The 112,695-nt window shown below is 62.3% G+C and carries 115 protein-coding genes, 1 tRNA gene and 2 pseudogenes (2 of these 118 only partly in view); 69 read left to right on the top strand and 49 right to left on the bottom strand.

The window, feature by feature from the left end; genetic code table 11:
• Both PVV74_RS03975 and PVV74_RS03970 read right to left on the bottom strand, forming a co-directional pair.
• Positions 1-701, bottom strand: partial view of a vitamin K epoxide reductase family protein gene (locus PVV74_RS03975; RefSeq protein WP_274592307.1) — the start only. The gene continues 1,774 nt to the left of window position 1, outside the view; only the first 701 of its 2,475 coding nucleotides appear in the window; the start codon lies at positions 699-701; its stop codon lies beyond the left edge, outside the window.
• Between the two features lie 63 nt (positions 702-764).
• A complete protein-coding gene (locus PVV74_RS03970; protein ID WP_274592306.1) occupies positions 765-1,109 on the bottom strand; it encodes a hypothetical protein in 345 nt (114 codons plus the stop codon).
• A gap of 414 nt (positions 1,110-1,523) precedes the next feature.
• Here PVV74_RS03970 and PVV74_RS03965 point away from each other — a divergent pair, with 414 nt between their 5' ends.
• The gene (locus PVV74_RS03965) at positions 1,524-1,685 is read left to right on the top strand and encodes a hypothetical protein (protein ID WP_170067118.1); all 162 of its coding nucleotides are present in this window, start codon (positions 1,524-1,526) and stop codon (positions 1,683-1,685) included.
• A gap of 172 nt (positions 1,686-1,857) precedes the next feature.
• On the opposite strand, the pseudogene PVV74_RS03960 reads toward PVV74_RS03965, so the two are convergent.
• The 4 genes and pseudogenes from PVV74_RS03960 to PVV74_RS03945 form a co-directional block, all read right to left on the bottom strand.
• Positions 1,858-2,202 (bottom strand): annotated as a pseudogene (locus tag PVV74_RS03960) (c-type cytochrome); the annotation flags it as partial.
• Positions 2,203-2,260: 58 nt separating this feature from the next.
• Positions 2,261-2,578 carry a hypothetical protein gene (locus tag PVV74_RS03955; protein ID WP_274592304.1) on the bottom strand — a complete coding sequence of 106 codons (318 nt, stop codon included), beginning with the start codon at positions 2,576-2,578 and terminating at the stop codon, positions 2,261-2,263.
• Complete coding sequence (ctaD, locus tag PVV74_RS03950) at positions 2,575-5,058, bottom strand: cytochrome c oxidase subunit I (protein WP_274592303.1); 2,484 nt, start codon at positions 5,056-5,058, stop codon at positions 2,575-2,577. The genes PVV74_RS03955 and ctaD overlap by 4 nt, the downstream gene beginning before the upstream one ends.
• On the bottom strand, positions 5,055-5,717 hold the full coding sequence (locus PVV74_RS03945) for a cytochrome c oxidase subunit II (protein ID WP_245890393.1): 663 nt from the start codon (positions 5,715-5,717) through the stop codon (positions 5,055-5,057). Before PVV74_RS03945 ends, ctaD begins: the two co-directional genes overlap by 4 nt.
• A gap of 24 nt (positions 5,718-5,741) precedes the next feature.
• On the opposite strand from PVV74_RS03945, the gene PVV74_RS03940 reads away from it, so the two are divergent.
• Positions 5,742-6,260: a DUF2231 domain-containing protein gene (locus tag PVV74_RS03940; RefSeq protein ID WP_245890392.1), complete on the top strand. Its 519-nt coding sequence runs from the start codon at positions 5,742-5,744 to the stop codon at positions 6,258-6,260.
• Here PVV74_RS03940 and PVV74_RS03935 read toward each other — a convergent pair.
• The gene (locus tag PVV74_RS03935; protein WP_103761819.1) at positions 6,230-6,745 is read right to left on the bottom strand and encodes a CopD family protein; all 516 of its coding nucleotides are present in this window, start codon (positions 6,743-6,745) and stop codon (positions 6,230-6,232) included. The genes PVV74_RS03940 and PVV74_RS03935 overlap by 31 nt on opposite strands.
• Complete coding sequence (locus PVV74_RS03930) at positions 6,742-7,506, bottom strand: cytochrome c oxidase assembly protein (RefSeq protein WP_245890391.1); 765 nt, start codon at positions 7,504-7,506, stop codon at positions 6,742-6,744. The genes PVV74_RS03935 and PVV74_RS03930 overlap by 4 nt, the downstream gene beginning before the upstream one ends.
• Positions 7,507-7,663: 157 nt before the next feature.
• Here PVV74_RS03930 and ku point away from each other — a divergent pair, with 157 nt between their 5' ends.
• From ku to PVV74_RS03875, 12 genes are all read left to right on the top strand, one after another.
• Positions 7,664-8,491: a non-homologous end joining protein Ku gene (ku, locus tag PVV74_RS03925; protein ID WP_103761818.1), complete on the top strand. Its 828-nt coding sequence runs from the start codon at positions 7,664-7,666 to the stop codon at positions 8,489-8,491.
• Positions 8,488-10,932, top strand: a complete 2,445-nt coding sequence (gene ligD / locus PVV74_RS03920; protein ID WP_274592302.1) for a DNA ligase D — start codon at positions 8,488-8,490, stop codon at positions 10,930-10,932. The genes ku and ligD overlap by 4 nt, the downstream gene beginning before the upstream one ends.
• A 201-nt stretch (positions 10,933-11,133) precedes the next feature.
• Entirely contained in the window at positions 11,134-11,955 is an 822-nt protein-coding gene (locus tag PVV74_RS03915; RefSeq protein WP_274592301.1) for a DUF305 domain-containing protein, read from the top strand.
• Positions 11,956-12,015: 60 nt separating this feature from the next.
• On the top strand, positions 12,016-12,309 hold the full coding sequence (locus PVV74_RS03910) for a hypothetical protein (protein WP_274592300.1): 294 nt from the start codon (positions 12,016-12,018) through the stop codon (positions 12,307-12,309).
• Positions 12,310-12,720: 411 nt separating this feature from the next.
• Positions 12,721-13,065, top strand: a complete 345-nt coding sequence (locus PVV74_RS03905; RefSeq protein WP_274592299.1) for a histidine kinase dimerization/phosphoacceptor domain -containing protein — start codon at positions 12,721-12,723, stop codon at positions 13,063-13,065.
• 6 nt (positions 13,066-13,071) lie between these two features.
• On the top strand, positions 13,072-13,377 hold the full coding sequence (locus PVV74_RS22870; protein ID WP_443217212.1) for an ATP-binding protein: 306 nt from the start codon (positions 13,072-13,074) through the stop codon (positions 13,375-13,377).
• A 10-nt stretch (positions 13,378-13,387) separates the two neighbouring features.
• Positions 13,388-13,831, top strand: a complete 444-nt coding sequence (locus tag PVV74_RS03900; RefSeq protein WP_274592298.1) for a Crp/Fnr family transcriptional regulator — start codon at positions 13,388-13,390, stop codon at positions 13,829-13,831.
• Positions 13,803-14,072 carry a helix-turn-helix domain-containing protein gene (locus PVV74_RS03895; RefSeq protein WP_274592361.1) on the top strand — a complete coding sequence of 90 codons (270 nt, stop codon included), beginning with the start codon at positions 13,803-13,805 and terminating at the stop codon, positions 14,070-14,072. The genes PVV74_RS03900 and PVV74_RS03895 overlap by 29 nt, the downstream gene beginning before the upstream one ends.
• A gap of 20 nt (positions 14,073-14,092) precedes the next feature.
• Positions 14,093-14,338 carry a DUF6894 family protein gene (locus tag PVV74_RS03890; RefSeq protein WP_274592297.1) on the top strand — a complete coding sequence of 82 codons (246 nt, stop codon included), beginning with the start codon at positions 14,093-14,095 and terminating at the stop codon, positions 14,336-14,338.
• A 98-nt stretch (positions 14,339-14,436) separates the two neighbouring features.
• Entirely contained in the window at positions 14,437-14,802 is a 366-nt protein-coding gene (locus PVV74_RS03885) for a hypothetical protein (RefSeq protein WP_245890390.1), read from the top strand.
• On the top strand, positions 14,799-15,647 hold the full coding sequence (locus tag PVV74_RS03880; protein ID WP_274592296.1) for an SDR family oxidoreductase: 849 nt from the start codon (positions 14,799-14,801) through the stop codon (positions 15,645-15,647). Before PVV74_RS03885 ends, PVV74_RS03880 begins: the two co-directional genes overlap by 4 nt.
• A gap of 132 nt (positions 15,648-15,779) precedes the next feature.
• Positions 15,780-16,391 carry a BON domain-containing protein gene (locus PVV74_RS03875; RefSeq protein ID WP_274592295.1) on the top strand — a complete coding sequence of 204 codons (612 nt, stop codon included), beginning with the start codon at positions 15,780-15,782 and terminating at the stop codon, positions 16,389-16,391.
• A 91-nt stretch (positions 16,392-16,482) separates the two neighbouring features.
• Here the strand turns inward: PVV74_RS03875 and PVV74_RS03870 are convergent, their stop codons facing one another.
• Complete coding sequence (locus tag PVV74_RS03870; RefSeq protein ID WP_170067115.1) at positions 16,483-16,626, bottom strand: hypothetical protein; 144 nt, start codon at positions 16,624-16,626, stop codon at positions 16,483-16,485.
• Between PVV74_RS03870 and PVV74_RS03865 the strand changes: the two genes are divergently transcribed.
• On the top strand, positions 16,625-17,188 hold the full coding sequence (locus PVV74_RS03865) for a superoxide dismutase family protein (RefSeq protein WP_103761809.1): 564 nt from the start codon (positions 16,625-16,627) through the stop codon (positions 17,186-17,188). The two genes, PVV74_RS03870 and PVV74_RS03865, sit on opposite strands and share 2 nt — an antisense overlap.
• A gap of 108 nt (positions 17,189-17,296) precedes the next feature.
• On the opposite strand, the gene PVV74_RS03860 is transcribed toward PVV74_RS03865, so the two are convergent.
• Positions 17,297-17,578: a hypothetical protein gene (locus PVV74_RS03860; RefSeq protein ID WP_274592294.1), complete on the bottom strand. Its 282-nt coding sequence runs from the start codon at positions 17,576-17,578 to the stop codon at positions 17,297-17,299.
• Between the two features lie 172 nt (positions 17,579-17,750).
• On the opposite strand from PVV74_RS03860, the gene PVV74_RS03855 reads away from it, so the two are divergent.
• The 3 genes from PVV74_RS03855 to PVV74_RS03845 all read left to right on the top strand — a co-directional run bounded on the left by PVV74_RS03855 (position 17,751) and on the right by PVV74_RS03845 (position 20,919).
• Positions 17,751-18,212, top strand: coding sequence for a hypothetical protein (locus PVV74_RS03855; RefSeq protein WP_274592293.1), 462 nt, complete (start codon positions 17,751-17,753; stop codon positions 18,210-18,212).
• On the top strand, positions 18,185-19,726 hold the full coding sequence (locus tag PVV74_RS03850; protein ID WP_274592292.1) for a bifunctional aminoglycoside phosphotransferase/ATP-binding protein: 1,542 nt from the start codon (positions 18,185-18,187) through the stop codon (positions 19,724-19,726). The genes PVV74_RS03855 and PVV74_RS03850 overlap by 28 nt, the downstream gene beginning before the upstream one ends.
• A gap of 149 nt (positions 19,727-19,875) precedes the next feature.
• Positions 19,876-20,919 (top strand): hypothetical protein, encoded by a 1,044-nt coding sequence (locus PVV74_RS03845; RefSeq protein WP_274592291.1) that lies wholly within the window; start codon positions 19,876-19,878, stop codon positions 20,917-20,919.
• Here PVV74_RS03845 and PVV74_RS03840 read toward each other — a convergent pair.
• From PVV74_RS03840 to PVV74_RS03795, 10 genes are all read right to left on the bottom strand, one after another.
• A protein-coding gene (locus PVV74_RS03840; RefSeq protein WP_425061883.1) for an IS3 family transposase occupies positions 20,864-22,215 on the bottom strand; the annotation gives its coding sequence in 2 pieces (ribosomal slippage) (positions 20,864-21,877 and positions 21,880-22,215; 1,350 coding nt in all). The genes PVV74_RS03845 and PVV74_RS03840 overlap by 56 nt on opposite strands.
• Positions 22,216-22,515: 300 nt before the next feature.
• Positions 22,516-22,938, bottom strand: a complete 423-nt coding sequence (locus tag PVV74_RS03835) for a hypothetical protein (RefSeq protein WP_274592289.1) — start codon at positions 22,936-22,938, stop codon at positions 22,516-22,518.
• Positions 22,939-22,990: 52 nt separating this feature from the next.
• Entirely contained in the window at positions 22,991-23,611 is a 621-nt protein-coding gene (locus tag PVV74_RS03830) for a hypothetical protein (protein WP_274592288.1), read from the bottom strand.
• A gap of 6 nt (positions 23,612-23,617) precedes the next feature.
• On the bottom strand, positions 23,618-23,914 hold the full coding sequence (locus PVV74_RS03825) for a hypothetical protein (RefSeq protein WP_274592287.1): 297 nt from the start codon (positions 23,912-23,914) through the stop codon (positions 23,618-23,620).
• Between the two features lie 30 nt (positions 23,915-23,944).
• Positions 23,945-24,601, bottom strand: a complete 657-nt coding sequence (gene parA, locus PVV74_RS03820; RefSeq protein WP_274592286.1) for a ParA family partition ATPase — start codon at positions 24,599-24,601, stop codon at positions 23,945-23,947.
• Positions 24,598-25,584: a plasmid partitioning protein RepB gene (gene repB, locus PVV74_RS03815; protein WP_274592285.1), complete on the bottom strand. Its 987-nt coding sequence runs from the start codon at positions 25,582-25,584 to the stop codon at positions 24,598-24,600. The genes parA and repB overlap by 4 nt, the downstream gene beginning before the upstream one ends.
• A 54-nt stretch (positions 25,585-25,638) precedes the next feature.
• Complete coding sequence (locus PVV74_RS03810; protein WP_274592284.1) at positions 25,639-26,208, bottom strand: DNA-binding protein; 570 nt, start codon at positions 26,206-26,208, stop codon at positions 25,639-25,641.
• A 216-nt stretch (positions 26,209-26,424) separates the two neighbouring features.
• Positions 26,425-28,482 (bottom strand): tyrosine-type recombinase/integrase, encoded by a 2,058-nt coding sequence (locus PVV74_RS03805; RefSeq protein WP_170067112.1) that lies wholly within the window; start codon positions 28,480-28,482, stop codon positions 26,425-26,427.
• 568 nt (positions 28,483-29,050) lie between these two features.
• The gene (locus tag PVV74_RS03800; protein ID WP_274592283.1) at positions 29,051-29,920 is read right to left on the bottom strand and encodes an ImmA/IrrE family metallo-endopeptidase; all 870 of its coding nucleotides are present in this window, start codon (positions 29,918-29,920) and stop codon (positions 29,051-29,053) included.
• Positions 29,921-29,923: 3 nt separating this feature from the next.
• Positions 29,924-30,253, bottom strand: coding sequence for a helix-turn-helix domain-containing protein (locus PVV74_RS03795; RefSeq protein WP_274592282.1), 330 nt, complete (start codon positions 30,251-30,253; stop codon positions 29,924-29,926).
• 135 nt (positions 30,254-30,388) lie between these two features.
• On the opposite strand from PVV74_RS03795, the gene PVV74_RS03790 reads away from it, so the two are divergent.
• From PVV74_RS03790 to PVV74_RS03780, 3 genes are read left to right on the top strand one after another with little or no spacing between them, the layout of a single operon-like run.
• A complete protein-coding gene (locus PVV74_RS03790) occupies positions 30,389-30,778 on the top strand; it encodes a ParB/Srx family N-terminal domain-containing protein (protein ID WP_274592281.1) in 390 nt (129 codons plus the stop codon).
• 9 nt (positions 30,779-30,787) lie between these two features.
• A complete protein-coding gene (locus PVV74_RS03785; protein ID WP_274592280.1) occupies positions 30,788-31,690 on the top strand; it encodes a DNA-methyltransferase in 903 nt (300 codons plus the stop codon).
• Complete coding sequence (locus tag PVV74_RS03780) at positions 31,687-32,403, top strand: DUF5681 domain-containing protein (protein WP_274592279.1); 717 nt, start codon at positions 31,687-31,689, stop codon at positions 32,401-32,403. The genes PVV74_RS03785 and PVV74_RS03780 overlap by 4 nt, the downstream gene beginning before the upstream one ends.
• Before the next feature lie 178 nt (positions 32,404-32,581).
• On the opposite strand, the gene PVV74_RS03775 is transcribed toward PVV74_RS03780, so the two are convergent.
• From PVV74_RS03775 to PVV74_RS03765, 3 genes are all read right to left on the bottom strand, one after another.
• On the bottom strand, positions 32,582-33,676 hold the full coding sequence (locus PVV74_RS03775; protein WP_274592278.1) for a peptidoglycan-binding domain-containing protein: 1,095 nt from the start codon (positions 33,674-33,676) through the stop codon (positions 32,582-32,584).
• Positions 33,677-33,961: 285 nt separating this feature from the next.
• Positions 33,962-35,548 carry a tetratricopeptide repeat protein gene (locus PVV74_RS03770; protein ID WP_274592277.1) on the bottom strand — a complete coding sequence of 529 codons (1,587 nt, stop codon included), beginning with the start codon at positions 35,546-35,548 and terminating at the stop codon, positions 33,962-33,964.
• Between the two features lie 765 nt (positions 35,549-36,313).
• Positions 36,314-36,853, bottom strand: a complete 540-nt coding sequence (locus PVV74_RS03765) for a hypothetical protein (RefSeq protein WP_274592276.1) — start codon at positions 36,851-36,853, stop codon at positions 36,314-36,316.
• 653 nt (positions 36,854-37,506) lie between these two features.
• On the opposite strand from PVV74_RS03765, the pseudogene PVV74_RS03760 reads away from it, so the two are divergent.
• From PVV74_RS03760 to PVV74_RS03725, 8 genes and pseudogenes are all read left to right on the top strand, one after another.
• Positions 37,507-38,351, top strand: a pseudogene (locus PVV74_RS03760) (IS3 family transposase); the annotation flags it as partial.
• Between the two features lie 544 nt (positions 38,352-38,895).
• The gene (locus PVV74_RS03755; RefSeq protein WP_274592275.1) at positions 38,896-39,258 is read left to right on the top strand and encodes a hypothetical protein; all 363 of its coding nucleotides are present in this window, start codon (positions 38,896-38,898) and stop codon (positions 39,256-39,258) included.
• Between the two features lie 432 nt (positions 39,259-39,690).
• Entirely contained in the window at positions 39,691-41,439 is a 1,749-nt protein-coding gene (locus tag PVV74_RS03750) for a sigma-54-dependent Fis family transcriptional regulator (protein WP_274592274.1), read from the top strand.
• Between the two features lie 140 nt (positions 41,440-41,579).
• Positions 41,580-43,379, top strand: coding sequence for an NAD(P)/FAD-dependent oxidoreductase (locus PVV74_RS03745; protein ID WP_274592273.1), 1,800 nt, complete (start codon positions 41,580-41,582; stop codon positions 43,377-43,379).
• A 95-nt stretch (positions 43,380-43,474) separates the two neighbouring features.
• The gene (locus PVV74_RS03740) at positions 43,475-44,527 is read left to right on the top strand and encodes a 2,3-butanediol dehydrogenase (protein WP_274592272.1); all 1,053 of its coding nucleotides are present in this window, start codon (positions 43,475-43,477) and stop codon (positions 44,525-44,527) included.
• Positions 44,528-44,968: 441 nt separating this feature from the next.
• On the top strand, positions 44,969-45,745 hold the full coding sequence (locus PVV74_RS03735) for an aminoglycoside adenylyltransferase family protein (RefSeq protein WP_274592271.1): 777 nt from the start codon (positions 44,969-44,971) through the stop codon (positions 45,743-45,745).
• A 162-nt stretch (positions 45,746-45,907) separates the two neighbouring features.
• The gene (locus PVV74_RS03730) at positions 45,908-46,540 is read left to right on the top strand and encodes a tyrosine-type recombinase/integrase (protein ID WP_274592270.1); all 633 of its coding nucleotides are present in this window, start codon (positions 45,908-45,910) and stop codon (positions 46,538-46,540) included.
• A gap of 46 nt (positions 46,541-46,586) precedes the next feature.
• Entirely contained in the window at positions 46,587-47,129 is a 543-nt protein-coding gene (locus tag PVV74_RS03725) for a thiol-disulfide oxidoreductase DCC family protein (protein ID WP_274592269.1), read from the top strand.
• On the opposite strand, the gene PVV74_RS03720 is transcribed toward PVV74_RS03725, so the two are convergent.
• Genes PVV74_RS03720 through PVV74_RS03710 form a run of 3 tightly spaced genes read right to left on the bottom strand, consistent with a single transcriptional unit; the run spans position 47,121 to position 49,875 of the window.
• Positions 47,121-48,458 carry a cytochrome P450 gene (locus PVV74_RS03720; RefSeq protein ID WP_274592268.1) on the bottom strand — a complete coding sequence of 446 codons (1,338 nt, stop codon included), beginning with the start codon at positions 48,456-48,458 and terminating at the stop codon, positions 47,121-47,123. The two genes, PVV74_RS03725 and PVV74_RS03720, sit on opposite strands and share 9 nt — an antisense overlap.
• Positions 48,455-49,660, bottom strand: coding sequence for a methyltransferase family protein (locus PVV74_RS03715; protein ID WP_274592267.1), 1,206 nt, complete (start codon positions 49,658-49,660; stop codon positions 48,455-48,457). Before PVV74_RS03715 ends, PVV74_RS03720 begins: the two co-directional genes overlap by 4 nt.
• Positions 49,661-49,686: 26 nt before the next feature.
• Positions 49,687-49,875 carry a hypothetical protein gene (locus PVV74_RS03710; protein ID WP_274592266.1) on the bottom strand — a complete coding sequence of 63 codons (189 nt, stop codon included), beginning with the start codon at positions 49,873-49,875 and terminating at the stop codon, positions 49,687-49,689.
• A gap of 604 nt (positions 49,876-50,479) precedes the next feature.
• Between PVV74_RS03710 and PVV74_RS03705 the strand changes: the two genes are divergently transcribed.
• Positions 50,480-51,007 carry a hypothetical protein gene (locus PVV74_RS03705; protein WP_274592265.1) on the top strand — a complete coding sequence of 176 codons (528 nt, stop codon included), beginning with the start codon at positions 50,480-50,482 and terminating at the stop codon, positions 51,005-51,007.
• A gap of 58 nt (positions 51,008-51,065) precedes the next feature.
• Positions 51,066-51,830 carry a hypothetical protein gene (locus tag PVV74_RS03700; RefSeq protein WP_274592264.1) on the top strand — a complete coding sequence of 255 codons (765 nt, stop codon included), beginning with the start codon at positions 51,066-51,068 and terminating at the stop codon, positions 51,828-51,830.
• A gap of 536 nt (positions 51,831-52,366) precedes the next feature.
• Here the strand turns inward: PVV74_RS03700 and PVV74_RS03695 are convergent.
• Complete coding sequence (locus PVV74_RS03695) at positions 52,367-52,786, bottom strand: hypothetical protein (protein WP_274592263.1); 420 nt, start codon at positions 52,784-52,786, stop codon at positions 52,367-52,369.
• 76 nt (positions 52,787-52,862) lie between these two features.
• Between PVV74_RS03695 and PVV74_RS03690 the strand changes: the two genes are divergently transcribed.
• Together PVV74_RS03690 and PVV74_RS03685 are read left to right on the top strand one after the other, a co-directional pair.
• On the top strand, positions 52,863-53,372 hold the full coding sequence (locus tag PVV74_RS03690; RefSeq protein ID WP_274592262.1) for a hypothetical protein: 510 nt from the start codon (positions 52,863-52,865) through the stop codon (positions 53,370-53,372).
• Positions 53,373-53,375: 3 nt separating this feature from the next.
• Positions 53,376-53,897, top strand: coding sequence for a hypothetical protein (locus PVV74_RS03685; protein WP_274592261.1), 522 nt, complete (start codon positions 53,376-53,378; stop codon positions 53,895-53,897).
• Positions 53,898-53,914: 17 nt separating this feature from the next.
• On the opposite strand, the gene PVV74_RS03680 is transcribed toward PVV74_RS03685, so the two are convergent.
• Positions 53,915-54,388 carry a hypothetical protein gene (locus PVV74_RS03680; RefSeq protein WP_274592260.1) on the bottom strand — a complete coding sequence of 158 codons (474 nt, stop codon included), beginning with the start codon at positions 54,386-54,388 and terminating at the stop codon, positions 53,915-53,917.
• 171 nt (positions 54,389-54,559) lie between these two features.
• Positions 54,560-54,688 (bottom strand): hypothetical protein, encoded by a 129-nt coding sequence (locus PVV74_RS03675; RefSeq protein ID WP_274592259.1) that lies wholly within the window; start codon positions 54,686-54,688, stop codon positions 54,560-54,562.
• A gap of 299 nt (positions 54,689-54,987) precedes the next feature.
• Here PVV74_RS03675 and PVV74_RS03670 point away from each other — a divergent pair, with 299 nt between their 5' ends.
• From PVV74_RS03670 to PVV74_RS03655, 4 genes are read left to right on the top strand one after another with little or no spacing between them, the layout of a single operon-like run.
• Positions 54,988-55,347 carry a hypothetical protein gene (locus PVV74_RS03670; protein WP_274592258.1) on the top strand — a complete coding sequence of 120 codons (360 nt, stop codon included), beginning with the start codon at positions 54,988-54,990 and terminating at the stop codon, positions 55,345-55,347.
• A 53-nt stretch (positions 55,348-55,400) separates the two neighbouring features.
• Positions 55,401-56,000: a c-type cytochrome gene (locus PVV74_RS03665; protein ID WP_274592257.1), complete on the top strand. Its 600-nt coding sequence runs from the start codon at positions 55,401-55,403 to the stop codon at positions 55,998-56,000.
• A gap of 2 nt (positions 56,001-56,002) precedes the next feature.
• The gene (locus PVV74_RS03660; protein ID WP_274592256.1) at positions 56,003-56,905 is read left to right on the top strand and encodes a c-type cytochrome; all 903 of its coding nucleotides are present in this window, start codon (positions 56,003-56,005) and stop codon (positions 56,903-56,905) included.
• Between the two features lie 38 nt (positions 56,906-56,943).
• A complete protein-coding gene (locus tag PVV74_RS03655) occupies positions 56,944-57,384 on the top strand; it encodes a c-type cytochrome (RefSeq protein WP_274592255.1) in 441 nt (146 codons plus the stop codon).
• Between the two features lie 77 nt (positions 57,385-57,461).
• Here the strand turns inward: PVV74_RS03655 and PVV74_RS03650 are convergent, their stop codons facing one another.
• Positions 57,462-59,825 carry a heavy metal translocating P-type ATPase gene (locus PVV74_RS03650; protein ID WP_274592254.1) on the bottom strand — a complete coding sequence of 788 codons (2,364 nt, stop codon included), beginning with the start codon at positions 59,823-59,825 and terminating at the stop codon, positions 57,462-57,464.
• 231 nt (positions 59,826-60,056) lie between these two features.
• Between PVV74_RS03650 and PVV74_RS03645 the strand changes: the two genes are divergently transcribed.
• From PVV74_RS03645 to PVV74_RS03615, 7 genes are all read left to right on the top strand, one after another.
• Positions 60,057-60,368: a hypothetical protein gene (locus PVV74_RS03645; RefSeq protein ID WP_274592253.1), complete on the top strand. Its 312-nt coding sequence runs from the start codon at positions 60,057-60,059 to the stop codon at positions 60,366-60,368.
• A 93-nt stretch (positions 60,369-60,461) separates the two neighbouring features.
• The gene (locus PVV74_RS03640) at positions 60,462-62,654 is read left to right on the top strand and encodes an efflux RND transporter periplasmic adaptor subunit (RefSeq protein WP_274592252.1); all 2,193 of its coding nucleotides are present in this window, start codon (positions 60,462-60,464) and stop codon (positions 62,652-62,654) included.
• On the top strand, positions 62,651-65,830 hold the full coding sequence (locus PVV74_RS03635) for an efflux RND transporter permease subunit (protein ID WP_274592251.1): 3,180 nt from the start codon (positions 62,651-62,653) through the stop codon (positions 65,828-65,830). The genes PVV74_RS03640 and PVV74_RS03635 overlap by 4 nt, the downstream gene beginning before the upstream one ends.
• 32 nt (positions 65,831-65,862) lie before the next feature.
• Complete coding sequence (locus PVV74_RS03630) at positions 65,863-66,243, top strand: copper-binding protein (protein ID WP_274592250.1); 381 nt, start codon at positions 65,863-65,865, stop codon at positions 66,241-66,243.
• A gap of 320 nt (positions 66,244-66,563) precedes the next feature.
• Complete coding sequence (locus tag PVV74_RS03625) at positions 66,564-66,866, top strand: DUF3489 domain-containing protein (RefSeq protein ID WP_274592249.1); 303 nt, start codon at positions 66,564-66,566, stop codon at positions 66,864-66,866.
• Complete coding sequence (locus PVV74_RS03620) at positions 66,856-67,266, top strand: DUF2924 domain-containing protein (protein WP_274592248.1); 411 nt, start codon at positions 66,856-66,858, stop codon at positions 67,264-67,266. Before PVV74_RS03625 ends, PVV74_RS03620 begins: the two co-directional genes overlap by 11 nt.
• On the top strand, positions 67,263-68,903 hold the full coding sequence (locus tag PVV74_RS03615) for a recombinase family protein (protein ID WP_274592247.1): 1,641 nt from the start codon (positions 67,263-67,265) through the stop codon (positions 68,901-68,903). The genes PVV74_RS03620 and PVV74_RS03615 overlap by 4 nt, the downstream gene beginning before the upstream one ends.
• Before the next feature lie 172 nt (positions 68,904-69,075).
• On the opposite strand, the gene PVV74_RS03610 is transcribed toward PVV74_RS03615, so the two are convergent.
• Together PVV74_RS03610 and PVV74_RS03605 are read right to left on the bottom strand one after the other, a co-directional pair.
• Positions 69,076-69,150 (bottom strand) — tRNA-Gln (locus PVV74_RS03610).
• A 95-nt stretch (positions 69,151-69,245) separates the two neighbouring features.
• Positions 69,246-69,749 carry an SH3 domain-containing protein gene (locus tag PVV74_RS03605; protein WP_103761792.1) on the bottom strand — a complete coding sequence of 168 codons (504 nt, stop codon included), beginning with the start codon at positions 69,747-69,749 and terminating at the stop codon, positions 69,246-69,248.
• 103 nt (positions 69,750-69,852) lie between these two features.
• On the opposite strand from PVV74_RS03605, the gene PVV74_RS03600 reads away from it, so the two are divergent.
• The 5 genes from PVV74_RS03600 (at position 69,853) to cysK (ending at position 78,362) form a co-directional block, all read left to right on the top strand.
• Positions 69,853-70,839 carry a 2-hydroxyacid dehydrogenase gene (locus PVV74_RS03600; RefSeq protein WP_103761791.1) on the top strand — a complete coding sequence of 329 codons (987 nt, stop codon included), beginning with the start codon at positions 69,853-69,855 and terminating at the stop codon, positions 70,837-70,839.
• A gap of 35 nt (positions 70,840-70,874) precedes the next feature.
• Positions 70,875-72,665 (top strand): gamma-glutamyltransferase, encoded by a 1,791-nt coding sequence (gene ggt, locus PVV74_RS03595; protein ID WP_274592246.1) that lies wholly within the window; start codon positions 70,875-70,877, stop codon positions 72,663-72,665.
• Between the two features lie 89 nt (positions 72,666-72,754).
• Positions 72,755-74,461, top strand: coding sequence for a hypothetical protein (locus PVV74_RS03590; protein WP_274592245.1), 1,707 nt, complete (start codon positions 72,755-72,757; stop codon positions 74,459-74,461).
• A gap of 152 nt (positions 74,462-74,613) precedes the next feature.
• A complete protein-coding gene (locus PVV74_RS03585) occupies positions 74,614-77,121 on the top strand; it encodes a GcvT family protein (protein ID WP_274592244.1) in 2,508 nt (835 codons plus the stop codon).
• Between the two features lie 170 nt (positions 77,122-77,291).
• Entirely contained in the window at positions 77,292-78,362 is a 1,071-nt protein-coding gene (gene cysK / locus PVV74_RS03580) for a cysteine synthase A (RefSeq protein WP_274592243.1), read from the top strand.
• A 175-nt stretch (positions 78,363-78,537) separates the two neighbouring features.
• Here the strand turns inward: cysK and PVV74_RS03575 are convergent, their stop codons facing one another.
• The 3 genes from PVV74_RS03575 to PVV74_RS03565 all read right to left on the bottom strand — a co-directional run bounded on the left by PVV74_RS03575 (position 78,538) and on the right by PVV74_RS03565 (position 81,474).
• Positions 78,538-79,659 (bottom strand): acyltransferase family protein, encoded by a 1,122-nt coding sequence (locus PVV74_RS03575; RefSeq protein WP_274592242.1) that lies wholly within the window; start codon positions 79,657-79,659, stop codon positions 78,538-78,540.
• 412 nt (positions 79,660-80,071) lie between these two features.
• The gene (locus PVV74_RS03570; RefSeq protein ID WP_274592241.1) at positions 80,072-80,818 is read right to left on the bottom strand and encodes a glycoside hydrolase family 25 protein; all 747 of its coding nucleotides are present in this window, start codon (positions 80,816-80,818) and stop codon (positions 80,072-80,074) included.
• The gene (locus tag PVV74_RS03565) at positions 80,815-81,474 is read right to left on the bottom strand and encodes a DUF938 domain-containing protein (RefSeq protein WP_274592240.1); all 660 of its coding nucleotides are present in this window, start codon (positions 81,472-81,474) and stop codon (positions 80,815-80,817) included. Before PVV74_RS03565 ends, PVV74_RS03570 begins: the two co-directional genes overlap by 4 nt.
• A 193-nt stretch (positions 81,475-81,667) precedes the next feature.
• On the opposite strand from PVV74_RS03565, the gene PVV74_RS03560 reads away from it, so the two are divergent.
• On the top strand, positions 81,668-82,309 hold the full coding sequence (locus PVV74_RS03560; protein ID WP_274592239.1) for a Hint domain-containing protein: 642 nt from the start codon (positions 81,668-81,670) through the stop codon (positions 82,307-82,309).
• A 473-nt stretch (positions 82,310-82,782) separates the two neighbouring features.
• Here PVV74_RS03560 and PVV74_RS03555 read toward each other — a convergent pair whose 3' ends face one another.
• The 4 genes from PVV74_RS03555 to PVV74_RS03540 all read right to left on the bottom strand — a co-directional run bounded on the left by PVV74_RS03555 (position 82,783) and on the right by PVV74_RS03540 (position 87,495).
• Entirely contained in the window at positions 82,783-83,856 is a 1,074-nt protein-coding gene (locus tag PVV74_RS03555; protein WP_274592238.1) for a BMP family ABC transporter substrate-binding protein, read from the bottom strand.
• A gap of 28 nt (positions 83,857-83,884) precedes the next feature.
• Entirely contained in the window at positions 83,885-84,805 is a 921-nt protein-coding gene (locus PVV74_RS03550; RefSeq protein ID WP_103761783.1) for an ABC transporter permease, read from the bottom strand.
• Positions 84,805-85,887 (bottom strand): ABC transporter permease, encoded by a 1,083-nt coding sequence (locus PVV74_RS03545; protein WP_274592237.1) that lies wholly within the window; start codon positions 85,885-85,887, stop codon positions 84,805-84,807. Before PVV74_RS03545 ends, PVV74_RS03550 begins: the two co-directional genes overlap by 1 nt.
• A gap of 90 nt (positions 85,888-85,977) precedes the next feature.
• Positions 85,978-87,495, bottom strand: coding sequence for an ABC transporter ATP-binding protein (locus PVV74_RS03540; protein WP_274592236.1), 1,518 nt, complete (start codon positions 87,493-87,495; stop codon positions 85,978-85,980).
• A 165-nt stretch (positions 87,496-87,660) separates the two neighbouring features.
• Here PVV74_RS03540 and dnaE point away from each other — a divergent pair, with 165 nt between their 5' ends.
• A complete protein-coding gene (gene dnaE / locus PVV74_RS03535) occupies positions 87,661-91,209 on the top strand; it encodes a DNA polymerase III subunit alpha (protein ID WP_103761781.1) in 3,549 nt (1,182 codons plus the stop codon).
• A gap of 116 nt (positions 91,210-91,325) precedes the next feature.
• Positions 91,326-92,180, top strand: a complete 855-nt coding sequence (locus tag PVV74_RS03530) for a hypothetical protein (protein ID WP_274592235.1) — start codon at positions 91,326-91,328, stop codon at positions 92,178-92,180.
• Positions 92,181-92,193: 13 nt separating this feature from the next.
• Here PVV74_RS03530 and PVV74_RS03525 read toward each other — a convergent pair whose 3' ends face one another.
• A complete protein-coding gene (locus PVV74_RS03525; RefSeq protein ID WP_274592234.1) occupies positions 92,194-92,388 on the bottom strand; it encodes a SlyX family protein in 195 nt (64 codons plus the stop codon).
• Positions 92,389-92,551: 163 nt separating this feature from the next.
• Here PVV74_RS03525 and hisS point away from each other — a divergent pair, with 163 nt between their 5' ends.
• From hisS to PVV74_RS03500, 5 genes are all read left to right on the top strand, one after another.
• Positions 92,552-94,048 (top strand): histidine--tRNA ligase, encoded by a 1,497-nt coding sequence (hisS, locus tag PVV74_RS03520; protein WP_274592233.1) that lies wholly within the window; start codon positions 92,552-92,554, stop codon positions 94,046-94,048.
• On the top strand, positions 94,048-95,145 hold the full coding sequence (locus tag PVV74_RS03515; protein WP_274592232.1) for an ATP phosphoribosyltransferase regulatory subunit: 1,098 nt from the start codon (positions 94,048-94,050) through the stop codon (positions 95,143-95,145). Before hisS ends, PVV74_RS03515 begins: the two co-directional genes overlap by 1 nt.
• On the top strand, positions 95,142-95,837 hold the full coding sequence (gene hisG / locus PVV74_RS03510) for an ATP phosphoribosyltransferase (protein ID WP_103761776.1): 696 nt from the start codon (positions 95,142-95,144) through the stop codon (positions 95,835-95,837). Before PVV74_RS03515 ends, hisG begins: the two co-directional genes overlap by 4 nt.
• Before the next feature lie 122 nt (positions 95,838-95,959).
• Complete coding sequence (locus PVV74_RS03505; RefSeq protein WP_274592231.1) at positions 95,960-96,238, top strand: DCC1-like thiol-disulfide oxidoreductase family protein; 279 nt, start codon at positions 95,960-95,962, stop codon at positions 96,236-96,238.
• Positions 96,235-96,780, top strand: a complete 546-nt coding sequence (locus PVV74_RS03500; RefSeq protein ID WP_274592230.1) for a DUF4166 domain-containing protein — start codon at positions 96,235-96,237, stop codon at positions 96,778-96,780. Before PVV74_RS03505 ends, PVV74_RS03500 begins: the two co-directional genes overlap by 4 nt.
• Here PVV74_RS03500 and phnX read toward each other — a convergent pair.
• Positions 96,745-97,527 (bottom strand): phosphonoacetaldehyde hydrolase, encoded by a 783-nt coding sequence (phnX, locus tag PVV74_RS03495; protein ID WP_274592229.1) that lies wholly within the window; start codon positions 97,525-97,527, stop codon positions 96,745-96,747. The two genes, PVV74_RS03500 and phnX, sit on opposite strands and share 36 nt — an antisense overlap.
• A gap of 66 nt (positions 97,528-97,593) precedes the next feature.
• Complete coding sequence (locus tag PVV74_RS03490; protein ID WP_274592228.1) at positions 97,594-98,607, bottom strand: histone deacetylase family protein; 1,014 nt, start codon at positions 98,605-98,607, stop codon at positions 97,594-97,596.
• Positions 98,608-98,970: 363 nt separating this feature from the next.
• Here PVV74_RS03490 and PVV74_RS03485 point away from each other — a divergent pair, with 363 nt between their 5' ends.
• The 7 genes from PVV74_RS03485 to PVV74_RS03455 all read left to right on the top strand — a co-directional run bounded on the left by PVV74_RS03485 (position 98,971) and on the right by PVV74_RS03455 (position 104,037).
• Positions 98,971-99,516: a hypothetical protein gene (locus tag PVV74_RS03485; protein WP_103761771.1), complete on the top strand. Its 546-nt coding sequence runs from the start codon at positions 98,971-98,973 to the stop codon at positions 99,514-99,516.
• A gap of 200 nt (positions 99,517-99,716) precedes the next feature.
• The gene (locus PVV74_RS03480) at positions 99,717-100,166 is read left to right on the top strand and encodes a hypothetical protein (protein WP_103761770.1); all 450 of its coding nucleotides are present in this window, start codon (positions 99,717-99,719) and stop codon (positions 100,164-100,166) included.
• The gene (locus PVV74_RS03475) at positions 100,166-100,582 is read left to right on the top strand and encodes a phage holin family protein (protein ID WP_103761769.1); all 417 of its coding nucleotides are present in this window, start codon (positions 100,166-100,168) and stop codon (positions 100,580-100,582) included. Before PVV74_RS03480 ends, PVV74_RS03475 begins: the two co-directional genes overlap by 1 nt.
• Positions 100,554-101,321 (top strand): hypothetical protein, encoded by a 768-nt coding sequence (locus tag PVV74_RS03470; protein WP_274592227.1) that lies wholly within the window; start codon positions 100,554-100,556, stop codon positions 101,319-101,321. The genes PVV74_RS03475 and PVV74_RS03470 overlap by 29 nt, the downstream gene beginning before the upstream one ends.
• A gap of 15 nt (positions 101,322-101,336) precedes the next feature.
• Positions 101,337-102,341 (top strand): AI-2E family transporter, encoded by a 1,005-nt coding sequence (locus tag PVV74_RS03465; protein ID WP_103761767.1) that lies wholly within the window; start codon positions 101,337-101,339, stop codon positions 102,339-102,341.
• Between the two features lie 14 nt (positions 102,342-102,355).
• Positions 102,356-103,330, top strand: coding sequence for an amidoligase family protein (locus PVV74_RS03460; RefSeq protein WP_274592226.1), 975 nt, complete (start codon positions 102,356-102,358; stop codon positions 103,328-103,330).
• The gene (locus PVV74_RS03455; protein ID WP_274592225.1) at positions 103,327-104,037 is read left to right on the top strand and encodes a gamma-glutamyl-gamma-aminobutyrate hydrolase family protein; all 711 of its coding nucleotides are present in this window, start codon (positions 103,327-103,329) and stop codon (positions 104,035-104,037) included. Before PVV74_RS03460 ends, PVV74_RS03455 begins: the two co-directional genes overlap by 4 nt.
• 45 nt (positions 104,038-104,082) lie before the next feature.
• On the opposite strand, the gene PVV74_RS03450 is transcribed toward PVV74_RS03455, so the two are convergent.
• The 5 genes from PVV74_RS03450 to PVV74_RS03430 all read right to left on the bottom strand — a co-directional run bounded on the left by PVV74_RS03450 (position 104,083) and on the right by PVV74_RS03430 (position 108,318).
• On the bottom strand, positions 104,083-104,280 hold the full coding sequence (locus PVV74_RS03450) for a CsbD family protein (RefSeq protein WP_103761764.1): 198 nt from the start codon (positions 104,278-104,280) through the stop codon (positions 104,083-104,085).
• Positions 104,281-104,398: 118 nt separating this feature from the next.
• Positions 104,399-105,892: a phospholipase D family protein gene (locus PVV74_RS03445; RefSeq protein ID WP_338020414.1), complete on the bottom strand. Its 1,494-nt coding sequence runs from the start codon at positions 105,890-105,892 to the stop codon at positions 104,399-104,401.
• Positions 105,892-107,631, bottom strand: a complete 1,740-nt coding sequence (locus tag PVV74_RS03440; RefSeq protein ID WP_146049959.1) for a sensor histidine kinase — start codon at positions 107,629-107,631, stop codon at positions 105,892-105,894. Before PVV74_RS03440 ends, PVV74_RS03445 begins: the two co-directional genes overlap by 1 nt.
• Positions 107,624-108,172, bottom strand: a complete 549-nt coding sequence (locus tag PVV74_RS03435; RefSeq protein ID WP_103761762.1) for an RNA polymerase sigma factor — start codon at positions 108,170-108,172, stop codon at positions 107,624-107,626. The genes PVV74_RS03440 and PVV74_RS03435 overlap by 8 nt, the downstream gene beginning before the upstream one ends.
• Complete coding sequence (locus PVV74_RS03430) at positions 108,169-108,318, bottom strand: NepR family anti-sigma factor (RefSeq protein ID WP_245890388.1); 150 nt, start codon at positions 108,316-108,318, stop codon at positions 108,169-108,171. Before PVV74_RS03430 ends, PVV74_RS03435 begins: the two co-directional genes overlap by 4 nt.
• A 126-nt stretch (positions 108,319-108,444) precedes the next feature.
• On the opposite strand from PVV74_RS03430, the gene PVV74_RS03425 reads away from it, so the two are divergent.
• Positions 108,445-109,254 carry a response regulator gene (locus PVV74_RS03425; protein WP_103761760.1) on the top strand — a complete coding sequence of 270 codons (810 nt, stop codon included), beginning with the start codon at positions 108,445-108,447 and terminating at the stop codon, positions 109,252-109,254.
• A gap of 172 nt (positions 109,255-109,426) precedes the next feature.
• Here the strand turns inward: PVV74_RS03425 and PVV74_RS03420 are convergent, their stop codons facing one another.
• Positions 109,427-109,597 (bottom strand): DUF1328 domain-containing protein, encoded by a 171-nt coding sequence (locus PVV74_RS03420; protein ID WP_103761759.1) that lies wholly within the window; start codon positions 109,595-109,597, stop codon positions 109,427-109,429.
• Positions 109,598-109,667: 70 nt separating this feature from the next.
• On the bottom strand, positions 109,668-110,069 hold the full coding sequence (locus PVV74_RS03415; protein WP_103761758.1) for a hypothetical protein: 402 nt from the start codon (positions 110,067-110,069) through the stop codon (positions 109,668-109,670).
• A gap of 75 nt (positions 110,070-110,144) precedes the next feature.
• Between PVV74_RS03415 and PVV74_RS03410 the strand changes: the two genes are divergently transcribed.
• From PVV74_RS03410 to PVV74_RS03395, 4 genes are all read left to right on the top strand, one after another.
• Complete coding sequence (locus PVV74_RS03410; RefSeq protein WP_274592224.1) at positions 110,145-110,873, top strand: Crp/Fnr family transcriptional regulator; 729 nt, start codon at positions 110,145-110,147, stop codon at positions 110,871-110,873.
• A 19-nt stretch (positions 110,874-110,892) separates the two neighbouring features.
• The gene (locus PVV74_RS03405) at positions 110,893-111,867 is read left to right on the top strand and encodes a DNA topoisomerase IB (RefSeq protein WP_274592223.1); all 975 of its coding nucleotides are present in this window, start codon (positions 110,893-110,895) and stop codon (positions 111,865-111,867) included.
• A 71-nt stretch (positions 111,868-111,938) separates the two neighbouring features.
• Positions 111,939-112,142, top strand: a complete 204-nt coding sequence (locus PVV74_RS03400; RefSeq protein WP_103761755.1) for a hypothetical protein — start codon at positions 111,939-111,941, stop codon at positions 112,140-112,142.
• 297 nt (positions 112,143-112,439) lie between these two features.
• Positions 112,440-112,695, top strand: the 5' portion of a protein-coding gene (locus PVV74_RS03395; RefSeq protein ID WP_146049958.1) for a hypothetical protein. It continues 38 nt past the right edge of the window; only the first 256 of its 294 coding nucleotides appear in the window; its start codon is at positions 112,440-112,442; its stop codon lies off the right edge, out of view.

Here is a 112,695-nt window from a genome sequence, read left to right as displayed (position 1 = left end):
TCGGACAGATTGTCCCGGCGGTCGACCGTGCGGGCGAAGGCCTCGAGCATGTCGTCCTTGTGCAGGAAGGATTGGCCAGTGGACAGGTCGCCGGAATACGCGTGCGATTTCGGGTCGCGTTCGTAGATGCGGCGGATCTGCTCGGCCAGCGTGGGCACGGCTGTTCGTTCGTCATAAAGGCCGGCAAGATGCAGCAAGGCATAGGGGATGCCGCCATGTTCGGCCCGGATCACCTCCTCGGTGCGCGCCTTCGAGGCGGGATAGGCCCAGCCCGGCTCCACCGGAGTGTCTTCGGTGACCGGAATCCCGGGGGCCGAGGGGCGGTGCACCAGCATGGTGCCGGAATAGATGAAACGGTCGACGCGGAACTGCCGCAGCCCGCGCAGCAGGTTGCGGGTGCCCTCCTCGTTGACCTTCTCGTAGAGCGGGCTTTCCTCGCCCGAGAAGTCGAAATAGGCGGCAAGGTGGATGACGGCGGCTATGTGATCGCCATGCTGTGATCGCACCTGTTCCATTGCGCTGCCGACCGACGCCGCATCGGTGATATCGAAAGCGAAGATGTCCTCAGCTTCCTGCAGGTCGAGGCCGGCCACCCGGTAGTCATCAGCCAGCCGCCGCTTCAGGGCGCCACCGAGATTTCCGGCTGCGCCGGTGATCAAAACCAGGGGTTTCCGCCGATCATTCTCCGTGTTTTCGGTCATGCAGTTCTCCCGGTGTTCCGTGGGCCAAAATTGTCCACCGCGCCGGATGTGAAAGCCGGACAGTCAGTCACGCGATGACCAAGTCTCTTGATTCAACACAGGCCGATCCGCCGCGTTCCAATCACGCAACGATGAAAGCGATTGCCACGGCCGCCAGTGCCAGAAACCCGCGACGACCCACCGGGCGGGTTGCCGGGATCCGTCGCCTTGGATGTCCTCTGAGCCCGGCTTACGGTCGGCGCTCGCGTATCGGTTCGCCTCTCGTTGCATTGCCGTTGACACCTGTGCCGCGCTCGGCGGAGTTCCCGCCGCTTCGTCGTCCGTGCCCAGCGGCGCAGCGACGGGGCCTTGGAATGGCATGGAAATGTCGCCGTGCTTTTGATCCATGAGGTCGGTTTCGGAGTTCATTTGAACCTCTTACGAGCACACTGGTGATGAATTCGACTAACAGATGCGCGCGGATAATGTTTCGAGGGGTGCTCGCTGTGAGGGAGCGTTTCTTTGCTCACAAAGAGTCGCGCCCAACAAATGTTGGAGACGAAACCCGGTGATGGCCTCACCTTGAATGACAGTATCCATATTGGCCCCGATCGCGGCCTCGCCCTTGCCGGAGACTGGATGGATTCAGCGGACAGACGCCGCATCGAGGCAGGGCGCGCGCTGCTGGGAACTGCCGCGATCACAGGCGGTTTCCCCTGCAGGAGGATCCGGGTTATGACGCAGGAAAACAGCCGTCAATTGCGAACGCGGAATGGAGATTGGATTTCCCCGGAAGAGTTGTAAGAGGTTCTCGCCGAAGAGGGATATTCCTGGAGCGAAAGAATGAACTTCCTGAACTCGGTCTTGACCGACCTGGCGGCAGAGAGCGCCGAGCATGGCGCACCCGACGGCAAGGCTGCGGCATTGCTCGCAGAGGTTCGGCGCATTCTGGAAGAGGAGCAGGGCAAGTATGGGCGGCGCCCAATCGCGGAGGATTTGCCGTGACCGATGACTCGGCAAATGGCGCCGCGCAAGCGTCAGGTGACGATAACGGCAAGCTCAAGCGTGAGATCGTTAACCTGTCTGCAAATCCGGACATCCGCAGCGTGTAGGGACGCTTGGGTGTCGAGGGCAGTTCCGACCCGTTCAGGATCATCGAGATCAGACCCGTCGAGCTTTCCGCCGTGACCAGCGCATTGCCATCGAGTTCGGGAAAGACCTCGTCGGCGCCGTGCCCGTCGGCGAAATGGCAGGCGTTGCAGTTGTCGGTGTAGAGCCGTGCCCCAGGGGCATGTCCGGGTCGGCCGAGGCGATCAGGGCCACGGTCCCGGTCCTGTCGCCGGAGCGTTCCGGCGCCGCGCCGCTGCCGTTCAGCCCCAAGAGGAAGGCCGACATGGCAGCGAGGTCCTCTGCGCTCATGAACTGGGTGGAATTCCGGATGACCAACTGCATCTCGCCGTTGACTGCCGCATGGGCGTTGCGCCCGGTCGAGAAGATGGCGAGCAGGTCCTTCCGGCGCCACCCGACTATGGCGCGCCTCGTGAGGGTGTGACGGGAACCTACAAACTCAAAGTTGCACCTCAATTGCATGTCGTAATGGGCACAACCGGCAGAAGCGTCCAGATCGTGGCGACCAGACCCACCCACCCCCCGGCGCGGCTGACGAAGCGGACCAGGTCGGATGACGGGTGCGGCCAGAAGTAGTGCGCCGCCAGAAGCGCCAGTTGCGCCAGGACCGCCAGGGCATAGCCTGCGCCCAGCAGCAGACCGGGCAGCGCCACGCCGGACACCGTCCCCGTCAGGCCGTGGCCGCAGATCGATCCGTGCAGTCCGTAGACCGCGCTGAACGCGGCCAGCCACAGCAGGGGCGACACCAGAATACGCAGCACATCCGTCATGGCAGAAACCCGGGCAGGTGCGCGGCCAAAAGGATCAGTGTTGCAGTAGCGGCCAAGTAGTTGATCCAAAGGCCAGCCACCGGAAAATCCGCCCGGCGCCGGGCCGAGGTCAGCCCGCCCCGGACCTTGGCGGTCAGGACGGCAATCATCAGCGCGGCCAGTCCCGCGTGGACCAGACCGTAGGCGCCCAGCACCGTCAGCGTCGCGCCATAGGCGTGCCCGTCCGGGTCCGGCGCGCGCAGCATCATCGCCGCGCAGGCGATCCCGATGGCGCAGGCGGCGGCGAAGGACAGGCCAAGCGCGGCCAGCACGTTGGCGTCGCGGCGCACCGCCCGGATCGCCACCCGCATGGCCAAGGGTCCGGTGGCCGCGCCCGCCAGGCCGATGCCTACCTCCAGGCCCGAGGGGGTGAACCACGCAGGCGGCGGCCAGCCCGGGGCGACGGTCCAGAGAAAGGCGAACCCGAACAGGAGCGACCCGAAGAAGGTGGCGTTCGCCGTCAGCAGGAACACCGACCCCCACCAGCCCGGCCCGCGGTCGGTCGCGGCCGCGGGGGGCAATTCCAGCCCGTGGCCGACGTCCTGCGCGGGCAGATCGTCGCGACGGCCCAGCGCCCAGACCCAGCGACAGGCCAGCGCTGCCACGCCGGCGAGGGCCAGGGGGGTCAGCCAGTAGAGCTTGAGCAGGAGCGACAGAAAGAACAGGCCCGTGACCGCCGACATCACGATCGGCAGTCGGGTGTTCGACGGGTAGGTTACGTGGAAATCCGGTCGGCCGGAGGCGACGTCGACGGTCAGCGTCTCGCGGCAGCCCTGCCGGGGGCTGTCCAGGTAGCCTTCGCCGCGGGCCAGCCGCAGAGCGAGGTCCGGGTTCCGGGCCAGCGGCTCGCGGTCGGTGACCTGCGGAAGGCTGGCGAAGTTGTAGGGCGGAGGCGGCACCATCATTGCCCATTCCAGCGTGCCCGCCTTCCAGGGATCGCGCCGGCCCCGCACGGCCGTGACGGAATTGAGGATGATATCCAAGAGGACCATCGCCAGACCGATCGCCAGCACGAAACTGCCGACGGAGGACACCAGGTTGATCGCGGTCCAGCCATCCTCGGGCGCATAGGTCGGGATGCGTCGGCGCTGGCCCAGGAGGCCGACCCAGTGCATGGCCAGGAAGGTCACGTGGAATCCGGTGAAAACCAGTACGAAGGCGAATTCCCCCAACCGGAAGAACCGCTTTCGCCCGGTGACATGCGGCAGCCAGTAGTAGATCCCGGCCAGCACCGGAAAGACGAAGCCGCCGAACAGGACATAGTGCAGATGCGCGGTGACGAAGGCGGTGTCATGCACCTGCCAGTCGAAGGGCACCATGGCGACCATCACGCCGGTCAGCCCGCCGATCACGAAGGTCACGAAGAAGCCGATGATGTGCAGCATCGGCATGTGCAGTTCGGGCCGGCCCCGCCACATCGTGCCGATCCACGCGAAGATCTGCACCGACGTTGGCACCGCCACCAGCGTCGAGGCGGCCGAGAAGAAGGCCAGTCCCATGTGCGGGATGCCGGTGGTGAACATGTGGTGGACCCACAAGCCGAAGGACAGGAAGGCCAGCGCCACCGCCGCCGCGACGATCCAGCCGTAGCCCAGCAGGGCGGTGCGGCACATCACCGGCAGCACGGTCGAGATCACGCTCGCGGCAGGCAGGAAGATGATGTAGACCTCGGGGTGGCCGAACAGCCAGAACAGGTGCTGCCAGAGCAGGCTGTCGCCCCCCAGCTCGGCCTGGAAGAACGGCAGGCCGAAGGCGCGCTCGACTTCCAGCAGCACGGAGCCGAGGATCAGCGGCGGAAACCCCGTCAGGATCATCAGCGCGGTAACAAGCGCATACCAGGCGAAGATCGGCATCCTGTCCAGAGACATGCCCGGCGCACGGAATTTCAGGATCGAGACGGTGATCTCGACCGCCGCCGCGATGGCCGAAATCTCGACGAAGGTGATGCCGATCAGCCAGAAATCGGTGTTGATTCCCGGCGAATGGATCGCGCCGCTGAGCGGCGGGTACATGAACCAGCCGCTATCGGGGGCGATTCCCAGCAGCATCGACACCAGAAGCATCGTTCCGCCGAAGGCGTAACACCAGTAGCCATAGGCCGTAAGCCGCGGGAAGGCCAGGTCGCGGGTGCCCAGCATCTTGGGCAGCAGATAGACCGCCAGCCCCTCGAAGGTGGGGATGGCGAAGAGGAACATCATGATGGTCCCGTGCATGGTGAAGATCTGGTTGTAGATCTCGGGCCCCGCGAAGGCCGAATGCGGCGTGGCAAGCTGGGCGCGGATCAGCATCGCCAGAAGCCCGCTGACGACGAAGAAGAAGAAGGCGGTGACAAGGAACATCCGCCCCAGGTCGGTATGGTTCACGGTCGAGAACCAGCCGCGGAAGCCCGGCTCGGACGCCCAGATGCGAGAGAGGGCGCGATGGCGTCGGAGTGCGTTCATTCGGGTTCACCTGCAAGGAAGGCCGTCCAGCCGGCCGCGTCATGCGCGGTGACGGTGAAGGTCAGGTCGCCGTAGCCGGCGCCGCTGAACTCTGCGCTGAGTCCCCGGTAGGTGCCCGGCGCGTCGGCCTCGATCCGCAGGATGTTCACATGGCCGGGGATCGCATCGAGCTTGCCGGCAAGTCGGGGTACCCAGAACGCGTGGATCACGTCTCCGGTCGTGATCACCACATCGACCGGCCGCCCGGCGGGAATGTGCAGTACCGCGCTGGTCGTCCGGTCGGCTGCGTCGGGATAGGTGAACAACCAGCCGTCGCGGCTGCCGGTCGCGGCGACCTCGACGACCTCGTCGCCGGCGCGTGGCAGCAAGCGTTCACCGATCACCAGGCCGTAGGCCAGCAGCGCGGCAAGCACGGCCATCGGAAAGGCCAGGCCAAGGCCGATCACCCAGGTGCGAATGCCGTGCCTTTCGCTGCCCGGTCCATCACGGCGGAGAAAGGGCAGGGCCGTCAGCACCATTACCAAGGCGAAGATCAGCGTCGCCCCCGCCAGCAGCACCCACCACAGGGTCGCGATCTCGCGCGCGGCCGGTCCGGCCGGATCGACGACGGATAGCGCCCCTTCGCAACCTGCAAGCGTCACAAGCGTTGTGGTCCCCAAGGCAATCCGGCACAGTGGGGCTGCATGGCGATGGAACCGATGGTGAACGAGGAAGACGAGGAACTGATCGATCCGGTCAGCGAACGTCCCGGCTTTGGCGAAACGGAATCGCAGATCGCGATCCTGGGCCATCCGATCCATGCGATGAGCGTGGCGTTCCCAGTCGCTCTGACCTTCTGCACCCTGGGGGCAGATGCGCTGTTTTGGTGGACGGGCGACGCGTTCTGGGCACGCGCGGCCTTGTGGGCCGCGGGCACCGGCTTCCTGTTCGGGATGTTCGCGGGACTTTCCGGCACGGCCGAATTGCTGTTCGTGCCGGGTATCCGCGCGCGGGCCCCGGCCTGGACGCATTTCATCATCGCTGTCACATTGCTGGCCCTTCTGGGGGCCAACTGGGGTCAGCGGCTCTACGGATATCAGGAGGCGGTGCTGCCCTACGGCATCCTGATGTCGGCTCTTTGCGTCTGCGTGGTGGGCTTCACGGGATGGCATGGGGGCAAGCTCGTCTTCGATTACCGGCTGGGGACGTCCAAGGGCAACTGACCGCCACGGGGTTCGGTCATCCATTCGGGAAAGCTGATCCAGTCCAGCGTCGGTTTCGCCAGCACAAGGGTGAGTATGAACAGGCAGGGCACCAGTGCGGCCGCGACGGGCAGCAGGGGGTGCGGCGGCCGATGTCGGCCCGGCTTCTCGGCGACCTTCACCAGAACGTGGCCGATCCAGGCGTGGACGGCGACAAGGAGCGCAACGAAAGCGAGCTTGGCATAAAGCCACGGCACGAAAACCTCGCGCAGGAAGATCAGCCAGGTTCCCGCGATGACGGTCAGCACGGCGGCGGGGGTGACGATCATTGTGTAGGTCATATGGGTGGCGTGCCGGATGATGCGATAATCGTCGGCGACGACGGCAGGGTCATGGCGGGCCAGCATGAGGGGCAGAACCAGCAGTCCGCCGCACCACAGCGTCAGCCCGGCGACATGCAGCAGCTTGAGCAGCGGCACGGTCGAGAGGATCCAGTCGATTGTCATGCCGGACCCGAGGACAGGTGTGACCAGGAGCGCCGGGCCACGACGATGGCGGCCGCCGCGTAGGGAACACCGGTCGGCACCCACATGATCAGCCCGCCCAGCTGCTGGTCCTGAAGCGGCGTGAGGCCCCAGAGAAACGGTGCCACGGCATGCGCCGCGTATAGCGGCGCGGGGGCGAATGTCAGGATCGCGCCAAGCATGCCCATCTGCGCAAACCCAGCCACCACGAAGACCAGCCGGTCGATGGGTGCATCCTCGATGGCGAAGATGCCCCGCCAGAACCAGACGGCGCTGCCAAGCAACGTCAGTTGCATCAGCCAGTAGACCGCCACGTTGGACAACGCCAAGTCATAGCTTGCCGGGACGTGCCATATCCACAGCACCGCCGTCGAAACCGAAAAGGGCAGGGCCGGGCCGGGCCTGCCGCGCCCGCGCCAGACCACCGCCAGAAGCGGCGCCGCCACCGCCACCAGAAGAACGTGATGCAGCACCCGTGCCGAAAACAGGGCAGAGGAAAGCGCACACAAGGGCGAAACGAACGCGACGAACATCACCGCGACAGCCGCCAGCCCGGCAGGCTCGCGCCGCAGCAGCGCCGTCAGCCCCAAAAGCGCCGCGAGAACCGCCGGATCGAGGTTCCAGCTTGTCCAAAGCTCCGCGGGCGGCGGCGGTTGTCCGCAGTAGATCCCGTCCATGATCAGAAACTCCCCGGGCCTATCCGTCGCTTCGTTGCGCGTGGCGGCAAGGTGGGCCTGCCGCACGACTTTCTTCCTATCAAACCCAAACCCGCAATCCCACCGAATGTTTCCGCGGCCGCTGACCGCGCCGCGCCCCGGAAAGGCCCGCGTTGAACTCCTGCGCCGGTTCGGACGTTGACTCCCCGACGTTGCACCCCGCGCGGCAGGAAAGGCAAGGATCATGGCATCACGCGCTCTCTGGATAGGACAGCTTCGCCTGTCGCTGGTGTCCATTCCGGTGGAAATCCATTCCGCCCGCGATTCCTCTTCGCGCGTGTCGTTCCGCCAGATCCACAAGCCCTCGGGCAAGCCCGTCCGCTACCAGAAGGCGGTTCAGGGGGTCGGCCCCGTCGAGAACGATGACATCATGAAGGGCTACGAGACCGAGGACGGGGACTATATCCTGCTCGACAAGGACGAGATCGACGCGATCAAGCTGGAGACGAAAAAGACGCTGGAACTCGTCCAGTTCGTCGAGACCTCGGAAATCGCGCCCATCTGGTTCGACCGGCCCTATTACGTCGTGCCCTCCGACGAGCTTGCGGAAGATGCCTATCGCGTGGTTCGCGATGCCCTGCGGCAAACGAAGAAGGCGGGTCTCGGTCAGCTGACCATGCGCGGCAAGGAATACCTATGCGCCATTCGCCCCTGCGGCGACGGACTGCTGATGGAGACGCTGCACTACGAGGATGATATTCGCGACGCCGATCCTTTGTTCTCAGGGATCGAGGACGACGCCTCGGACGAGGAACTGCTGGAGGTCGCCACGCAGCTGATCGACAAGAAGACCGCGCCTTTCGACGCTTCGGCCTTCGAGGATCACTACGCGGCGGCTCTCAAGGACCTGATCTCGGCCAAGATGAAATCGAAGAAGACACCCCGCGCCAAGGCCGCGGATGACGGCGGCGACGCCGAGGCGGAGAACGTGGTCGATCTGATGGATGCGCTGAAGAAAAGCCTGAAGCAGAGCAAGGGCGGCAAGTCCACCCGCCGCAAGAAGGCCTCGTGAGATCCCTGGACGCATATCGCGAGAAGCGGGATTTCGACGTCACGCCGGAGCCCCGCGCCGAGCTTGTCGAGGCCGGCGGCGAGCGCCTGTCCTTCGTTGTCCAGAAACACGACGCGAGCCGCCTACACTACGACTTTCGCCTGGAACTGGGCGGTGTGCTGCTGTCCTGGGCCGTCACCAAGGGCCCCTCGACCGAGCCGTCGCAAAAGCGCCTCGCGGTGCGCACCGAGGATCACCCGGTGTCCTATGGCGGTTTCGAGGGCACCATCCCGAAGGACGAATACGGCGGCGGCACCGTCATGCTGTGGGACAACGGCTGGTGGGAACCCCTGCACCATCCCGAGGAGGGTTTGAAGGAAGGCAAGCTGCATTTCAGGCTTCATGGCGCGCGGATGAAAGGCGGCTGGGCGCTGGTGCGGATGCGCGGAAAAAAGGGCGAGAAACGCGAGAACTGGCTGCTGATCAAGGAACGCGACGATTTTGCCGGGCGCACCGCCGATGCGCTGACCAACAAGCACCGCACCTCGGTCACCACGGGTCGGGCGATGCGCGCCATTGCCGGGGGCAAACACGCCGCCACCCCCGCGAAACACACCAAGCCGCTGCCCCGCTTCCGCAAAGTTCAGCTTGCCACCCTGCGCGACGCCCCGCCCGACGGCGAGGGCTGGCAGCACGAGGCCAAGTTCGATGGCTATCGCTGCGTGATCGCCGTGGGCAAGGGCGGGGTGCGGCTCTACTCGCGCAACGGCAAGGACTGGTCGGACCGGTTCGGGGCGCTCTGTGAACCGGCGGCGGCGTTGGCGTGTGGCTCGGCCCTGATCGACGGGGAAGTGATCGCCGGGGCCGGGGGAGGGGACTTCTCGACGCTCCAGAAAGCACTGAAGGCCGGCGACCCGCTCACATGCTACCTCTTCGACATCCTTGTCCTCGATGGCGAGGATCTGACCGGCAAGCCGCTCTCGGAACGGCGCGAGGCGCTGGAAGGGCTCATGGACGGGCAGCCGCCCCGCGGGCCGCTCCGCCTCAGCCCGGTGATCGAGGGCGATGGTGCGGCTGCCCTTGCCGCAATCTGCGAGGCCGGGGGCGAGGGCCTCATCTCCAAGCGCATCGACGCCCCCTATCGCGCCGGCCGCAGCAAAAGCTGGATCAAGGCCAAGTGCATCCGCCGGGCCGAATTCGTGGTCGCCGGATGGTCGCCCTCGGACAAGAAGGGCAGGCCGTTTTCTTCCCTCATCCTGGGGAGTTACGAAAAGGGCACGCTGATATACCGGGGCCGCGTCGGCACGGGGTTCGACGGCGACGACATGGCGGAACTGATGGCCGCCCTGAAGCCCCTTGCCCGCAAGACACCCCCGTTTGACGAAAAGCTGCCCGACGAGGCAATGGGCGCCCGCTGGGTCACGCCAAGGCTGGTGATCGAAGCGGACTATGCCGAGTTCACCAGCGAAGGCCGGATACGCCACGGCGTCTACAAGGGCCTGCGCGAAGACAAGGAGGCCCGGGACGTGAGTGCCAGAGCCGAAGCGAAGAACGACAGCGGCGACGACGAGAAAACCATCGCCGGCGTCCGCATTTCCAGCACCTCGCGCAGGGTCTATCCCGATGCGGGGCTGACCAAGGGCGAGGTTGCGGAACATTACGCTCAGGTCGCCGAGCGGATGCTCGATGATGTGGCCGACCGCCCCCTGGCGCTGTTGCGCTGCCCCGACGGGATCGCGGGCGATTGCTTCTTCCAGAAACACGCGGGCAAGGGCTTTCCCGAGGGCGTCAAATCCATTCCCATCGAGGAAAAGGACGGCGATACAGCCGATTACATGTATGTCGACGGCCCCGAAGGCCTCGTTGGCGCGGCGCAGATGGGCACGCTGGAATTCCACATCTGGGGCGCGCGCCGCGACCGGATCGAACGGCCCGACCGGATGGTGTTCGATCTCGATCCCGACGAGGGTCTCGGCTTCGCCAAGGTGAAGGCGGCGGCGGAAGAGGTTCGCGAGGGCCTGAGCGCCTGCGGGCTGGACAGCGCGCCCATGGTCACGGGCGGCAAGGGGGTGCACGTGATCGTGCCGCTGCGCCGCATTGCCGAGTGGGAGACGGTGAAAACCTTCGCCAAGACCTTTGCCACAGTCCTCGCGGAGCGCCACCCGAAGCGATACACCGCCACCATGTCCAAGACCAAACGCAAGGGGCGCGTGTTCATCGACTGGTTGCGCAACGAGCGCGGCGCCACCGCCATCGCTCCTTATTCCCTCCGCGCGCGCGCGGGCGCCGCGGTCGCGGTGCCGGTGACCTGGGCCGAGTTGCAGGACCTGAGCCGTCCCGACGGCTTTCATGTGGGCGATATGGCGGCACGTCTGAAACGCCCGTGTCCGTTGCGGTCGGCCAAGGCGCGCGGAATCGGAACCGAGGTCGTGGAAGCTCTGGAAGACTGGTCTCGCGACTGAAAGCCCTCGGGCGGCACATGCGGGGCCGTGCAATGCTGGCGCGGCTCGACGCAACGACCGCTTCGAGGCGCTGCGTAGTGCATGCCCTGCGCTGATGCCTGCCCCGATCAAAGTGCGAGCGGTCACTTGTCGACCGTTCGGTGCCCGCGCTGACACCCCCGGGCCTGCTTTGAGCCCGGTATGCCAAGAAAGGAGAGCCGCATGACCTACATCCGCTTCGCCCTGATGATCCTGACCTCCACAGTCATCATGTTCGTGCTCATGTATCTGAACACCTACGCATTCGAGCATGTTTTCTTCAGCGAAACCCGGCTCTATATGGCCATCTTGATGGGGGCGACCATGGCGTTCGTCATGCTGTCTTTCATGGCTTCCATGTATCCCAGCCGAATCATCAACATCAGCATCTTTGCAGGCAGCGTTGTCTTCTTCGGCCTGTCGCTCTGGCTGGTGCGCAGCCAGGCCACGGTTGACGGAGAAAGCTACATGCGGGCGATGATACCGCACCATTCCATCGCCATCATGACATCGGAACGGGCCGGGCTCGAAGATGCCCGCGTGGAAAAGCTGGCAGCGAGCATCGCCGAGGCCCAGAAGAAGGAGATATCCGAGATGCGGGCTCTTGTCGCCGATCTGGATGCGGACGAGGTTGTGCAGGCGGTCTTTGAAGATCCGGCCCCCCGAAACGGCACGCTGAACGACGCCCTGAACAACACGCTGATGTCGGAACTCGATCTCGCCCCATTGCCGGCAGTTGCCGGCCCTGTGAGTGAGACCTGTCGTTTCCGTCGCACCCGCACTGAAGATCCCATTATGCTCGCCACGGCCGACGGAAATACAGCGACCGTCAATTTGAACGGTGTAATCCTTTCGCTGAAGGGCCGCGAGGACGGTACGGTCTTCACGACCGAGGGTCTCGACGTCACCGTCGACCCGGTGGATGCACCTCGCTTCGATACGCGGCTGATTTTCTCGATGACCGAGGGGCCGACCGTGTCGTATGGCGGCTTCTGGTGCTGCTGAACGTAGGCAGATATTCGTTAGGATGTCGCGGCGAATTCCGAGCCGAAAAGAAAACACGGCTTGTATATCGTCGACGCTGTCGACCCTCGCAAATCAGGAGTGGTGGTCAGGGGCGGCGAACTCATGCAGGCCGTCAGACGCTTGACACGCCATTTCCGCGAGATGCTGGTCGTCGTGGTGACGCCTGACGACAGATATCTTAAGGCAGCCGAGCTCTTTGGTGTCCGGATTGGCACGGTCAAAAGCCGCACCAACCGCGCAAGGGCAATGGTTGTCGCCGACCTTGAAGGCCGCGCGCCAAACGATCGACTTTCCAGTGAGCCTTTTGAATATGCAATTTCCGAGTCTGTATAGTTCAGCGACGCCGAGCATCCTCGCTTAGGCTTTCGAGCGACGCGATAGGCCCTTGCGAAGTTGCTGACCGATCCGGCCAATGGCTCCGGTGATGACGACTGTTGGGGGGATGTTTCGGAGCTCAAGCCGGATGTCCTCCTGCGGGTCGCGGTGGTTCGGAGACCTTGATAAGTCAACGAAACGGACGCGGCGATGTTCCGGCACGCGGGCAGACGGTGCCAGATGTCGCGGAGATCTGCCGGACCGGAATTTCCGCCGCGCCAGCAAACCTATGTTGTCGCGGTCTCAGGACATACCCGGATAGGATGAGCGGACGCGGTGCCTCGTCATCTCCTGTTTCCCAGTCCGCCGCTTTGCCGTTTCGGAGCGGGCGTAATCGCGTACGACAGTCAACATCTTGGAGAAATCGACTTGGAGTCCAATACCCCTATCGGCACGGGTGACCGGGAAAACGAGCAGGAGTTGCTGCTGCTCAACGAAGCGGAGCACAGGCATGGCAACACGCTTCAGATCCTGTCGAGCCTTGTCAGGCGCAGCCTGCAGGACGCCAAGACAGCCGAGGCGCGCGAGGCGCTGAGCTGGGTCAGCGAGTTGGTCGAAACGCTCGGCAGGCTGCACGGCCTGACGCGCGAAGGCGCGCAGGGCGATACGGCCGACCTGCTTGGCAGCATGGCACGACAGTGGCAGCGCATCTGCAACGGCCATATTCGTATCGTGGTCGAGGCCGAGCCTGGGCTGAAGATGGCACAAAACTAGCATACGATCGTCACCCTGATCGCGCAGGAACTGGTGCTCAACGCGATCAAGCACGCCTTCCCGGAACAGCGCCACGGCACGGTTCATGTCCGGCTCTATGCTTGTGGGGACGGAAATGCTACTCTCGAGGTGGAAGATGACGGGGTCGGCCCGAGGGCTGGCAGGTCGAACCAGTGCAAGCGAGGCACCGACTCCACTGTACATGGACGATCGCTGACCCGGGATCTCTCCCTATTCCTGGGGGGTGGTCTGCAGCGTGGTCAAAGTCATACGAATGGCGGCTACCGGGTCACTGTATGCTGGCCGCTGTAAGGACCATCGAATGCAAGATTTGAGCGCTCTGACGCGCAAGCTGCGCAACGGTGCGGCGCTCTCCGGCGAGGACATGGAGCGCCTCGAGCGGATCGCCCTGACCTCGCGCTGCGTCCCGGCCAACACCGACTTGATCAAGGAGCATGAGATCACCGAATACGTACACGTGATCGAGTCAGGAGTTGCCTGCCGCTACAAGAGCACACCGGACGGCAGTCGGGCTATTTTGGCGCTTCTGTTGCCGGGCGACTTCTGTGACTTGCATGTCGCGATCCTCGACCACATGGATCATTCCATCGGCACATTGCAGGAAAACCGGGTATCGCGCGTGTCGCGGGACGACGTCTTGCAGATGCTATCGGCCTCTCCGGCGATCAGCCGGGCCTGCTGGTGGGCAACGCTGGTTCTGCGAACTCTACACGCGGCTGGAAGCCGTCGGACTCGCCGCGAATGACCGGTTTCGAATGCCATTCACGCAAACCACGCTGGGCGATCTGGTGGGGGTTACGCAGGTCCATGTTCAACGCACGATGACCCAGCTGCGTGACAAGGGACTGATCACCCAGCAGGACCGCGAGATCGGCCTGCATGACTTTAACGCAGTAGCGGAATACAGCGATTTCGACGCGACCTATCTCCACCTTGGAGGCCGATCTGAAGATGCCGGGCCGGGGCGGCGCCAGAGGAATGAGTGACCCGGAGAAAAGGAGGCCAAGTGGCCCACTTCTATTTTGATGTGAATGACGGACGAAAGCGCTCTGTCGACGATTATGGTGTCACTTACAACATCAAGGACGAAGCAAAGCAAGCCGCCATGCGAGAGCTTTCACTGATCATCCGTGATGACTTGCCGGATGGAGAACGAGCAAACTACGTGGTGACCGTGCGGGACGAAACCAGCACACCGATATACGTGGTGATGGCGGCAGTGATGGGGGAATCCCTGCTTGAGTACACGTGATGCGATATGGAGCTTGGGCAGGGCAGGCGCGTCTCGGCATGTTTCAGCGGTTGGAACGGGAGTGAGGAACATCCGTGGCTCTGTTCTGTTGGTTCCCAATGACGGACGACACCCGACAAGACACTGATGGAGAAGCCAACAGCGCACGGAAAGATAGCGCCGCTGCCGGAGTGGCGCGTTTGCGCGACCATATCGACCGGGGCGGGGCGGCCGACAAGGCCGCGGCCTGGGATCCAGCTGTCGCGCCCCTGGGCACCGATGACGAAGCCGCCGGAGCGCCGCCCACACGGGAGGAAGTGGCCGTCGCCGAGGACGCGGAACGCCATCGCGCCGCGCCCGCCGACCACAAGCCCGGTCCGGGAGACCGACAGGGCGCTCGTCGGCGACCGGGGGTGATGACGGTGATGGTTCTCGTGGTGAGCATCATCCTTGCGGTACTTCTCATTTACGGAGGTCTTTCATGACGCAGTATTCCGATGACCGGGTGCAGGATCAGCAGCCGGGGCTCGAACACGAGATGTCGCCACCCCCGGAATACATGCCCCGATACCCGGGATCCGGGCGTCTCGAGGGCCGGGTCGCCTTGATCACCGGTGGCGATTCCGGGATCGGCCGCGCGGCGGCCGTGCTCTTCGCGAGAGAGGGCGCCAGGGTCGCCTTTCTCTATCTCGATGAAAACGAAGATGCCCGGGAGACCCACGAGGCCGTACGCGCCGAAGGGGCCGACTGTATCGCTATCCGGGGCGATGTCGGCGACAAGCCGTCCTGTTTCGACGCCGTCGGCAGGGTCGTCGGAGAATGGGGTCGGCTCGATGTGCTTGTGAACAACGCCGCCGAGCAGCATGGGCAGGATGCGTTCGAGGACGTGTCGGAAGAGCAGATAGCGGCCACGTTCCGCACCAATATCTTTGGACAGATGTTCATGGTGCAGGCCGCGCTTCCGCATATGGGGGAAGGCGCGGCAATCGTGGCCACCACATCGGTGACGGCCTATCGGGGGGAAGATCTGCTGATCGACTATTCCGCCACGAAGGGGGCGATCCTGTCGTTCATCCGCGCGATGGCGCACAAGCTGGCGCCGCGCGGGATCCGGGTCAACGGCGTGGCGCCAGGTCCGATCTGGACACCATTGATCCCTGCGTCCTTCCCGCCGGAAAAGGTGAAGCAGTTCGGCAAATCCAGCACGCTTGGCCGCCCGGGGCAGCCCAACGAGGTGGCCCCCGCGATCCTGTTCCTGAGTTGTCGGGACAGTTCCTTCATGACCGGTCACGTGCTGCACCCCGACGGTGGCGAGGCCACCGCCGACTGACGCCGGTGTGGCCCGGGTCCGTGCCTTTCCACGCGCCGTCGATCAGGAACATCTGCGCGGCCGTTTTCGTTTTCTGGCAGGAACCCGAATTCACGCCGCCAGACTGCTGGCGCGCCGCGAAAGGAGAACACCATGTCCAGAAGATTGAACGACCTGACCGAGCAGGAAGCCCGCGACGAGTTGGCCCGCCACCACCGTCATAGCCGTCGGGGCCCCTACGGCTATGACGAACAGATGGACAGGCCATGGGATTCCGCAGCCTACGTCGCCGGACGACACCCGGTCGCGGGCTACCCTTGGACTGTACCGGTCTATCCGGCGCCCGAGCCCGGCATGCCGGCCGCGTATCCGGGGTATCCTCCCAGGGGGTCGGATTACGGGTATCGCCAGGCACCGCGCGGTTATGAGGAACGTGGCTTCCTTGCGCGCGCGGAAGATGAGGTGACGTCATGGTTCGGCGATGATGCGGCCCAGCAACGTCGCGAGGTCGACCATCGTGGTCGCGGGCCAAAAAGCTACGTTCGTTCCGATATCCGCATCGAGGAGGATGTTAACGACTGGCTGACCGACGACCGGGATGTCGATGCCACCGAGGTCAGCGTGGGCGTGAAAGACCGCGAGGTCACGCTTGACGGCACGGTGGACACGCGCTGGGCCAAACGCGCGGCCGAGGACTGTGCCGACAGCGTGTCGGGCGTGGTCCACGTTCAGAACAACCTCCGCGTAGACCCAGCCGCGGCCTGACCGTTTCGGCGGGCGCCCATCGCGCCCGCCGGTTCATTCTCGCGGCCGGGGCGCCTGACGGGCGCTCCGCCGCATATCCCTCTCAGCCAAATCATGCCGAGTAATCGCCCGCATGGGCCACGCCTGTTTCGGTCTGGAACATGTGTCGGTGGCTGTCGGTTTTTCTCTGAGTAGACACCGTGCCGCCGACGAAAGACCGGTGGGGCGGGCCAAGCCCGAGAAAGGACATGATCATGACTCATCATCCCTCAACCCATGCCACATCGACCCGCCGCCTCTGGACGGCGGCCGCCGCCGGCGCCCTGTGCCTGGGCGTGGCGGCGCCCATGGCCGTTGCGCAGAGCAGCGGGGCGCAGATGCCTGAGAAGGATATCACCTTTACCTCTGCCGAGGGCGAGGAGATCGGCACCGGTACGCTGACCGGCACCCCCGCCGGCGTGCTGATCGAGGTCGACTTGCAGAACCTGCCGGCCGATAGCTGGCACGGGTTTCACATCCACGAGAAAGGGGTGTGCGACGTCGAGAGCGGCTTCAAATCCGCAGGCGGGCATTTCAATGCCGGTGACACCGAGCACGGCCTGATGGTCGAAGGCGGGGCGCATAGCGGCGATATGCCGAACCAGTATGTTTCGGCAGACGGCAAGCTGATCGCGCAGGTTCTGAATACCGCCGTGTCGATTGGCGGCGAGGCCGATGTTTCGGGCCGCGCCATCGTCATCCATGGCGGGGCGGATGACTACGAAAGCCAACCGTCCGGCGACGCCGGTGAACGGATCGCCTGTGCGGTCATCGATTGATGGTTGCTTTCCGGCCGGGTCGCGATATGCGGCCCGGCCGGGTTTTTTACGAATTCCGAATGGATGGGCTCTGCCGTTGATTGACCTGCTGGCTTGGCCCGAGGCGCCTCAGACGTCGTCCGACATCGGGGTCTGACCCTGCTTGCCCTGTTCTTGTGACAGGATGTTCCGCACCTCCCGCATCAGGGCTTCACGCTTTTCCCTGTTATCCGCGGGATCGGATTCAATCTTGCTCAGCTCGGTCAGGATCGACTTGAGATACTGCTCGCGCGTGCCGGCGGAGTATCCCTCTTCAGCGAGGATGTCGTGAAGTTCCTCCGGGCCGATCCAGTCGCCGTGGCTTGCCTTGTGGCTTGCCTTCAGTCTCGTGATGTCGGGGGTATCTGACATGGGCCTTTCCTTTCTCCCCCAACCTTCTCTGGCACGGCGAGGTTCCATCAAAGGGGCGAGGCCCGCGGAATGCGGCCGAGCGGAAAACAGCGCAGTCGAAGGTCGTTTCGTTAGGTGCAGCCGGGAACACTGATTACCTTTTTTGGACGAGAACCGGGAGAAAGGAAATTCCATGTCCTCGCTCAGAGTCCTGATCCTCGAAAATCAAAGCGTCGTCGCGCTTGACCTCGCATCGATCCTGGAAGCGCGTGGATGCGATCCCGTGATCGTCTGCGAGACGGCAGAACTGGCCGACCGGAGCATCGACATCGCCGTTCCTGATGCCGGAGTTCTCGACATCGAACTGGCAGAGCGGGATGCTTGCCTGGCTATCGCCACGCGGCTTGCCGGCAATGCCTGTCCGGTTCTGCTTATTGCAGATGACATGGCGTTGCCGGAGCATCTTTCCGGGATGCACGGGGCTTGTCATCATATCGAGAAACCTTTCAGCGAAACTTGCTTTCTCAGCGCGTTCGATATGCTGACTGCGGAAAAATCGCAGGGAGGCGTCGAACGACCTTGCGGAGGCGTATTGAGGCCCCATTCTGATTGTCGCGGAGCATTGGCATGGCAGAGGACACACAGGACAAGGTGATCGCCTTTCTCGGCCGTCACGAAGGTGACGGCGGAAGTCGGAGCGATCACGTCGAAACGCATAGCGCGCATGTATTCCTGCATGGCGATACGGCCCTGAAAATCAAGAAGGCCGTCCACTACGATTACCTCGATTTCACTGCGCTCGAGACGCGCGAAAGGATGCTGCGCCGCGAACTGGAACTGAACCGGCCGGGCGCGCCGCAGATCTATCGCGATGTTGTGGCGGTGACGTGCGACGGCGACCGTCTGGAACTGGACGGGCAGGGGGCACCGGTGGAATGGGTGCTGCGGATGTGGCGTTTTCCGAAGGAGAATGAGCTTTCGGCTGTCGCCGCCCGCGGCGAGTTGAGCGATGCCCTGGCGGATGACCTCGGCCGAGCCATCGCGGATTACCACGCCGATGCGCCTTTGCGAGAGGGCGACGGCGCCGACCGTATACGGGCGATCATCGAGGAGCTGGAGACCGCCTTCGGGGCCATGCGCGATGACCTTGGCGGCGGCGAGGCGGACGCGTTCATCACGATGACAAAAGCGGAGTTCGGCCGGGTCGCGGCGCTTTTGCGGGAGCGGGCCGCCGGGGGGCATCTTCGGCGCTGCCACGGCGATTTGCATCTGCACAATCTCGTGCTGATCGACGGCGGGCCGGTTCTCTTCGATGCGCTCGAGTTCGACGAGGAGCTGGGGACTTGCGACGTGCTCTATGACCTGGCCTTTCTGGTCATGGACCTGCTGAACCGTGGCCTCGGCCGGCAGGCGAACATCGTTCTGAACGCGTGGCTGCATGCAAATGAGGGGCAGCAGGATGAGGGGCTCGCCGGGCTTCCTCTCTTTGTGGCGTTGCGCGCTGGCATTCGGGCGATGGTGGCGGTGCAAACCGGCGCCGGTGACCGAGAGGAGATTCGGGCGCAGGCCCGGAAGTTTCTCGAGACGGGCCTGGCCGCGCTGGAGCACTGCGAGGCACGGCTCGTAGCGATTGGCGGGATGTCCGGATCTGGCAAGTCGACGATCGGCAGGCGCCTGGCGCCGCAGATCGGCCGGTTGCCGGGGGCCGTGCATCTGCGGAGCGACCTGGAGCGCAAGTCGCTTGCCGGCGTAGCCCCGGAAGACCGCTTGCCGGAGAACGCCTATACGGCGGCGGCATCCGATGCGGTGTACGATCGTCTCGCGGCGCGTGCGGCGGCCGTTCTGGCAACCGGGCAGAGCGTCATCCTCGATGCCACCTTCCTGACCCCGGTCGAGAGGACACGCGCACGAGACCTGGCCGCGCAGGCAGGGGTGCCGTTCACGGGCATCTGGCTCGACGCGCCGGTCGAGGCATTGACGCGGAGGGTTGATGCAAGGGAAGGCGACGCCTCTGACGCCGACGCTTCCGTGGTGCGTAAGCAGGTGGAAAAGGATACGGGCCCGATTGACTGGCAGAGGGTAGAGGCCTCGGGCGACAGAGAAAACGTGGCCAAGGCGGTTTGGGAGTGGATCGCCAGTCCGGGCAGGTCGTCTCCCGCCGGTTCCTGAGCCGAATGACCTTCCGATCTTCTTGAACGGCTTCCATGGCCAGTCCTTCAATCAACATGGAACGTGATCGAAAGCCTGTGCGTTGAAGTACTGGAGGCACTCATGAACCATTTGTCGCGACGGGGATTCCTGAAAGGGGCGCGACTGCCGTGGCAGTGAGCGTGACCCCGCTTCACCAAGCTTTGGCCAGGCTTCAGACCGAGCGACAGACACAGCCGCCCGGATGGCGTGAAAACGGCAATGTCCGCTTTCGCCAGGATGGCATTCCCAAGGTGACCGGGGACAAGGTCTTTGCGGTCGATATTCGGGCCAAAGACATGCCCGACTGGCCGGACGGACAGGCTCACGCCTTTCTCATTCGGGTGCCTCGGGCGGATCGGATCTTCGAGGGCGTGACGCTCGACCCGCTTGGCGAAGAGATGCGCCCTGACACCGCCGTGACGGCAGAGACACTGCGCAACGATGGCGTCGAGATGGTCGAGCCGGACTTCTACGGGGCGTTCTTTCTCGAAGAGGGAAACGTGCCGGCCTACCTGGGGCAGCCTGTGGCGCTTTTGGTTTACCACGACTACGCGCGGTTCCGCACGGCGCGGACAAGGTTCAAGTTCAACGAGGATGCGCTGATTTGGGGCGATACGGCCGAACCGCCGGCACGCACGCCCTATGGCGCCACCCGTTACGTCCGGATCGGCGGGGAGACGCGGGAGGCCGAGGATCGTTTCTCGCCCCTCAGGAACGGCACGATATTCGCAGGGTTCGAAAACGGCGAGGCGGATTGGCCGGACGCAGACAGCGAAGGCGATGTCGGCGGCAAGGCCATGGCCCTGGCCGGTGAGTTGCGGTCTGAGCTGGAAAATCCACCCGAAGGCTGGAATGTCTATCGCCGCAAGTATCGCTCGCAATATGTCGATCCCGCGGCGCTCGAGCCCGATAACGGCAACGCGTGGTACGATACGGCCACGGGCCGCCTTCACGTGGTGACGGGCACTCAGTCGCCCTGGACCAATGCCGACCATATCGAAAAGATGGTCAGCGCCAGCCGTTTCGATCTGACAGAGCTGCGTGTCCGTCTTCAGAGTTTTTCGGACAAGTCGTTTGTTTTGGTAACGGAGGCTCTGGTTCGGTTTCTGTTTGAGTTTAGGCTGCCGCGGCTTTGTGCTGCAACCGGCGCTTTCGGATTGTCTGTTTCTTGATCTCCTCTCTCATTTTCAGGATCGTCCGACCCCGACCGTGGTAGACGTCAGCCGGCGTCAGGTTATCCAGGCTCTCGTGGTATCGCCGAGTGTTGTAGTATCCGACGAAGTCGCCGATCTGGCGTTCAAGATCCCCCGGCAGATAGTAGTTCTCCAGCAGACCCCGGTTCTTCATGGTCTGGTGCCAGCGTTCGATCTTGCCCTGGGTCTGTGGGTGGTGCGGCGCTCCGCGGACGTGATCCATACCTTTGGTATCGAGGTAGTCGGCCAGGTCGGCCGCAACGTAGGACGAGCCGTTGTCGCTGAGCAGCCGGGGCTTGTGAACGACTGTCGCATGAGCACAGCCCGAGGCCTCCAGCGCCAGATCCAGCGTGTCCGTCACATCCACGGCCTTCATTGTCGTGCAGAGCTTCCACGCGATGATGTAGCGGCTGTAATCGTCGAGGATCGTGCTGAGATAGAACCAGCCCCAACCGATGACCTTGAGATAGGTGAAGTCGGTTTGCCAGAGTTCGTTGGGCCGAGTTGTCTTGTCCCGGAACTCATCGGCGGCACGGATCACCACATGGGCCGGAGCCGTGATCAGGTCCTGGGCCTTGAGAAGGCGGTATGCCGAGGACTCAGATACAAAATACCGTTTCTCATCAGTGTATTTGACGGCCAATTCCCGTGGCGTCAGATCCTCATGATCCAGCGCGAACTCGACGAAGGCGTCGCGGATCTCGTCCGGGATGCGGTTCCACACCGACCGAGGCCGCGGGGACGTGTCACGCAAAGCGTCAACGCCGCCATCGGCCCACCGCGCATACCACTGGTAATAGGTGCTGCTGGGAATGCCGAGCATGGTCAGGGTCCGCCTGACCGGCAAATGCGAGGCTTCGACTGTCCGAATGATCTCGAGCTTCTCCGAGGCTGGGTATCTCATGCGTCGTCCTCCCCATCCCCGAACGTGCTTTTTTTGAGCAGCCTGTTCTCCAGTGTCAGCTCCGCGACCACTTCTTTCAGCGCGGCTGCCTCAGAGCGCAGTTCCTTGACCTCGGGAGCTGTCGCCTGACGGGCTGTGTCACCCGCCAGCCGGTTCTTCCCAGCCTCAAGAAATTCCTTCGACCAGCTGTAATAAAGGCTCTCGGCGATCCCTTCACGACGGCACAGGGCCGCTATGCTTTCTTCGCCCCGCATCCCGGCAAGCACGATGCGGATCTTCTCCTCCGCCGAGTAGTGCTTGCGGGTCTTACGCTTGATACCCCTGACAAGCTTGTCAGCAGCATCCTTGGATGTTCCGGATCTCTTGTTCATCTTCGCTCCATTATGGCTTCGATGAACCAGAAATCCTCCGTCCCTCAAACACCTAAATCTGTCCGGTAGGTGCTGACGTTAGACACACTGATCCCAAAACTGCATATTCCCATTCACTTGGACGGTGTCCCGCACATCATAATCATGTCGTAGTTGGTTGCCATTCCGGGCGCCCAAATCGGTTCTGTTATCAGTGATGCATCGGCCTGGCGCGACGAGATAGTCGCTGCCATTGATCTCTTGGTTTCTGGTTTTTAACCAACGAGAAACCCGTCAACATTTACCGACAGAGGCTGGGGTTCAGGCCGGGCGCTTCTGCTGAGAAGGCAGGCACTCCAAGCCATGCTCTTCAGACATTCTCAGGATCGCGGGCTCCATTCGCGTGACGCGGATCGCCTTGAGAACACGCGCGCCGAAGGCATCGTCGCCGATGTCGCCGCGAAACAAGATGGTTTCGTAAAGCTGCGCCAGATCCATGCCTTTATCGGCGATACCCAGCTTTGCCGCGGCGATGAGCGGATCGATCAAGCCATACCAGATCATCGTGAAGTCACCGTCCCGGGTGAGAAACACGTTCAGCCGCAGAGCATCGCGACCACCCATAACGAGATCAGGATGGTGGAGTTCGAACCACTGCATGCCACCAGGGCCATCGAGGTCCAGCTTTCGGAATGCGTGCCGTTCGGGCGCGAAGGGTGAGTTTGGTAGTGAGTGAACGATCATGCGTCTCCTGCTTGTTGTCGTTGGCAGCTGCCAACGGCAAGCAACTGAGGGTTCAGCTTTCCATCGTCGCGACCAGATCGCGCAGTTGCGGCAGGGAGGCTGGATGTTCCGGGGCAACCAAGTCGGATCGGATCTCGTGAACGACGCCCCGCAGAACCTGTGTTTTCTTTAATCCCGAGATCTTCGCCAGCGCGGCAAACTCCTCCTCGAAATCATGGGAGACCTTGAACGACAGGCGTTTGCGAGGAACCTTCACCGCCGGATTTGGCTTGGTTGCCTTGGCCTCCAGAAACAGTTGCTTGATCCGTTCGGCACCCTGCGGGTCCCGCGTCATCTTTCGGACGTAAAACGCCAGAAGAAACTTGCGATGCCGCACGGACGCGCGCTCGGAAATCCGGGTTGCGGCGGCGTCCAGGATCTCGATGTCCGATGCGGGCACTTGGGCCTCGAGCGAGACTTCGACCTTCTCGCGCGCGCGGCGGATCGCGGGCAAAGACTGGGCGGGGATCGCCACGACATCGCCGCAGCGACCACAGACGGAGGCCAGGATATCCTTCACTTTCCCGGTTCCGTCATCGAACGGGACGTCGCGATACAGGAAGGTCGTCTCGACCATGTCCTGGCAGGTCTCGCAGATTGCCTTGGATTTGTCGCCGGCACTGTAGAGTTTCATGGTGTGTCACCTGTGGACGCTGAGAAAAAAGGTATCCGGATCGAGGAAGTAGAACTTGATGTACCAACCGTCCTTGCGAAGGATATGCACATCGACCGTCTTGACCATGTCGTGCGGCCGCATCTCATGATCCTGGCCGCGGCACTTGCTGTTGACCTTGATGACATCTTCTTCGGAAACGGAATTGTCATAGAGCAGGTTCTTGGTCTCGATCTCCCGACGCTCCGCAATCTGGTAGGTCTTGTTGCGCAGGGCTTCTATCGCGCGCCGCTTTGCCTCCTTGAATCCAATCTTCTTGGTCAATATACGAATATCCTCGTAAAAATCAAGTTATCAGCTCGAGTGACGCTGTAGCTTGCCTCGTACTTCCCCGAAAAGCGTAATTATTTCACGGACAGCTTTCGAGTTTGGTCGATCGAACTCCGTGATCGCTTGGCCGGAGATCAGTGCCTGCATGAACGCCTTGCGCTGACCAAGCCGCGTCTTGGCCAGCGGTATGTCAGTGTACAGCTCCTCCAACACGGCTTCGGTGTCGTCGGCCTCAGGACCCACGGCCGCAACCTGGCTCAAGACGAAGAGGCCCGGCCGTTCGGCCTGCTTCACGATTTCAACTGTCCCGGCCGCCGCCCTTATGTCGAAGGGGCCGGGCCGAATGGGAATGACCACGAGATCTGCCGCGCGGATCGCCGCGTCGATTGTCCCGCCGGCATGCGGCGGCGTGTCAATTACCACGTAGTCGGCGCCATCCTCCTCGGCCTGCGAGAGATAGGCGGTGAGGTTGCCCGGCATCGCCTGCAGAACGATCGGGTCCTCGAGCTCGCGCAGCTTCGCCCATTCGGCGACGGACCCCTGGGGGTCGAGATCCAGCAGGATCACCTGGGCGGACTTCTTCGACTGCATCGCCTGAACCGCAAGATGGATCGAGATCGTGCTCTTGCCGGCACCGCCCTTCTGCGTGGCGACCGCTATGATCTTTGTCTTCAGGCTCATTCGTCTTCTTGCTTGCTGTTCACCGCGTCGCTTATGTCCTCGACGAAACGATGCGCCTCGTATTCGCGAAGCATCTGCACGACGAGCATCTCGCCGTTCTCGGCGAGCCAATCGAGAAACCCGGGCTTCGGGGCATCGCTGAGCGTCACCTGAATGCCCGATCCGGTCCGCTTGATCGTCCCCACAGGCTTGTCATGCGACGGGACCCAGATCTCGTGTCCAGCCGGAGGTTTGGTCTCGGTCGGCTTAGAGCTGGCCTCGGACCGAAAGGCAGCTTCGTAGAGACGGGAGAAGCGGGCATCGGGGTTATCGAGACCGATCGCTTCGACGTTGGCAGCTGCCAACGCCACGCGCATCCTGGGCAGTGCCGCATCGTCGGCTGCCATCTGAACTACGAGCTTCTCCCAGCGTGGCCGCCCGACCCCCGGAGCCTTGCCCACGAATGACAGGATATCGTCCGGTATGCTCCGTCCAATCTTGAGATACCGCGATCTGTCTGTCTTTCCGCAGGAGAAGGCGGTGTCGATGTCCTTTTCGTCGAGCCCAGCCTCGTCGACCATGCGCGCCGCCAGTTTCGCACGCTCGATATAGGTCAGGTCCTCGCGCGCGATGTTCTCGATCGCTTGGCCCATCACCAGTGCGGCATCGTCGAGGTCCTGGATCTCGGCGCGGACGTTGATCCCCGCGAGCCGGCAGGCCACGAGGCGCCTGCGGCCGGCGACGATCTCGTATTCTCCGGGCCTCCCGGGATGAGGCCGCACCAGGATCGGGACCCGTTGCCCCGCCTTGAGCAAACTCTCCGCCAGTTTCTCGATCTCGGCGTCACTGACCTCAAAGCGATCTCTGAGGCCGCCCGGATGGATCAGGGACGGGTCCAGCTCGACGATCCGGCCTGCTGTCGGACCGGAGGCGTTGGCAGTTGCCAACTCTGGCTTCCTCGATCTTGCGGCAAGGTCCCGCAGGGAGTTTTTGCGTTTCGGCATAGAAGGTTCTCAACTACTTTTTTGCCGCTTGTGTTCGAAGGTTCCCAATACAGGTCATTGCCGATCTTCCGAAACATTCCCGTGGAACAAACCTTTCAAGATCAGGTCCCGCTCGTCGAGCTTACCTTTCAACACCGCAAGCTCGCGCTCTTGCGCGCCGATGATCCCCTCGAGTTCGGTCGTGCGGAGTTTTGCATCATGCGCCACTTGCTTCGCCTGTTCGAGACTCCGGGTAGTCTCATCGTTTTCGGAGTCCACTTTCGCGAGGGCAGTTTCACGTTCCTCGATTTCAGCATCCTTGCGTTTGAGTTCCTCGGCGTAGCTTTTGCGCGCGGCGGCCGCCGCTTCGTCCGCGACCCGATAGACCTGCGACCACACCGCCTCGAACAGGTCACGCACCGTGTCCGGAACTTCCGGTGCGGTCTCGGCCAGGCGCCGCTTTTCTTCGCGGCGCTCTCGCACGATGCGCAGAGCCGGGCAGACCTTCGAATAGGAACCGCCGATCTCGCCGCGCACAGCTTCTACAGTCGGATTGCGACCCTCCTTTTCAATGATACTTACGGTTTGATCAACGGTCTTGAGATACGCCTCGGTGATTTGGCGCTCGTCTGTTTTCTTCGGCATGTTCCTGGTTCTCCTGGTAAGATTTGGTAGCGGTATTACTTCCGCTACCGCCTGGTTCTGTTTCGATGCGAAGGACATTGGTCCGGTCCGCTGCTGACGAAACAATTTTCAAGAGGCTGTCGTGCGGCAGGGTATTTCGTCGGTGCAGATGAGCAGTAACTGGACTGATACGGCTTGCCGCAACGCTCCGGCTTCGGCTTGTGGGCCAGTTGTTGATCACGCGATCGCGTGTTCCACCGTCCTTGCCTGTTTGAGGTTTTCGATGCGAGAGGATGGTTCAGATTTGTCGATCGACTTCCGGCTTGGTCGTTTCTTCGCCTTGCCTGGCTGATCGGAAAGCTTCGACTCGCTCGTCGCCGTGGACAACGCCAGGACGTGCTCGAACGCCAAACGCGCCTCTTCGTTCTCGTTCGGGATGATGTTGTACTCCGAAAGCACGTCCGCAACGGCATTGGGCGCGTTTGCCCAATCAAGCGTCTTCAGATTCCGCCAGTTCGGTCGCGCAGGCATTTCTGCGCCCGCGATCGCGATTGCCTCGATCTGCGCCCCATCGCTGTCGCGCAGGATCCGTAGGGCGCCCAGCACACCAACGTCATCGAATACGACCTCGGTTCTGGCGAGCTGACCGGCAACGAGCTGGCAGTCCTCGATCACCGGGTGACGGTGAGGGGCGGAGTAACCGACAACGATCTTGTGATCCGCCCGATCAAGGAGTTCCTTGAGTTCCGACATGTTGGCTTCAGTGTAGTGCTTCCCGATCATCGTCGATGAGACGTGACCGATGATCATCTGTCGATCGGCGAGGGGAACACCGCCAGCCCAGAGCGCCGAGGAAAGGGTTTTGCGAAGTGCGTAGAGATCTTCGTTGTAACTCGCGATCCCAAGACGTTTGCGGATCGTCAACATGCGCTTTGACAGGATCTCCTGCGGTTTCGTCTTGCTCTCGCACATTTCCGGGAAAAGCAGGTCCGTTGGTTTTTCAAGAGCCACGATCCAGTCGATGAACCCGAGGTCGATGAGGACCTGTGGCACCGGCACGATGCGCTGGCTTTCGACGGTCTTCCCGTACTGTTCGTCGGACCAGCACAGCCGGAGGCACCAGACCTCGCGCTGGACCAGGTCGCACTTCTTGAGCTGCAGGACTTCCGAGGGGCGTGTGCCCATGGTCAACAAGATGAGCGGGATCCAGTAGAGCCCGTCGCGATAGATGTAGCGGCCAGACCGACTACGTGACGTCCGGCTCATGCATCCCCGATAGAGTGGCGATGTCAGCAATGTCTTGATCCGCTGCCCGGACCAGCGGAGCCGAATCTTCGGACGCGTTTTGCGAATGTAGAGCGGGTTCAGGTCCTTGCGTCTTTCGCTGTCCTTTTTCATGAGCTTGGTAAGTTTTGGGTACGTGGTGACACGAACTTCGCCCACGTAGCCACACTGCTCGCGCGCGCTGTCGAGAAGCTGGTGGATACGGTCGAGGTGGCGCTCGAGATTGGTGTGCGTCACGCGCGGCTCCAGCTGGTCGCTCAACTCGGCGCGTTTCTGTGCCGGCGAGATATCGTCGCGTGCCGCGTAGGACTCGTAGAGGCGGGCATCGGCCTGGTCGGCCGCGTCGATCTCCTCCTGTTTCGACAGAAGGGTTTTTTCGGAAGTGCTTTTCGTATAGCGGTTCTTGCCGTGCGCCCGACCGTGCATCGCCGGCAGGCGGCTGAGCCACACCAGAAATGAGTCGATGAGTGCTGGCAGCCGTTCGAGCCGGATATCGCCAGCGTAAGCGATCAGCAACTCGGCCGTAACCGTGAGCTTACGACCCATTTCCTCCGGCCGCGACCTGAGCGCGCCGGCCAGTGCATCGGATATCCGCACCGCGCTGGGGATCTTTCCGTTTTTGACCGTGATGTCGTGGCGGCTGAGCAGGTCAGCGGCGCCTTCGAGGGGATCCTTGCCATCCTCGAAGACCTCGATCTCGAGCTTCATAAGGCTGCGTCGTGTCGCGCAGACGGTTCGGGCGAAGGCGGGTGCCAGGGGAAAGCGAAGGATCAGGTTCAGCTGATTGGCAGCGTCTTTGACGGCGCAACGTGCTTCCGAAAAATCATGGGTCCGCATGGCCTGGCGCAGGCTCGCGCATCCGGCCTCAAGCGCATCAATGCGGGCTTCGATGTCGATGTCGGGATCAGCCGTATCCCGAACCATGCGCGAGATATCGAGGCGCACGATCTCGCGTAGGACTTGCGCCTGTTCGCGGTCGCTCAACTGCGTTGCGTCGATGATGTTCTTCATGCCTGTCTCCCGGTCCGTGGCGGTGGCGGGCAGGGGCTCCGACGCCGGATCGGGCAGGACATGGCTATGCACATTCCGGGACGGAAAAACCGAAGAAAGAAAAACTGAAAAAAATTCGGTGCTACGGTTGTCCGTTTCGATGGTCGGTGACGCTACGGAATGCAGGGCCGGGTTCACGCATGCTGCGGACCTCGGCGGATTCTTCGAGATGCGAAAAATCGATGGCTCGGGCGGGGGAGCGAGAGTGCACGGACAGGGCGTGCAAGGAGCGTTGATTTCGTTGGGTTTTTTCTGGTTCATGGCTGTGTCGCCAGTCCCCGGCTATCCGGTCTCTGGTCCGAAAACTCGGTTTACAGGGAATTTACAGGGAAATTTGGCGTTTGGAGGCTGCTTTTCGGGCTGATCAGCTTGTTTTGGCTCGGATGTATCTCGCATTTTCAATGGGTTGCAGCGCAATTCCCTGTTCCTGCAAAAACAGGGAATTTTGCCGCGCGTATCAGGGAAAAATCATGAGTGATCAGGGAAACATTTTTGAAGTAACACGGAACGCCGATCTCAATACAGAACCCTACCGGAACCGCGGCTCGCTGAGTTCGTGATGATAGGGGTCCGCTTCCTCGTCGACGTCGTCTCGCGCTTCATTGTCCGCCCAGAGCAAGGTCACGGCATGTCCGGAAGGCGACAGGCGCGTCTGTTCGAAAATCTCGATATCGTCGCGGCTGGTCCAGGCCATGGGCGGAGATTCCAAGAAAGCGGTGAAGCCAGACTTACTGTCCGCGTGCACGCGGAAGGCTTGCGTGGTCTGGGGAAGACGATCCCCTTGCTTGAGTTGGATGAAGGGAAAGTCGTTGCTCTTGTGCCAATACCGCACTCGGGCATCCTTCGACCAGATTGCGGCCAACGGTTCCGGTCTTCGCTCGACCAGCCTGCGGAGACAGGCTTCGAGGCTGACGTCCAGTGCGTCGCGCAGCTGCTGAGCATCGCGCAGGTCAGGGTCCTGCGAGAGATACTTGTCTACCGCTTTGACCGGCGCCAGCAGGCCGATCGCGAACTGGTTGGCCTGGGTCTCCTGTTTTTGGTGCCGGCGGCTTTCGCGCGTTTCCCTGAGATCCTGCGCGCGACACCGGAAACCGGTTTCGTATGACAGCACATGATGCTCCAAGAGAAAGTGCCCAAGTTCATGCGCGATCGTGAATCTTGCCCGGCGCAGCCCACAGCGGGTGTTGGCAAGGATCGCCCCGACGCTGCGTGCCTGATCCGTCAGCAGCATGCCTTCGAAGCCATCGAAGCTACCGGTCCGAACTTCGGAGATATCCAAGGCGATCGCGATGTCCTCCACGGGCACCGGTAAGACGGGATCGCCGATCTGCGTGTGGATGGCCCTCGCCAACCTGTCGGGCTGACGGATGTCACATAGATCAATCCTGTCGAGCTTCACACGTCAGCCCGCTTTCTGCGCCCGTGTTCTAAGGGACTTGATCATGTCCTCAACGACGGCCCGGTCTCCGTCGGACAAATCTTCAAACCCGCGATGCAGGCGTTCGATCTGCAAGGCGGCGGCATCGGGCTCGTCTGCATTGCCCACGAGCGTGTCGATCGACACCCCGAAATGCCGCGCGAGCTTCTTGACGAGTTCAAAGGAGGGATTGCTCGTGCGTCCCTTCTCGAGTTCCCAGACATGCGCTTTCGAGACGCCGACCGCATCTGCCACCTGTTGCAGGGACTGTCCGCTCTTCTGGCGCAGGCTGAACAGACGTTCTCCGATAGCCATTTCCACTCTCCCGTTTGATGTGTCGAACGGCACGATACACCCATGCTTTACGAAAGGCCAGTCGTTTGATATATCTTACGGTGGCGGTCGATTCTTGGGGTGGGCCTTCGAGCAGAAACAACAAAGGAGCCGGACATGGCCCGAGCAGATGTAGAGTTGATCGCGATCAGCGATCTCAAACCCTGGGCGCGCAATGCCCGGACGCATTCGAAAAAGCAGGTGCGCCAGATTGCGGAGAGTATCGAGACCTTCGGGTTCACGAACCCTGTCCTGATCGACGAGCGGCGGACGATCCTGGCAGGCCATGGCCGCGTCGAAGCGGCCAGGTTGCTGGGGCGGGATGAGGTGCCGTGCCTTCGTCTCGACGACATGAGTGAAGACGAGAAACGGGCCTACGTTCTGGCCGACAACAAGCTCGCATTGAATGCCGGCTGGGACGAGGACCTGCTCGCGGCCGAACTCGGTGCGCTGGTATCGGCGGATCTCGACTTCGACGTGTCCATCACAGGCTTTTCCATTCCGTAGATCGACGGCGTGCTGGCCAGCGTTGCGCCTGAAGACCCCGGCGATCCCGAGGATGATCTGTTGCCGGGCGACGTCACGGCCCGGGTGCGGGACGGGGACGTGTGGCAGCTGGGGCCGCATCGGCTGGTCTGCGGCGATGCACTCGAGGGCGCGGTCGTCGAGGAATTGATGGCCGGCGACATGGCGCGGATGGTGTTCAGCGATCCACCCTACAACGTGAAGATCGACGGTCATGTGGGCAATTCGGGCAAGATCCAGCACCGCGAGTTCGCCATGGCCTCTGGCGAGATGACGGTCTCGGAATTTACCGGGTTCCTGGAGCGCGCCTTCCAGAACATGGCGGATCACAGCGTCGACGGATCGATCCATTATCTTTGCATGGACTGGCGGCACATGTCGGAGATGCTGGCGGCGGGGCAGGGGGTCTATGACGAACTGAAAAACCTGATCGTCTGGGCCAAGGACAATGGCGGGATGGGGACCTTCTATCGGTCGCGCCACGAGTTGATCTTCGTGTTCAAGAAAGGCAAGGCCGCGCATATCAACACGTTCGAGCTCGGCCAACACGGACGGTACCGCACCAATGTCTGGGAATATCGCGGCGCCAACAGCCGGCACGCGGGGCGTATGGAAGAGCTTGCGCTTCACCCGACGGTCAAGCCAGTCCAGATGATTGCAGACGCAATCCGGGATGTCTCGGGCCGCGGAGAGATCGTGCTGGATCTCTTTGGCGGCTCGGGGTCGACCATGATCGCCGCCGAGAAGACCGGCCGTCGAGGGTATCTTTGCGAACTGGATCCGATCTATTGCGATCGCATCTTGGCCCGCTGGGAAGCCTACGCGAAGGACGAGGCTGTGCAGGTGGTCTGTGGCTGGCAGCCAGCGACCGTGACGCTGGAGGCGGCCGAATGACCGAAAAGAAGACCAAGCTGCCGGTCCGGAAATCTGACGCCGACTACGAGGTGGGGTATGCCAAGCCGCCGGCGAACACGCGGTTCAAGCCGGGCCAGTCCGGCAATCCGAAAGGCCGCCCCAAGGGCGCGAAGAACAAGCGGCCGAGGCTCAACGAGGAACGCCTGAAAGGGATTATCCTCGACGAGGCCTACCGCGATATTACTGTCCGAGACGGGGATCGCAATGTGACGATCCCGATGGCCAAAGCCGTTGTGCGATCTCTGGCGGTCAACGCCGCAAAGGGCCTGCATCGCTCGCAGCGGCTCTTTGCGGAGATGCTCAGTGCAACCGAGCGGCAGAACAAGGAACTGGCGGACGAGTGGTTCAGTACGGCGCTCGACTACAAGATCGAGTGGGAGCGGGAGCTGGATCGCCGCAGGCGCCTGGGCATCACGGATCTGCCGGAGCCTGTACCACATCCTGACCAGGTGAAAATTGATATGCACACGGCCGAGGCGCGCATAAAGGGACCTGCTACGAAGGAGGAAAAGGCGCAGCTTGAGCTCTGGCTTGAGCGGAAGACGATGTTCGAAGAAGAGCGAGACGAGTTGCTTGAGGATATCAAGGCCGAGGATGACGCCGACGTGCGGGCGCGAATGGAAGAAGACTTGCAGCAGGTCGACCGGGTGCTCGAGATCATCGAGAAGTTGGTCGAGAGGATTGGATACTGAAAGGTTAGGGCGCAGCTCGAAAATGTATCTTCGGAATGTTGTTTCCGGCCGGACAGGGTGGGAAGCGGAAGTTCCCTGTGCTATGCGTGGAGGACTGCTATGCGGCAACTTCAAACGACAAGCATTGCGGTTTGAGTTCTTAGATGAGGCACCTTGGCCTTGGTCATCCATGCTAGCTCTAATTGCCCTTGAGGCTGTGCAGCAGGTCCTGGCTGCCCTGATCCAGTTCGGTGACTGGAGGCAAATCCTTGTCCGCCCGCAGCGCGTTCAGGGCACCGAGCGTTTTGGCGCCCCAAGCGCCGTCTATTGGCCCCGAATCATAGCCCAACTCGGTCAGAAGCTGCTGCACCTCACGAACCCCCAGAGGCAGGTCAAAGTGTTCTCTTAGGAACAACAGCACGTCTTCCTGCACCACGAGGGAGTCCAGCAGCTCATGTTTGTAAGACACGGGCCCGGTTCTGTAGACTATGGAACGACTGCCGTTTTCCTTGTTGATGTAGGAACCACAATCGCGGGGTGGATCATACCAACCCAAAAACCACGGATCGTTGACGCCAAGCAAGGCCAAGACCGGCTCCGAAGCAGGCGCGTTTATTCCGGCATATTCGGACCAATGTGTATGACACAGCCATCCTTCGATGATCCGCGCCTTGACAGATCGTTCCTTGTTCATGGAAAAAAATGTAGCTGTGGTTAACCCGCCCTCGCTCAGACCAAGCAAAAGCATATTGTCGCCGTCGACGAACGGGAGCTCTTTTGCGCGATCAATCGCATGACCCGCGTCAATTCTTCGAAGCGTGGCAACCTGCCGATAAAAGCCACCCTTGTGCGTCCTTGGATCACAGGACTTGGCGTATTTCTTGCGCGCGAAACTCGCGGGTCCGATGGCGATAAACCCATTGTCGGCTAAAAACTTCATGCGCCGGCTGGACCCCGCCCACAGGCCTGCACAGCCGTGCAGATAAATGGCGGTCGGGAATTTCTGACCACTGTCGGTGTATGTCGCGATAAGCTCCTGCATGGTTACCCGACGAGACTTGCCGGGTCCGTCAGGCACCCAAACCACGGATCGGTTCCACGTCCGCATCTTCTCTTCAGGGTCAATCAAATCCGCCTGTAGCATGTCATTGGGGTCGGTGAAACTCCTGCGCGACTCGTTGTGCAGACCGCCCGGTTCCACCCACTGCGCGCTCGCCACATCGGCAGCAACAGAGAGCATAAGGCAGATGGCGACCCCCCAACCCTTGAGTGCAAACTTTGCAGTGAAGGCCAATTCATCTCTCCCAAGCTATCCGTTCGAAATCAGTATTTGGCGTCTAATTCTAAATCCCACTCATCCACGAGGCTTTCCCTTCGGAACGGGCAATCTCCTTTGATAGCACATGATTTGAATGTTTCATCGTTGCTCGGATCGATCAAGCCGCTTGTCGATCTCTGACCGTTGTTCGAGTGACTGAGATAGGAAATGAGTTTGCTTCGGCGTCGCCTGAAGAAAAGCGCTCCTGCCCAAGTGGTGACGAGTTCGACTTCGCCTAAAACCTCCGACATGCAATTTCTGCTAATCGGCAAGCTTTGACCAATGCTCTGATTGCCTCTTGTCTTCGCGTGCACCGCGGACGTTTCCGAGCCGTTCCCTCAAGAGAGCCCGGTTCCAGTAATACACGCTAAGCGAATTTGCGGTATTTTTGCTGGATGCGAGGGCAATGTCGACTTCTGACTTGCTTTCCAGGTCGTCGATCAGGTGGGTGTAGTCCCGCTCGGACTCTTGATACCTCTCCATGTCGATCGCAAGTCGAGCACGCTTCTCCCTTGCAGCCGTGAAGTCCGGGGCCATGTTTAGCGCGCGCGTGTAGTCCAGGTAAGCACCCTTCTCGAAGCCGATTTCCTGGTGGGCCACTCCTCGGAGGAAGAAGGCGCCGACTGATCCAGTCTCGCGGGAAATGAGTGCGCTGAAATCACTGATCGCACCTCTGGGGTCATCAAGGGCGCGTAACCTGATCTGCCCCCGAACGTAACGCGGTTCAGAGCTGTCCGGATCCAGAGAGAGTCCGAAGTTCGCGAGATCCAAGGCTTTTTCGTGTCGTCCATTGGCGTCTAACTGGAGCGCAACGCTGCCAAGAAGCTCTGCTGCTCGCGCGGTCTCCTCCTCGAAGAAATCCGAAGTCGGATTCTTCATGGCCAAGCCGGCGAGATCTATAGCGGCGGAGAAGTCCGGTGCTGCGGCATCCTTCCCTGCAACCAGACCAAGACCATAGACGCAGGCGGAGGTGCTCTCCATGGCGCAAGCCTGACGATAGTAGGCAAGAGCTGTCTCGTAGTTAGCCCCTTTCTCGAAGGCATAGGCGACAATCAGACAGCCAACACGTACGTCTTTGGAGAGAAGTAAATTGTTACCGACCTCTTCGCTAGCGTCAATGACATCGATGGAAGTGACGATCTCGTCCATCCGCTCAAGCGGACAAGCTTCTTCAGCAATGTTTCGAATTGCACCGTAATCCTGTTTCTTGTCCAGTCGCAAAGCTTCGTCTCCGGCTTCCAAAATCGGCAAGATGACCTCGAATGCCATCACGACGGCCTCGTCCCGCTTTAGTTCCGCGCCAAGGACAGCGAGCTCGTCAACCAAGTTTCGCCTTTTGTCCTCGGCAGCAGTCAACGCAGCCTTGGAGCGTTCTCTCTCAGCCTCGATTTGGGCGAGATCCTTCTCAACATCTGAAATATCACCTTCCGTAGTCGCGATGTCCTGTTCGGATTGGAGGAGTTGCTGCGTTAGCTCATGGTATCGGCGGACACTGTCGAGGAATGCCCCCACGAAGTCTTCCAATTCGTCTGGTAGTGGCGGCATATTCGCCTTGGCATTGTCGACGAAGGCGCAAGCCTCACTGTCGCCGCGTATGCAAATTGCTTCGATTGCTGCGACCGCAGAATGGAAAGAAAGATTTTCAGCCTGAGCGAGGTTGAAGAATCGCCTGCATGCTTCGTCAAGCGCAATGCAGGCTTGCCAGTAGTGCAGCGCAGCTCCCCTCGGGTCGCCTGCCTCCTCCTTCTCAGCGCCCCTCGCCATATCAGCGAGCGCCGCCTCGTCCGCACCTGCTTCGGTGGACACGATTGTCAAAGATACAAATATAATCCAAACGAGCAAGCGCATTCTTCGCTCCAAAAATTAATGTAGCCTTTGAAAAGTATCATAGTTTGACGGTTCCCGGAACTGTTCAGAGGTACGTGTTGCAGGGATGTGCTTGCGATCGGGTTCACGCGGCGTAATTCCCGGCCCTTAATAAGGGTTCGACTGCGCCGCCCATGCCCTGATCAGAAGGCAGACCGCCAAGAAGTCCCAGAGGGTCACGGCTCGGCTCCAGGCAGGATCTGAAAAACACGTCTAACGACCGCTCAGGCGACACCAACGAGCATTCGGGTATTCTACGATCACTCTTCCCATGCCCCGCCCCGGCTCGAAACCATCGCGATCAGGAATTCGGGCGGTGTACTCGATGGATTGCGTTATGCTTGGGGCTGTCGGCGCGTTCACACCGCGCCCGCCGTCATCGAGAATTGACGCCCGGTCGAACCGATGGATGCGACCGCCGCCATTGCGAAACCAAACATCGACCCGAGGCGACCCGCAGTCCCGCAGTTTTACGAAATACCACTGCATAGAGACCGTAAAGCCCGGCGAACCGTCAGAAATGGAGTGACCGCGCGGCGTGAACCGCAGAACGCGTTCAGAGTTTCCGCGCCGCCCTTCCTCTAACTCGGAAACACGCTTGACCAGTTCCGTCGGGTTTGCCGCTACCGCGGTCAGATCTGACACTATGTTCGACATCTGGCGCTGCGTCTCGCTCTGGTCTTGCTGGATAAGCCGGATTTGATGAGCTAGGTCCTAGATTTTCGACTAGCTTGCAGCACGTCCAGTTTAGTTAGTCATTCCCTCTGTACACTTGAGGATTTCGTAGATGGCAGTGTATGCGCCAGCGATGTTTAACTTGACTACATAGGGTCGGTTCGGAAAGGCCGTTACAGTGTCGCTCATCTGTAAAGCTCTGCGAAGTTTCTTTTTGTCGGAAAGCACGTAGCCACCATGCCAGCCGCTGCCAAGGTTCCCAACGGGTCCAGACGCTACACCAGTGAAGGGCTCATTGCCGACCCTAATAGTAACACTGTTCGACGCCCACTCGGCGCCATCCTCTTTTACGAACGCACCAACATAGCCCATCGACTCATCAGCAGTCATGCCAATTTGCACCACGCCGCTTTCATCGGACTTGGTTCCGAGGCAATGACCACGGGTATTATTCCGGAGAATATCCCACCGATTAAATGAGCGAAATTTTTCAATGTCGTCGGTGGTCAGGGGCAATACTTGCTGGGCGCTTTGAGCAAAGGCAGGCAACGTAAGCGCAGTCAGCAAGGAGGTAATAGCAAGGCTTGCGAATAGTGGTGTGAAAAGTTTCATAAAAATCTCCTCCGAATTAACTAAGTGTATTATCTATGATCGTAGGCTTGACGAGCCTGAAGAAAAAGGCTCCACACAGCATGTGCACTCATCCTTAGCTTAGAGATACTAAAGTATCTGTGATCAGTCTACACGCAAAGTTTGAAGCGTGCATAGAACCGGTGGAGTGCCCCCACTGAAGTGTTCCACCAACGGGGCTGACGTGTCGGCCGAGATCTTCCCTTATACCGCGGGCTCCACTTCCATCCAAGCTGATGTATTCAATCGTGACTGGAAGGCCATCTTCAACATCGATCACAGAGATGTTCAGTGGGCAGAAACCGGTGAATGGTTCACCGAAGAAAGCTGGAAACGTATTCGGCAATCCTGTCCAAGAGATGGGGAGTAGCTCACCTAGATTGCAAAACAATTCATAATAGATCTCAATCCAGATCGTTCAACCCAAGCACAGCGGGCGTCGATAATGTTCTTGGTTAAAAAGCGCCACATAGTAAAAATAGTTTACCGCATGTTGAATGAAAGAAATCTAAAGAGACTTGTGAATATAGCTTAAAGTTTTGAAATTAAAGAAAATATACAGTTAATTGGAGTGCCCCCAGTGAAGTGGTCCACCAACCGGGATAGGATTATCCCGCAATTTGGAGGACCAGAGAATGGCTGGGAAACGAGAAAAGCCAGAAGACATCGTATCGAAACTTCGACAGATCGAAGTGCTGCAAGGGCAAGGCATGACGGTCGCGGACGCGTCACGCCAGATCGGCATTACGGAGCAGACGTTCTATCGGTGGCGCAAGCAATATGGCGGAATGAGCCGCGGACAGCTGAAGCGGCTGAAGGAGCTTGAGAAAGAGAACCAGCGCCTGAGGCGCGCGGTCTCGGACCTGACTCTGGACAAGCTGATCCTCACCGAGGCCGCAAAGGGAAACTTCTGAGCCCTTCACGTCGCCGCAGATGCATCGACCACGTGCGACAGGCGCTCGGCATATCGGAACGCCGCGCCTGCCGCACCCTGGGGCAGCACCGCTCCACGCAGCGCAAGGTGCCCCGTGGCCGACCGGACGAAGAGCGCCTGACCGAGGACATCATCGAATTGGCCAGGCGATACGGTCGCTACGGCTATCGCCCCGTGACCGCTCTGCTCAACCAGTCGGGCTGGCACGTGAACCACAAGCGGGTCGAGCGCATCTGGAAACGTGAAGGGCTGAAGGTTCCACCGAAGCAAAAGAAGCAAGGCCGGCTCTGGCTGAACGATGGGTCATGTATCCGGCTTCGACCGGAGCGTCCGAACCATGTCTGGTCCTATGACTTCATGCAGGACCGGACCGCTGACGGCCGCGCCTATCGCATTCTCAACATCATAGACGAGTTCACCCGGGAGGTGCTGATGATCCGCATAGACCGAAAGCTCAACTCGACCGATGTGATCGATGCCTTGACGGACCTGTTCATCCTCCACGGCCCGCCGGACTACATCAGTGCGGCGGAGCCGGCGGAATGGACACCATATTGCCGGGCCGCTTCACAGGCTTGACTTATTACGTCAGAATGGGCCGCGAGCCCAAGGTAATTCTGTGACGCGAAGTTGACGCCTTCATATCTCCGTCCCACGCAGTCGTGGACTTCCAGGCGTGGTGCAATGGCGCCATGAGTCGATTTGGCATAGGACTCGATCTCACTCTCAGCGCGTGCATCCACCCATTGAGCAACGGGCGACCACCGGTCCAGAAGAGACCTTACTGTTGGGTCGAAATAATCCGTTAGGATCCCCGTATAGATATCGTGATTGTTGACAACGTTCATTTCGCCCCCCTTCCAGCTCTATGCGCTCCGCTCTCTGAAAGCGCCTATCGAACAGCCAGATCAGGTTCGGTGAATCTACCGAAGCCTTTCATCCCTCAATTGAGGGATGAATCGACGTTGGGGCGCTTTCATCATTCAAAGTGTGGCCGGCGCGGCTTGCGTGACCAATATGCCCCAGCTTGAATCCAAGCGGTTTGCTGGTTTTCGCGCGACGTCGTTGGTTTTTAAAAAGAGGACAGAAAATGATCGGGAAATTTTTTGCAATCACCGCTCTGGGCGTATCGATGTTGGCTCTGCCCGCGTCTGCCAGCGACTTCGAAAGAGTGGAAACCAAGGCGGAGTTCGACCGGGTTATCGTAGGCCGGAAAGCTGTTGCTTCCTGGGGATGGGTTATATCCCAACCGAACGGGACGGTCGTCGGCCAAGTCGACGGCGAAAAGGCAGCTGGCTCCTGGGAATGGAAGAACGGATTCTGGTGCCGAACGATCAGCTTCGGATCAAAGGATATGCCGCATGATTGCCAAGCAGTCTTCCACAAGGGAAGCACGGCCATCTTTATTCGGGACAAAGGGCAAGGTGACCAAGTAGTCCTCACTCTCCAATAAAGGAAACAAGCAGCAAGGAGCCGGTTTGATCGATAACCGCGGTGTCAATTGGCACGCAGCTTGATTGGCGAACGTAATAGCAGAAGCATCACACAGGGGTATTGCGTTGGAGGACATGCAATCGAACGAGCAAAGGGTTTGCCCTTTGTAGACGCAGACAACATGCTTCTTATTGGCCTGAGCGAGGGCGGTATTGCTACCGCAACATTTACCTCTCTGCAAAAAGACTTATCCGTTAACGCGCGCGTTAGGTGGAAAACGCAGCGAAGGTCGGCTCTCCGGCATGCCGCCGAAGTTTGACTGCTTTCCGTCCATCTCCTCAAGGACGTCGCCATGCAAACTCGTTCGGTTCTATGCACCAGAACCTGATTAACTGTCTTCCGTTGTGCGGACATCTCTCGATTGTGCTATCGTGGTCGTCAGGAGGGTCTCATGGTTGAGCGTCATCATGTCGAGGAGATCGCGCAGGTTCTGGACGGTCATGCGTCGGGTCGGGACGGGTACGTAGATGCCTCCTGGCGTCGGTGCGTCGAGCTTTACGGTATGGACCCGACGCGCAGCGACCCGGCCCATATCGTAACGGACACAGAGTTTCGCATACACCGCGATCAGGCCGATTGGATGATCGGCGCGGCGCGCTCCAGCCTGCAAAGCCTGTTTAGGCAGGTCACAGGACAGAACTACGTTCTGTTGTTGACGGATGCAAAAGGCGTATGTGTCGATTTTTTCGGCGACGATCTGTTTGTCGACGAGCTGCGCAACGCAGGTCTTTACCTCGGCTCGAACTGGTCCGAAGATCTTGCCGGCACCTGTGGCGTCGGGGCTTGCATCTTCACGGGCGAGCCGGTGACAGTGCATCAGGACGATCACTTTGGAAACGCACACACGGGGCTGTCATGTACGGCAGCGCCGATCTACGACAGCCTCGGGCAACTCGCGGCAGTGCTGGATATCTCCCTGCTGCGCTCTCCGGCCCCGAAAAGCAGCCAGAACCTTGCCATGTCCCTGGTTACGGCGGCCGCCAGGCGCGTCGAAATGGCGAATCTCATGGCGGCCAGCCGTCGCGAGTGGGTGCTGAGGTTTTCCTCCAGCCCCGAATTCCTCGACGTGGACCCGGAAGCGGCCATATCACTCGATGGGTCAGGTCGGGTGATCGGGGCCACGCGCGCCGCAACACGGATGCTGTCGCGTGGCAAGAGCCTTATCGGTGAACGGATCGACAGTCTTCTTGGATTGAACGTCGATGACCTGCCTGACCTGATGCGGGATCGTCCCACCGAAGAAAGAGTCGTGGCTTTGCGAGACGGAGGTGCCGTGTTCGGCCATGCTATAGCCCCCCAGACCCCGCGCAGGGCTTACATGGGGGCGGAGGCCTCGGAAAAACGTGCCCTAAGCGGGTTCCATGCCACCCTGGCTGGAAGCGACCCGACCTTGATCCGGCTCTTGACGCAGGCGGATCGCCTCGCGCCGACGCATGTGCCGTTGCTCATCTGCGGCGAAAGCGGCAGCGGCAAGACCAAGCTGGCCCGCGCCATTCACATGGCATCTCGACGCGGTCGTTTCGTTGCCATTGATTGTGCCGGAACGCACCCCGAAGAGATGCGTGACGCGCTTGCCGGACAGTCGGGGCCGGGCACGTTGCTGCTGCGCCGAATTGAGGATTTGCAGCCGGACACCGCAAGGGCTCTGGCGGGCCTTTTGGATGCGCATTCGGATTTGCGCCCGATTTCGACCACCGCATTCTCGCCGTCTGACCTGATGACGCAGGAGATCATGCCATCTGCTCTTTATTTCCGCCTGTCCGGCTCCGCGCTGGAATTGCCGCCTCTGCGCGAAAGGCAGGACCTTGGCTGGTTGATTGACCGCCTGCTTGGGCGGCGCCGCGGCGGGGAAATGCGCCTGACGCCTTCGGCGCGGGCCGAACTGACTGCGCGCACCTGGCCAGGCAACCTGCGCGAACTTGGCAATGTACTGGATGTGGCCTGCGCAATGGCGGAAACCAACGTGATCGATCTGCCCGATCTACCTCCGGCCCCGCAGTCTCGCGCTCACGAGCAGGATCTGGAGGCGGTTCTGGACGCCTGTAACTGGAACATGGCCCGTGCCGCACGTCGATTGGGGGTGAACCGGTCGACGGTTCTGCGCCGCATCCGCAAAGAAGGGTTGCGCGCGCCCGACTGAGATGTTGCGTCTTGTTGCGTGTGCAACATGCTGGAGCGCGGCAATCACATATAGGACGACATTGATCGGATTTCCGTGGAATGGCCGCAGGGCCATTCGCCACTCTTTGCTCATCACATTGCTGATGAGGAGGAACCGCAATGCTCGATTCGACAGTCACCTTACAGGTGCAAGAGGTGCTCGACAGCCTGAACGCTGCCTTGGAGGAAGGCGACGTGCAGGCAGCAAGCGCTCTTTTTGCCACCGACAGTTACTGGCGCGACCTGGTCGCCGTGACCTGGAACCTCAAGACGGTAGAAGGGCCGTCTGGCGTGCAGGACATGCTGACGGCGCAATTGAAACACACCAAGCCGCACTCGTTCGCTATCCAGGAAAACGAAGCTCCCGGCGAGGATGGCGGTGTCGTCACCGCATGGATCACTTTTGAAACCGCCGTTGGCCGCGGTTGGGGGCTGATGCGCCTGAAGGATGGCCGGATCTGGACGCTGCTGACCGCGCTGCAGGAATTGAAGGGCTTTGAGGAAAACAGCGGCAAGCGCCGCCCGATGGGCGCAGAACACGGCGCCGCCAAGAACCGCAAGTCGTGGAAGGAACATCGCGAAGCCGAGGCCGCCGAGCTTGGATATTCCGAGCAGCCATATACCGTGATTGTCGGTGGTGGGCAGGGCGGCATCGCCCTTGGCGCACGCCTGCGCCAACTCGGCGTACCGGCCATCGTTCTCGACAAGCACGACCGGCCCGGCGACCAGTGGCGGTCACGCTACAAGTCGCTCTGCCTGCATGACCCGGTCTGGTACGATCACCTGCCTTACATCAAGTTCCCCGAAAACTGGCCGGTCTTCACGCCCAAGGACAAGGTGGGCGACTGGCTGGAGATGTACACCAAGGTCATGGAGCTGAACTATTGGACCCGCTCCGAGGTGCAGAAGGCCAGCTATGACGAGGCCGCCGGCACCTGGACCGTCACCGTCAACCGCGACGGCGAAGAAATCACCTTGCATCCAACCCAGCTGGTGCTGGCCACGGGCATGTCCGGCAAGCCCAACATGCCGGACTTTCCCGGCATGGACAGCTTCACGGGCACGATCCAGCATAGCTCGCAGCACGAAGGCCCGGATGCCTGGAGTGGCAAGAAAGTCGTCGTCGTCGGGTCGAACAACTCGGCGCACGACATCTGTGCCGCGCTCTGGGAAGCAGATGCCGATGTCACGATGGTCCAGCGCTCGTCTACTCATATCGTGCGCTCTGATACGTTGATGGATATCGGCCTCGGCGCGCTCTACTCCGAGGAGGCGGTGGCCAACGGCGTGACGACCGAGAAGGCCGACATGATCTTTGCCTCCCTGCCATATCGGATCATGCATGAATTCCAGATCCCGCTCTATGACCAGATGCGCGAGCGGGATGCCGAGTTCTATGCCGGGCTCGAGAAAGCCGGATTTGATCTCGATTGGGGCGATGACGGGTCCGGCCTGTTCATGAAATACCTGCGCCGCGGCTCGGGATACTACATCGATGTGGGCGCCAGCCAGTTGATCATTGATGGCGACGTAAAGCTGGTGAAAGGCCAGGTGGAACGCTTTGACGCGACCGGTGTCGTGCTGTCGGATGGCACGCATCTGGACGCCGACCTGGTGGTCATGGCGACAGGATATGGCTCGATGAACGGCTGGGCCGCGGACCTGATCAGCCAGGACGTTGCAGACAAGGTTGGCAAGGTTTGGGGGCTCGGCTCCGACACCACCAAGGACCCCGGCCCGTGGGAAGGCGAGCAGCGCAACATGTGGAAGCCGACCCAGCAGGAAAACCTTTGGTTCCATGGCGGCAATCTGCACCAGTCTCGCCATTATTCCTTGTACCTTGCGTTGCAACTGAAGGCGCGGATGGAAGGCATCGCCACCCCTGTCTACGGCCTGCAAGAGGTGCATCACCTGTCGTGATGCCGAGAACGGGCAGCGCCCGAGGATGCGCGCCCAGGCGCCCGGGATCTACCTCCCGCCGGGCGCCCCCCCCTGACTGACATTGGAGAAAAGAAATGAAAGCAGCGCGTTGGCATGGCGTGAAGGATATTCGCGTCGAAAACACCCCCGAACCAAAACCGGGGAAGGGCGAAGTGAAGGTAAAGGTCGCATGGACCGGGATCTGCGGTAGCGACCTGCACGAGTATCTCGCCGGGCCAATATTCGTGCCCGTGGATGAAGACCACCCCCTGAGCCACGACAAGGCGCCGATCACCATGGGGCACGAATATTGTGGTACCGTGGCGGAGCTGGGCGACGGCGTCACCGACCTTGCGGTGGGCGACCGCGTCGCCATCGAGCCGATCTTTGCCTGCGGGGAGTGCGCCGCTTGCCTGGAAGGCAAGTACAACCTGTGTGACAGCCTCGGTTTTGTCGGTCTGTCCGGCGGGCACGGTGGTTTTGCCACCTACAGCGTTGTCCCCGCCCGCATGGTGCACAAGATGCCTCAGGGGCTTTCCATGGAACAAGGTGCGCTCGTCGAGCCTGCTGCCGTCGCCCTGCACGCCGTGCGCCTTTCAAAGATCAAGGCGGGCGATAAGGCCGCGGTCTTCGGAGCGGGTCCCATCGGACTTCTGGTTGTGGAGTCGCTGCGCGTTGCAGGCGCGTCGGAGATTCACGTCGTGGAGCCCTCCGAGGTGCGGCGGCAAAAGGCGCTGGATCTCGGCGCGACGTCGGCGATCGATCCAACCGCGATGGACGCTGTCGCGGAGGTTCGAGAGGCTACGGGTGGGGTTCACGTTGCCTTCGAGGTAACCGGCGTGCCTCAGGTTCTGCCGCAATGCATCGACGCGACCCGCCACGAGGGACAGGTTCTTGTCGTGTCGATCTGGGAACAGGAGGCGTCCTTCCAGCCCAACACTGTCGTGCTCAAGGAGAGACAGTTGAAGGGCACCATCGCCTATCGCAATGTCTACCCGGCGGTCATGGCGCTTATGACGCAAGGGTACTTCAGCGCCGGTCAACTGGTAACCAAGCGGATCCCTTTGGACGAGATCGTCGCAGAAGGCTTCGAAGCGCTTGCGGCGGAAAAGTCTCATGTGAAAATCCTGGTCGAAGCACCCGACTGACGTCCCGCTGCATCGGAAATCCGGCCGCCCCGACAACAGGCCGCGGCCGGAGCCCCCTATAGGCGCAGCATGAAGGATCCAAGCGCTTCTGGGGTACACCCTTACGAAATGCGAGGAAACCCGGATTTCCACACTCGACCCGTACCGTAGGCGAAAGTACGAGTTCATGCGCCGTCCTGCGAGACCGCGCCCTTTCGCCTAAGGTACACTGCCGCGCAGTGTTGCCTGCCGTCACCAAAACAGCGGAGGTCAGCGTTTCACTATTCCCGCGTGAGTGGCATAAACGGCCCATACCTGCCATTCATCGGACCAGGCTACGCTGCAATGCTGCTTCACCGAACCGGTCATTCGCTGCAACCGCAAGATCTATGCGATCCTCAAGGTCGGCTCTGCGGACATAGCTGCCTTCCGATAATGAGCTATGCCCGTTAAGAAACCATCATGCAGGTGGCACTCCATCAGACAGAACAGATACAGTCGGCTTTGCTGATCTTGCGCCGCCGTCTCGGCGACGCGCTGCTTGGTGTGTATCTGCATGGATCGGCTGTTACCGGCGGTCTCCGGCCGCAGAGCGACATTGATCTGATGGCAGTGGTTCAGTCCGAGCTGACCGAAAGCCAGCGCGACGGCCTGCTGCTGGACTTGCTGCGCCTTTCGGGACGCCATCCTGCCGTGCCGGGAGGCCCGCGCTGCCTGGAGGTGATCGTGTTTTGCCACGGCGACCTCACCCCGCATGACTACCCGGCGCGAGCGGAGTTCGTTTATGGAGAGTGGCTGAGGGAGGCTTTCGAGGCCGGTGAAACGCCGGTGCCTGAACGCGATCCCGAGTATTCTCTGGTTCTCGCACAGGCCCATCAGGAGGCCATTTCGTTGTTCGGACCGCCGAGGAGCGAACTTCTGACGGACGTTTCGACAGAACATGTCAACCAAGCCATGCGCGATGCACTTCCGGACTTGTTGGATGGATTGCGCGGGGACGAGCGGAATGTCCTGCTGACGCTTGCGCGGATGTGGCACACGGCCAGCACGGGGAGGTTCATCACGAAGGATGCTGCCGCCGAATGGGCGATTCCGCGATTGTCTGGCTCAGATGCTATGGCACTCGATCATGCGCGACGGGCTTATCTCGGCGAGGTCACGGACGATTGGAGCAGCGAAGGCGATGCAGCCCGAGAGTTGGCGGGGCGCATGAGCGAGAACGTCACCAACGCAATGTAGCGAGGATGGGCGTCCTTCCCGGTTACGTGCGGCGGGGTCGCCGCAAATGTCGTGGAAGGGCTCCTTCCAGACCTTCTCTGCAGGCGCAACTTTCGGTGATATGCTCTGGTGCCAACGTCGGGTTGGCGTTGAGGCAGGGAGTGGCGGATCGGAGTAACCGCCATGACAATTGCGAACTTACCTGCCATTCGAGCCGGCAGACCCGCTTGGAACAAAGGCCGTGTTATCGGCCAGAAGCGACCCTTGCTGCCCAAGCACGTCTGGGCAATTCGCGTTCGTCTTGAGATCGCCGAGAAACACCGGGACTTGGCTCTTTTCAACCTCGCCATCGACAGCAAACTGCGAGGGTGTGATCTGGTAAAGCTCAAGGTGGCCGATGTCTACGCCTCCGGCCAAGTGAAGGAGCGCGCTTCGGTTGTCCAAAGCAAGACGCAGAGATCGGTGCGTTTCGAGATCACTGAGGGCACACGCAAGTCGCTCTCGCGATGGATGGATGAACCGCTAATGGTTGGCTCAGAATTTCTCTGGCCCGGCCGGTTTCATGAGCGCCTCCACATATCGACGCGGCAATACGCCCGCCTTGTGCGGGACTGGGTGAGTTCCATTGGGTTGGATGCCACGTCTTACGGCACGCACTCGATGCGCCGGACCAAGGTTGCACAAATATACAAGAAGACCGGGAACCTGCGTGCCGTGCAGCTCCTGCTCGGTCACACCAAGATGGACAGCACCGTCCGCTATCTCGGGGTTGAGCTTGAAGATGCGCTCGCAATCGCGGAAGCAGTGGAGATCTGAACGATACGGGCCGGTCGGTCACGGCCGGCCCAGTCCTGCCGTTCGCTTGACTGAGAATATGCTGCATTGCGGCGCGTCAAAGCAGCCATCGAAGAATTCTCTCGACAAGGGGATATCAGCATCGCTTCGGTTAAACCTTGATGGTTCAAATATTGCACCGGTGATAATCAACGTCAGCATGAGCGATCAAAATTCCACTATCATCATCTTCGACACTGACTGCGTCCTTTGCAGCAAATGGATCAGGTTCATTCTTCGGCATGAAGCTGCAGAGAATATTCAGTTCGCCTCTTCACGAAAGCCGATAGGTAAAAAGCTTGCCGAAGAGTTCGGAGTAGCTCCAGACGCGTTGGACCTCACTTACGTGGTCATCGACCGTGGAAAGGCTCATATCAAGTCAAACGCATCGCTGGTCATTCTCGGGCAACTCCGCCGCCCTTGGTCTTGGCTGCGTTTCCTTGGCTTGTTTCCTCGCAGCATGCGGGACCGCATGTACGACGTGGTGGCCAGAAACCGCCTGCAATGGTTCGGTGAGGCCCCGGATTGCTTCCTGCCATCGCCGGCACAACGGCAGCGTTTCTTAGATTAGCCGCCACTCCATCGGCAGCCCTCCGACCGGTCGAAGCGAGAATTGTGCCTGTGGACGCGGCAGCGCACTCAATTGTAGCGGCGACATGTGCTGCAGGATCGTTGCCGCAACAAGGCAGCTTTCCATCAAACCAAAATTCTGCCCGATGCAGACACGCGGCCCGGCCCCGAACGGAAGGTAGGAAAACTGAGGCCAGACCGGCTCTCGCAGGAACCTTGCAGGATCGAACTTTGTCGGGTTCTCGAAGAATCGAGGGTCGCGTTGGGTCGTGAAAGGGACGATCTGTGCCAGGTCGCCCTTGGCCAGTTTTATTCCCAGCAGGTCTACCGGTTCAGCGGCTTCGCGCAGAAACAGCGTGTAGGCCGGTGGATACAGTCTGAGCGTTTCGTTGATCGTCGCGCGTAATACCGGGAGCTTCGCGATCGCATCGGGCGTCGGGGCCTTGTCCCCGAGAACGCGGCGAAGTTCATCCTGGATGTCGGTAAGGCTGTCGGGATAGACGGCCAAACAGGCAAACAACCAACTCAGCAGAGCGCCCGACGTTTCGTGACCGGCGATGAGAAGGCTCATGACATCATTTCGGATGTCGGCGAATTTCCCATCGTGGTGTTCGATCAGCGAGGCAAGCAGATCAGTGGACGCTTCCGTGCGCTGCAGCCCCGCTCGCACCAGGCCGGACACCAAGTCGTCCATCACGCCCATCGCCCAGCGTTTCCGGCGCTTGCGCTCGATTGGCAGCCAATCCGGCAACGTGACGGGTGACGTGGATTCGGAAAAGGCGGTGTCGGATAGTGTCTGGATCGCGCGCTCGATCTCGAACCCGTTTGGTTGCGGTGGAGCGCCGAACAAGGTTCGCGTGGCGATATCGAGTGTCAGCTTCGCCATGACAGCGTCGGTGTCGAAGCGGATCGTATCCGACTTTGCGGTCTGACGAAGCTCTCGGCACTGGCGTTCAGTTTCCCGGACGGCTTCGTGACCATAGGCCGGCAGCCGCCGCGTCTGAAACGCGGGCAGAACCTTGCGGCGGCGCATCCGCCAGCTTTCGCCTTCTTCGACAAGCAGGCTGTTTCCATTCCATTGCCGGACCACGTTCGTCAGCTTGCGAAACCGAATGAAGGACTGCGCGTGCCGCGCCAGCAGGGCCTCGATATGGTCGGGGTGAAAGAAAAGATGTGATCTGTAAGGGCCGAGACGGAGCATTACGTGATCGCCGTGGGCAGACTTCATCCGCTCGTAGAACCCAAGCTGATCCATCCTGATGGCGTAGAGGCTGTCAACACCCAACAGCCACGGGCTTGGGTTAGAAGCCACCAACCGGGCCTCGGTCATGCGCGCACCTTGGCAGGGCCAAAAACCTGCGCGCCGGCATATTTCGCCGCCAGCGCCACGAGCAAGGCAGCATGTGCTGCAATCGCCCAGGCGAAATTGACATGTGTCAGCGCGAACAGGCGCGCTTCGAGGCCCGTGAAAGAACGCGGTTCCTCGGCGGGCTGATACCGTGGCGTACCGTCACGGATCTCGACCTTCAGACCCGTGGCCTGGCGCAGCAGTGGCCACAGGTCCGCGTCACGTATCGTCAGCTTTGCGGGTGCGCGCACCCACGGCGTCCAGCGAGGCACCCATTCCGGCACGTTTTGTTTGTACTCCGGCCAGCCGTCGGGAAAGCGCTTCAGCAGGTCATTGCGATTATGCCAGCGGACCATGCCTTGCACAAAGACCCAGGCCATGCCCGCGGCCGCAACGATCCAGACGTTTTGCAGGTAAATGCCGAGGATGATCCAGATCAGCGCCGCCGAAAGCTGCATCGGATTGGAGACGTAGGCATAGATCCCGGAACGCACAAGGCGCTTCGTGGGATCCAGCGGGATGGGGGTCCCTCCGCCCTGCAGGCAAAGCATCTGGTTCGCGGAAAGCCCTATCACCGACGCCAGACCTATGAAACTTGCCGCAAGGATGCTGCCCCAGATCGGACGTTGAAACAGCGCCCATTCGCCACCCATTGCCTGCATGATCAACGCAGGCAGAACCGTGAGGATCATGCCGCCCGTCATTATGGCGAGCAACGCGCATCGCATTGGTAGGCGGCGGTCTTCGGCTGTCCACTTGGCAAGGTATATGGCCGGAACATGGGCTGTCAGGAAAACCAAGACCACGCCCGCGAACCAGAACGGCCCGGCATAGACCAAGGGCTTGAGTGAGCTGAAGATCGTGGCGTGTAAACCAATGACGATTGGCAAGCAGATCATCAGCGGGCCAACTTTAGGAAACGTGAAATACAGCCCGGGCCCAAATAGGATCGCTCCGCCGATGATGATATCGACGGGGAGGCCATCCAACATCAACGCATCCCAGCCGTAGTGCCACCACCCAAAGTGCACAGCCATAGAATGGGTGATGAAGATCATTGGCACTCCGTAGAGCAAAGCAAAAAGGCCGCCGATCTTCGCGCGCGTGGTGGTTTTGCGGACAAACGCCGTTAAAACGACCAGACAGATCGGTCCGATCAATAAGAGCCAGCGAAGTGCCAGCATGAGAGGTTCCGGAAGGTCAAGCTCTATCACGCGATGACCCTCGTCTTGATCCACACTCGGAATGGCGCAGGCGAACGGGTTTCGAACAATTCGATCACCAGAAAGGCCACCGGGAACCCCAAGGCCAGGTAAAGTGCGAACCCCGGCAGGGCGATGATCAGAAGCAACTGGATCATCGTGCCGACCTGCATCAATACCCCCTCCGCAGACGTCATGCTCTTTCTTGTAGCCAGAAAGAGAAACGCCAACGCGGGTATCAGGACTGTGAGTGGAAAGGCCAGAAACGCCGTTTTCTCCGCGCTCAATGACATGATCGCGTCAATCGCGCGCTGTCCGACGGCCAAAAACGTGCAAAACGAAAGAACCCAAATTACCCAAGAACGTGGACTGAACTGCATCTCAAATATTGCCTGGCAACCAACTCGTGATGAACCGTATGGAAGCCAAGGCATTTTGGAAAGCCATCTCGCTGTTCAGATGAACCTTTAAATAAGCTCGATTTAACGGAGCTTCTCAAACGCGCACCTGAAAAGTGCCAGGCCGTCTCCAAGTCAGTCGGCATCCGACAGGCGTATCCGGCCCAGACCGGTCACTCGTCAGGCTCCATGACGCCGTGCCGCGGCTTCGCGAGACCGGTCATTCGTGCATCTTGCAGCATTTTCGGAGGGTGAAGGTCGGCAAAGCGGGGCGGAGCTGCCGGTCGAAAATGGGCGACTACACTTCATGCGTCAAATGGCAATGCAGATTGCTCGGCCAACACGATGATGATACCCGGAGACCTCAAGCTTTTGTTGAATATGTGAAATTGTATCCGCCGAAATGTCACTGTTGAATACCATAATCGAGAAAGCCAGCCTTCCGAAGGTGGTGTTCGTTGTGTGCGGTCTGTGCCTGCCTTTAAAACCAGCTTATGCTTGTATGCGTCTTAACGAGCCGCTGGATATTTCGATATGTGTCGCGGGCACGTCATGGGAGCTGCGTGAAGACAAGGCGGATAGCGCCCTCTTCTACAACACAGAAGATGGTTTTGCCGGGAGCCTCAGGTTTTTTGACGGGGGCACAGATAACGGGGTGGAAAGCGAGCACGCCGCACGCCTAATGGCCCAGTCAGATAGTAAAGAATCCCAAGACTTCGCTCTTTTGAAGTCGGGGAAGGTTTCAAGCGGCAATTATGTTTACGCAGCACGCGGGTCGGTGAATGGTCGATCCAATATCTATGTGAATACGATCTCTGTGGGCCCAACGAAAACGCTGCGCATCACCACTTGGCGCATTGGCGACACGATGTCCGATAAAGATCGCGAGATGCATATTGCGTTCGGGAATCTGCTAAAAACCGGGTTGTGAGAACGGCAGAGACGGTCCTTATGTGAGCCGAACGAAACCGGCAACGAGGTGCCATACAGTGGGATTTTTTATTGGATTAGGCGCCAAGGATCATTGCGGGCACTTCAATGCGCTACATGACATGGTGGAGGCGAAACACGGAGTTACGATTCCCCGAAAGCACAAACGTGCAGAAATTTTGCATCAGGCAGAAACCGTTTTCAAAGCTCCGCTTGGGCAAGAGGTAAAGTCGTTCCTGGGCTTCCTCGCAGATATCGCTGCCAGCGACGTTTTCGAGGCACTGGTCGCTGACAAAGGGAAAATGAAGCCAACCGAGCCCTGCCAGTATCACCTTGAGTTGAAGGATCTGAGCGATATCGACCCTTCGATCGAAGGGATCAGTTTCATGGAAACGCGTGATGCGCGATCATATTTTACAATACTGAAATCACATCAAGCTCATTCCCCCTGTCCAACAGCAAACTATTCGCTGCGAAGAAACAAGGCAAAGCGAGAGCTTACCCGTAGCCCATATGGTGATATCAGCCTCATTTCCTTCGCCTTGCGTTTCTTCGGGCAAAGATTGACGAAAGAAGGCCGTGCGCTGAGTTCGGTCTCATCAGATTCTGAGGCGTTTTTTGCGGAGGCATGCCGGTGTTTTGGCGCTCCCGCTGAATTAAGCGGAGGGGTGTATTTTTTCGAATCTGATAATGCCGAGATATTGGTAAGGCCAGTCGCCGATATTGGGATTGATCTGCATGTATTCGACTTGTGCAAGCCGTCGCCCGTTTCAGATGAGCTATTAAGGCTGTTGGATGGCGGGATGGCGACGTTCAGAGCCTGACCGACCACATCCAATGTCCGACTTGGGCTGATTGTGTTGAAAAAGTCGGTGTGCAGCAAAGAAGAAGCAAATCTGCAGAACATCCTCCCGCGAAAGCTACATCGCTCAAACACAGCTTGCCCAAGGGTGACATGCGGGAACGCTGTTCCAAAATTTTGAGGCGATTTTCCGGTTGCAGAGTTTTTCAACAGAATCGGCTCGATCCCGACCTTCGCCGTGCGCCCCTCGAACGCCCGCTTCGGTGTTGCGGGTGCTCACTGAAGTGCCTATGACCGGCTGCCGAACTTATTTGTAAAAAACAACACCCTGATTGTGCGACACGGGATTCTTACGCAAAACTCACTTATTCCGACCGACAAGGTACAGTACGATCAACCCCAGATGCGCCATACCTATCAATGTAAGCCAGATATCCGCGCCGATCTGATTCAGATATCCAAAGCGCATCGACCAACTCCTTTCGCAACCGGCGCTCGATCATCAGCAGCAGGCGGAAACCCCGACGTCGCAGCCCTGCACCCTCTGATTACCGGTGTTCAGTTCCTTACTTCCAGCCTGATGACAATATTCCCGTCATCCCGAGCAACCCCAAGTTGAGCCGATATCGCCGGAATACACACTGGTTCGTCAACTGACAGCGTGACGGTGTCAGGCCAAACCGATAGTACGGAAACAGACTCGATACGGCGGTCTTCATTCACCGAGAACAGGAGCCCGTCTCCCTCCCGGACTGGCAGCAGGTATGCATGCTCAAGATCCTGCGCGGCCTTTCTGTAGCCCCTCGGAAGTTCGGCTGCATACGATCCGGCGGCGCAGAGAGCGTGCCCCTCGGGAAGCAGGTCGCCAACCGGAATCTTGGCACGTTCTCGACCTGCAAGGTGTCTTTCGAGCACAGTTCTGTCGAGCCAGGCGAACTCGTCCGCAAAAGCTCCTCCGCAGTAGACAAGAATCGCCATGGCCAATCCTGCGGGTAGAAATCTCATCGTGTAACCCCTGCGGATGAAGGCGTCCGTGGGCCATAAGGCTAACATCATGACAACGCCTATCAAAGTGTTCGACCAACCTCTTTGTTCCCACGCCCTTGAAATCCAATTTTTCTTCAAAGTAAGGTCGGGAAGAATTGCGCGAGTTATTGATATCCAGTGGAGGATGAGGATGCGCTTCGGACTTTCGGTGGTCCTTTTATCCCTTTTTCTCTCTTCCACATCACTGATGGCGGCGGAGGTCGTTCTAACCGTGGCTGAAGCGAGCCTGCCGGAAGCAACCGACGAGTCGCAGCCAGCCGTCGTATATGTCAGGTTCGATCCTGAGAGTACGCAGGCCCTTGCAGAGTTCTCCGCCGCCCATATCGGGGAGATGGCCGAGATCTATGTCGAGGATCAGCTTGTTTTTGCGGCACGTATACGCGAGGTGATCACCAACGGGAGCCTGGCGCTTTTTGTCGGTGAGGAGAGCGAACGTATCACCACCGCTGAAGGTTTGCTTAAACAGTTCGAAGCCGGCGTTCCCATAAAGGTGGTCGCGCTGTCCGCGGTGGAGTAGGCGATGAGGGACTTCCTGGCATTTGCGGTCATGGTTTTCCTGACGCATTCCGTTGCGGCACAGCCAGCCGAGGATTTCGCCTCGATGCCGACGACCGAACTGATCGAGACTGCGCCGACGGCACACCCCTCAACGCTCTACAGGCTGTCCGCCCAACTTCTGGAAGACGGTAATGGGCTGGAGGCCGCGAAGTGGATGTATGCTGGCCAGTTGCGGTACCGCTTCCTGATCGAATCCCTCGGCGACGCGGCGGCAGAGGAGCGCGTCCTCTTTTCGGCCTTGAACGAGTCGGTCGGCCGTCCGGTCAATGAATACATCGCAGGCGATCCGGACGAATGGATCGCGGCCATGCAGTGGGCATTGCGTTGGGATACCACACATGACAATCCCCTGACATCGAAAACCGAGTTCGCCTCTGAACTCGCCAGTGTTCGATCTGGCCTGGCCGCCCTGATCGACCAGGTCGATGCAAATCGCGAACGCATCCGTAGCGGACGCAGTGCAGCAGGGTTGCCGAACAGATAGATTTGTACTCTCGTGAGTCACGGGCAGATCAACGGCGCGTCGAAATCCCCCTGCGGCCAGAGCGTCAGACGTAGTCCTTCTGGGTTGGCACAGGTGAGAACCGGGTAATTCCCCACGTCAATAAGGAACCGGCACCAGATGGGAGCCCCCTCGATTTGACCTGCAAGCACAAAGGCTTCGCCTGTCCGTGCGTAGTCGAGCCGATCGTCGCCCAGCACGCAGCCGCGGATATCAAGCCCATGCCCGCTGAGTTCCAGTCGCATCGGCTCGCCATGAAACCCGGAGTTACTACCCCGCCCGACCACTTCGTAAAGCCCGGAAAAGAAACCGGGCTCCGGCTCATTCTCGAAGCCCGGCACCGGTTCCGCCGCTGCCACACCCGCTGTCAGGATTAACGTCATCACCATCCTCATCGCCACCACCATATGCCGCCAGAATCCGAAGTTTAAGACCTGATGAAAGCCCCCTGATTTCACGACAACGACGATCATCAGCGCGCACACGAGCCTCGGCAGGCTTACCCCACCAGAGTACCATAGATGGTCAAAAGAGGACCAAACCCTGAACAAAGTTAACTTGTAAATGCGGACCCTTCAGGGCAGGTCAGCTTTCAGGATCGTCCGCTCCGTTGACGTATTGCTTGGGACCTGGCCCTTTCCGGTTCAGAATGGCCCCGTCGTCTTTTTCTCCGTCGCTGTCGTGCCGTAGGTCCACAGGAAGATCCCGATGCTCTCCCGCGCGTGCTGGATTTGGTCGTCGGGTCCAGGCAGGGCGTCGTCTCCCAGCAGCATGGCGGCGTTCGTCGGGGCTCCCTGCGCTTCGATGACCTTGGTTCGGGGGAACAATCGGAAGTATGGGCTCAATCCCGACCTCTACCGCATAGTGGCATCAGCGGCCTGAGTGCCAGCTGAGGGCGTCACTCCCGGCCCATAGCAGCCGTTTGTTAGCGTTGCGCCAAATGGCCGCTCTCTGCCGTTAGCTGGCGTTTCCATTCACGCAAGCAAGCTGAAATCTCCATGCCTGTGTGTGTGAAACTTCAGGCTATGAGCACAAGTAAGCCGCTGTTTCGCTCTCACTATGTTGACATGTCATGCGATCAACAGACATCATTTCCAAGATGACAGTCTGCTCATACCGCATGGCCTTTTTTGCCGCATACGTGATGATTGCCTTTGTTGTGTTCTCCGCAGCAATGGCTATGCCCGCGTCTGCGCACGGTAAAGAGAGTCATCTGCCCGAAGTGGTCGCACAAGAGCAGTCCCCGGCTGGCGAGGCTCTGGCCGACGATACTTGTTGTCACACGGCCGGCACCTGCATTGTTCAATTTTTGCAGGCCAGTTTGGATACGACCCCGATCGAGGTCCAGTTGACTACGATCGGACGCGGGTTCGCGACTGTGCGGTATGCATCGATCTATTCGGCGACTGACCCGCCCCCGCCACGAGCCTGACCGATGGAAACCGACCCCTCGGGGTAAACTCTATCGGTACAAGGAAATCAGGAATGACATTCAAACAATTGGTACTTGGCGGGGCCGCCATCGCGAGCCTTTCCGCCGCAGCGTTCGCGCATTCGGGCGCCACCGGCGTGGTCAAGGAGCGGATGGACGCGATGAAATCCATGGGGGACGCGATCAAGCGCATCAAGCCGATGATGTCCGGCGAGGCCAGTTACGACGAAGCCGCCGTGCGAGAGGCCGCGCAGGCCATCGTCGCCGAGGCGGGCGAGGCCATGACCGGCAAGTTCCCAGAGGGCTCGAATGAGCACCCGTCCGAAACTCTACCGCGCACCTGGGAGGAATGGGACCGCTTCACCACCCTCGCAACCCAGCTGGAAACGGCGGCGCAAGGGCTTGCCCTTGCCGCGGGCAACGGCCTGCATGGCGACGGCCACATGATGGGCGGCCAGTCCGGGATGATGGGCGGCAACATGATGGGGGATGGCTCCGGCATGATGGGAGGTGGCATGATGATGGGCGACGGCGCCATGCCCGAAGGGATCAGCGCCGAGCATATCGGTCAGATGCCCGCCGACGGGGCCTTCATGATGGTCACGCAGACCTGTTCGGCCTGTCATGATCGCTATCGGCAGGACGACGACTGACCATGCGCCGCAGTTTTCGTGTTCTTTTCGGCCTCGCCGCGCTGGTGGGGCTGGGCGGTGCGTCGCTGGCCGTCTGGCCGATCGGTCAAGCGCCCGACCTGACCGAGCGCGAAGGTGACGCCCAAAGGGGCGCCTACCTCGCCCGGGCCGGGGGCTGCATTGCCTGCCATTCCGATGCCGGCTCGGCCCGTCCGGCCCTGACCGGCGGGGCGCCCATCGAAACCGGATTTGGCCGGTTCGTGCCGCCCAATATCACGCCCCATAAAACGGCTGGTATCGGTGCATGGACGATCGACGATTTCGCCCGCGCCGTGCGGCAGGGCGTGGCCCCGGACGGAAATCCCTACTACCCGGCCTTTCCCTATGCGTTCTACGGTGACCTGAGCGACCAGGACATCGCCGATCTCTGGGCGGCGTTCCAGGGGGTGGGGCCTCAGGAGGTGACGGCGGGCGGGAACGAGATCGCCTTTCCGTTCAACCTGCGTTTCGGGCTGAAGCTGTGGCGGGCGGCCTATGCCAAGGGGCCGGCGACAGCGGCGGATCCCGACAGGTCCGACGCCTGGAACCGGGGACGGTGGCTGGTCAACGGTCTGGCCCATTGCGGCGCGTGCCATACCGACCGCAACCTTCTGGGCGGGCGGCGAACGCAGCAACACCTTGCCGGGAGCGACGACCTGCCGGACGGAGGCAAGGCCCCGCCGATCCGACCCGGTGACCTGCGCGAGTCAGGCTGGACCGTGCCCTCGCTGGCCTTCGGGCTGAAGTCGGGCGTAATGCCGGATGGCGACACCTTCGGCACCGGCATGGGCGAGGTCGTGCGCGACGGAACCGCCTGGCTGTCTCAAGCCGACCGCGAAGCGATGGCCGCGTACCTGCTGGACGAAGACCCACCCACGAATAACTGACACGGCCCAGAACAGGGCAGACTCCGGAAAGGAAGACCATGAACAGAATCCTTATCATCGGCGCGGTGGCGGCGCTTGTCGGCGCCGCTGCGGTCTATTTCACGGGCACCGGCGGAGGCGAGACCACCTCCGGCACCGGGGTCGTCCCGGTGCAGGGCGCGGCCATGGTGGAGGTCGCTCTCCCCCCGACACTGTCGCAGACCGCGCAAATCGGGCAAAAGGCCTTCAACGCTGCATGTGCGGAGTGCCACGGCACGAATGCAGCCGGCAGGATGGGCAACGGACCGCCGTTGATTCACAAGGTCTATGAGCCTTCGCATCACAGCGACATGGCGTTTCACCTGGCGGTGCAGAACGGGGTGCGCGCGCATCACTGGAAGTTCGGCAACATGCCGGCGCAGGAGGGCCTGACCCGCGGCGACTTGGACGCGATCGTCGCCTATGTCCGCGAGGTCCAGCAGGCCAACGGAAGCAACTGACGTCGTTACGATGAAATATCAGGCCTGCCGCAGGTGTTGCCGGCAGGCCGTGCCTGGCTCCAATTACCAAGTGTTGGTCAGAGCCTTACCCGGCGCAACCGAAGCGCATTGCCGATCACCGAGACCGACGACAAGGACATCGCCGCCGCCGCGATCATCGGCGAGAGCAGGAGGCCGAAGACCGGGTAGAGGATACCCGCCGCGACGGGCACGCCGGCCGCGTTGTAAACGAAGGCGAAGAACAGGTTCTGCTTGATGTTGCGAAGCGTGGCACGGGCCAGCTTGCGCGCGCGGACGATCCCCGTCAGATCCCCCGACAACAGCGTGATGCCGGCGCTTTCCACGGCCACGTCGGCGCCTGTACCCATCGCGATGCCCACATCCGCCGCCGCCAGAGCGGGTGCATCGTTCACGCCGTCACCGGCCATTGCCACAAGTGCGCCCGCGGCGTGAAGCTCGTCCACCAGCGCTTTCTTGTCCTCCGGCAGGACGCCGGCGCGTACATCGTCGATACCCAGCTTGGCAGCCACCGCCTCGGCGGTGCGCTGGTTGTCGCCTGTCGCCATGATGACCCGAAGACCTTGAGCATGCAGGTCGCGGATTGCGGCTTCGGTTGTGTCCTTGATCGGGTCGGCCACGGCGACGACTCCTGCCAGGGTACCGCCGATGGCGATGAACATCGCGGTCTTGCCCTCGGCGCGGAGTGTGTCTGCCGCTTCTTCGGCGCCGCTTGTATCCACACCAAGGCTTTCCATCATCGCCGGATTGCCGAGAGCCACCTCACTTTCATCGACCCGGCCCCTGACGCCCTTGCCGGTTATGGCCTCGAAATCGCTGGCACGCGCGGGTTTCAGCCCACGGTCTCGCGCGCCGGCCACGATGGCCTCGGCCAAAGGGTGCTCGGAGCCCATCTCCAGCGCGGCGGCGACGGCCAGCACGTCGTCCTCGTTGCGATCCGACAGGGTGACGACATCTGTCAGGCGCGGTCGCCCCTCGGTCAGGGTGCCGGTCTTGTCGACGATGAGCGTATCGACCTTGGACATGCGCTCGAGCGCCTGCGCATCCTTGATCAGTACGCCGGCCTGTGCCCCGCGTCCGGCAGCGGTGGTGATCGAGATCGGGGTGGCGAGACCCAGCGCGCAGGGACAGGCGATGATCAGCACCGAAACCGCCGAGACGATGGCGAAGGCCAGCGCCGGGTCCGGCCCGACCGCCAGCCAGGTGCCGAAGGCGATCACGGCGACGGCCACGACCGTCGGCACGAAGATCTCCGACACCTTGTCGGCAAGGCCCTGGATCGGCGCCTTGGAGCGCCGTGCGCCCGCGACCATGTCGACGATCTGCGCCAGCACGGTATCGGCGCCCACCTGCGTGGCCCGGATCGCGAGAGTTCCGTTCTTGTTGATCGTGCCACCGGTGACGTGGTCGCCGTCGGTCTTTTCCACCGGCACCGGCTCGCCCGTGATCATGCTTTCATCGATCGAGGAGTGCCCCTCGATCACCTCGGCATCGACCGGCACGCTGTCACCGGGACGCACGCGAAGCATGTCGCCCTCGACCACGTTTTCCAATGGCGCATCGTATTCCGAGCCGTCCGGCAGGATGCGCCGCGCCGTCTTGGGCGCGAGGTCCATCAATGCGCGGATCGCGTCGCCCGTGCGCTCGCGGGCGCGGAGTTCCAGAACCTGCCCCACGAAGATCAGCGTGACGATGACCACCGCCGCCTCGTAGTACGTACCGACCCCGTCGCCCATGCGGTATTCCTGTGGAAAGATCTCCGGCGCGAAGGTGGCGAAGAGCGAATATAGATAGGCCGCGCCCACGCCGAGCGAAATCAGCGTCCACATGTTGGGCGAGACGTTGCGGATCGAGTCGACCCCGCGCTTGAAGAACGGCAGCGCCGCCCAGAAGACGATCGGCGTGGCCAGCGCGAACTCGATATAGACAGACAGCTGATGTCCCAGCCAGTCGCGCAGGTTGAGGCCGACCATTTCACCCATCGTCAGCACCATGAGAGGCACCGCAGCCGCTGCACTGACCCAGAGGCGGCGGGTAAAGTCGGTCAGTTCCTCGCTGGGCTCGTCGCTGGGCACCATCGGCTCGAGCGCCATGCCGCAGATCGGGCAGGCGCCGGGTTCGTCGCGGACGATCTCGGGATGCATCGGGCAGGTCCATTGCGTGCCTTGCGCCACGTTGCCCTTGGCCTCTTCGGCGTTGCCGGACGCATAGAAATAAGGATCGTTTCGAAACTTCTCCTGGCAGCCGTCGGAGCAGAAGTGGAAGCTTTGCCCATCATAGGTTTCGGTGCGGGTCTTGTCGGTGACCTGAACGGTCATCCCGCAGACCGGATCTGTTGCGGTATCGGCCCCGGCGGGAACCTCAGTGCCTTGATCGTGGCCGTGGTGTTGATGGGAGTGATCGTGGTGTGCATGCCCGGTCATGGCTGTCTCCTTGTCCGTGGCACCTTATGTAAGGGTTCCAGTCACTGGAGGGTCAAGATCGGACGGAAAAAAATGCCAAAGAACGGCCGAGAACCCTACGATCACGAAAAATTGGGGCAGTCGCTTTTGTGGAATTGACGGTTTGGCTGGACAGTCGTGGAAAGCCCGGTATCTTCGCTGCCCACGAGACAGTTGCGGGCCGTTCTTGCCAAATGCCTGATGGTCGTGCTCATGGCGATGTTCGTCATGGGCTCGTTTGGCATGGGCGCCGCCAGTGCTGCGAAGGTGGATGAGCCCGCGCACCTGATGGATCACGCAGGCCAGTCCAGCAGCGACTGTCCGACGATGAACGAGACGGATGCGCCGATGCAGAAGGGCCATGCCGCCTGCACGATGACCGTCTGCTGTTTCTCCGAAGGGCCCGATTTCCGCGCGATCCGGCCGGAGGCGCAGATCCTGCCCGCCAGCTACCTGCTGTCGATCGAGGACCGGCTGACTCAGGCGGAACCCGAGCGCGCCAAGAAACCCCCAAAACACGCCTGATCCCTTGATCGGAATGGTCCGGGCGCCTTGCGGCGACCGGGCAGCTTTGTTGCCGCGGCGTGTCCGCGGGAAGCCAAGAAACAGGTATGTGATATGCGTGGACGATATTTCGCGCTGGCGATCATGGCGCTGGCCGCTGGAGGCGCCGGTGGTGTGCTGTATGAACGCGAGCGGATGGCCCAAACGATGGATGCGGGCGATGACGGCGACAAGATCCTCTACTGGGTCGCGCCGATGGACCCGAATTTCCGCAAGGACGGCCCGGGGAAGTCTCCGATGGGCATGGACCTCGTGCCGGTCTACGAAGGACAGGAGCCGTCGGGCGACCCCGAGGAGGTGACACTGTCGGCGGCCGAGGTGAACACGATCGGTGTGCGCACCGCCGTGGCACGGGTCGAGGACATCGCGCACCGGATCGAGACGGTGGGCTTTGTCGATTACGACGAACACGCGACCAGTCACATCCATACGCGCGTAGAAGGATGGATCGAGCAGCTGGAGTTGCGCGCCGTTGGTGACGAGGTCTCCAAGGGCGACCTGCTGTTCGAGCTCTACGCTCCCGAGATCACCATCGCCAGTTCCGAGCTTCTGCGCGCCACGCGGTCGGGCAATGCCGACGAGATCGCAATCGCCCGGACCAAGCTGATGAATTTCGGCGTCAGCGCCCGCCAGATCGACGAGATGGCGCAAGCGGAACGGCCGGCGCAGCGCGTCCGGTTCTATGCGCCGCAGGATGGCGTGGTCTTCGCGCTCGACGCCGCCGATGGCATGTACCTGCGGCCCGACACGCGGGCGATGTCTCTGGCCGATACATCTTCCGTTTGGTTGCTGGTGGACGTGTTCGAGCGGGACATGACGCTGTTGTCGGACGACATGCGCGCCGAAGCGAGGTTCGATCACCTGCCGGGCCAGGTCTTTACCGGCGAGATCGACTATATCTTCCCCGAGCTGGACGCCGAGACCCGCACGCTGCGAGTCCGGCTGCGGTTCGACAATGATGAGGGCCTGCTGCGGCCCAACATGTTTGCCAAGGTGGCGCTTGTGCCGAACGAGGCGCGGCAGGCGCTGACCGTGCCGTCCGAGGCGGTGATCCGCACCGGCCGCGCCGAGCGTGTCATCCTGCGGCTGGCGGACGGCAGTTTCCGCCCCCGGCTGATCACCACCGGCCTGCGTGGCGGATTTGCCGAGGGACGGCGCACCGAGATCGTGCAGGGTCTGGCCCCGGGGGACGAGGTCGTGGCCTCGGCCCAGTTCCTGATCGACAGCGAAAGTGCCCTGAACGCCGGGATGATGCGCTTTGCTCCCACGGATGCGGAACCGGCCATCGGCAAGGGCGTCCTGGTGTCGCTGGACCCTGAAACGCGCCGCGCCCGTATCGCGCACGCACCGATCGAGGCCTTGGGCTGGCCCGCGATGGAGACCGACTTTGCCCTGCGCTCGGATGTCTACCTTGAGGACCTGACCGAGGGGCAAGACGTGGAATTCGAGGCGGTGCGCGGGGCCGACGGGCTGATCGCGCTGACGCGCCTGGGGCGGGACGACGGCGTGGATGCCACCGGCGAGGGCGTGGTTCATGCCGTCACGCCCGAGGGCAAGCTGACCGTCAGCCACGATCCGATCCCGGCGCTTGGCTGGCCCGCGATGAAGATGGACCTCGACGTGCAGGGCGTCGATACCGCCGCGATCCCGCTGGGCGAGCCGGTGTCTTTCGACCTGTCCGCAGGAGAGGACGGCATGGCCGTCATCGTGGCCGTTAGGGCCGGGGGCGCGGAGGCCGAGGCAGCGCCCGAGATGGCGGAGGCCGAACCGCAAGAGGAAGCCGCGCCGCCGATTACCGTCGAGGGTCGTATCGAGGCGGTCGATGCCGAAACTGGCATGGCCACAATCGCGCACGGCCCCATTGCCGAGATCGGGATGCCGGGAATGACGATGGACTTTGCCCTGACCGACGCGCTCGACCCGGGGGAGGTGCCCCTGGAGCAGGATGTGACGCTGACCTTCCTGCGGCCCGATGGGATTACGATGGTGTTGGACGCGGTAGAGGCCAAGCCCGAACCGATGACCGTCACCGGCACGATCAATAGCGTCGACGCCGAGACGGGCCTGGCCAATATCACCCACGGCCCGATCGCCGATATCGGTATGCCGGGAATGACGATGGATTTCGCCCTCGCGGGGGATGTCGATCCGGCAGGCTTGCCTGTCGGGCAGGAAACCGGGCTTTTGCTGATGCAGGGGCCTGACATGACCCTGTCTCTCGCCGGAACAGTGGAGCTGGGCCAATGATCCCCGCCATCATCCGCTGGTCCGTCGCCAACCGCTTCATCGTGATCGTGCTGGCGCTGTTCCTCGGGGCCGCCGGAGTCTGGGCGCTGCGCAGCACTCCGGTGGATGCGATCCCCGATCTGTCGGACGTTCAGGTCATCATCAAGACACCCTATGCCGGTCAGGCCCCGCAGGTGGTCGAGGACCAGGTCACCTATCCGATCACCACGGCCATGCTGTCCGTGCCGGGGGCGGTGGACGTGCGCGGTTTTTCATTTTTCGGCGACAGCTATGTCTATGTCGTCTTCGAGGACGGCACCGATCTTTACTGGGCCCGGTCACGGGTGCTGGAGTATCTCGCGCAGGTGCAGTCACGCCTGCCTGCTGGCGTGAACCCGGAGCTTGGCCCGGATGCCACCGGGGTCGGCTGGATCTATCAGTACGTGCTGGTCGACCGCACCGGAGGGCATGACCTGTCGCAGCTGCGTACGCTGCAGGACTGGTTCCTGAAATTCGAATTGCAGACAATCGAGGGGGTGTCCGAGGTCGCCACAATCGGCGGCATGGTCAAGCAATACCAAGTGGTCGTCGACCCCGACAAGCTGCGCGCCTTCGACATTCCGCTCGCAACCCTACGCGCCGCCATCGGCGAGGCCAACCGAGAAAGCGGTGGCAGCGTGATCGAAATGGCCGAGGCCGAATACATGGTCCGCGCAACCGGCTATGTCGATAGTATCGAGGACCTGTCCGAGATCCCCCTGATGGTCAACGACCGGGGCGCGGCCGTCACCCTGGGGGACGTGGCCGAGATCCGGCTGGGCCCGCAGATGCGGCGCGGCGTGGGCGAGTTCAACGGCGAGGGCGACGCGGTGGGTGCGGTGATCGTCATGCGGTGGGGCGAGAACGCACTGGCCACGATCAATGCCGTCGAAGACAAGATCGACGAGCTGCGCGGCTCGCTGCCCGAGGGGGTGGAGATCGTGACCACCTACGACCGCTCGGGCGTGATCGAACGGGCCATCGACAACCTGCAAAAGAAGCTGACCGAGGAGTTCATCGTCGTCATCCTTGTCTGCGGTGCCTTCCTTTTGCACCTGCGCTCATCGCTGGTGATCGTGCTCTTTTTGCCGCTGGGCGTGCTGGCGGCCTTTGCCGTGATGCGCCTGCAGGGGGTCAATGCCAACATCATGTCACTGGGCGGGATCGCCATCGCCATTGGCGCGATGGTGGATGCCGCCGTGGTGATGATCGAGGCGATGCACCGAAAGATGGAGGGCAAGCGCTTGTCCTCCGAGAAACGATGGCAGGCCGCGCGCGAGGCGGCCGCCGAGGTGGGCCCGGCGCTGTTCTATTCGCTGGCGATCATCACCATCAGCTTCCTGCCCGTCTTCGTGCTGGAATCTCAGGAAGGGCGGCTCTTCAAGCCTTTGGCCTTCACCAAAACCTACGCAATGGCCGGCGCCGCGATCCTGTCGATCACGCTGGTGCCGGTTCTGATGGGCTATTTCATAAGGGGCAAGATCGTGGCCGAGCGGCGCAACCCGCTGAACGTGGCCTGCCAGTGGATCTATCGACCGTTCCTCGATGCCGCCGTCGCCTGGCCCTGGGCGACGGTCCTGCTGGCCGCCGCACTGGTGGCCTCGATGGCGCACCCCCTACAACGGCTGGGCACCGAGTTCATGCCGGAGCTGAACGAGGGAGATTTCCTTTATATGCCGTCGCTTTATCCGGGCGTTTCCATCGGCAAGGCGCGGGAGGTGCTGCAACAGACCAACCGGATGATCGCGCAGGTGCCAGAGGTGGAAACCGTGCATGGCAAGCTGGGCCGGGCCGACACGGCGACCGACCCCGCGCCGCTGACCATGATCGAAACGACGATCCAACTGAAGCCGCGGGAAGAGTGGCGCCCGGGTGTCGGCATGGACGACATCCGCAACGAACTGGACGCCCGCGTGCAGGTGCCCGGCGTCACCAATGTCTGGATCCAGCCGATCAAGAACCGGATCGATATGCTGGCCACCGGGGTCAAGACGCCCGTGGGGGTCAAAGTCTCGGGCGCCGATCTGAACGTGATAGAAGAGATCGCCGTTGCGGTCGAACAGGCCGTGGCCGACATCCCCGGCACCGCCTCGGCCTATGCCGAGCGCCCCGTGGGCGGGCGGTTCATCGAGATCGACATCGACCGCGCCGCGGCGGCCCGCTACGCCCTGTCGATCGAGGACGTGCAGGAGGTGGTGCAGACGGCCATCGGCGGGCAGACCATCGCGGAATCCGTCGAGGGGCTGGAACGCTTCCCGATCAATCTGCGCTATCCGCGTGACTGGCGGGACAGCCCTGACAGGCTGGACGATCTGCCCGTCGTCACGCCTTCGGGCGCGCATATCCCGCTGGGCGCCGTGGCCGAGGTCAAGCTGGTCGACGGCCCCGGCATGATCCGGTCCGAAAACGCCCGGCGCACTGGCTTCGTCTTCATCGACATTGCCGGGCGCGACCTTGGCAGCTACGTGGCCGAGGCGCAGCAGGTCGTGGCGGACACTGTCGAGCTGCCGCCGGGCTATTCCATCGCCTGGTCGGGCCAGTACGAGTATATCGAGCGCGTGCAGGAGCGGCTGGGCCTGGTGGCCCCGGCGACACTTATGATCATCACGCTGATGCTGTTTCTGGCGTTCAACCGGGTGACGGAAGTGGCGATCATCCTGCTGGCTCTGCCCGTGGCGCTGGCCGGGGGCGTGTGGCTGGTTTTCACACTCGGTTACGCTGTGTCGGTCGCCGTGCTGGTGGGCTTCATCGCGCTCGCCGGCGTGGCGGTGGAGACGGCCATTGTCATGCTGCTCTACCTGAACTTGGCTTGGGACCGGCGCGTTCTGGCCGCCAAGGAACAGGATCGCGAGGTCAACCGCGACGACATCGAGACGGCGGTGTTCGAAGGCGCACTTCTGCGCTTGCGGCCCAAGCTGATGACCGTGGCCACGATCTTCGCGGGTCTCATCCCGATCATGTATGGCGACGGCACTGGGTCCGAGGTGATGCAGCGCATCGCGGCGCCGATGATCGGTGGTATGGCCACCGCGACGATCCTGACGCTCTTCGTGATCCCATCGATCTTCGTCATCTGGAAACGTTTCACCCTGGGACGGGTCAATCGGCAGATGCTGCAGCCCGTCCGTCCCTTCCACTCCCCCCAGCCCGGTGAATGACCGGGCACCACATGCGCAAAAGGAGAACCAACATGCGTCAATTCCTGCTTTCCCTCGCCTTCGCCGCAGCCGCCCCGGCACTTGCCCTGGCCAGCGACGACTCGCATTCCGGTCACGACATATCCTCGCACGAGGGCATGAGCACCGAGTCGCACGACGATATGCATGACGAGTCCCACGCAGGCATGGCGGGCGTCCATGCCGAGGCGACGGTCAACAGCATCGGTGACGGCACCGCGAACATCACCCACGGGCCGATCGCCGAAATCGGCTGGCCCGCCATGACAATGGATTTGCCCGTGCTGGACGACGCTGAGATTGGCGACGTGGAAGACGGCGACGAGGTCATGATGATGCTCGAAAAGGGCGAGGACGGCATGTACGCCATTCGCGCGCTCATGCCGAAAGAGTAAGCCGACCCAGTTGCGAAGAGCGTGCCCTGATCCCGTCGAGTTGGGGCGCGCTTGATTATCCGAGGTCTTGTAAACGCTGCGAAGCCGCCATTGGAACAAATCGCAGCGAACGTCAGGAATCCGCCCAAACTCGCGATTTTAGACTGCCGAACTTTTTGGCCAGACTTTCATATTTCCCACTGGACTTAGCCTGGCAACAGAGCGGTACTGTCTTCACCGACGCGCTCAAGTCGCCCGCGTCATGATCTTCGCCCGGACCTCTGGGCTCTGCCCGGTAGCAGGAGCAACACGCTCCTGGAACCGAGCAAAAGGAGACAATCATGACCGCACAGCAATCCCAAAAGCCGAAAAAGACAGTGGCAGGCAAAGTCCGAACGACGAAGAAGGCGCAACTGATCCGGATGCTGCAGAGCAAGACCGGGTCCGACATTACGGCGCTCAGCAAGAAGCTGGGCTGGCAGAGCCATACGACGCGCGCCGCGCTCACCGGCCTGCGCAAGGCCGGCTTCGAGATCGCGGCGACAAAGTTGGAGGACGGCAAGCCGACGCGCTATCGCATCACGGCGGAGCCTGAAGCCAAACGACAGACCTCCGGTTCTGCGGAGGTCGCCCATGCCGGGTAAGCCACACCCGGAAAGAAACCGCGCCAAGGCGCTTTGGGAGGAGATCTTCGGATTTCCTCCTCCACCGTACCTCTCGATGGCCTTCATGGAGAAGGCGCTGGCCCACGAGGCGCAATGCCGTCGCCACGGAGGATTGTCTCCGGCGACGCGCAAGACCCTGACACGTGTTGCCGGCGGGCAGCCGGTCGCGGAGGCCTCGCGCGGCAGTCTCAAGCCCGGAGCCCATCTCGTCCGGGAGTGGAATGGCCGCACCTACCAGGTCGAGGTGACGGACACAGGCTATCACCTTGAAGGTCGAAGCTGGAGATCGCTCTCGGCCATTGCACGGCATATCACCGGAACCAACTGGTCCGGACCGCGCTTCTTCGGTCTCGATCGCGGGGCAGGGGGCGGCGCATGAAGAAGATCCGCTGCGCCGTCTACACCCGCAAGAGTTCCGAGGACGGGCTGGAGCAGGAGTTCAACTCGCTCCATGCCCAGCGGGACGCGTGCAGCGCCTACATCGCCAGCCAGAAGCACGAGGGCTGGGTGATGCTGCCCGACGCCTTCGACGACGGTGGCCTCTCCGGTGGCTCTCTCGAGCGGCCTGCGCTGCAGCGCCTGATGGAGCATGTGCGCGAGGGCAGGGTGGATCAGATCGTCGTCTACAAGATCGACCGGCTGACCCGGTCGTTGGCGGACTTCGCGAAGATCGTCGATGTGCTGGATGAGGCCGGTGCCTCCTTCGTCTCGGTCACGCAGTCGTTCAACACCGCCACCAGCATGGGGCGGCTGACGCTGAACATGCTCCTGTCCTTCGCCCAGTTCGAGCGTGAGGTGACGGCGGAGCGGATCCGGGACAAGATCGCGGCCTCGAAGCGGAAAGGCCTCTGGATGGGCGGGCAGGTCCCAATGGGCTACGACCCCGATGGCCGAACGCTGAAGATCAACCAGGCCGAAGCCGCTACGATCAGAACGCTCTACGATCTCTACGAGCGGCTAGGCACGGTCCGCGCTGTCAAGGAAGAGGCGAACCGGCTGGGTCTCAGAAGCCGACGCCGGAAGACCACATCTGGTCAGGTGACGGGCGGCACTCCCTTCGACCGCGGTCATATCCATCACATCCTGACCAACCCGATCTATGCCGGGCGGATCCGGCACCGCGACAAGGTCTTCGACGGCGCCCATCCTGCCATCATCGAACCAGACAGCTGGGACAAGGTGCAGGCGCAGCTTCAGGCAGGCGCCGCCCGCAGTCGCCGATCTTCAACGGCTAGGCGCAAGAGCCTGCTTTGCGGCAAGCTCTTCGACGAGACCGGGGACCGACTCACGCCGTCGCATTCGAAGACAAGGAAGGGCGTGCGCCTGCGTTATTACATCTCTCATCGGCTGGTCGCGCAGGCGGGAGAGGCTCACTCTGATACCTGGCGTCTCCCTGCCGAGGAGTTTGAGACCAAGGTCGGCAAGCTCGTCCAGATGATGCTTGCCAAGCATGGCTTCGCGGCGAAGCTCGTACGGGGCGCGTCCGCCGATGCCATCGGTCGGCATGCCGCAACGCTGGCCGCTCATGCTGCCGATGCAGATCCAACGATGCTTCTCGGCCTGGTGGATCGGATCGACATCATGCCCGGACAGCTTGACCTGCGGCTTGACGCCGGGACCCTGGCCGAGCTGCTCGGCATCGATCCGGACGATCTCGATCAAACCCGTCTCGACCGATCCTTTCCGTTCCAGCTGCGCAAGCGCGGGGTGGAAACGAAGATCATCCTCAACGATGCCCCGTCAGGGACAGATGACACTCTGATCCGCAACATCGCGAAGGCGCATGCCTGGTTCGAGAGGATCAAGGAGGGCGAGACGGTCTCGGAGATCGCCGCCAAAGAAGCCACTTCAAAGCGCCGCATTCAGCAACTGGTCGGCCTCGCCTTCCTCGCGCCCGACATCGTTCGCGATACACTTGAAGGTCGGCAACCCATCGGTTTCACATCCGAGTGGTGCCTGCGGCATGACCTGCCATCCGACTGGTCCGAGCAGCGCCAGCTTCTGGCGACTCTCTGATCCCTCTCTTCTCAACCTCGTATGGCGAAATTGGCGACCTGAGACTTTGTCGTATTTGCTGGCCATTTGCGGGCCACATTCCGGTCTCGGGGAACGCGCCCCTCTGGCAAGGCTTTGAAACCACGGCAGAATGCCGAGTCTACCTTGCATGGTCTGAATTGCAGAAAGTGCGTGGCTGGGGTGGTAGGATTCGAACCTACGATACACGGTACCAAAAACCGATGCCTTACCGCTTGGCTACACCCCAACAGTGCCGCGCTAATTACTCTGCTCTTTGACGCGGTTCAAGGCCCGAGATGAAATTATTTGACCGATCGGCTGTGAATGCCCGACGGCGCGGAATCATTCGAGAATCTCGTCTGGTTCCACGCCCCACAATGCCGACTTCTGCGCCCAGCCACGATAGCCTCCTGCCATCAGACGGCACCACTCGAGCGCGCATTCGTCGATCCGTGCGACGACGCCCATCTCAAGTTGCGCCACGACCATGGAATTCGGATAGGGCTTGGAAAAGAGGTTCACCATATCGTCCTCGACGATCACGGTGCGGGTCCCCGACAGAAGCGAGTAGTGCACCCAGCCGCCTTGGCCGTCGCGGTCGCGCACCCGGCGCCAGTGGCCATGCTCTGCGGTAATTTCCAGCGGTAGGTCGCGGCGCTTGAAAACCCAGTCGATACGGTGCGTCAGGCTGGGACCACGGCGCACGTTGCCTTCGGCGGCCTTCATCGAGACAAAACGCGGAAGGGGCAGGTTTGTGACAGGCCCGCGTTCCTCTTCCTGGGCAAGGGCGGGCAGGCCCAGCGCCGCGATCAAGGCGGCGCCTATGCAGGCGGAAATCCGTTTCATTATACTTACTGCTCACTCATCTGACCCGGGGTTCTTGTGCCCCGAGGCGTCCTGCGTCACTGTACAGAAGAAAGCGCAGTATGGAAGACGGGGGAGACGCTTCATGGCATCTGGACGACTGAGTGTTGTCGTAACGCGACGCCTGCCGGAGATCGTCGAACGACGCATGCAGGAATTGTTCGACGTCACGTTGCGCGAGGACGACACGCCGATGAGCCGCGAGGCCTTGGTCGAAGCGCTCAAGACCGCCGATGTCCTGGTGCCGACGCTGAGCGACCATATTGATGGCGGCCTGATCGGGCAGGCGGGTGAACGGCTGAAACTGATCGCGAACTACGGTGCCGGTGTCGACCATATCGACGTGCATACTGCCCGCCAGCGCGGCATTCTGGTGTCGAACACGCCCGGTGTGCTGACCGACGACACGGCCGATATGACCATGGCGCTGATCCTGAGCGTGACCCGGCGAATCCCCGAGGGGCTCTCGATGATGCAGAGAGAGGACTGGCCCGGCTGGTCGCCCACGGCGATGCTGGGCGGACGCATCGCCGGGCGGCGCCTAGGTATCCTGGGTATGGGCCGTATCGGGCAGGCGGTGGCGCGACGGGCCGCAGCGTTTGGAATGCAGGTGCATTATCACAACCGGCACAGGTTGCGGGCCGAGATCGAGGACGAACTTGGCGCGACCTATTGGGAAAGCCTTGATCAGATGGTGGCGCGGATGGACGTGCTGAGCGTCAACTGCCCGCACACGCCGTCGACCTTTCACCTTATGAATGCGCGGCGGCTGAAATTGATGAAACCCGACGCTGTGCTGGTGAACACCAGCCGGGGCGAAGTCGTGGACGAGAACGCCTTGACGCGGATGCTGCGAGCCGGAGAAATCGCCGGTGCCGGTTTGGACGTGTACGAGAATGCGAGCGCTATTAACCCGCGTCTGCGCGATCTCAAGAATGTTGTTCTGCTGCCTCATATGGGATCCGCCACGGTCGAAGGGCGGCTTGAAATGGGCGAAAAGGTGCTCCTGAATATCAAGACCTTCGATGATGGACACCGTCCGCCGGACCAGGTCGTGCCCTCGATGCTGTAACCGCCAGCTTGGGCGGAAAACGCCGGAGAATTGGAATGCGTCTCTTTCTTGCCAGCTTGGCTTTGTGCCTTGTCCCGTTCCTGGCCGGGATGGCGGAGGCCCAGCAGGCCGCCGACGCGGTCCAGCCCGAAGGCGCGGGCGCCGGCGCGGTTAACACATCCGAGGCGGTGGCTGCGGCGCTGGAGGCGAAAGCTGCGGGGCGTCCGGTCGAGGCGCGGGATTGGATGGTGGCGGCGGCCAATCCGCTGGCGGTCGAAGCCGGCGCGCGAGTCCTGCGCGAGGGCGGCACGGCGGCGGATGCGCTGGTGGCGGTCCAACTGGTGCTGGGGCTGGTGGAGCCGCAAAGCTCGGGCCTGGGCGGTGGGGCGTTCCTCGTATGGTATGATGCGCAAAGCGGGGAATTGACCACATTGGATGGGCGAGAGACTGCGCCTATGGCCGCCACCCCCACGCTGTTCCAGGACGCGGCGGGCCAGCCCTTGGCGTTTTACGACGCGGTCGTGGGCGGTCGGTCGGTGGGTGTGCCCGGCACGCCCGCGCTGTTGGCGGAGGCGCATGCCAAGTGGGGACGCGCCACGTGGGACAGCCTGTTTACAGAGGCCATCGCGCTGGCGGAGGACGGGTTTGAGGTGTCGCCGCGCCTGGCCGCGATGGTGGCACAGGACGCGATCCGGCTTTTCGGCACCCGGGCCACGAGAGACTACTTCTTCCCTGGCGGCGAGCGTTTGCTGGCCGGTGCGATCCTGAAGAACCCGGACTATGCCGAGACGCTGCGCCTTTTTTCCGCAGAAGGTCCCACGCCCTTTTATACGGGCGACATCGCGGCTGACATCGTCGCGGCGGTCAAGGGGGCTGATGGCAATCCGGGGGTGATGGATGAGGTCGACCTTGCGATCTACAGCGTGGAGCAGCGCGAGGCGGTCTGCGCGCCCTACAGGGGGGTTGATGTCTGCGGGATGGGCCCGCCTTCTTCCGGCGGCCTGACCGTGGGGCAGATCCTTGGACTGCTCGCGCCGTTCGACATGGGCGCAATGCGACCCGATAGCATAGAGGCGTGGCGGTTGATCGGAGATGCAAGCCGGTTGGCCTTTGCGGACCGGGGCCGATACATGGCGGACAGCGATTATGTGCCGGTGCCCGTCAAGGGGCTGCTGGATCAAGACTATCTGCACAAACGTTCCCGGCTTCTGGAAGGAGACGCGGCGTTGCAGGAAGTTGCCGCCGGAGAACCTGAATTCGACCATGCGCTTGATCTTGCGGACGATGTGTCGATCGAGTTTCCCTCGACGTCGCATATCTCGATTGTCGACCGCTTCGGGAATGTCGCTTCGATGACCACGACGATCGAGAACGCTTTCGGGTCCCGGCTGATGGTGCGGGGGTTCATGCTGAACAACGAACTGACCGATTTCTCGTTCGTCAGCCATGAGAACGGGCGGCCCGTGGCAAACGGCGTGGCGCCGGGCAAGCGGCCCCGGTCGTCGATGGCGCCGACGATCGTAATGCAGGACGGAGCGCCTGTACTGGCCGTCGGAAGCCCTGGGGGCAGTCGTATCATCGGGTATGTCGCCAAGACGATCGTCGCTTACCTGGACTGGGGCATGGATGTGCAGAGCGCGGTTGCGCTGCCGCACCTGGTCAACAGGTTCGGCACCTACGATGTGGAGGCCGGGACCGAGGCGCTGGACCTGCTGCCGGGCCTGACGGCGCTGGGGTTCGATGTGGCGCCGCAGGTCCTTGTTTCGGGCCTGCACGCGATTTCCATCGGTGAGACGTTGCAGGGTGGCGCCGACCCGCGACGCGAGGGGATCGCTCTGGGCGAGTAGGGTCTGCGCCGGGAAATCGCCCCGCAGCCATCCAATTCCTGCCCGAATTGGCTGGCATCACCTTCCGCAAGCATTTTGTGGAGCAGTGCATGATCAACGCTTATTCCATCGGGTTCGTTCTGACCGCCGGGACCATCCTGGCCGGGGTCGATTACTACGATCAGTCGAACAGGGCCGGCTTTTTGTTGGGCGAGATGACGCCCGGCGCGTATATCGAGACCATTCCGAACCGGTTCAGTTCCGCCAAGGAAGAGAAACTGGCCGAACATGCCGAACGCGAGCGCAAGAGCCGGTGGCGCCAAGGTGGCCTGGTTTTCCTGCCCGAGGCGCCCGAGGGATGGGAGCGGCGTGCCCTACTGGAAGGCGACGACAGTGCGATTCTGCCACCCGAGGCTGGGCTGGACGGCTCCATGAGCAACTCCGCCGGCAAGGGCTTGATGCAACAGATGGAGGCGCGCGACCACGTCAAGCAGCTGAAGGAACGCGCGACGCGGTCGTGGATCTATCAACGCGGCACGGAAACAGTATTTGTCGAGGTTCGGCTGGTCGAACGGCCCAGTTCGAACTCGCTGTTCGGTATCGTGGCCAGCGCCATGGATGGTACCATGATGGACGCATTCGAACGCAATGTGGGATACGGCGTGACCGGCGGTTTCGGCCTGACCGAGAAGTTGGGGCATGATGGCGATCGTCCCTATCATTTCCGCTATCTTGAAGGGTCGATCGGTTTCGGCAACGAGGTGCACCTGCGGGTCCACGCCAACGCATCGCGCGAAGCCACGCAAGAAATCCTGAGCCGGATCGACTATGACGGCCTGAACGACCTGCTGCCGCGTCCGGTGCCCAGTGTCGGCAATGATGTCAGCTTGGCCGACGGCATCGACCCGGCCGCGCTGAGCATGGAATTGCGCCGTCTGAAATCGGAGTTCCTGAGCCTGCGAGCGCTGGAAGCCCAGTACAAGATCGAGAACATCGATACCGGGGCCATGGTTCTAAGCGCCTACTCGATGCGCCTTGGTGGGCAGGGCGGTGATGTGGACATTACCGGTGGCAAGGTCACCGACCTGAGCGGGCTTATAGAACTGGGGTATTTCCGCGGACGCGAGGCCGTGATGGCGGGCAAGTCCGCCGAGGTCGTGCAGGCAGAGGTCAAGCAGATGGTCGACACGGTGATGATGGTGGCCGATGCCGAGACCGCCGCCGCCGCCGCCCGCGCCGCAAATGCGCCCGAGCCGGAAACGTCGCCCGAGTTGCAGGCCGAGCTTGCCGCGCTGAGCGGAGACACGAACATGCCGGTCTCGACCGGGCAAACGTCGAATGCGCGTGACACAGCGGCGATTGCCGCCGCCAACCGGGCGCGGGACATGGACGACTCGGCCAGCGGCAAGATCCTGATGCAGGTAGACGAAGGCAAAAGCGACCGCGACACCGGCATGATCTATTCCAAGGCCATCGACCTTGTCGAGTTCGAGTCCTTCCGCGCGGCCCGCAATGCAACGGATGAGGAAATGGAGATGGGCATGGCCATCGCCGCCTCGGGCTTTGAGCGCAAGCACGACCTGCCGCAGGGCAGTTGCAGCTTCGACATGGGCGCGCTGCGGTTGGAATGCGACACATCCAAGGGTGTGCAACCCAACGGTCTTCTGTCCAAGCTGATCAACCAGGTCACCGGCGGAGAGGAAGTGACAACGCTGACACCTCAACGAACAGAACCGGCGGCCAAGCCCAAGCGGCTTGAACTTTCCAACGGCAGCTCCGGCTCGGGTCAACGCTGCGTCGGAAGCTTCTGCGACTAAACCAGACCTGTTTTAACGAAACCTGAACGCACCGTGTCCCAGTATGGGTGCGGTGCGTCGTTTTTGTTCTGTGACATGTCGGATGGACCCGCCGCATGTTTACAGGCGTGATACAACGCTCGCCAGCATGCCTGCCAAGGGAGTCGGATGTCATGAAAACACAAGTCAAAGCCTTGATCGTGGGCGGCGGTGCCGTCGGGACCTCGATCGCCTATCATCTGGCCCGCGCAGGCTGGGAAGACGTGATGCTGATCGAGCGTGACGAGCTGACCTCCGGCTCGACCTGGCACGCCGCGGGCCTGCTGCCCTATTTCAACATGTCCTATGCGACGACGCATATTCATGACTACTCGATCAAGTTCTACAAGACCCTCGAAGAAGAGACCGGCCTGAATGCCGGCTTCTCGGTCGTGGGCAACCTGCGCATGGCCCAGAGCAAAGCGCGTATAGATGAATATATGCTTTACGCCTCGACCGCCGAGACCTGTGGCGTGCCCTATGAGTGGATGACGCCCGCGCAGATCAAGGAGCGGTGGCCGCTGGTCAATACCGACGATCTGGAAGGCGCGATCTATCACCCGACCGATGGCTACATCAACCCCGCCGATGTCACCATGGCGATGGCCAAGGGCGCCCGTCAGCGCGGCGTGACGATCGAGCGGAAATGGCAGGCCGACGGCTTTGAGTGGAAGGGCGATCACTGGGACGTGACGCTGACCAAGATGGTCGAGAAGGGTGGCAACCTGGTGCCTTCGGAAGAGCAGATTGTCGTGTCTGCAGAACATGTTGTGACCGCCAGCGGCAACCACGCGCAGCGCACCGCGCGGATGCTGGGCATCAAGATGCCGGCGATCCCGGTGGAGCACCAGTTCATCGTGACCGAGCCCGATGCCGAGCTGGTCAAGTACCGCCAGGACGGCGGCGAGGAGCACCCGGTTCTGCGCGACGCCGACGCCAAGTGGTATGTCCGCGAAGAGCGTGGCGGCTGGATCCTTGGCCCCTACGAGCTGAACGCGCCCGCACGGTTCGAATACTCGGTGCCGGACACGTTCCGCGCCGACCTCTTCCCGCTCGACCTGGAGCGGATCGAGGAAGAATACATGTCGATGATCCACCGGATCCCGTCGACGGAAACCGTTGGTTTGAAAGACGATTACAACGGTCCGATCTGCTATACGCCGGATGGCAACCCGCTGGTTGGCCCCGCGCCGGGGCTGCGCAACATGTGGCTGGCCGAGGGTTTCAGCTTTGGCATCACGGCGGCTGGCGGCACGGGTTATTACCTTGCGCAGCTGATGGTCGAGGGCGAGGCCGAGATCGACATGGCGAGCCTTGATCCCAAGCGGTATTCCAGCAATTGGATGACGACCGAGTTCGCCGCGCGCAAGAACGAGGAAGCCTACGAGCACGTCTATATCCTGCACCACCCCGACGAGGAACGGCCCGCTTGCCGCCCGCTGCGGACTGCCCCGGCCTATGACCGGCAGAAGGCGCGCGGCGCGCAGTTCGGGTTCGTCAACGGATGGGAAAGACCCAACTATTTCGGGCCCTTGGACGCCGATGATAATTTCGACCACGACGCGCGGTCCTTCCGCCGTGGCGGCTGGTGGGAGCATACCAAGGCCGAGGCGGAAGCGGTGCGCAACGGCGTGGGCCTGATCGATGCGACCGCATTCACCAAGCACGTGGTGAAGGGGCCCGGGGCGACGGCGTTCCTGGACTGGTTCACCTGCAACAAGCTGCCCAAGGTGGGTCGCATCAACCTGACCTACGCGCTGACGGATCATGGCACGACGCGCACGGAATACACGATCGTCCGGACCGGTGAGAACGCGTATTATTGTGTCTCGGCAGGGGCTTGGACGGAATACGACGCCGATTACCTGCGCAAGGCGGCCGAGGAGAAGGCCGAGGAGTTCGGGTATATCGAGATCCAGGACGTGACCACGCAATGGGGTGTGTTCGCCATCGCGGGGCCGAAGTCGCGCGACGTTCTGAACGAGGTGATCAAGGATGCCGATCCGGCTACTGCACTGAGCAACAAGCGTTTTCCGTGGCTGTCTTGCCGCGAGATCGAGCTGGGCATGTGCCCGGTAAAGGCGATCCGCGTGGCCTATACCGGCGAGCTGGGCTGGGAGTTGCATCACCCGATGGAGATGCAGAACTACCTGTTCGATCTGCTGGAGAAAGCAGGCGAAAAGCACGGCATGAAGCTGGTCGGCGCCAGGGCGCAGAACTGGCTGCGGCAGGAGAAATCCTATCGCGCCTTCGGCAACGAGCTGGGCCGCGACGCGACCCCGCTGGAGGCCGATCTGCCGCGCTTTGTCGATCTGGATAAAGACTTTCACGGCAAGGATAAATTGCAGGAAACCGGTGTTCGCTCGAAGTGCTGCACGCTGCTGATCGACGGGCCGGAAGATGCCGATCCGTGGGGCCGCGAGGTGCTTTACACCGAGGATGGCACGCGGGTCGGGCGGCTGACCTCGGGTGGGTATTCGGTGCATTTCGGCAAGTCGATCGGTATGGGCTACGTGACCCCTGACCTGGCGGTCGAGGGTACGAAACTGAAGGTCAAGATGTTCGACAATCTGTGGGACGCGACCGTGACCTGTGACAGCCCGTATGATCCCAAGAACGAGACCATCCGCAAGGATGGGTGAGGGATGCGCGAATCGGGGTGTTAACGGCTGAAACCCGGGTCGGTATCACGTCGGTATTTCAGTGGTAACGTGTCGGTGGCTTGCGCACCGGCGCGTTTCTTAATGGAGCGTCCCAAACGCGGTTGAAATGTGTTACGACTCTGGGGAAAACCAGATCTCGGGAGGATACCATGACAAGCCGAAAAACCAGCGGGCGCGGGTGCCGCTATGACAGCGTTCTGGACACGGTGGGCGACACGCCCGTCATCCGTGTGAACCGCATCGCGCCCAAGGGCGTGACCGTCTACGTCAAGGCCGAGGCGTTCAACCCGGCGGCGTCGGTCAAGGACCGGCTGGCGCTGAACATCATCGAGGCCGCCGAGGCGGATGGGAGCCTGGCGCCCGGACAGACGGTGGTCGAGGCGACGTCGGGCAACACTGGAATCGGGCTGGCGATGGTCTGCGCGGCCAAGGGCTATCCGCTGGTGGTCACGATGGCCGAGAGTTTCTCGGTCGAGCGGCGCAAGCTGATGCGGATGCTGGGGGCGAAGGTGGTGCTGACGCCGAAGGCGCTGAAGGGGTTCGGCATGTACACCAAGGCCAAGGAACTGGCCGAGGAAAACGGCTGGTTCCTGGCGAGCCAGTTCGAGACGGCGGCCAACGCCGATATCCACGAGGCCACCACGGCGCGCGAGATCATGGGGGATTTCGAGGGGGAACGGCTGGATTACTGGGTGACGGGCTATGGTACCGGCGGCACGGTGACGGGCGTGGCGCGGGTGCTGCGCAAAGAGCGGCCCGATACGAAGATCATCCTCAGCGAGCCGGCCAATGCGGCGATCATCAGTTCGGGTTATGTGAACACCCGCAACGACCAGCATCAGCCCACGGAAAGTCACCTGAATTTCGAGCCGCATCCGATCCAGGGCTGGACGCCGGATTTCATTCCCTACGTGATCCAGGAGGCGATCGACAACAACTATTATGACGAGTTGATCCCGGTTGCCGGGGCCGATGGCGTGAAATGGGCGCGTCGGCTGGCGGCGGAGGAAGGCATCTTTACCGGCATTTCCGGCGGCGCGAGTTTCGCCGTGGGGATGCAGGTGGCCGAGACCGCGCCGGAGGGGGCGGTGATCCTGGTGATGCTGCCCGATACCGGAGAGCGTTACCTGTCGACCCCGCTGTTCGAGGGCGTGCCGGAGGAGATGACCGAGGAAGAGGCCGAGCTTTCACGCTCCACGTCTTCGGCGCAGATGGGGTAGGGGCGTCGGAAATTCGGATGTCGGCGTTGCGGGATGAAACGGGCGTCCACTTGGTGATCTCAAGTTAAGGCGTAATCCTTTTCAGTTCGCTTTGTGCATGACGAGGTAAGTTGCAGCTCAAGCGTCGGGATAAGAATGGGTTCGTGGGGCAGCTGCAAACGGTGCGGATGAACTCCTAACGTGCGGCGGGGACGCCAAGCAGGCGAGCCTTGGCCGAGGTTTGCAAAAGGCGCTCCGGCCCGACCATGACTGCCCAAGCCAACCCGAACACGATGGCGGATGCGATCAACAGGAGCAAAAGGTCCTGACGAACGTACTCCCCTATGGCCGGAATCAGGTGCATCCCGATCACGAAGTGACCGAGATAGATCGGGTAGGACAAGTTGCCGAGGTTCCGGAGAAGTGATGAAGATCCGACTCTTTTCACAGTGGAATTGTGCCGCAGGCTAATGACGAAGAAAACGAGCATTCCGCCCCAGATAATCACCGGCGCGACCGGATTGTGACCGTTCGCCTGAAGCACGATTTGGAGTATTGCTGCGCCAACGTACAACAACAGCAGGGAACTTCGCAGGGCGTTGTACCCGTCCTTTTCGCTTCTCCACACAAGCATACCAATTGCGAAGAAGACGCCATGGCGAAGCAGGAGAACACTGAAAAAGTACCGATCCAGAAGGCTCTGGAGCCTTCCTGCATTGCCGATGGGCTCCATCAGAGAAAGAATGCCCAAGATAGCCAAATAGCAGGTGCTGGCAAGGCCAAGGGTAATCGCGCAAGCTTGGAAAATGTCGAAGTTGGGCATTCGCAACCGGACAGCAAGAAGCAAGGCAATCAGTGAATAGAAAATGGCTTCGACGACAAGAGTCCAGATAACACCGTCAATATAGGGACCGACTGGAAAAAGAATGATCGACCTAAAAAAAGAGTCGAGCAGGAGCGATAGGGGTTCGCCTGCCACATACCTAACCGTGAAGGCAATGAACGTGTAGACCCAGAGCGCTGGAAGAATTCGGATCGCCCTGTGTTTGAGGAATTCGATTGGTGCGGACCGGTCGGCACTGGCGACGATGACAAATCCGGAGATGACAAAGAATACTTGAACGCCGACCCACCCGTGGCTGGTGACTTGCTCCATCCATGGCCAAGCTCGGTCTTGTTGTGCCGCAGGAAAAGCTGGTTCGGCATCACTGAACAATCCAAAATGGAAATAGACCACGAGAAGGGCCGCGATAAACCTCAGGATATCGAGACCGTAAAGGTGGCTGTCGCGCTTTGGGTTTAGGTCACTGCTCACCATGACTGACCGACATAACGAACCCGCAGTTGGCACGGCATTTCTGGCTCAGACATTAATAAATCCCTACTAAAAATCTAACGCTAGCGCGGCTTGCCAATGGTTGCAAAAGTTATTCCATGCGCCGGGCCAGGAATGGTTATGCGCGCTCTGGCAATTAAAGGTGAGAACCGTCGCGAGCAGCGTTCCAAAATGGCTCGACGTGGACGAACACCTAGCGGATGATCGCATCCCTCGTTCGGTGACGATCGTCTACGCATCAGGTGACTGTGCTGATGCCCTGGCTGCCCTAAGCCTTTTGCAGGAGTTGCATGGTCGCCTTTGTCCTGCCCCTCGTCGAACGGATCCTTGTTCTGTCAGCAAGGTTGGCAAAGCAGCCGTGTGACTTAAGGGGAATTCTTCGGGGCGCGCCGCATCAGCGGGTGCGCGCCTGAAGCCAGCGGCGCCAGGTGCTGCTGTTTCCCGCAAAGACGTTGATGTCGACGCCGCCCGCCACGCCCGGCACGACGCCGGTGCCGGTATATTGCCAGAAGCTCCAGCTTTGGCCGGGAAAGGTGGTGCGCAGGGTCTTGGCGGTGGAGCGCAGCCAGAATTCCTCGTTCAACTGGCCGATGCCGGTCTGGCGGTAGAATTCCAGCGTGGTGTAGATGATCGGGCGCTGGCCGTAGTGGCGCTCGAGTATGTCCATGAAGACGCGCGCCTGGCGGCGGACCTCGGCCCCCGGCGGGCGGGTGGTGCAGGTCGGCGAATATGGGTTCCATTCCAGGTCGATCACCGGGGGCAGGGCTCCGCCTTCGCGGGGCACGTTGCGGATGAACCAGCGGGCCTGCACCTCGGGCGGGGTACAGAAATAGTAGAAGTGGTAGGCCCCGCGCGGGATGCCGGCCCGTCCCGCGCCGGCCCAGTTGCGGGCGAACTTGGGGTCGACGCGGTCGCCGCCCTCGGTTGCCTTGATGAAGGCGAATTCGATGCCGGACTGCGCGACGCGGGCCCAGTCGATATCGTTCTGGAAGCGGGCGACGTCGATGCCGTGGATGTCGTAGTTCCAGGGCGGCGGGCCGTCCCAGTCGACGGGGTCGTTGTCGCCATAGCGCGGCCCGGCGCAGGCGGAAGTCAGGGTAAGGGTGACGAGGGCCAGCGCGGCGACGAGAAACCGGATCATGAACAGTCCTTTGATCGTACCAATACAAGGGCGAGGTTGTTGGCGGGCATCTCGGTGCGGGCGATGAGATCCAAGCCTGACTCGCCCGTCCAGCGTAGCATGTCGGCGTCGTTCTTGTAGCCCGCGTCCGGATGATCGGCCCGGATGGCGGCGTCGAATCGCGCATCGCCGTCCGAGGTGGCCCGGCCGTCGCGCAGGAAGGGGCCGTAGACGATGAAGCGGCCCTCCGGGGCGAGGGCGCGGGCGGCCTCGGCGATGAGGGTGCGGGCGGCCTCGGTCGAGATCAGGTGCAGCAGGTTGACCAGCAGTATGAGGGCGAACCCGTTGTGGGTGGCAGACCAGCCGGGTTGGGTGGCGTCGAGGCGCAGCGGTGGCCGTATGGCCCCGTCGGGCGCGTCGGCGGACCACGCGGCGATGGAGGCGAGGCGGTCCTGGGTGACATCCGTGGGCTGCCAGGTGAGGCCCGGAAGGTGGGTCGCGAAATGGGTGACGTGCTGGCCCGTGCCGCTGGCGATTTCGAGCGCGGTGCCGGAGTTTGGCGCGTGGGTCCTGAGCAGGTCGAGGATGGCGTCGGCGTTGCGCTCGGCGGCAGGGGCGTGCAGGCGGGCGCCTGTCCCCTGGTGGGCGACGGAGATGCGGGGGGGCGTGTCTGTCATGGCGACAGTTGGGACGGGATCGGTATCGGAATCAAGGGGCGGTGTCTGCGCGTCATCTGGGCCGTGGCGCCGCCGGCCCCAGGCAACACCAAGAAAATTGAGTATCCGGCACGATATTACCTCAATTCGATCCCAAATGCGGCGCATTACGCCCGGACCTTGTTTCCGTATGGGAAACTCACTGGAGTGCGAAATGGGCTACGTGGATTCGATCACGGTGAATGACAGAACCGACCGGCGCTACATGACCGGTATTTGCGGTGAGGCGAACGTGCGCACGCCTTTGGGCGGGCGGCGTGTGGAGATGCTGAACCCCGGGGACATGGTACTGGTGCGGCATAACGGAATGCAGCCGGTGCGGATGATCTGGACCTGGACGGTGAAGGCGGCGGAGATGCGCAAGCATCCCGAACTGGCGCCCATCCGGCTGAAGCCGCGGGCGGTCGGACCGATGATGCCGAACCGCGATTTGCGGATCGCGAGCGGTCACCGCGTCCTGATCCCCGGCTACCGTATTGCAGGCGCGGAGGACCAGCCCGGCTGCCTGATGCGGGTCGATGGTGTCGCGTCCGCCAGCGACGCGGCCTATTCCGACTGGTCGTCGGAGGAAGTGACCTATTACAACCTGGTCTTTGATCGCCACGAGGTGATCACCGCCGAAGGCCTGCCGATCGAGACATTCCGTCCGTCGCCCAAGGCGCTGAACCTTCTGGATATCGGCGCGCAGCAGCGTCTGAAGGACCTGTTTCCGGAACTGAACCGCCGGCGCTGTGCCTATCCCGGCCTGCCGCATCCGGTGGCGAAGGCCAGTGCGTACATGTCCCGGGTCGCCTGAAGCGAAGGCGGTGCCAAAGGGCATCATCCCGATGCCCCACAGAGGAAAGCCCCGTTGGGTTGGCGGGGCTTCGCAATGGATGATGAAAGCGAGAGTTCGCAGCGGACGCGGAGAGCAATGACCGCTTGGAGCTCCTTTTGCTATCGCTAATTTTGTGCCGCGCGGAATCAAGGCCGCAGGCCGCCGCGCGATCGCCAGACCGCCCCCCGGTCTGGCGATTGGGTGCCGATGGTGTGTCGAACTGAAGTTTCTCGGAGTTTGCGGGGATAAAGTGCACCGAAGATCTGTCGGTCGCCAGCCCGCGGTCTGACAATCGCGCGGCTTGCGACACGAAAAAAGCCTTGTCCGTAAAGCCGTTATCGATCGCACCCCACGCCCCAACTTTGCCCCGGACGTGGGGTGCTTGTCATCGGGCCGCCCTGAACAGCTCTGTGTTCTGCACTGCATGGGCAGGAGTGGCGGCCCCTCACGACTTACTGAGGGATTTCGGCGGTGAGGCCTTCGACGAAGAAGTCCATCCCGAGAAGCGTGCCGTCATCGGCCACTTCGCCGTCGGCCAGCCAGGCCGATCCGTCCTGGCGGTTCAGCGGTCCGGTGAAGGGGTGGTAGTCCCCCGACGCGATGGCCTCTTTCATCGCGAGAGCCTCTTCCTTGACGTCGGCGGGCACGGCATCGGTGATCTCGCCGATCTCGACCATGCCAGGGGCGATGCCGTCCCATGTCTCGGTGCTTTCCCACGTGCCGTCGATCACCGCCTGGGTGCGGGCAATGTAGTAGGGCGCCCAGTTGTCGATGATGGAACTCACACGCGGGGTGGGCTTGTACTCGGCCATGTCCGAGGCCTGGCCGAAGGTGATGACGCCCCCGGCCTTTTCCGCCGCGGCCTGGGGCGCGGTGCTGTCGGTGTGTTGCAGGATCACGTCGGCGCCCTGGTCGATGAGGGCGGTGGCGGCGTCGGCCTCTTTCGGGGGATCGAACCACGTGTAGGCCCAGATCACCTTGAACTCGACATCAGGATTGACCTTCTTGGCGTGGATATAGGCGGCGTTGATGCCGCGGATCACCTCGGGGATGGGGTAGGAGGCGATGTAGCCGATGATGTTCGATTCCGTCATCTTGCCGGCGATATGGCCCTGGATTGCGCGGCCCTCGTAGAAGCGGGCGGAGTAGACCGAGACGTTCTCGGCCGTCTTGTAGCCGGTTGCATGTTCGAACTTCACGTCCGGAAATTCCCTGGCGACGTTGATCGTGCTGTCCATGTAGCCGAAGGACGTGGTGAAGATCAGGTCCGCGCCGCGCCGCGCCATCTGCATGATCGCGCGTTCGGCATCGTTGCCCTCGGGCACGCTTTCCTGGAAGACGGTTTCGACCTGGTCGCCGAAATGTTCCTCGACGGCGAGGCGGCCCTGGTCGTGTTCATAGGTCCAGCCGCCATCGCCGATGGGGCCGACGTAGATGAAGCCGACCTTGGTCTTGTCTTGCGCCAGCGCGGGCAGGGCGAGGCCGAGCGTCAGGGCGGCGGCGCTCAGGATGCGGGTGAGGGTCATGAAGAACTCCCTGTTGGTGTGGTTGGCCTCATTGCGAGGCATGGAACGTGCGGCCCAGGGATCCGGGTGCGCGGGATTTGTCGCCGGACATGATGACCAGCACGAGGATGGTGATCAAGTAGGGCGACATGGAAAGGTATTCGACCGGGATCGGGATGCCGGTGGGCTGGAGGTTCAGTTGCAGCACCGAGATGCCGCCGAAAAGCCAGGCGCCCAGAAGAACGCGGCCCGCTTTCCAGCTGGCGAAGACCACGAGCGCCAGCGCGATCCAGCCGGAACCGGCGGTCATGCCTTCGGTCCATTGCGGAACGCGCACGAGGGAAAGGTAGGCGCCGCCCAACCCCGCGCAGGCGCCGCCGAAAAGGATCGCCAGGAGGCGCACGCGCACGACCTTGTAGCCCAGGGCGTGCGCGGCATCGTGGTTTTCGCCCACCGCGCGCAGGATCAGGCCGGCGCGGGTATATTTCAGCATGGCCCAGACGGCGGCGACGAGCGCGAGCGCGAGATAGACCATCAGGTCATGGGAAAAGAGGATGGGGCCCAGGACTGGGATGTCCGACAATACGGGAATGTCGAGACTGCGCGTCGGCGGGGGCTTGATGCCCTGGTAGCCCTGGCCCAGAAGGGCGCTTAGTCCCAGCCCGAAGAGCGTGAGCGCAAGGCCGGAGGCAACCTGGTTGGCCAGCGCGAATTGCGTCAGCAGCGCGAAGAGCAACGACAGGATGGCGCCGCCGAAGGCCGCGGCCACGAAGCCGATGACGGGCGAGCCGGTGTTGACCGCGATGGCGAAGCCGCAGATCGCGCCGGTGATCATCATTCCCTCGACCCCGAGGTTCAGCACGCCTGCGCGTTCCACGACAAGTTCGCCGAGGGCGGCCAGCAGGATGGGCGTGGAGGCCACGATGAGCGAGGCCAGGAGCAGCGTCGGGTCGATCGCGGAAAGGTCCATCACGCGACCTCGGCCCTGCGCCAGCGCAGGCGGAAATGGGTCAGAAGGTCCACGGCCAGAAGGAAGAAGAGCAGCATGCCCTGGAACATCTGGATCGCGGCGGCAGGCAGGCCGAGATTGGTTTCGGCAAGCTCGCCGCCGATGTAGGTGAGTGCCATCAGCAGTGCTGCCAGCAGGATTCCGACAGGGTGCAGACGGCCAAGGAATGCGACGATGATGGCGGTGAAGCCGTAGCCCACGTTGAAGTCGATATTGATCTGGCCTGCCGGGCCCGCGACCTCGAACATTCCGGCAAGCCCCGCCAGCGCGCCGGAAATTCCGAGGCAGATCAGCGTCAGGCGCGCCGGGTTCACGCCCGCGAACCGCGCGGCGCGGGGCGCTTGGCCCGACAGCTTGATATGAAAGCCCAGCATGTGCCGCGCGAGCAGGATGTAGGCGAAGATCACGGCGATCAGGGCGGCGACGACGCCCCAGTGGATGCCGGTCCCCGCGAAGATCTCGGCGTTATGCGCCGACGGATAATCGCGCAGGCTGCGCGAGCCGGGAAAGCCGCGGCCTTCGGGATTGCGCAGCAGGCCCAGCGCCATCTTGGCCAGAAGCTGTTCGGCCACGTAGACCAGCATCAGCGACACGAGGATCTCGTTGGTGCCGAAGCGGACCTTCAGAAGGCCGGGGATCATGGCCCAGGCCCAGCCGCCAACAGCGCCCGCGACGACCATCAGTGGGAAGATCAGGGCGGACTCGGTGGGATAGAAAGCCAGCCCCACGCCCGCGCCGGTGAGCGCGCCGATGATGTATTGCCCCTCGGCGCCGATGTTCCAGATGTTCGCCCGGAAGCCAAGCGCGAGGCCGATGGCGATGAGGGTCAGGGGCGCGGCCTTTACCAGAAGTTGCGGGCGATCGAAGCGGGCAAATTCGCCGAAAAGCGGCTCCCAGAAGATCGTGCGGATCGCCTCGACCGGGTCTTGCCCGAGCGCGGCGAACATCGCGCCACCGGCGAACATGGTGATCAGCACCGCCAGCACCGGGGCCAGCGCCGACCAGGTGCGGGACGGCTGAGGGCGGCGCTCGAGTTTCAGCACGGGGTGCATCCCGTGCCGGGGGCGGAATGCCGTTTCTTCCCCTGGCTGAAAATATCCCCGCCAGAGGCAAGATACTCTTGGTGCGCGGGCTCAGACATGCGCCACCTCCATGTCGTGCGCGCCGCCCATCATCAGGCCCACCTGCTCGGTCGTCAGGTCGGCGGTGGGGTGGATGTCCGAAAACCGGCCCGCGTTGAGCGCGGCGAAACGGTCGGAGATCTGCATCAGCTCGTCGAGGTCCTGGCTTATGACAAGGATGGCGGCCCCCTTGGCGGCGAGGTCCATCAGCGCCTGCCGGATGAAGGCGGCGGCAGCGGCGTCGACGCCCCAGGTGGGCTGGTTGACGATCAGAACCTCGGGGTCGTGCGCCATTTCGCGGCCGATGACGAATTTCTGCAGGTTGCCACCGGACAGGGCGCGGGCAGCGGTGTTTGGCCCGGGGGTGCGAACGTCGAAGGTGGCGATGACCTTCTCGGCAAAGTTCTGTGCGCGGGGCCAGTTCAGGAAGCCGCGGTTGGAGAGATTCTGCTTGGTGGCGCCGGTGAGCAGGCTGTTTTCTGTCAGGCTCATCTCGGGGGCGGCAGCGTGGCCCAGCCGTTCCTCGGGGGCCGCGAAAAGACCGAGGTCGCGCCGGGCCTGCGGGGGCAGGCGGCCGATGGGTTTGTCGTCGAGACGCAGGGCGCTGGGCGGCACAGGCAACTCGCCCGAAAGCGCGGCGAGAAGTTCGTCCTGCCCGTTGCCCGCGACGCCGCCGATGCCGAGGATTTCACCCGCGTGCAGGGTGAGCGACACGTCCCGAAGCGCGGTGCCGAAGGCCGAGGGCGCGCGAACCGACAGCGCGTCGAGCGTGAGGCGCGGGGCGCCGGTTTTGGTGTCGCGCCGGGCGGGCGTCTCGAAGGCGCTGCCGACCATCATCTCGGCCATGGCGTGCGCCGTGGTCTGCGCCGGGTCGCAGGTGCCGACGTTGCGGCCCCGGCGCAGGACCGTGGCGCGGTTGCAGAGCGTGCGGATTTCTTCGAGCTTGTGGGAGATGTAGAGGATCGCCACACCCTCGGAGGTGAGCTTCTGCAAGGTCTTGAAGAGGATCGCGACCTCTTGCGGGGTCAGCACCGAGGTGGGTTCGTCCATGATCAGCAGGCGCGGGTCCTGCAGCAGGCAGCGGATGATCTCGACCCGCTGGCGTTCGCCTGCCGAGAGGTCCCCCACGGTGCGCCCGGGGTCGAGCGGCAGGCCGTAGGTTTCCGAGACCTCTCGGATACGGGCGGCGAGGGTGCGCATGGGGGGCGGGGTTTCCATGCCGAGGGCCACGTTTTCGGCCACGGTGAGCGCGTCGAAAAGCGAGAAGTGCTGGAACACCATCGCAACGCCGTGGCGGCGTGCGTCGCTGGGTTCGGACGGAGCGAAGGGCGATCCATGCAGGTGCATAGTGCCGCTGTCGGGCTTGACCAGCCCGTAGATCATCTTGACCAGCGTCGACTTGCCCGCGCCGTTTTCACCCAGGAGGGCGTGCACCTCGCCGGCGTGGATGTCAAAGCTGACATCCTCGTTGGCGACCACGCCGGGATAGGCCTTGGTCAGCCCGTCGATGCTGAGCAGCGGTTCCGTCACGCGCCGTTGTCCCCCCGGTTTCGCGGTCCCCGTCCCTGTTAGCGCAAGGCGGGCGGGAACGGCAATGGGGGGCGTGGGATACGCGGCGTCGGGCCGGTCCGGGTGATGCGGATTTGGGCAGATGTCGGGCTTGGCGAAGGGAGCGGTGCTGGATAGTGTGTCGGTATGAGCAGTTCCCCCCGATTCATCCATCTTCGCGTCCATACCGAGTATTCCCTGCTGGAAGGGGCCGTGCGGCTGAAAAAGCTGACCGACCTTTGCACCAGGCACCAGATGCCGGCGGTGGCCGTGACCGACACCAACAACATGTTCGCCGCGCTGGAATTTTCCGTCACGGCGCAGGGGGCGGGGGTGCAGCCGATCATGGGCTGCCAGATGGACCTGCAATACATGACGCCCGAGCCGGGGAAGCGGCCCGTGCCGCCCGCGCCGGTGGTTCTGCTGGCGCAGAACGAGGAAGGCTACGAGAACCTGATGAAGCTCAATTCCGCGCTGTACCTGCGCGGGGACGGGCAGCTGGCGCATCTGACGGTCGAGGACCTCGAGGCGCATGGCGCGTCGGTGATCTGCCTTACCGGTGGGCCGGAGGGGGCCGTGGGCAAACTCTTGCAGCTGGGACAGCGCCCGGCGGCGGAGGCGTTGATGCAGAAGCTGGCGGGGATCTTCGGCGACCGCCTGTATGTCGAGTTGCAGCGGCATCGCGGCGAGGCGGGCGTGCCGGAGGCCGAGGCCAAGACCGAGCGCGGCTTTGTCGAGATGGCCTATGCCATGGATCTGCCGCTGGTGGCGACGAATGACGTCTATTTTCCCGAGGCCAAGATGTACGAGGCGCATGACGCGATGATCTGCGTCGCGGAAGGCGCCTATGTGGACCAGTCCGAGCCGCGGCGGCGGCTGACGGCAGAGCATTATTTCAAGTCGCCGGCGGAGATGGCGACGCTGTTCGCAGACCTGCCCGAGGCGCTGGAGAACACGGTGGAGATCGCGCAGCGCTGTGCCTTTGGTGCGTATCGGCGCGACCCGATCCTGCCGCGCTTTGCCGATGACGAGGTGGACGAGTTGCGGCGGCAGGCCAAGGAAGGCCTTAATGAGCGATTGGCGGTCATTCCCCACGCGGCGTCGGTCGAGGAGTACGAAAAGCGGCTGGAGTTCGAGCTGGGGATCATCGAGGGAATGGGCTTCCCGGGTTACTTCCTGATCGTGGCCGACTTCATCAAGTGGGCCAAGGACCATGACATCCCGGTGGGGCCGGGGCGCGGGTCGGGCGCGGGCAGCCTGGTAGCTTATGCGCTGACGATCACGGACCTTGATCCGCTGCGGTACAGCCTGCTGTTCGAGCGGTTTTTGAACCCGGAACGAGTGTCGATGCCCGACTTCGACATCGACTTTTGCATGGATCGCCGGGAAGAGGTGATCCAGTACGTGCAGGGCAAGTATGGGCGCGACAAGGTGGGGCAGATCATCACCTTCGGTGCGCTTTTATCCAAGGCCGCGGTGCGCGATATCGGGCGGGTGTTGCAGATGCCCTATGGGCAGGTGGACCGCCTGTCGAAGATGATCCCGGTGGAGGGGGTAAAGCCCGTTTCCATCGAAAAGGCATTGGCGCAGGAGGATCGCCTGCGCGAGGAGGCCCGCAACGAGGAGGTCGTGGACCGCCTGCTGAAATACGGGATGCAGGTGGAGGGACTGTTGCGTAACGCCTCGACCCACGCGGCGGGCGTGGTGATCGGGGATCGCTCCTTGGATGAGCTGGTGCCGCTTTACCAAGACCCGCGGTCGGACATGCCGGCGACGCAGTTCAACATGAAATGGGTCGAGCAGGCGGGGCTGGTGAAGTTCGACTTTCTGGGGCTGAAGACTCTGACCGTCATTCAGAACGCGATCGAGCAGATCCATGCCGGGGGGCGGGATTTGCATACGGCGGCGGATGGCAGCCGTATCTACGAGCCGAACGAAGGGGCCGAGAACGATATCGGGCAGATCCCGCTCGATGACGAGAAGACCTATGCGCTTTATGCCAAGGCGAAGACGGTTGCGGTGTTCCAGGTGGAAAGCTCGGGCATGATGGATGCGCTGAAGCGGATGAAGCCCACCTGCATCGAGGATATCGTGGCGCTTGTGGCGCTCTATCGGCCCGGGCCGATGGAGAACATCCCAAAATATTGCGAGGTGAAGAACGGGCTGAGCGAGCGGGATTACCTGCACAAGTCAGTGGATCATATCCTGGACGAGACGCAGGGCATTATTGTTTACCAGGAACAGGTGATGCAGATCGCGCAGGAGATGGCCGGGTATTCGCTTGGCGGTGCGGACCTGTTGCGCCGGGCTATGGGCAAGAAGATCCAGGAGGCGATGGATGCCGAGCGGCCCAAGTTCATCGCGGGCGCCAAGGATAACGGCGTCGATGATGCCAAGGCGCTGGAGGTGTGGAACCTTCTGGACAAGTTCGCCAACTATGGCTTCAACAAGTCGCACGCGGCGGCCTATGCGGTGGTCAGTTACCAAACCGCATGGCTGAAGACCAATCACCCGGTGGAGTTCATGGCCGGCGTCATGAACTGCGATATCCACCTGACGGACAAGCTGGCGATCTATTTCGAGGAAGTGAAGAAGGGGCTGGAATTGCCCTGGGCGCCGCCTTGCGTGAACCGCTCGGACGCGACCTTCCAGGTGAAGGACGGCGTGCTGCATTATGGCTTGGGCGCGTTGAAGAACGTGGGCGTCGAGGCGATGCGGCTGATCGTGGCGGCGCGGCACGAGGGGGGCGAGGAGGCCCCGGATCAGGTCCGGGGCGGGGGCGGCGAAAAGCCGTTCGTAACGCTCTATGATTTCGCGCGGCGGGTGGACCTGAAGGCGGTGGGCAAGCGGCCCTTGGAGATGCTGGCGCGGTCGGGGGCGTTCGACGCGTTGGACCGCAACCGGCGGCGGGTGTTCGACAGCCTGGAGTCGCTGATGCGCTATTCGGCGGCGATCCATGAACAGAAGGGCTCGGCCCAGGTGTCTCTGTTTGGCGAGGCGGGCGAGGACCTGCCGGAGCCGCGGCTGAGCCCGGTCGAGGACTGGCTGCCTGCGGAGCGGCTGACCGAGGAATATGCCGCGGTGGGCTTCTACCTGTCGGGGCATCCGCTGGACGACTACATGGCCGCGCTGAAGCGCAAGGACGTCAAGACGCTGGACGAGGTCAACGAGCTGGCGGCACGGTCGGGCGCCGTGGTGGCGAAGATGGCCGGCGTCGTCGCCGGACGGCAGGAGCGGAAATCGGCGCGCGGCAACCGCTTTGCCTTCGTGCAGTTGAGCGATGTCACGGGCGGCTACGAGGTGACGATGTTCTCGGACACGCTGGAGGTGGCGCGCGAGCATCTGGAAACCGGCAACCAGGTGGTGATCGTGGTCGAGGCGACGATGGAGAGCGATCAGCTGAAGCTGCTGGCGCGGTCGGTGCAGCCCGCCGATGCGGTGGTCGCGGATGCGGGCGCCAGCGGGCTGAAAATCTTTGTCGACAGTGAAACCGCCATCGGGTCGGTGGCGCAGGTGTTGACCAATGCGCCGACGACCGCGGCACGGGGCGGGCGCGGCCCGATCCGGTTCTGCCTGATGAACGAGGCATTGCCCGGCGAGGTGGAGATCGACGCGGGCCGCGAGTTTCCGGTGACGCCCCAGATCAAGGGCGCGATCAAGAGTCTTGAGGGCGTGGTCATGGTCGAGGACCTTTGAAACCTCGCGAGTGATTCGGATCGGCAACACTCCACCGGTGCGGCGTCGGGCCAGTGGACCGTATCGCGGTTCTGGGCTAAATCGTTGACCGGAAGCGATGGGACCCCTGGAGGACCATGCGGAAAATTGTATTGATTTGCGCGCTGGCCCTGGCGGGCTGTGGCGCGCCGGAGGCCGAGATCGGCCGGTTGTCCGAGCAGGATCTGCCGGAGGGGGCCGAAACCATGGGCGCGATGCCCGGGCCAGAGGCGCGGGACGAGGCCGAGAGCGGCGGATTCCTGGCGCGGCTGCTGGGCGGGGGCAAGCCGAAGGGCGGCACGTCCGAGCCAGAACAAAGCGCGGAGCCCGGTGCCACCGAGGAGACGGCGCGCCAGACACCGCCCGAAACCTTTGGGGCGTCGCGCGAAGTGGAGCCCAAGCCGCAAAAGCGGGGGCTGTTCGGCCTGTTCGGTGGCGGCGGGAACGCGCCCGCCGATGGCGCCACGAGTGAAGTCGCGCCGGGTACGGTGCTGCCCTATGGCAAGGTCGCCCGGATCTGCGGGCTGAGCGACCGGCAGATGGGGAGCCGGGTTGAGGTATACCCTGAGCGGCGCGGGGCCTACGCGCTTTATGACAGTGCCCCGCAAAGCACCGGCCTGCGGACATTCTACCTTACCGGATTCGACGACGGCTGCGCGCGGCAGTTCTCGGCGGCGGTGGCGGTTCTGGCGGGGGCGGAATCGCACGAGCAATTGCGGTACGGCCTGCCTGCAGAGGTGCATCCTTACAGCACGACCGACAAGGCGTATGAGCAGCTCAAATCGCGGGTCTGCAAGGTGGGTCGCGGCAAGCCCTGCGGCAACCGGATCAACCGGCTGGACCGTGAAACGGTGTTCGTCAGCATCTACGAGCGGTTCGGCAGCAACGCGCAGTGGCACACGCTGTTGGTGCATGGCGGCAACGTGCTGGCGCAGGACCGCAAGGGCGGCTGAGTTTCCGTGGTTCTTACCAGTGAGGCGGGCGGCTGTCGCCGACGACCTCCTGGCCGCCCTGCGCCGTCTCGCGCTCGGCCTCGCGCTCCAACAGTAGTTGAACGCGGCGATTGAGGAGGGCGATCACCGTCTCCTGCCGGGCGACGGTGTCGGACAGGTCGTCCACGGCACGGGTCAGGTGGGCGATTTTTTCTTCAAGCTCTTGCATTTCTGGCCTATCGACTGCGTTCCGATACAGGATTGAACCTAATCCCGCCCCGTTCAAGGGGAAAACACGTGATGGCACCTCAGCCTGCGCCTTGCCGTGCTTGCCCCGCACCCCGCCTTCGGCTAGACCGCGCCGCAAAGCCCTTAGCCAAGGAATTAGGGACATGGCGAAGACCAAGAAGGCCCCGCGCCCCAAGGCGGAAACGCCCAAGGGGTTCCGCGATTATTTCGGTGTGGAAGTCACCGAGCGCGCCGACATGCTGCGCAAGATTGCAGGGGTCTATCATCGCTATGGGTTCGACGCGCTGGAGACGAGCGCGGTGGAGACAGTCGAGGCGCTGGGCAAGTTCCTGCCCGACGTCGACCGGCCCAACGAGGGCGTCTTTGCCTGGCAGGAGTTCGACGAGGACGACAAGGGCGACTGGATGGCGCTGCGCTATGACCTGACGGCGCCGCTGGCGCGGGTCTATGCGCAGTATCGCAACGACCTGCCGACGCCCTATCGGCGTTATGCGATGGGACCGGTGTGGCGGAATGAAAAGCCGGGGCCGGGGCGCTACCGGCAGTTCTATCAGTGCGACGCGGATACGGTGGGCACGGCCAGCATGGCCGCCGATGCCGAGATCTGCGCGATGCTGGCAGACACTCTGGAAGAAGTGGGCATTCCGCGCGAGGATTACCTGATCCGGGTGAACAACCGGAAGGTTCTGAACGGTGTACTGGAGGTCATGGGCCTTGACGAAGGCGAGCAGCGTGACGCGGTTCTGCGCACCATCGACAAGTTCGACAAGGTGGGCGAGGAAGGTGTCCGCGCACTGCTGACCGAAGGGCGGCTGGATGCGTCGGGCGCTTATATCGACGGTGTGGGGCTGACCCATGCGCAGGCCAAGCCGGTGCTGGCCTTCCTGACCTCGAAAGCCGAGGACGCGGCTGAGACGCTGGCAAACCTGCGCGACGCGGTGGGCGAAAGCGCGATGGGCGCTGAGGGCGTGCAGGAGCTTGAGGCGATTGCCGATCTGCTGGCGGCGCAGGGCTATGGCCCGGACCGGATCGTGATCGACCCGAGCGTGGTGCGGGGTCTGGGGTATTATACCGGCCCCGTCTACGAGGCGGAACTGACCTTCGAGATCTTCGACGACAAGGGCCGCAAGCGGCAGTTCGGCTCGGTCGCGGGCGGGGGGCGGTATGACGACCTTGTGAAGCGGTTCACCGGGCAGGCGGTGCCGGCGACGGGGGTCTCCATCGGGGTCGATCGCCTGCTGGCGGCGTTGCGTGAGAAGGGGCGGATTGGCGGCGCGGTCGAGGGGCCGGTCGTGGTGACCGTGATGGACCGGGACCGGATGGCGGAGTACCAGGCGATGGTGTCGGAACTGCGGAGCGCGGGCATCCGCGCCGAGGTGTACCTCGGGAATCCCAAGAACTTTGGCAACCAGATGAAATACGCGGACCGGCGGGGCAGTCCCGTCGCGGTCATTGCGGGCAGCGACGAGTTCGACGCGGGCAAGGTGCAGATCAAGGACCTGGTTCTTGGCGCGCAGATTGCCGAGAACGCCACGCTGGAGGAATGGAAGGAACGCCCGAGCCAGTTCGAGGTGCCGCGCGACCAGCTGGTGGCGAAGGTGCGCGAGATGCTGGACGGCCAGGAAAGCGGACAGGGCTGATGGGACCGACCCCGGACAACCGCGCGGCGGTCAAGGCCGAGGCCGCCCGGCTGCGCGACATGTTCGAGGCGGCGGGCGCGGTGCCGGTGGAAACCTCGGTGCTGCAACCGGCGGACACGTTGCTGGATTTGTATGGCGAGGATATCCGGGCGCGGGCCTACGTGACCTCGGACGCCTTGCGGGGAGAGCAGATGCTGCGGCCCGACTTTACCGTGCCAGTGGTGCAGATGCACATGGCGCACGGGGCGGAGCCGGCCTGTTACACCTATGCGGGTGAGGTCTTCAGGCGGCAGGAAGACGACTCGGGTCGGCCCAATGAATACCTGCAAGTGGGGTTCGAGATGTTCGACCGGCGCGCGCCCGCGGAAGCGGATGCGCGGGTCTTCGCGGTGATCCACGAGGCGGTGAAGCACCTGCGGTTGCAGGCCATCATCGGCGATATCGGCATCCTGATGGCTGCCGTCGAAGGGCTGGACACGACCGAACGGCGCAAGGTGGCGCTGCGCCGGCATATCTGGCGGCCGCGGCGGTTTCGCGCGTTGATCGAGCGGTTCTCGGGCCGGGCGCCGGTGCCGGAGAGCCGGGCGGCGCTGTTGGCGGCGACGGACCCTATGGCCTGTGACGCGCCGATGATCGGGCTGCGCGGGCCGGACGAGATTGTGGCGCGGATCAGGGCGCTGCGCGAGGATGCGGACTCTCCGCCGCTTACGGCGCGGGACGTGGAATTGCTGGATGCGGTGCTGGCGGTGCGCGAGACCGCCGACAACGCGCTGGAGCATCTGCGCGACATCGCGGTGGACATGCCGGCGATCTCGGGCGCGGTGGAGTTACTGGCCCGCCGGCTGGAGGCGCTGGAGCGCGCGGGCGTGGCGCCCCAGACGCTTGAGTTCGAGGCCAGCTATGGCCGTACGCAGATGGAATATTACGATGGATTCGTGTTCGGCTTTTCGGTGCCGAAGCGCCCGGACCTGCCCCCTGTTGCCACGGGCGGGCGCTATGACGCGCTGACCCGGCGGCTGGGCGGCGGCCACGAGATCCCGGCAGTGGGCGGCGTGATCCGGCCCGACCAGGTGCTGGCGCTGGAGGGCGGGGCATGAGCGTGAAGATCGGTGTGCCCTCGAAGGGCCGGTTGATGGACAAGACGTTCGGCTGGTTCGCGGACCGGGGCGTGGAGCTGGGCCGGAGCGGCGCGGAACGCGAATACGCGGGCTTCGTGCGCGGCGTCGAGAATGCCGAGCTGGTGCTGCTGTCGGCGGGAGAGATCCCGCGCGAGCTGGCCGCCGGGCGGATCCACCTCGGAGTGACAGGACAGGACCTGATACGCGAGAAGCTTGGCGGCTGGGAGCAGGTGGTCGAAGAGGTCGAGGTGCTGGGCTTTGGGGCCGCGGACCTGGTGCTGGCGGTGCCGCAGGTCTGGGTGGACGTGGGCACGCTGGATGATCTGGATGCGGCGGCGGCGGCGTTTCGGGAGCGGCATGGGTTCCGGTTGCGGATCGCCACGAAGTATCACCGGCTGGTGCGCGAGTTCCTGCGCGACAATGGCGTGGCGGATTATCAGCTGGTCGACAGCCAGGGCGCGACCGAGGGCACGGTGAAGAACGAGACGGCGGAGGCGATTGCCGATATCACCTCGTCCGGGGACACGCTGCGGGCCAACCACCTGAAGACGCTGGAGGACGGGATGATCCTGCGCAGCCAGGCGACACTGTTCCGGTCGCGCCGGGTGGCGCATGACCCGGACGATCACGCGGCACTGAAGGCGCTGCTGGATACGCTGGGCGTGGACTGAGGGCGTCTTTTGAGTATTTCGGGACCAGTGAAAACCTGCCGGTGCCATGATCCGGCGGCGATGCGGGACTTGGGCGGTTTGGAGTTGAGTATTTCTGGCAAGAAAAAGCCCGGGGTGCGGTGATGCAGCCCGACGCGCGGCGGCCGTATTCGTTTCGGGATGATCCGGCGTCCTGGCTGATGATCGAGGATGGTCGGGCCTGGGGATCGTTGGAGGGGATGGCGATGCTGTTCCCGCGCCTGCATTGGGCCTATGCGCCCGCGCGGCTGGTGTGGGTTTTGCCGGTCGGGCTGCGTGACTGGATCTATGCGCGGATCGCGCGGAACAGATATGCGGTTTTCGGGCAGGGGGACTTGTGTGCCTTGCCGGACCCGCAGGTGCAACGGCGGCTTTTGCGGTGACGGTCTATGCGCGGCTGCTGGGCGAGGCCGGGATGGCGGCGCTGGCGCCGGAGTGCCGGGCGCTACATGCAGGCGACGGGGTGTTTCACGGGCGGATCACGGTGGAGGTGACGCGCAATCCGGTGCTGCGGGCGGCGCTACGGTGGGCGGGGTTTCCGCCGGCGGTGGAGGACGCCGAATTGAGGTTCGAGAAACGCGGGCGCGGTGCTCGGGATGTCTGGACGCGCAGCATGGCCGGGCAGGTCATGCAGACGGCGCAGTGGGCCACGCCCGATGGCAAGCTGGCCGAGCGGATGGGCGCGATGGTGGCGATGTGCCGGCTGGTGCCGGCGCAAGGCGGCCTGCACCTGGTGGACTGGCGGTTCCGGTGCCTCGGCCTGCCGGTGCCGGGATGGGCGGCGCCGAAGGTCAGCGCCTCGGAGCGGCCCGACGCGGGGCGCTACCGGTTCGAGATTTCCATCGGGCTGCCCTGGGGGAGCGCGCCGGTGCTGCGCTATCACGGGTGGCTAGACGTGGCCCAGGCGGCGGACGAGGGCGGGTAGGTCGGCGACGGTGTCGATGACATGATCGGCGCCGGCGTCTTTCAGGATCGCAGTGGCGTGGGCGCGGAGCGGCTCGATCTGCGCCTCGGTGAGGGCGGCCAGTTCCTCGGGCGTCTTGCCGACTGCGTTGCCGGAAAGCGCGACGCCCACGGTCACGCAGCCCGCCGCGACGCCCTCCTTGATGCCGGGGGCGGTGTCGTCGACCTTGAGGATCGTTTCGGGCGGGTAGGCGACGAGGTCGATCATGCATTGATACATGCCAAGCGGGCCGGGGCGGCCTTCGGGCAGGTCGTCCGAGCATACCAGGGTGTCGGGGGTGTAGCCCTGCGCCGCCGCGACGGGCAGGACGTGGTTCATGATCGAGCGGGTGTAGCCGGTGGTGGAGCCGATCTTGAGGCCCATTTCGCGCAGCTGGGCGATGGCTTCGGCGCAGCCGGGGACGAGGGTGGCGTGATCGGCGGCCACTTTCTCGTTCATGGGAACGAAAACCTTGTAGACCTCATCGACATCCGCGTCGCTTGGCGCCCGGCCATACCTGTCCTGCCATTGCCGGGCGAGGTCGGGCATGTCGAGCATGGTGCGGATGTGGTCCCACTTGGGCGCGCCCATCGGGCCGCGGGCCTGTGCGATCGTGGCGGTGATGCCGAATTGGGCGAAGGCCTCGACGAAGACGCCCATGGGGGCGAAGGAACCGAAATCGACGGTGGTGCCGGCCCAGTCGAACACGGCGGCGGTGAAGCGGGTCATTGGGGTCTTTCCTGCTGGTGGTTCAGCCGTGTCTAGCGGTAGAGCTTGATGGTTTTGTGACAGATATCAGAGCCCCGAGAGGAAGGCCGAGAGGGCCGTGCCCAGATGGTCGGAGACATAGCCGCCCTCCTGCACCAGAACGAGCGGCAGGCCGGTGGCGGCAAGCGTGCGGGCGATGCGGGTGAAGCCGGGGGTGGTGAGGGCGAGGCCCTTGAAGGGGTCGGCTTGGTGCGCGTCGAGGCCGAGGGCCACGACCAGCGCGGTTGTGCCGAAATCCGTGATGCGCGCGAGGGCGGTGTCGAGCACTGGGGCATAGCCGTCGTCGTCGGTCAGGCGGGGCAGGGGGAGGTTGAGGTTGGCGCCGAGGCCGGGGCCGGCGCCGCGTTCCTGCGCGTGGCCCCAGAAGAACGGGTAGAAATCGGACGGGTCGGCGTGGATCGAGACGGTGAGCACGTCGGCGCGGTCGTAGAAGATGCCCTGGGTGCCGTTGCCGTGATGCACGTCGATGTCGAGGATGGCGGGGCGGTGGCCCGCAGCCAACAGGCGCTGGGCGGCAACGGCGGAGTTGTTGAGGAAACAGAAGCCGCCGGCCTGATCGGCATAGGCGTGGTGCCCGGGCGGGCGGCAGAGCGCGTAGGCGTGGGGTGCGCCGGAAGCCACCGCGTCAGCGGCGGCGATGGCGGATTGGGCCGAGGCGTAGGCCGCGTCCCAGGTGTGCGGGCCGATGGGGCAGGCGGTGTCGGCCTGGTGATAGCCCGCCTGACCGACAGGGGAGGTGGGGTAGCTGTCGGCGCGCGTGCGGGGGTGGATATTCGGAATGACCTCGGGCGCGGCGCCGTCGAGGGCGGACCAGCGGGCGTGGATGGTGCGGAGAAAGCCGATGTACTCGGAACTGTGCACCGCGGCGATGGGGGCGATCCCTGCATCGGGTGGGGTGGCGAAGGTGCAGCCCGCGGCCTGGGCGGCGTCCTTGAGAATGGCGATGCGTTCCGGTGCTTCCGGCGAAGGTTTCAGGACGCCCTGATGCAAGAAGGTCTGGGGGGCGTGGGCGGACTGGGCCGGGGCGAGAAAGGCGTGCATGATCGGGGCCGCTTTAGCTGTTGTACGCGATGCACGGTAGCGCGGAGCGTCGGGGAATGACACCGGAAGGCTGGGCAAAAAAATGCACAGTTGCGCGTCGTGCGGGCGGCTGCGCAAAGAGCGAAGAGGTTCACGATATTGTTTTCGACTGTGTGAACGGCGCTTGGGGCTCTGGATCACCGCGCATGAAATTATGATTTATATCAAGTTTTTACGGTGAATTTGTGTCAAGTCCCCGCGACGTCTCCGCCATGGGCCGCGCGGTAAAAAAACCGATGCAAGAATTTTTTCGGAACCCGGAGGGGGGCAAGCAGTTCTTATCCCAGATCGCAGCACGGTGCTGCACAAGCGAAGGAGATTACAATGTTTAACCGTACGATTGCACTCGCAGCCGCATTTTCGACCGCAGGCGCCCTTGCCGCCTACGCTGAATCCACCGTCGGCGAAGACGTGACGAACAAGGGTCAGGTCCTGGAAAACGCCGCTGAAGTTGAAGATGGCAACACCGAAGTTGAAGCGAAGACTTATTCCGAAGATGGCGACGACATCGTCGTGATCGGTACGCAGACCTCGGGTTCTGCCGATGAAGGCGTGGACGACGAAGTTGCACAGGACGAAACCGGTTCGGAGAATACCGAGGGCGAGAACATCCTGCTGATCGCGGAGCCGGGCACGATGATCTACACCGTGACGGGCGAGCCTGTCGGGACCGTGTCCTACACCGAGGACCGCGGCGAAATGGGTGGCCTGGTCTTTGTCGACCTTGACGCCGAAGGTGGCTACCAAGTGCCGACTGTTGGCATTCAGGTGAAGTCGCTGCAGACGACCAACGAAGGCAAGGCGCTCGAGTATGCGTTCTCGGTCGACTATCTGCGTGACCGCATCGCCGATGCGATCAACCGCGGCTAACGCCAGTTGTAAAGTGACGAGTATGAACCGGGGTGTTTCGGCGCCCCGGTTTTTCGTGTCCACGGAGTTGTTCGGCGGCGGCTTGGACGCGGGCACGGGGCGTCAAAGATATTGCAGACGCAGCGGAACCTCCGAAGCCCGCAGACGTTGACAGAGCGATACAGATCGCAACACGTCACAAATGCGTGAGGAGACCGAAAATGAACGCCAAGACGAAAGCCAAGGAAATGGTCGAAGACGGTAAGGAAGCCGTCACGAAAGAGGCCGAGGCCCGCGCGGCAGAGATGCGCGACGACGTGGCCGATCACGGCGATACGATTTCAAGCGCGACCAAGAAAGCTGCTGGTGAGTTCGAGGATTATGATGCCGTGAACTCGTTCCTGACCCAGGCGGGTGAGGCCGTCGAGGACGCGACCAACCGCCTGCGCGAGCGGTCGTTGCCGGACATGGTCGAGGATGTGTCGGCGTTTGCACGGCGCAACCCTCTGTTGTTTTTGGGCGGCGCGGCGCTGGCCGGGTTTGCCGCGGCGCGTTTCCTGAGCGCCAGCGCGCCCTCGGATGCGGATGACGGTCCCGAGTTGATCACGGCGGACGATGACGTCTGGTCGGGTTATCTGCCCGAAAGCCCGCACACGGGGACACACGACTGATGAAGGACGCGCCCAAACCACCATTCGGCGTGGTCGTGGCCCGCATCCTGCGCGAAGCGCGGGGACTGCTGGCCGCCCATGCCGACCTGGCGCGGCGGGAGCTGAGCCAGAACCTGAGGTCGGCCAAGGCCGGACTGATCCTGATTGCCGCCGCTTTACTTTTTGCGCTGGTCAGCGTTCACGCCCTTGCGGTGGTGGCCGTGCTGGCACTGGCGGATATGGGGCTTGGATTTGGCACGTCTGCGGCGATCGTGTTCGGGGTGTTCGTCACGCTGACGGTCATACTGGGCGTGATCGGAATGCGGTGCCTGTCGGCGCGGGCAATGATGCCCCGACGCACGATCGAAAGCCTGAAATCAGATATTGCACTATTCGAGGAGAGTCATGATGACCGCGAAGTCTATGGAAAAGCTTGAGAAAGACGCAGAACAGCATCGTGCCGGACTGGCCGATGCGATCGGGGATTTTGCCGAGAGCGTGAACCCCGGACGCCTTGGACGGCAGGCCATCGACGATGCCGCCGAATTTGGCCGGACCGCCACCCACAGCATCACGCAATCGGCCAAGGACCATCCCGTTGGCCTGGCGCTTGTGGGGATCGGCGTGGCAATGCTCGTGGCCGGTGGTACTGCGCATCAGAAGGGTGCGTTTTCCAACGTCGGGCGGAGCTCGAACGGGTTGAGCCAAGACGAGCGTATTGCCCGTGCAGCCGAACGCAACGCCAAGCGCACGCAGATCGCCGCTGGCCGCGTGTCCGCCTCGGCGTCTCGGATGCGCAGGAAGCTCCATAGCGGCCTGGAGCGGCTTGGGCCGGAAGCGCGGGATCGCGTGATCTCGCTGCGGTTGAAGGCCGTCGATGCTCAGGAAGCTGCGGAGCGGTATGCCCGGGGCGCGGCAAAGTCGGCCGTTGATACGCACAACTCGCAACCCCTGGTGACCGGGCTGGTCGCGGCAGGAATCGGCGGATTGCTGGGCGCATTGCTGCCCAGCACGCGCCGCGAAGCCGAGTTGATGGGGGCCCGCCGGGATGCCTTTCTACGTGCAGCCGAAGAGCGCCTTTCGGCGGAAATCTCGGAACTGGAAACCAAGGGCAAGTCCGCGGTCAACGAAGCGGTCCGCGCCGGCACCGAACAGTTCAATTCCAAAGCTGGCTGAAGGTAAATACGCAAGGTGGTATCGGATCACGCCCCGTCGAAGCTGGTAAGGGCCTGCCTTATCACCCTCACATTCATCGCAGTCGTCGCCGCGGCAAAAGAGGCGCAAAACCTCTTTGCCCCGGCGACGTTCGCGCTTGTTCTGGGCGTGGTGATGTCGCCCGTCGCAAGCCGGTTGGAAAGCCTCGGTGTGCCGCGAACCGTCAGCGCGGCTTCCGCGCTGATAGTCGGTGCTGTCGTCATCTTTCTGCTGATTGTTGCGCTGGGACCGTTGCTGTCGGCGCTGATCGATCAGGTGCCGCGCATCCAGCAGCAGTTTCGCGGCTGGATGAACGAACTGACATTCATGTTGCGCAGTATCGGCGGCATCAATTTCGACGTTGAGCGCACCATTTCAGAGGGTGGCGAGAATGCGGTCGAAGAGGCGATTCCGTCCGTCGCGGAAGCGCTGTGGCTGGCGCCAAACCTGTTCGGGCAATTGCTGATTTTCGCGGGGACATTGTTCTTTTTCCTGATGACCCGCGACGACATCTACAGCGCAATCCCACAGTACCGCGTGGCGCTTAAACAGGCCGATCGCGCGGTTTCGCATTATTTTGTGACCATCACGCTGATCAACCTCGGTCTTGGCGCGTCGCTGTTCGGTGTGCTGATCCTCATCGGCCTGCCGAACCCGATGCTGTGGGGCGCGGCGGCATTTCTGGCCAACTTCGTTCTCTACCTTGGCCCGCTGGCGATCGTGTTCTCGTTGTTGCTGGCAGGGCTTTTGACGTTCAACTCGGCCTATGCGCTGGTCGCGCCGGCATCCTTCCTGATGCTGAACGCGCTCGAGGCGCAGTTCGTGACGCCGGCGCTGGTCGGCAAACAACTGAAGGTCAATCCGTTGGTCGTTTTTCTCTCCATCGTATTCGGGCTGTGGCTTTGGGGACCACTTGGGGGTATCGTCGCCCTGCCGGTGGTCGTGTGGGTCTATGCCCTTGTCTCGGCTCAATCGAAGCGCGGGACGGCGTCCGAACACTAGATGGAACAGGTTGCATGACATGGCAGGGTGCTGACGCATATCATTTTGCGCCTTTACCGATAGAGACCAATGCGAGAGGCGACAAACGCCGCATTGGCATCGAGGTGGAATTCTCGGGCTTGTGCGAGCGCAGGGTGGCGTCGATCTTGCAGGAGAACCTGGGCGGCGAGATGGACGACGCCGACCCTCACCTTTTGTTCGTGCGGGGCAGTGCGCTTGGCGATCTGGAGATCGAACTGGACACGGCCCTTGGCAAGAAAAAGAGCGACGGGCTGGCCGGGTCGCAGGTCAAGGACCTGCTGCGCGGGCTGGTGCCGGTCGAGATCGTGACGCCACCGCTGACGCCAGACGAGATCGCGCGGTTCGATGCGATGATCCCGGTTCTGCGCGAGGCCGGGGCGAGCGGGTCGCGCAACGGGGTGTTCCTGGGGTTCGGTGTGCATCTGAATGTCGAGGTGGTCGCGCCCGCCGATCCGCATACGTTGCGCACGGTGCGGGCCTTTGGCCTGCTGGACCCGGTCCTGCGCGCCGAGAACGGCATCGACGTGACGCGCCGCGTGCTGCCATTCGTCAATGCCTGGCCGCGGGCGCTGGTCGACGAACTGGTCGAGGAAAAGCCGGATAGCCTGGAGTTGCTGCTTGACCTGATGGACCCGCACGTGCGGACGCGTAATCATGCGCTGGACCTTCTGCCGCTGATGAAGCACGCGTTGCCGCGGCTGTTCGAGGCCAGCTATCCCGACGAACACTCCACCAAGGCGCGGCCCGCGTTTCACTTTCGCCTGCCCGACAGCCGGATCAACGAGGAGGGCTGGTCGTTGCAGGAACCGTGGGAGATGTGGCGGCTGGTCGAAGAGGTGGCCGCGACCGAGCAGCTGGAGGCGCTGGAAGACGCGTGGCAGGACCATGCGCACTCGGGCGGTGTGCTGCGCCGGGAAAGCGCGTGGGTGCGGATCGCAAGCGATATCCTGGGTCGTGACACGAAATGAGCCGGCCGCTGATCGCCGTGACCACCTCGCAGCGGTCGGGGTGGCGGATTTTTCCCCTGGTGTGGTTCAACCTGTGGCTGGCCGGCGCGCGTGCCGTGCGCTGGGGCGTTGGACGCCCCGCTGACCTGGGCGCGGTGGACGGGCTGATCATCGGGGGCGGCGATGACGTGGGGCCGGAACTGTATGGTGGCGTGCTGGGCGTGTCGGCCACGCTGGATCGCGCACGGGACGATCTGGAACGGGCATTGGCCACCGAGGCGCTGGAGCTGGGCGTGCCGGTTCTGGGGATCTGCCGGGGGGCGCAGATGATGAACGTGGCCTTTGGCGGGACGCTGGATCAGAACGCGTGGCAGACGTTCGGCAAGGCCGAGAAGATCAAGACCATCCTGCCCAAGCGCGACGTGGAGGTATTGCCGAAAACACATCTTGCGCGGATCTGCGGACCCGAGCTGATGCGGGTGAACGCGCTACACACTCAGGCGGTGAGGGCGGTGGGCGCCGGGCTTCGGGTGGCGGCGCGGGACACGCACGGGATGATCCAAGCCATCGAGCGTCAAGCCGATCCGTTTGCCGTCGGGGTGCAGTGGCATCCCGAGCACCTGTTCTATGTGCGGCGCCAGCGGCTTTTGTTCAGGGCGCTGGTCGCGGCGGCGGGGGCCTATCGCGACGCGCGGGCTCAAGTGGAGGCGGTGCTGGAGAACGCATGAAAAAGGGCGCCTCTGGGGCGCCCTTTCGCGTCGGATCAGACCGGATCAAAAGCCGGCGAGAATATTGTCGACGTCGCGGCGGACTTCGTCCTTGTCCTTGCCGACCTTGGCTTGCAGCTTGCCGATCATCTGTTCGCGCTCGCCGCGCGTTTCCTCGATCTCGTCGTCGCTGAGGTCGCCGTAGATCTCGCGCAGCTTGCCTTTGATCTGGGTCCAGTTGCCTTCGATGCGATCTTGGTCCATCTCTCTTTCTCCTATCATATCAGTAGTTTAGGCCGTCCCGATAGTGGGGCGACCGGTCGTTTCATCTCTACTGGATAAACGCGGACGGACCGCCGGGAGTTCCGGTGCGCGTGGCGGATCAGACGATGTTTTCCGTCACGCCGGGCAGGTTGAGCCAAGTATCGCGCAACTGGGCGCTGTCATGCTGAACGAGAAAGCCGTGGCGATTCTCGGGGTTCATGACGCTGTTCTCGGCGATCTTCCTGGACCACCAGGGGAACATGGTGTCATGCGCGCGCGCCTCTGCGGGCAAGTCCTCGAACCACCAGTGCGACATCAGCCGGTCGCGCAGGGTCTGGATGCGGCCCGGGTCGGTGATGCGCACGGCGGCCTCGGTATCCCAGTAGAGCGACCGGCCGTTGAGGTTGGCAGATCCGACCATGGCGAAACTGTCGTCCTGCACGAGGATCTTGTTGTGGACGTGAATCAGCGGTGAGCCTGACAGGGTCTGGATCGTGTCGCGGGCTGCAAAGCGGGGCTGGACCGGTGTGGCGACGATGATGCGGTCGCCGAAGCTGTCGCGCACCATCTCGATCGCGTTGTGCTGGAGCGACATGCCATAGCGGGCGTCGATGCCGATTTCGCTGGAATAGGCGACCTCGTCGGGCAGGCCGGGCAGTATGAGAATTGCGTGCAGGTCGGACCGCCGGCGGCCTTCCTTGGCCAGACGCTTGGCGAGACCGCGGGCACGGAAATACTGCGTCTCGATATAGACCATGTCCTTGGCCCGCTTGAAGGCGCGGATGTGATCCTCTTCGATCTCGTGCAGGAGCGTCTTGGGCGAGACATAGGGCAACTGGGTCGGGCGCTGAGCAGAGAGCGTGCGGCGGATGTATTTCATCGGCGCGGGCTTGCGGCAGGCCTCGATGCTGGTGAGGAAGGTCTTGACGTGATGCGCCGCCTCCTTCGGCTCGGGGCCGCCGCGAATGAGAAGCTGCACGTCGGACCAGGTATGCGCGGCGATGCGGTCATGCTGGGGCGTATCATAGCGCCGCTCGTTGAGGTCGAGCCCTCCCACATAAAGCACCTCGTCGTCGATCACCGCGATCTTCTGGTGGTGCGAGGTGGTGTGCAGCTCTGGCAGAGAGCCGTCGTCGAGGCGCACGGCCTCGCGCAGTTTCTGGTCGTCGTTGAGCGCCATCAGCCGCTTGGAGCGACGCTGAAGCACGGCGGGCAGGAAGGCCAGCCAGGGCAGACGGCCGGCCTTGGCCGGGTGCAGATCGGCGCGGATGCGCAGGTTGTGAATGGGGCAGTCGGAGATTTCCGCCAACGCCGCCGCCTGCCGCACCGTGCGCCATGTCAGGCGGTGCAGTTCGGTGGCGAAGACCGGGTCGAAATCACTGACCGTGAGGTCGATGCGTACGCCGCGGCACAAAAGGTGTTCCAGAAGGTCGAACCACGTTTCTCCGATCTTGCGCGCCTCTTCGCTGCGCAACTGGGTCGACAGGTCGAAAATGCGGAACGAGGCCACGACGTGAGACTTGGCGGCAAGCACGGCCCGTTCGAATACCGGCCATGCTTCCTGCGCGGTTATCATCACCTGGAAGTCTGGATCGTCCTGAGCATGTGTCACTATGGGGCCTCGAAATCCTTTCTTTCGAACACAACGTACAGACCGTAATGCGTGTCGTCCTCGGTCACCTCCTGCTCGCCTTCGAGCTGGCTGACGAAGGCCTGCATGAGCTTGGTGCCCAGACCGCTGACGGTTTCGACATCGGGGATCGGTTGTGGCCTGAGAGGGCCTTTGGTGTTGGTGACGCCAAGCCTGTAACGGCCGTCGTCCTGCTCCTTCAACGTCACCATGACCGACGGGGTTTCATCCTTTTCCGCACCGGCGTATTTCAGTGCGTTTGTCAGTGCCTCGGCCAGAAGCATCGACAGCGGCACGGCCTGGTCGGGGTAAAGCGGCAGGGTATCGATGTCGCGCTCGATCGTGATGCCGGGGACGGTCATCATGGTGGATATGTCGGTCACCACCGCCTCGAGCAGTTCGTTGGCCTCGATCGTCAGAAGGTCGGGGGTGGTGTAGAGGGTGCGGTGCAGCATCGCGAGGCCGTTCACGCGCCGTTGCAGGCTGGCGAGCATGAACTTGGCCTCGGGCGTCTTGGCGCTGCGCAGCTGCATGTTCATGATCGAGGCGATCATTTGCAGGTTGTTCTTGACGCGGTGGTGCACCTCTTTCAGCAGCACCTCCTTGTCCTTGAGATCCTTGTCCTGGCGCGCCTCGGATTCGGCGATGATGATGGCCATGCGGTTGAAGGCGCGTTCGGCCTCGGCGAATTCCTCGGGCGGGTTTTTCAGGCGCAGGGGGAAGCCATCGCGCTGACCGAGAGCGAAGCGGCGCATGGCCGAGCGCAGGTCGCGGACATGGCGGATCACGACGCGGCGCAGTTCGTACCAGGCGAAGGCAAGGCCGGCGGCCCAGATCGCGAAGGGAAAGAGCAGGTTGAGCACGTAGTAGGACAAGGCCCCGCCGCCCCACGCGGAGGCGCGGGCTGGCCAGCTTGCGATGACGCTGACCTGATCCTGAAAGATGCTGGCCACGGCATAGATGCGTTCTTCGCCCGCGCCGCTGACGCCGTTGAACGTGGTGCCGACCTGACGGTTGAGATCTTTGGGTTCGATCAGCCGTGGCAGGATATCCTCGGCGTTTTCGCGTCCACCGCTGGCCGATACCACCTGGCCGTCGCTGGTGAAGGTGACAAAGCGCAGTTCGTGATCGAAGCGGCGGGAGGAGAGCGGCTGGTAGGTCAGGCGCAGCGGCACCGAGAGCGAGACGATGCCGGCAAGGCTGCGGTCGATGTAGACCGGGTGATTGACGACCAGCGCGGGTTGCTGCGTGACCGAGCCGGTGGCCGCGACATAGACGCTGGGGCCGTCCGCGTTGAGCGCGCGCTGAAGACGCTCGAGCGTGCGGAAATCCCGCACCTCGTCGCCCTCGGAACTGCACTCCATGATGCCCGACATCTTGGTGTACCCGGCAAAGGCGATGTGCGTGTTGCTTTCCGCGAATTCGCGCATGACCTCGCGGCAGGCGGGGGCGTCGTCGAGAATGGACAGTGCGGCAAGCCCTTCGGCGGAACCCAGCGTCTGCTGGATCAGCTCGCGTTCGTCCCGAGCGGCGGAGGTTGTCTCGAAGAAGAGCGCGTTCCGGCGCAGGTTCTCGGTTTCGTCCAGCACCTGGTCGGTTTGGTAGACCGCTATGATTCCCAAGGGGAAAAGCGCAAGCGCCAACAACGCAAAAAGACGGAACGACAGCCTGTTGACCATCGTTCCGTATGCGTCGAGCAGGGCTTTGGACTTCTTAGGCAACGCTTTTGTTCGCCGATACGATACCTGCGGTGACCGCGTCCGTCGTTTCCAGGACCTGATCCTCGTCCAGATGCATCAACTCGACCAGCCGCGCCCGGGCACGATTGACGCGGCTTTTGATCGTACCGACAGCGACGCCGCAGGTTTCGGCCGCTTCCTCGTAGGAAAAGCCGCCCGCACCGACCAATACAAGTGCCTCGCGCTGTTCGTCGGGCAGCTTTTCAAAGGCGGTATGGAAGTCGCGCATTTGCAGGCGTCCGTCATGGTCGGGCTTTTTGGCCAGGGACGCGGCAAGTTCGCCATCCGTGTCCGAGACCTCGCGCCGCGCCTTGCGGTGGTGCGAATAATACGTGTTGCGAAGGATGGTGAACAACCAGGCGCGCATGTTGGTGCCCGGCTCGAATTTGTCGATGTTCGTCCACGCCTTGACGAGCGCATCCTGCACCATGTCATCTGCAAGCGCAGAGTTGCGCGTAAGACTCATGGCGAAAGCCCGCATCGGGCCAAGGTGTTCCACCAGTTCGTCACGGGGGTCGCTCATGAATTGTTATCCGATTCCTGATCAGAGCCCTTGGGCGCGCCCTCGGTCTTGAGTTGCTCCAACAGATCGGTAAAACGTGACGGCAGAGGCTCACTGGCCACATCGTCGAACGCACGTTTCAGATTCTCGTCAATGGTCGTATCCACACTTGAAGTCCGTTTTGCTCGGGTCATTATTGTCTCTAAGTTTGACATCTGTGCACTGTGTCTGGAACCTAACGCCATCAAACACGTTAGGTTCCAAGATAGTAGAAAAAAACTGGAAGCAATCAAATGACTGAAAAGACTGCCGAGGATCTCAGCGAGAAGATCGGTGCAAATTTGCCTTACCTTCGTCGGTATGCGCGCGCGCTTACAGGGTCGCAGGAGCGGGGCGATCAATATGCGATGGCGACACTTGAGGCGGTGCTGAGCGACCGTGGTGTTTTCGACGCGTCTATTTCCCCGAAATTGGCGCTGTTCAAGGTGTTTCAGCCGATCTGGGCAACGTCCGGCGCCGTGTTTTCAGACGACGATACAGGATTGCAGGCCAAGGCGCAGGCGCATTTGTCGAAGTTGACCACGAACACGCGCGAGGCGCTGTTGCTGCATACGATCGAGGAATTCACTTTCTCCGAAGTCGCTATCATCATGGACGTGTCCGAGGACGAAGCGCGGTCGCTGGTCGAAATTGCCTATGAGGAAATGTCGAGCGTGCTGTCGGGCCGGGTGATGATCATCGAGGACGAAGCGATCATCGCGATGGACCTGGAAGGCATTGTGGGCGACATGGGTCACCGTATCACCGGCATCGCGCGGACGGAAACCGATGCGCTGAAGCTTTTCAACGAAGAGACGCCGAGCCTCATCCTGTCGGATATCCAGTTGGCCGACGGATCGAGCGGGATCGATGCAGTAAACCGCATCATGGAAAATGCGCCGGACATCCCTGTGATTTTCATCACCGCGTTCCCCGAGCGCCTGCTGACGGGCGAGGGACCCGAGCCTGCGTTCCTGATCCCGAAACCGTACCAATCCGACCAGGTTCGTTCGGCAGTGAGCCAGGCAATGTTCTTTTCGTCGACAGAGACACTGAAGGCCTGAGCCGCCGCGCAGTTTTCCAAGCTCACAAGCCCCTCGTTCATTTGTGCGGGGGGCTTTTTCGTGCGTTTGGAGGACTTGGCACGGGGCACTGCAAAGCGATCGAATGAAAATGGGGGCTGCCGGTTTCGGTCAACCCCCTTAAGGATGTTGTCAGTCGGTTGTGGTCGTCGGGTCACGGTGTGCGGCCGCCGAGCGCACGGGCCACCATGGCCACGACGAATAGCACCAGGAAGATGACAAACAGCACTTGCGCAATTCCGGCGGAGGCCGATGCGATGCCGCCAAATCCGAAGATGCCGGCGATCAATGCAACACCCAGGAATATAAGGGCCCAATGAAGCATCTGCTTGATCCTTTGTTGATCTCGTTACGCGACACAAACGATCAGGCGGCAGGCTGGTTCCAGATATTCTTCAGGCGGCAGGCGGCGTTTGGTCTGTGGTGCAAATATGTTCCACGGGCGCCACTTCGTGCCGGATCGCACCTTCGAGATCGGCGTCAGTGAAGGGGCGGGAGAGCACGCGCATGCCACCTGATGACCCCGGCGCGGATCCGTCGTCGTCGAGCAGCACGATATGAGTATGGCCGGCGGCAAGCGCCGACAGTAGCGTGTCACGCCGCTCGGTCTCGGGCAAGCCGATGAACGCGAAGGAAAAGTGGTTTTCCGACAGAAGGACATGCGCGCGCTCGGTATCGCTTTCGACGATCACCTCTCCGAGCGAACGCGATTTCGCGAAATCCGCAAGGTCTGCGGCTTCCAGAATTTTGCGCGAAGAAACCAGAACAAGGTCTTCGCGCGGCGCAATCTTTTGCATTTACTACCCCCTCGGTATGAGGCAATCATGGCATAGAATCGTGACGCTCACATTAAACTGCGACATATACCAAGAATGGCGATCGATTGCGGGACCTGCCCGTTGAGGGAACTGGAACTATTCGGCGCGATGACGGCCGAAGAACTTGAGTTCATGACGAGCTTCAAGACCGGGGAACTGCGCGCCGAACAGGGGACCGAGATCCTCGCTGAAGGTGCGTCTTCGACCCAGCTTTACACCGCGTTGAGCGGCATGGGCATCCGATACAAGACAATGGCGGAGGGGCGGCGGCAGGTGGTCGGTTTCGTGCTGCCGGGCGATTTCGTCGGATTGCAAAGCGGCGTGATGGGCGAGATGCAGCATTCGGTCGAGGCGACCACGACGATGAAACTGTGCGTCTTCAACAGATCGGATTTCTGGCGGCTGTTCCAGGCGCAGCCGAAGCGGGCGTTTGACCTGACACACCTGGCCGCGCGAGAAGAGCAGCTGCTGGGCGAAGCGCTGGTCACGGTCGGGCAGATGAACGGTGTCGCCCGCGTGGCCTGGGCGCTTTATCGTTTTTTCCAGCGGCTTCGGGCGCTGGAAATGATCGAGAATGGCCGTGTGCCGTTGCCCTATCGCCAGCAGGACCTGGCAGATGCGGTGGGCCTGTCGCTGGTGCATACCAACAAGACGCTGACGCGCCTGCGCGAGGCCGGGGTGGCCACCTGGCAGGACGATGCGCTGGTCGTTCACAAAGAAGTTGAGCTTGCCCGGCTGGGCAACGTGGAACCGGGAGCCCTCGCAACGCGTCCTCTAATCTGAACGATGGAGGATAACGCCCGTGGCAGAGCGGCTGGTCTATTACCCGGACAGCAACCCCGGCATTCGCCGCGAAAAGCGCGGTCGGGGATTTTCGTACATCAATGTCGACGGCACGCGGATCGACTGTCCGAAGAAGCGGCGCGCGTTGCAGGCGCTGGCGGTGCCGCCGGCCTATACCGATGTGTGGATGGCGCCGATGGGCAATGCGCATCTGTTGGCCACCGGCCGCGACGTGCGGACGCGCAAGCAATACAGGTATCATCCCGACTGGGCCGCGCAACGGGCGCAGACCAAGTTCGAGGGGCTTGGCGCGTTCGGCCAGAGCCTTCCGCGGCTGCGGCGCTGGATCGACCATCATCTTTCGGGCGAGGTGGGCAGCGAGGACACCGCGGTGGCAGCGGTTCTGGCGCTGGTCGACCGCGCGGCGCTTCGGCCCGGGTCACGGGCCTATGCCGAGGAAAACCGGACCTATGGGGCGACCACGCTGAAGCGGCGGCCCCTGAGCATCGACGGCGACGCGATTGCGCTGGCCTTCAAGGGCAAGGGCGGCAAGCAGGTGGAAAAGACCTTGCGCGGCAGGAAGCTGGCCAAGGTGATGGAGGCCTGCCAGGACCTGCCGGGCCCGTCGCTGGTGTCGTGGCTGGACGAGGAGGGCAATGCGCGTGGCGTGTCGTCGGACCAATTGAACGCAAAGCTGAACGAGTTGTGCCAGGCCAATGCCACGGCCAAGACGCTGCGCACCTGGCACGGAACGCTGGCCGCTTTCGCGGTCGCGGCACATTCGGACGCTATCAGCATCAAGGCGCTGGCCGAGGCCGCGGCAGAACGTCTGCACAATACACCGGCTATCGCGCAAAAGAGCTATGTACATCCGGAGGTTCTGGAGCTTGCGCGGCTGAAAACGGGGACGCATGGCGCGCGCATTCCGAAGATTGGCACACCTGCGGACGGGTTCCGGCGGGGTGAAGAGGCGCTGATAAAATTTATTTCGTGAGCGGGCACATTTTTTGGAACCTGCACCGACGCGGGGCGTTGATGCAGTGAGACAAACGACAAGGAGACAGCATGTCCGCACCCGAAACAAATTTGGAACGTCAGAAAAAGCGCCATATCGGTCCCCTCGGCGGGATGCTTCTGGTTGTAGCTTTCGCGGCGATCCTGTTCGGCGTGTTCTACATTCTGGCCACCGATGGTGAAGAAGCCGGCGATGGTGTGCAAGCACCTGCAACAAGCACGGAGAACTCAGCCGGTTCCGACACCAACAACTAGGCGATGCAAACAGGTACCGTGGCAGACATTCTTGTCCCCGGGCTGTTCATCATCGCAAACGTGGCGATCCTTTGCTTCGCGATTTTCGTGAAGCGGCAAGAACATAGGCGTGAACGTTCGGAGACCGGGCGGGACGCCGCCGAGACGCGCTGACAGCATCCCCCCGTCCCCTGTCAGTGCGGCGCGTAAAACGCGCCCAGCACCGCAGCCCGTCCCAGGCTGCGGTGCTTAAATTTTTCGGGAACCTTATTAGATTACAGGCGTTTATTTGTCGAACCTTATGAGAGGGGAGTAACGATGAAACGCTTTGTACTATCACTTTTGATCGGAACGATGCCGTTGGCCGCAACAGCCGCGCCGCTGGCTGACGAATTGAAAAACTACGTGGCTGCTGTTGACATGGCAGCGCTTGACAGCGACGCCCGCGCCGAGCTTCAAACGATCATTGCAGACCCAGGCAAAAGCCACGGGAACAAGGTGCTGAGCGTGCATACGGTGCTTGACCGCAACAATGCGCTGCGCGACGTGGACATTCACGGCGGCGCTCTGGACG

Source organism: Roseovarius sp. SK2, from assembly GCF_028807495.1.
GTDB lineage: Bacteria > Pseudomonadota > Alphaproteobacteria > Rhodobacterales > Rhodobacteraceae > Roseovarius > Roseovarius confluentis.
The sequence above is the reverse complement of the archived record's forward strand: the minus strand, read 5'-3'. Positions and strand labels throughout refer to the sequence as shown.

Bases quoted from the DNA above. Each gene is read 5' to 3' on its own strand.
- PVV74_RS03865 (WP_103761809.1), top strand. From the start codon at position 16,625: ATGACTCATCATCCCTCAACCCATGCCACATCGACCCGCCGCCTCTGG.
- PVV74_RS03695 (WP_274592263.1), bottom strand. From the start codon at position 52,786: ATGGCGATTCTTGTCTACTGCGGAGGAGCTTTTGCGGACGAGTTCGCC.
- PVV74_RS03515 (WP_274592232.1), top strand. From the start codon at position 94,048: ATGGGACCGACCCCGGACAACCGCGCGGCGGTCAAGGCCGAGGCCGCC.
- PVV74_RS03715 (WP_274592267.1), bottom strand. From the start codon at position 49,660: ATGCTGGCACTTCGCTGGCTCTTATTGATCGGACCGATCTGTCTGGTC.
- PVV74_RS03690 (WP_274592262.1), top strand. From the start codon at position 52,863: ATGACAACGCCTATCAAAGTGTTCGACCAACCTCTTTGTTCCCACGCC.
- PVV74_RS03740 (WP_274592272.1), top strand. From the start codon at position 43,475: ATGAAAGCAGCGCGTTGGCATGGCGTGAAGGATATTCGCGTCGAAAAC.
- PVV74_RS03630 (WP_274592250.1), top strand. From the start codon at position 65,863: ATGCGTCAATTCCTGCTTTCCCTCGCCTTCGCCGCAGCCGCCCCGGCA.
- PVV74_RS03855 (WP_274592293.1), top strand. From the start codon at position 17,751: ATGTCCTCGCTCAGAGTCCTGATCCTCGAAAATCAAAGCGTCGTCGCG.
- PVV74_RS03850 (WP_274592292.1), top strand. From the start codon at position 18,185: ATGGCAGAGGACACACAGGACAAGGTGATCGCCTTTCTCGGCCGTCAC.
- PVV74_RS03965 (WP_170067118.1), top strand. From the start codon at position 1,524: ATGAACTTCCTGAACTCGGTCTTGACCGACCTGGCGGCAGAGAGCGCC.
- PVV74_RS03680 (WP_274592260.1), bottom strand. From the start codon at position 54,388: ATGATCGTCGTTGTCGTGAAATCAGGGGGCTTTCATCAGGTCTTAAAC.
- hisG (WP_103761776.1), top strand. From the start codon at position 95,142: ATGAGCGTGAAGATCGGTGTGCCCTCGAAGGGCCGGTTGATGGACAAG.
- PVV74_RS03810 (WP_274592284.1), bottom strand. From the start codon at position 26,208: ATGCCGAAGAAAACAGACGAGCGCCAAATCACCGAGGCGTATCTCAAG.
- dnaE (WP_103761781.1), top strand. From the start codon at position 87,661: ATGAGCAGTTCCCCCCGATTCATCCATCTTCGCGTCCATACCGAGTAT.
- PVV74_RS03660 (WP_274592256.1), top strand. From the start codon at position 56,003: ATGCGCCGCAGTTTTCGTGTTCTTTTCGGCCTCGCCGCGCTGGTGGGG.
- PVV74_RS03720 (WP_274592268.1), bottom strand. From the start codon at position 48,458: ATGACCGAGGCCCGGTTGGTGGCTTCTAACCCAAGCCCGTGGCTGTTG.
- PVV74_RS03435 (WP_103761762.1), bottom strand. From the start codon at position 108,172: ATGAGCGACCCCCGTGACGAACTGGTGGAACACCTTGGCCCGATGCGG.
- PVV74_RS03575 (WP_274592242.1), bottom strand. From the start codon at position 79,659: ATGGTGAGCAGTGACCTAAACCCAAAGCGCGACAGCCACCTTTACGGT.
- PVV74_RS03415 (WP_103761758.1), bottom strand. From the start codon at position 110,069: ATGCAAAAGATTGCGCCGCGCGAAGACCTTGTTCTGGTTTCTTCGCGC.
- PVV74_RS03750 (WP_274592274.1), top strand. From the start codon at position 39,691: ATGGTTGAGCGTCATCATGTCGAGGAGATCGCGCAGGTTCTGGACGGT.
- PVV74_RS03650 (WP_274592254.1), bottom strand. From the start codon at position 59,825: ATGACCGGGCATGCACACCACGATCACTCCCATCAACACCACGGCCAC.
- PVV74_RS03625 (WP_274592249.1), top strand. From the start codon at position 66,564: ATGACCGCACAGCAATCCCAAAAGCCGAAAAAGACAGTGGCAGGCAAA.
- PVV74_RS03860 (WP_274592294.1), bottom strand. From the start codon at position 17,578: ATGTCAGATACCCCCGACATCACGAGACTGAAGGCAAGCCACAAGGCA.
- PVV74_RS03790 (WP_274592281.1), top strand. From the start codon at position 30,389: ATGGCCCGAGCAGATGTAGAGTTGATCGCGATCAGCGATCTCAAACCC.
- PVV74_RS03755 (WP_274592275.1), top strand. From the start codon at position 38,896: ATGATCGGGAAATTTTTTGCAATCACCGCTCTGGGCGTATCGATGTTG.
- PVV74_RS03475 (WP_103761769.1), top strand. From the start codon at position 100,166: ATGAAGGACGCGCCCAAACCACCATTCGGCGTGGTCGTGGCCCGCATC.
- PVV74_RS03425 (WP_103761760.1), top strand. From the start codon at position 108,445: ATGACTGAAAAGACTGCCGAGGATCTCAGCGAGAAGATCGGTGCAAAT.
- ctaD (WP_274592303.1), bottom strand. From the start codon at position 5,058: ATGAACGCACTCCGACGCCATCGCGCCCTCTCTCGCATCTGGGCGTCC.
- PVV74_RS03730 (WP_274592270.1), top strand. From the start codon at position 45,908: ATGACAATTGCGAACTTACCTGCCATTCGAGCCGGCAGACCCGCTTGG.
- PVV74_RS03705 (WP_274592265.1), top strand. From the start codon at position 50,480: ATGTCACTGTTGAATACCATAATCGAGAAAGCCAGCCTTCCGAAGGTG.
- PVV74_RS03915 (WP_274592301.1), top strand. From the start codon at position 11,134: ATGACCTACATCCGCTTCGCCCTGATGATCCTGACCTCCACAGTCATC.
- PVV74_RS03805 (WP_170067112.1), bottom strand. From the start codon at position 28,482: ATGAAGAACATCATCGACGCAACGCAGTTGAGCGACCGCGAACAGGCG.
- PVV74_RS03485 (WP_103761771.1), top strand. From the start codon at position 98,971: ATGTTTAACCGTACGATTGCACTCGCAGCCGCATTTTCGACCGCAGGC.
- PVV74_RS03605 (WP_103761792.1), bottom strand. From the start codon at position 69,749: ATGAAACGGATTTCCGCCTGCATAGGCGCCGCCTTGATCGCGGCGCTG.
- repB (WP_274592285.1), bottom strand. From the start codon at position 25,584: ATGCCGAAACGCAAAAACTCCCTGCGGGACCTTGCCGCAAGATCGAGG.
- PVV74_RS03970 (WP_274592306.1), bottom strand. From the start codon at position 1,109: ATGAACTCCGAAACCGACCTCATGGATCAAAAGCACGGCGACATTTCC.
- PVV74_RS03885 (WP_245890390.1), top strand. From the start codon at position 14,437: ATGACGGACGACACCCGACAAGACACTGATGGAGAAGCCAACAGCGCA.
- PVV74_RS03670 (WP_274592258.1), top strand. From the start codon at position 54,988: ATGCGATCAACAGACATCATTTCCAAGATGACAGTCTGCTCATACCGC.
- PVV74_RS03745 (WP_274592273.1), top strand. From the start codon at position 41,580: ATGCTCGATTCGACAGTCACCTTACAGGTGCAAGAGGTGCTCGACAGC.
- PVV74_RS03470 (WP_274592227.1), top strand. From the start codon at position 100,554: ATGACCGCGAAGTCTATGGAAAAGCTTGAGAAAGACGCAGAACAGCAT.
- PVV74_RS03400 (WP_103761755.1), top strand. From the start codon at position 111,939: ATGTCCGCACCCGAAACAAATTTGGAACGTCAGAAAAAGCGCCATATC.
- PVV74_RS03795 (WP_274592282.1), bottom strand. From the start codon at position 30,253: ATGGCTATCGGAGAACGTCTGTTCAGCCTGCGCCAGAAGAGCGGACAG.
- PVV74_RS03830 (WP_274592288.1), bottom strand. From the start codon at position 23,611: ATGAAACTCTACAGTGCCGGCGACAAATCCAAGGCAATCTGCGAGACC.
- parA (WP_274592286.1), bottom strand. From the start codon at position 24,601: ATGAGCCTGAAGACAAAGATCATAGCGGTCGCCACGCAGAAGGGCGGT.
- PVV74_RS03505 (WP_274592231.1), top strand. From the start codon at position 95,960: ATGCAGCCCGACGCGCGGCGGCCGTATTCGTTTCGGGATGATCCGGCG.
- PVV74_RS03655 (WP_274592255.1), top strand. From the start codon at position 56,944: ATGAACAGAATCCTTATCATCGGCGCGGTGGCGGCGCTTGTCGGCGCC.
- PVV74_RS03480 (WP_103761770.1), top strand. From the start codon at position 99,717: ATGAACGCCAAGACGAAAGCCAAGGAAATGGTCGAAGACGGTAAGGAA.
- PVV74_RS03645 (WP_274592253.1), top strand. From the start codon at position 60,057: ATGGCGATGTTCGTCATGGGCTCGTTTGGCATGGGCGCCGCCAGTGCT.
- PVV74_RS03675 (WP_274592259.1), bottom strand. From the start codon at position 54,688: ATGCTGCTGGGAGACGACGCCCTGCCTGGACCCGACGACCAAATCCAG.
- PVV74_RS03590 (WP_274592245.1), top strand. From the start codon at position 72,755: ATGATCAACGCTTATTCCATCGGGTTCGTTCTGACCGCCGGGACCATC.
- PVV74_RS03685 (WP_274592261.1), top strand. From the start codon at position 53,376: ATGAGGGACTTCCTGGCATTTGCGGTCATGGTTTTCCTGACGCATTCC.
- PVV74_RS03420 (WP_103761759.1), bottom strand. From the start codon at position 109,597: ATGCTTCATTGGGCCCTTATATTCCTGGGTGTTGCATTGATCGCCGGC.
- PVV74_RS03870 (WP_170067115.1), bottom strand. From the start codon at position 16,626: ATGATCATGTCCTTTCTCGGGCTTGGCCCGCCCCACCGGTCTTTCGTC.
- PVV74_RS03710 (WP_274592266.1), bottom strand. From the start codon at position 49,875: ATGACGTCTGCGGAGGGGGTATTGATGCAGGTCGGCACGATGATCCAG.
- PVV74_RS03900 (WP_274592298.1), top strand. From the start codon at position 13,388: ATGCAAGATTTGAGCGCTCTGACGCGCAAGCTGCGCAACGGTGCGGCG.
- PVV74_RS03765 (WP_274592276.1), bottom strand. From the start codon at position 36,853: ATGAAACTTTTCACACCACTATTCGCAAGCCTTGCTATTACCTCCTTG.
- PVV74_RS03770 (WP_274592277.1), bottom strand. From the start codon at position 35,548: ATGCGCTTGCTCGTTTGGATTATATTTGTATCTTTGACAATCGTGTCC.
- hisS (WP_274592233.1), top strand. From the start codon at position 92,552: ATGGCGAAGACCAAGAAGGCCCCGCGCCCCAAGGCGGAAACGCCCAAG.
- PVV74_RS03615 (WP_274592247.1), top strand. From the start codon at position 67,263: ATGAAGAAGATCCGCTGCGCCGTCTACACCCGCAAGAGTTCCGAGGAC.
- PVV74_RS03550 (WP_103761783.1), bottom strand. From the start codon at position 84,805: ATGGACCTTTCCGCGATCGACCCGACGCTGCTCCTGGCCTCGCTCATC.
- PVV74_RS03620 (WP_274592248.1), top strand. From the start codon at position 66,856: ATGCCGGGTAAGCCACACCCGGAAAGAAACCGCGCCAAGGCGCTTTGG.
- PVV74_RS03665 (WP_274592257.1), top strand. From the start codon at position 55,401: ATGACATTCAAACAATTGGTACTTGGCGGGGCCGCCATCGCGAGCCTT.
- PVV74_RS03940 (WP_245890392.1), top strand. From the start codon at position 5,742: ATGGCGATGGAACCGATGGTGAACGAGGAAGACGAGGAACTGATCGAT.
- PVV74_RS03460 (WP_274592226.1), top strand. From the start codon at position 102,356: ATGACATGGCAGGGTGCTGACGCATATCATTTTGCGCCTTTACCGATA.
- PVV74_RS03560 (WP_274592239.1), top strand. From the start codon at position 81,668: ATGGGCTACGTGGATTCGATCACGGTGAATGACAGAACCGACCGGCGC.
- PVV74_RS03955 (WP_274592304.1), bottom strand. From the start codon at position 2,578: ATGACGGATGTGCTGCGTATTCTGGTGTCGCCCCTGCTGTGGCTGGCC.
- PVV74_RS03640 (WP_274592252.1), top strand. From the start codon at position 60,462: ATGCGTGGACGATATTTCGCGCTGGCGATCATGGCGCTGGCCGCTGGA.
- PVV74_RS03935 (WP_103761819.1), bottom strand. From the start codon at position 6,745: ATGACAATCGACTGGATCCTCTCGACCGTGCCGCTGCTCAAGCTGCTG.
- PVV74_RS03880 (WP_274592296.1), top strand. From the start codon at position 14,799: ATGACGCAGTATTCCGATGACCGGGTGCAGGATCAGCAGCCGGGGCTC.
- PVV74_RS03835 (WP_274592289.1), bottom strand. From the start codon at position 22,938: ATGATCGTTCACTCACTACCAAACTCACCCTTCGCGCCCGAACGGCAC.
- PVV74_RS03780 (WP_274592279.1), top strand. From the start codon at position 31,687: ATGACCGAAAAGAAGACCAAGCTGCCGGTCCGGAAATCTGACGCCGAC.
- PVV74_RS03490 (WP_274592228.1), bottom strand. From the start codon at position 98,607: ATGCACGCCTTTCTCGCCCCGGCCCAGTCCGCCCACGCCCCCCAGACC.
- PVV74_RS03555 (WP_274592238.1), bottom strand. From the start codon at position 83,856: ATGACCCTCACCCGCATCCTGAGCGCCGCCGCCCTGACGCTCGGCCTC.
- PVV74_RS03455 (WP_274592225.1), top strand. From the start codon at position 103,327: ATGAGCCGGCCGCTGATCGCCGTGACCACCTCGCAGCGGTCGGGGTGG.
- PVV74_RS03450 (WP_103761764.1), bottom strand. From the start codon at position 104,280: ATGGACCAAGATCGCATCGAAGGCAACTGGACCCAGATCAAAGGCAAG.
- PVV74_RS03565 (WP_274592240.1), bottom strand. From the start codon at position 81,474: ATGACAGACACGCCCCCCCGCATCTCCGTCGCCCACCAGGGGACAGGC.
- PVV74_RS03410 (WP_274592224.1), top strand. From the start codon at position 110,145: ATGGCGATCGATTGCGGGACCTGCCCGTTGAGGGAACTGGAACTATTC.
- PVV74_RS03525 (WP_274592234.1), bottom strand. From the start codon at position 92,388: ATGCAAGAGCTTGAAGAAAAAATCGCCCACCTGACCCGTGCCGTGGAC.
- PVV74_RS03875 (WP_274592295.1), top strand. From the start codon at position 15,780: ATGTCCAGAAGATTGAACGACCTGACCGAGCAGGAAGCCCGCGACGAG.
- PVV74_RS03735 (WP_274592271.1), top strand. From the start codon at position 44,969: ATGCAGGTGGCACTCCATCAGACAGAACAGATACAGTCGGCTTTGCTG.
- ggt (WP_274592246.1), top strand. From the start codon at position 70,875: ATGCGTCTCTTTCTTGCCAGCTTGGCTTTGTGCCTTGTCCCGTTCCTG.
- cysK (WP_274592243.1), top strand. From the start codon at position 77,292: ATGACAAGCCGAAAAACCAGCGGGCGCGGGTGCCGCTATGACAGCGTT.
- phnX (WP_274592229.1), bottom strand. From the start codon at position 97,527: ATGACCCGCTTCACCGCCGCCGTGTTCGACTGGGCCGGCACCACCGTC.
- PVV74_RS03585 (WP_274592244.1), top strand. From the start codon at position 74,614: ATGAAAACACAAGTCAAAGCCTTGATCGTGGGCGGCGGTGCCGTCGGG.
- PVV74_RS03570 (WP_274592241.1), bottom strand. From the start codon at position 80,818: ATGATCCGGTTTCTCGTCGCCGCGCTGGCCCTCGTCACCCTTACCCTG.
- PVV74_RS03635 (WP_274592251.1), top strand. From the start codon at position 62,651: ATGATCCCCGCCATCATCCGCTGGTCCGTCGCCAACCGCTTCATCGTG.
- ku (WP_103761818.1), top strand. From the start codon at position 7,664: ATGGCATCACGCGCTCTCTGGATAGGACAGCTTCGCCTGTCGCTGGTG.
- PVV74_RS03530 (WP_274592235.1), top strand. From the start codon at position 91,326: ATGCGGAAAATTGTATTGATTTGCGCGCTGGCCCTGGCGGGCTGTGGC.
- PVV74_RS03600 (WP_103761791.1), top strand. From the start codon at position 69,853: ATGGCATCTGGACGACTGAGTGTTGTCGTAACGCGACGCCTGCCGGAG.